The sequence below is a fragment of the Aliiroseovarius lamellibrachiae genome, from assembly GCF_018599245.1.
In the GTDB taxonomy this organism is placed as follows: domain Bacteria; phylum Pseudomonadota; class Alphaproteobacteria; order Rhodobacterales; family Rhodobacteraceae; genus Aliiroseovarius; species Aliiroseovarius lamellibrachiae.
Genome location: NZ_JAHEVJ010000003.1, coordinates 235,813 through 350,728, shown reverse-complemented (window position 1 = coordinate 350,728; position 114,916 = coordinate 235,813). Strand labels below are relative to the sequence as shown.

At 57.0% G+C, this 114,916-nt stretch carries 109 protein-coding genes and 2 tRNA genes (1 of these 111 cut by a window edge); 36 read left to right on the top strand and 75 right to left on the bottom strand.

Annotation, left to right across the window (positions count from 1 at the left end; genetic code table 11):
- Positions 1-333: the end of a capsular polysaccharide biosynthesis protein gene (locus KKW20_RS07525; RefSeq protein ID WP_214567335.1), read on the top strand. The gene continues 1,728 nt to the left of window position 1, outside the view; 333 of the gene's 2,061 nt are visible here — the last part of the coding sequence; the start codon falls outside the window, past its left edge; the stop codon is at positions 331-333.
- Between the two features lie 16 nt (positions 334-349).
- On the opposite strand, the gene ribD is transcribed toward KKW20_RS07525, so the two are convergent.
- The 8 genes from ribD to KKW20_RS07485 form a co-directional block, all read right to left on the bottom strand.
- Complete coding sequence (gene ribD, locus KKW20_RS07520; RefSeq protein WP_214567250.1) at positions 350-1,420, bottom strand: bifunctional diaminohydroxyphosphoribosylaminopyrimidine deaminase/5-amino-6-(5-phosphoribosylamino)uracil reductase RibD; 1,071 nt, start codon at positions 1,418-1,420, stop codon at positions 350-352.
- A gap of 14 nt (positions 1,421-1,434) precedes the next feature.
- The gene (gene nrdR, locus KKW20_RS07515) at positions 1,435-1,908 is read right to left on the bottom strand and encodes a transcriptional regulator NrdR (protein WP_214567249.1); all 474 of its coding nucleotides are present in this window, start codon (positions 1,906-1,908) and stop codon (positions 1,435-1,437) included.
- A gap of 174 nt (positions 1,909-2,082) precedes the next feature.
- The gene (locus KKW20_RS07510; protein ID WP_214567248.1) at positions 2,083-2,508 is read right to left on the bottom strand and encodes a secondary thiamine-phosphate synthase enzyme YjbQ; all 426 of its coding nucleotides are present in this window, start codon (positions 2,506-2,508) and stop codon (positions 2,083-2,085) included.
- A 5-nt stretch (positions 2,509-2,513) separates the two neighbouring features.
- Positions 2,514-2,792, bottom strand: coding sequence for an HlyU family transcriptional regulator (locus KKW20_RS07505; protein WP_214567247.1), 279 nt, complete (start codon positions 2,790-2,792; stop codon positions 2,514-2,516).
- Between the two features lie 84 nt (positions 2,793-2,876).
- Positions 2,877-3,185 (bottom strand): hypothetical protein, encoded by a 309-nt coding sequence (locus KKW20_RS07500; protein WP_214567246.1) that lies wholly within the window; start codon positions 3,183-3,185, stop codon positions 2,877-2,879.
- 51 nt (positions 3,186-3,236) lie between these two features.
- Positions 3,237-5,219 (bottom strand): RNA polymerase sigma factor RpoD, encoded by a 1,983-nt coding sequence (rpoD, locus tag KKW20_RS07495; protein ID WP_214567245.1) that lies wholly within the window; start codon positions 5,217-5,219, stop codon positions 3,237-3,239.
- A gap of 156 nt (positions 5,220-5,375) precedes the next feature.
- Positions 5,376-7,343, bottom strand: a complete 1,968-nt coding sequence (gene dnaG, locus KKW20_RS07490; protein WP_214567244.1) for a DNA primase — start codon at positions 7,341-7,343, stop codon at positions 5,376-5,378.
- Positions 7,344-7,393: 50 nt separating this feature from the next.
- Positions 7,394-7,981 carry a TetR/AcrR family transcriptional regulator gene (locus KKW20_RS07485; RefSeq protein ID WP_214567243.1) on the bottom strand — a complete coding sequence of 196 codons (588 nt, stop codon included), beginning with the start codon at positions 7,979-7,981 and terminating at the stop codon, positions 7,394-7,396.
- A gap of 239 nt (positions 7,982-8,220) precedes the next feature.
- Here KKW20_RS07485 and KKW20_RS07480 point away from each other — a divergent pair, with 239 nt between their 5' ends.
- The 7 genes from KKW20_RS07480 to KKW20_RS07450 all read left to right on the top strand — a co-directional run bounded on the left by KKW20_RS07480 (position 8,221) and on the right by KKW20_RS07450 (position 14,038).
- Positions 8,221-8,520: a hypothetical protein gene (locus tag KKW20_RS07480; protein ID WP_214567242.1), complete on the top strand. Its 300-nt coding sequence runs from the start codon at positions 8,221-8,223 to the stop codon at positions 8,518-8,520.
- Between the two features lie 183 nt (positions 8,521-8,703).
- The gene (locus KKW20_RS07475; protein WP_214567241.1) at positions 8,704-10,008 is read left to right on the top strand and encodes a homoserine dehydrogenase; all 1,305 of its coding nucleotides are present in this window, start codon (positions 8,704-8,706) and stop codon (positions 10,006-10,008) included.
- Positions 10,009-10,340: 332 nt separating this feature from the next.
- Positions 10,341-11,312: a class II fructose-bisphosphatase gene (gene glpX, locus KKW20_RS07470; RefSeq protein ID WP_214567240.1), complete on the top strand. Its 972-nt coding sequence runs from the start codon at positions 10,341-10,343 to the stop codon at positions 11,310-11,312.
- Positions 11,313-11,327: 15 nt separating this feature from the next.
- Positions 11,328-11,879, top strand: a complete 552-nt coding sequence (locus tag KKW20_RS07465) for a cysteine hydrolase family protein (RefSeq protein ID WP_214567239.1) — start codon at positions 11,328-11,330, stop codon at positions 11,877-11,879.
- Complete coding sequence (gene recJ, locus KKW20_RS07460) at positions 11,876-13,621, top strand: single-stranded-DNA-specific exonuclease RecJ (protein ID WP_214567238.1); 1,746 nt, start codon at positions 11,876-11,878, stop codon at positions 13,619-13,621. Before KKW20_RS07465 ends, recJ begins: the two co-directional genes overlap by 4 nt.
- Before the next feature lie 92 nt (positions 13,622-13,713).
- Positions 13,714-13,788 (top strand) — tRNA-Glu (locus tag KKW20_RS07455).
- Between the two features lie 175 nt (positions 13,789-13,963).
- A tRNA-Glu gene (locus KKW20_RS07450) sits at positions 13,964-14,038 on the top strand.
- 84 nt (positions 14,039-14,122) lie between these two features.
- Here the strand turns inward: KKW20_RS07450 and KKW20_RS07445 are convergent.
- The 5 genes from KKW20_RS07445 to KKW20_RS07425 form a co-directional block, all read right to left on the bottom strand.
- Positions 14,123-14,470, bottom strand: coding sequence for a hypothetical protein (locus KKW20_RS07445; RefSeq protein WP_214567237.1), 348 nt, complete (start codon positions 14,468-14,470; stop codon positions 14,123-14,125).
- Between the two features lie 116 nt (positions 14,471-14,586).
- On the bottom strand, positions 14,587-15,582 hold the full coding sequence (locus KKW20_RS07440) for a diguanylate cyclase domain-containing protein (protein ID WP_214567236.1): 996 nt from the start codon (positions 15,580-15,582) through the stop codon (positions 14,587-14,589).
- Between the two features lie 3 nt (positions 15,583-15,585).
- Complete coding sequence (locus KKW20_RS07435; protein WP_214567235.1) at positions 15,586-16,173, bottom strand: heme NO-binding domain-containing protein; 588 nt, start codon at positions 16,171-16,173, stop codon at positions 15,586-15,588.
- Between the two features lie 145 nt (positions 16,174-16,318).
- The gene (locus KKW20_RS07430; protein WP_214567234.1) at positions 16,319-17,017 is read right to left on the bottom strand and encodes an HAD family hydrolase; all 699 of its coding nucleotides are present in this window, start codon (positions 17,015-17,017) and stop codon (positions 16,319-16,321) included.
- Positions 17,018-17,076: 59 nt separating this feature from the next.
- Positions 17,077-17,355, bottom strand: coding sequence for a DUF3572 domain-containing protein (locus tag KKW20_RS07425; RefSeq protein ID WP_214567233.1), 279 nt, complete (start codon positions 17,353-17,355; stop codon positions 17,077-17,079).
- Positions 17,356-17,447: 92 nt separating this feature from the next.
- On the opposite strand from KKW20_RS07425, the gene KKW20_RS07420 reads away from it, so the two are divergent.
- Positions 17,448-18,836, top strand: coding sequence for a diguanylate cyclase (locus KKW20_RS07420; protein WP_214567232.1), 1,389 nt, complete (start codon positions 17,448-17,450; stop codon positions 18,834-18,836).
- Between the two features lie 65 nt (positions 18,837-18,901).
- Here the strand turns inward: KKW20_RS07420 and KKW20_RS07415 are convergent, their stop codons facing one another.
- The 4 genes from KKW20_RS07415 to KKW20_RS07400 form a co-directional block, all read right to left on the bottom strand.
- Positions 18,902-19,414, bottom strand: coding sequence for a periplasmic heavy metal sensor (locus KKW20_RS07415; protein WP_214567231.1), 513 nt, complete (start codon positions 19,412-19,414; stop codon positions 18,902-18,904).
- A 2-nt stretch (positions 19,415-19,416) separates the two neighbouring features.
- Complete coding sequence (locus KKW20_RS07410) at positions 19,417-19,821, bottom strand: hypothetical protein (RefSeq protein ID WP_214567230.1); 405 nt, start codon at positions 19,819-19,821, stop codon at positions 19,417-19,419.
- Positions 19,808-20,395, bottom strand: coding sequence for an RNA polymerase sigma factor (locus tag KKW20_RS07405; protein ID WP_214567229.1), 588 nt, complete (start codon positions 20,393-20,395; stop codon positions 19,808-19,810). Before KKW20_RS07405 ends, KKW20_RS07410 begins: the two co-directional genes overlap by 14 nt.
- Before the next feature lie 81 nt (positions 20,396-20,476).
- The gene (locus tag KKW20_RS07400; protein WP_214567228.1) at positions 20,477-21,076 is read right to left on the bottom strand and encodes an EF-hand domain-containing protein; all 600 of its coding nucleotides are present in this window, start codon (positions 21,074-21,076) and stop codon (positions 20,477-20,479) included.
- Positions 21,077-21,282: 206 nt separating this feature from the next.
- Between KKW20_RS07400 and KKW20_RS07395 the strand changes: the two genes are divergently transcribed.
- Entirely contained in the window at positions 21,283-21,978 is a 696-nt protein-coding gene (locus KKW20_RS07395) for an NUDIX hydrolase (protein WP_246534497.1), read from the top strand.
- Between the two features lie 18 nt (positions 21,979-21,996).
- On the opposite strand, the gene KKW20_RS07390 is transcribed toward KKW20_RS07395, so the two are convergent.
- The 5 genes from KKW20_RS07390 to bcoG form a co-directional block, all read right to left on the bottom strand.
- Positions 21,997-22,896 (bottom strand): EamA family transporter, encoded by a 900-nt coding sequence (locus KKW20_RS07390; protein WP_214567226.1) that lies wholly within the window; start codon positions 22,894-22,896, stop codon positions 21,997-21,999.
- Positions 22,897-22,928: 32 nt separating this feature from the next.
- Positions 22,929-24,374 carry a carnitine 3-dehydrogenase gene (locus KKW20_RS07385; RefSeq protein ID WP_214567225.1) on the bottom strand — a complete coding sequence of 482 codons (1,446 nt, stop codon included), beginning with the start codon at positions 24,372-24,374 and terminating at the stop codon, positions 22,929-22,931.
- A gap of 29 nt (positions 24,375-24,403) precedes the next feature.
- Positions 24,404-24,937 (bottom strand): lipocalin family protein, encoded by a 534-nt coding sequence (locus KKW20_RS07380; protein ID WP_246534496.1) that lies wholly within the window; start codon positions 24,935-24,937, stop codon positions 24,404-24,406.
- Between the two features lie 105 nt (positions 24,938-25,042).
- Positions 25,043-25,819: an SDR family oxidoreductase gene (locus tag KKW20_RS07375; protein WP_214567223.1), complete on the bottom strand. Its 777-nt coding sequence runs from the start codon at positions 25,817-25,819 to the stop codon at positions 25,043-25,045.
- Positions 25,816-26,733: a 3-dehydrocarnitine:acetyl-CoA trimethylamine transferase BcoG gene (gene bcoG / locus KKW20_RS07370; protein WP_214567222.1), complete on the bottom strand. Its 918-nt coding sequence runs from the start codon at positions 26,731-26,733 to the stop codon at positions 25,816-25,818. The genes KKW20_RS07375 and bcoG overlap by 4 nt, the downstream gene beginning before the upstream one ends.
- A 74-nt stretch (positions 26,734-26,807) precedes the next feature.
- On the opposite strand from bcoG, the gene KKW20_RS07365 reads away from it, so the two are divergent.
- The gene (locus KKW20_RS07365; RefSeq protein WP_214567221.1) at positions 26,808-27,791 is read left to right on the top strand and encodes a GlxA family transcriptional regulator; all 984 of its coding nucleotides are present in this window, start codon (positions 26,808-26,810) and stop codon (positions 27,789-27,791) included.
- Positions 27,792-27,794: 3 nt separating this feature from the next.
- Here KKW20_RS07365 and KKW20_RS07360 read toward each other — a convergent pair whose 3' ends face one another.
- On the bottom strand, positions 27,795-28,838 hold the full coding sequence (locus KKW20_RS07360; RefSeq protein ID WP_214567220.1) for an aldo/keto reductase: 1,044 nt from the start codon (positions 28,836-28,838) through the stop codon (positions 27,795-27,797).
- A gap of 94 nt (positions 28,839-28,932) precedes the next feature.
- Positions 28,933-29,712, bottom strand: coding sequence for an SDR family oxidoreductase (locus tag KKW20_RS07355; protein ID WP_214567219.1), 780 nt, complete (start codon positions 29,710-29,712; stop codon positions 28,933-28,935).
- A 251-nt stretch (positions 29,713-29,963) separates the two neighbouring features.
- Between KKW20_RS07355 and KKW20_RS07350 the strand changes: the two genes are divergently transcribed.
- The 5 genes from KKW20_RS07350 (at position 29,964) to KKW20_RS07330 (ending at position 35,576) form a co-directional block, all read left to right on the top strand.
- Positions 29,964-30,929 carry a Hint domain-containing protein gene (locus KKW20_RS07350; RefSeq protein ID WP_246534495.1) on the top strand — a complete coding sequence of 322 codons (966 nt, stop codon included), beginning with the start codon at positions 29,964-29,966 and terminating at the stop codon, positions 30,927-30,929.
- Between the two features lie 69 nt (positions 30,930-30,998).
- Positions 30,999-32,606, top strand: coding sequence for a peptide chain release factor 3 (locus KKW20_RS07345; protein ID WP_214567217.1), 1,608 nt, complete (start codon positions 30,999-31,001; stop codon positions 32,604-32,606).
- A gap of 134 nt (positions 32,607-32,740) precedes the next feature.
- Positions 32,741-33,202, top strand: a complete 462-nt coding sequence (locus KKW20_RS07340; RefSeq protein WP_214567216.1) for a hypothetical protein — start codon at positions 32,741-32,743, stop codon at positions 33,200-33,202.
- Positions 33,203-33,234: 32 nt separating this feature from the next.
- Positions 33,235-33,864: a hypothetical protein gene (locus tag KKW20_RS07335; protein ID WP_214567215.1), complete on the top strand. Its 630-nt coding sequence runs from the start codon at positions 33,235-33,237 to the stop codon at positions 33,862-33,864.
- A 191-nt stretch (positions 33,865-34,055) separates the two neighbouring features.
- Complete coding sequence (locus tag KKW20_RS07330) at positions 34,056-35,576, top strand: DEAD/DEAH box helicase (RefSeq protein ID WP_214567214.1); 1,521 nt, start codon at positions 34,056-34,058, stop codon at positions 35,574-35,576.
- Between the two features lie 157 nt (positions 35,577-35,733).
- Here the strand turns inward: KKW20_RS07330 and KKW20_RS07325 are convergent, their stop codons facing one another.
- From KKW20_RS07325 to KKW20_RS07175, 31 genes are all read right to left on the bottom strand, one after another.
- Positions 35,734-37,407, bottom strand: a complete 1,674-nt coding sequence (locus tag KKW20_RS07325) for a ribonuclease J (RefSeq protein ID WP_214567213.1) — start codon at positions 37,405-37,407, stop codon at positions 35,734-35,736.
- Positions 37,404-38,183, bottom strand: coding sequence for a type III pantothenate kinase (locus KKW20_RS07320; protein WP_214567212.1), 780 nt, complete (start codon positions 38,181-38,183; stop codon positions 37,404-37,406). The genes KKW20_RS07325 and KKW20_RS07320 overlap by 4 nt, the downstream gene beginning before the upstream one ends.
- Positions 38,184-38,192: 9 nt before the next feature.
- On the bottom strand, positions 38,193-38,957 hold the full coding sequence (locus tag KKW20_RS07315) for a biotin--[acetyl-CoA-carboxylase] ligase (protein WP_214567211.1): 765 nt from the start codon (positions 38,955-38,957) through the stop codon (positions 38,193-38,195).
- Complete coding sequence (gene nuoN / locus KKW20_RS07310; RefSeq protein WP_214567210.1) at positions 38,947-40,383, bottom strand: NADH-quinone oxidoreductase subunit NuoN; 1,437 nt, start codon at positions 40,381-40,383, stop codon at positions 38,947-38,949. The genes KKW20_RS07315 and nuoN overlap by 11 nt, the downstream gene beginning before the upstream one ends.
- An 11-nt stretch (positions 40,384-40,394) precedes the next feature.
- The gene (locus KKW20_RS07305) at positions 40,395-41,936 is read right to left on the bottom strand and encodes an NADH-quinone oxidoreductase subunit M (RefSeq protein WP_214567209.1); all 1,542 of its coding nucleotides are present in this window, start codon (positions 41,934-41,936) and stop codon (positions 40,395-40,397) included.
- The gene (gene nuoL, locus KKW20_RS07300) at positions 41,936-44,050 is read right to left on the bottom strand and encodes an NADH-quinone oxidoreductase subunit L (protein ID WP_214567208.1); all 2,115 of its coding nucleotides are present in this window, start codon (positions 44,048-44,050) and stop codon (positions 41,936-41,938) included. Before nuoL ends, KKW20_RS07305 begins: the two co-directional genes overlap by 1 nt.
- A gap of 4 nt (positions 44,051-44,054) precedes the next feature.
- Positions 44,055-44,360, bottom strand: a complete 306-nt coding sequence (nuoK, locus tag KKW20_RS07295) for an NADH-quinone oxidoreductase subunit NuoK (RefSeq protein WP_055191590.1) — start codon at positions 44,358-44,360, stop codon at positions 44,055-44,057.
- A gap of 73 nt (positions 44,361-44,433) precedes the next feature.
- On the bottom strand, positions 44,434-45,048 hold the full coding sequence (locus tag KKW20_RS07290) for an NADH-quinone oxidoreductase subunit J (protein WP_214567207.1): 615 nt from the start codon (positions 45,046-45,048) through the stop codon (positions 44,434-44,436).
- Positions 45,045-45,452 (bottom strand): carboxymuconolactone decarboxylase family protein, encoded by a 408-nt coding sequence (locus KKW20_RS07285; RefSeq protein WP_214567206.1) that lies wholly within the window; start codon positions 45,450-45,452, stop codon positions 45,045-45,047. Before KKW20_RS07285 ends, KKW20_RS07290 begins: the two co-directional genes overlap by 4 nt.
- Positions 45,449-45,940 (bottom strand): NADH-quinone oxidoreductase subunit NuoI, encoded by a 492-nt coding sequence (gene nuoI / locus KKW20_RS07280; RefSeq protein WP_214567205.1) that lies wholly within the window; start codon positions 45,938-45,940, stop codon positions 45,449-45,451. The genes KKW20_RS07285 and nuoI overlap by 4 nt, the downstream gene beginning before the upstream one ends.
- Positions 45,941-45,943: 3 nt before the next feature.
- Entirely contained in the window at positions 45,944-46,981 is a 1,038-nt protein-coding gene (gene nuoH / locus KKW20_RS07275) for an NADH-quinone oxidoreductase subunit NuoH (protein WP_214567204.1), read from the bottom strand.
- A gap of 14 nt (positions 46,982-46,995) precedes the next feature.
- Entirely contained in the window at positions 46,996-47,412 is a 417-nt protein-coding gene (locus KKW20_RS07270; protein WP_214567203.1) for a hypothetical protein, read from the bottom strand.
- Between the two features lie 22 nt (positions 47,413-47,434).
- Complete coding sequence (nuoG, locus tag KKW20_RS07265; protein ID WP_214567202.1) at positions 47,435-49,453, bottom strand: NADH-quinone oxidoreductase subunit NuoG; 2,019 nt, start codon at positions 49,451-49,453, stop codon at positions 47,435-47,437.
- Positions 49,454-49,510: 57 nt separating this feature from the next.
- Positions 49,511-49,921: a DUF5333 domain-containing protein gene (locus tag KKW20_RS07260; RefSeq protein ID WP_214567201.1), complete on the bottom strand. Its 411-nt coding sequence runs from the start codon at positions 49,919-49,921 to the stop codon at positions 49,511-49,513.
- 157 nt (positions 49,922-50,078) lie between these two features.
- Positions 50,079-51,371 carry an NADH-quinone oxidoreductase subunit NuoF gene (gene nuoF / locus KKW20_RS07255; protein WP_214567200.1) on the bottom strand — a complete coding sequence of 431 codons (1,293 nt, stop codon included), beginning with the start codon at positions 51,369-51,371 and terminating at the stop codon, positions 50,079-50,081.
- Positions 51,372-51,377: 6 nt separating this feature from the next.
- Positions 51,378-51,605: a DUF5337 domain-containing protein gene (locus KKW20_RS07250; RefSeq protein ID WP_214567199.1), complete on the bottom strand. Its 228-nt coding sequence runs from the start codon at positions 51,603-51,605 to the stop codon at positions 51,378-51,380.
- Positions 51,606-51,614: 9 nt separating this feature from the next.
- A complete protein-coding gene (locus KKW20_RS16545; protein WP_246534494.1) occupies positions 51,615-52,442 on the bottom strand; it encodes an NADH-quinone oxidoreductase subunit E in 828 nt (275 codons plus the stop codon).
- Between the two features lie 111 nt (positions 52,443-52,553).
- The gene (locus KKW20_RS07240) at positions 52,554-53,729 is read right to left on the bottom strand and encodes an NADH-quinone oxidoreductase subunit E (RefSeq protein ID WP_214567198.1); all 1,176 of its coding nucleotides are present in this window, start codon (positions 53,727-53,729) and stop codon (positions 52,554-52,556) included.
- The gene (locus KKW20_RS07235) at positions 53,729-54,949 is read right to left on the bottom strand and encodes an NADH-quinone oxidoreductase subunit D (protein WP_214567334.1); all 1,221 of its coding nucleotides are present in this window, start codon (positions 54,947-54,949) and stop codon (positions 53,729-53,731) included. Before KKW20_RS07235 ends, KKW20_RS07240 begins: the two co-directional genes overlap by 1 nt.
- A 138-nt stretch (positions 54,950-55,087) precedes the next feature.
- Positions 55,088-55,711, bottom strand: a complete 624-nt coding sequence (locus tag KKW20_RS07230) for an NADH-quinone oxidoreductase subunit C (RefSeq protein WP_214567197.1) — start codon at positions 55,709-55,711, stop codon at positions 55,088-55,090.
- 3 nt (positions 55,712-55,714) lie between these two features.
- Complete coding sequence (locus KKW20_RS07225; protein WP_214567196.1) at positions 55,715-56,263, bottom strand: NuoB/complex I 20 kDa subunit family protein; 549 nt, start codon at positions 56,261-56,263, stop codon at positions 55,715-55,717.
- The gene (locus KKW20_RS07220) at positions 56,254-56,619 is read right to left on the bottom strand and encodes an NADH-quinone oxidoreductase subunit A (RefSeq protein WP_214567195.1); all 366 of its coding nucleotides are present in this window, start codon (positions 56,617-56,619) and stop codon (positions 56,254-56,256) included. The genes KKW20_RS07225 and KKW20_RS07220 overlap by 10 nt, the downstream gene beginning before the upstream one ends.
- A 349-nt stretch (positions 56,620-56,968) precedes the next feature.
- Entirely contained in the window at positions 56,969-57,754 is a 786-nt protein-coding gene (locus KKW20_RS07215; RefSeq protein WP_214567194.1) for a crotonase/enoyl-CoA hydratase family protein, read from the bottom strand.
- A gap of 3 nt (positions 57,755-57,757) precedes the next feature.
- The gene (locus KKW20_RS07210) at positions 57,758-58,612 is read right to left on the bottom strand and encodes a hydroxymethylglutaryl-CoA lyase (protein WP_214567193.1); all 855 of its coding nucleotides are present in this window, start codon (positions 58,610-58,612) and stop codon (positions 57,758-57,760) included.
- 6 nt (positions 58,613-58,618) lie between these two features.
- Positions 58,619-59,305 carry a glutathione S-transferase family protein gene (locus tag KKW20_RS07205; RefSeq protein WP_214567192.1) on the bottom strand — a complete coding sequence of 229 codons (687 nt, stop codon included), beginning with the start codon at positions 59,303-59,305 and terminating at the stop codon, positions 58,619-58,621.
- Positions 59,298-61,232 carry an acetyl/propionyl/methylcrotonyl-CoA carboxylase subunit alpha gene (locus tag KKW20_RS07200; protein WP_214567191.1) on the bottom strand — a complete coding sequence of 645 codons (1,935 nt, stop codon included), beginning with the start codon at positions 61,230-61,232 and terminating at the stop codon, positions 59,298-59,300. Before KKW20_RS07200 ends, KKW20_RS07205 begins: the two co-directional genes overlap by 8 nt.
- A 21-nt stretch (positions 61,233-61,253) precedes the next feature.
- Positions 61,254-62,858, bottom strand: a complete 1,605-nt coding sequence (locus KKW20_RS07195) for a carboxyl transferase domain-containing protein (protein WP_214567190.1) — start codon at positions 62,856-62,858, stop codon at positions 61,254-61,256.
- Positions 62,855-63,394, bottom strand: a complete 540-nt coding sequence (locus KKW20_RS07190; RefSeq protein WP_214567189.1) for a lysozyme inhibitor LprI family protein — start codon at positions 63,392-63,394, stop codon at positions 62,855-62,857. The genes KKW20_RS07195 and KKW20_RS07190 overlap by 4 nt, the downstream gene beginning before the upstream one ends.
- The gene (locus tag KKW20_RS07185; protein WP_214567188.1) at positions 63,394-64,554 is read right to left on the bottom strand and encodes an isovaleryl-CoA dehydrogenase; all 1,161 of its coding nucleotides are present in this window, start codon (positions 64,552-64,554) and stop codon (positions 63,394-63,396) included. The genes KKW20_RS07190 and KKW20_RS07185 overlap by 1 nt, the downstream gene beginning before the upstream one ends.
- A 178-nt stretch (positions 64,555-64,732) precedes the next feature.
- On the bottom strand, positions 64,733-65,938 hold the full coding sequence (locus tag KKW20_RS07180; RefSeq protein WP_214567187.1) for a DegT/DnrJ/EryC1/StrS family aminotransferase: 1,206 nt from the start codon (positions 65,936-65,938) through the stop codon (positions 64,733-64,735).
- Positions 65,939-65,993: 55 nt separating this feature from the next.
- On the bottom strand, positions 65,994-66,683 hold the full coding sequence (locus KKW20_RS07175; RefSeq protein ID WP_214567186.1) for an HAD-IA family hydrolase: 690 nt from the start codon (positions 66,681-66,683) through the stop codon (positions 65,994-65,996).
- A 156-nt stretch (positions 66,684-66,839) separates the two neighbouring features.
- Between KKW20_RS07175 and glmU the strand changes: the two genes are divergently transcribed.
- From glmU to KKW20_RS07155, 4 genes are read left to right on the top strand one after another with little or no spacing between them, the layout of a single operon-like run.
- Complete coding sequence (gene glmU, locus KKW20_RS07170; RefSeq protein ID WP_214567185.1) at positions 66,840-68,195, top strand: bifunctional UDP-N-acetylglucosamine diphosphorylase/glucosamine-1-phosphate N-acetyltransferase GlmU; 1,356 nt, start codon at positions 66,840-66,842, stop codon at positions 68,193-68,195.
- Position 68,196: 1 nt separating this feature from the next.
- Complete coding sequence (glmS, locus tag KKW20_RS07165) at positions 68,197-70,017, top strand: glutamine--fructose-6-phosphate transaminase (isomerizing) (protein WP_214567184.1); 1,821 nt, start codon at positions 68,197-68,199, stop codon at positions 70,015-70,017.
- A gap of 3 nt (positions 70,018-70,020) precedes the next feature.
- A complete protein-coding gene (locus KKW20_RS07160) occupies positions 70,021-70,569 on the top strand; it encodes a pyridoxamine 5'-phosphate oxidase family protein (RefSeq protein WP_214567183.1) in 549 nt (182 codons plus the stop codon).
- The gene (locus KKW20_RS07155; protein WP_214567182.1) at positions 70,566-71,375 is read left to right on the top strand and encodes a DNA alkylation repair protein; all 810 of its coding nucleotides are present in this window, start codon (positions 70,566-70,568) and stop codon (positions 71,373-71,375) included. Before KKW20_RS07160 ends, KKW20_RS07155 begins: the two co-directional genes overlap by 4 nt.
- A 34-nt stretch (positions 71,376-71,409) precedes the next feature.
- Here KKW20_RS07155 and KKW20_RS07150 read toward each other — a convergent pair whose 3' ends face one another.
- Positions 71,410-72,972, bottom strand: coding sequence for an AMP-binding protein (locus tag KKW20_RS07150; RefSeq protein WP_214567333.1), 1,563 nt, complete (start codon positions 72,970-72,972; stop codon positions 71,410-71,412).
- A gap of 68 nt (positions 72,973-73,040) precedes the next feature.
- Positions 73,041-73,514 (bottom strand): hypothetical protein, encoded by a 474-nt coding sequence (locus KKW20_RS07145; protein ID WP_214567181.1) that lies wholly within the window; start codon positions 73,512-73,514, stop codon positions 73,041-73,043.
- Positions 73,515-73,607: 93 nt separating this feature from the next.
- On the opposite strand from KKW20_RS07145, the gene moaA reads away from it, so the two are divergent.
- A complete protein-coding gene (gene moaA / locus KKW20_RS07140; RefSeq protein WP_246534493.1) occupies positions 73,608-74,639 on the top strand; it encodes a GTP 3',8-cyclase MoaA in 1,032 nt (343 codons plus the stop codon).
- A 93-nt stretch (positions 74,640-74,732) separates the two neighbouring features.
- On the opposite strand, the gene KKW20_RS07135 is transcribed toward moaA, so the two are convergent.
- From KKW20_RS07135 to argE, 3 genes are read right to left on the bottom strand one after another with little or no spacing between them, the layout of a single operon-like run.
- Positions 74,733-75,896 carry a M20 aminoacylase family protein gene (locus KKW20_RS07135; RefSeq protein ID WP_214567180.1) on the bottom strand — a complete coding sequence of 388 codons (1,164 nt, stop codon included), beginning with the start codon at positions 75,894-75,896 and terminating at the stop codon, positions 74,733-74,735.
- Between the two features lie 47 nt (positions 75,897-75,943).
- Positions 75,944-77,293, bottom strand: a complete 1,350-nt coding sequence (locus KKW20_RS07130; protein WP_214567179.1) for an NAD(P)/FAD-dependent oxidoreductase — start codon at positions 77,291-77,293, stop codon at positions 75,944-75,946.
- Complete coding sequence (argE, locus tag KKW20_RS07125; protein WP_214567178.1) at positions 77,290-78,453, bottom strand: acetylornithine deacetylase; 1,164 nt, start codon at positions 78,451-78,453, stop codon at positions 77,290-77,292. Before argE ends, KKW20_RS07130 begins: the two co-directional genes overlap by 4 nt.
- Before the next feature lie 295 nt (positions 78,454-78,748).
- On the opposite strand from argE, the gene KKW20_RS07120 reads away from it, so the two are divergent.
- From KKW20_RS07120 to KKW20_RS07105, 4 genes are all read left to right on the top strand, one after another.
- The gene (locus KKW20_RS07120) at positions 78,749-80,452 is read left to right on the top strand and encodes a peptide ABC transporter substrate-binding protein (protein ID WP_214567177.1); all 1,704 of its coding nucleotides are present in this window, start codon (positions 78,749-78,751) and stop codon (positions 80,450-80,452) included.
- Between the two features lie 66 nt (positions 80,453-80,518).
- Complete coding sequence (locus KKW20_RS07115) at positions 80,519-81,529, top strand: ABC transporter permease (protein WP_214567176.1); 1,011 nt, start codon at positions 80,519-80,521, stop codon at positions 81,527-81,529.
- Positions 81,522-82,421, top strand: a complete 900-nt coding sequence (locus tag KKW20_RS07110; protein ID WP_214567175.1) for an ABC transporter permease — start codon at positions 81,522-81,524, stop codon at positions 82,419-82,421. The genes KKW20_RS07115 and KKW20_RS07110 overlap by 8 nt, the downstream gene beginning before the upstream one ends.
- Positions 82,422-82,623: 202 nt before the next feature.
- On the top strand, positions 82,624-83,691 hold the full coding sequence (locus KKW20_RS07105) for a YeeE/YedE family protein (RefSeq protein ID WP_214567174.1): 1,068 nt from the start codon (positions 82,624-82,626) through the stop codon (positions 83,689-83,691).
- On the opposite strand, the gene KKW20_RS07100 is transcribed toward KKW20_RS07105, so the two are convergent.
- The 10 genes from KKW20_RS07100 to KKW20_RS07055 form a co-directional block, all read right to left on the bottom strand.
- Complete coding sequence (locus KKW20_RS07100) at positions 83,624-84,910, bottom strand: DUF3422 family protein (RefSeq protein WP_214567173.1); 1,287 nt, start codon at positions 84,908-84,910, stop codon at positions 83,624-83,626. The two genes, KKW20_RS07105 and KKW20_RS07100, sit on opposite strands and share 68 nt — an antisense overlap.
- 103 nt (positions 84,911-85,013) lie before the next feature.
- On the bottom strand, positions 85,014-86,414 hold the full coding sequence (murD, locus tag KKW20_RS07095; protein ID WP_214567172.1) for a UDP-N-acetylmuramoyl-L-alanine--D-glutamate ligase: 1,401 nt from the start codon (positions 86,412-86,414) through the stop codon (positions 85,014-85,016).
- 118 nt (positions 86,415-86,532) lie between these two features.
- Positions 86,533-87,615, bottom strand: a complete 1,083-nt coding sequence (gene mraY / locus KKW20_RS07090; protein WP_214567171.1) for a phospho-N-acetylmuramoyl-pentapeptide-transferase — start codon at positions 87,613-87,615, stop codon at positions 86,533-86,535.
- A gap of 32 nt (positions 87,616-87,647) precedes the next feature.
- A complete protein-coding gene (locus KKW20_RS07085) occupies positions 87,648-89,066 on the bottom strand; it encodes a UDP-N-acetylmuramoyl-tripeptide--D-alanyl-D-alanine ligase (protein ID WP_214567170.1) in 1,419 nt (472 codons plus the stop codon).
- Positions 89,063-90,577 carry a UDP-N-acetylmuramoyl-L-alanyl-D-glutamate--2,6-diaminopimelate ligase gene (locus tag KKW20_RS07080; RefSeq protein WP_246534492.1) on the bottom strand — a complete coding sequence of 505 codons (1,515 nt, stop codon included), beginning with the start codon at positions 90,575-90,577 and terminating at the stop codon, positions 89,063-89,065. The genes KKW20_RS07085 and KKW20_RS07080 overlap by 4 nt, the downstream gene beginning before the upstream one ends.
- Before the next feature lie 71 nt (positions 90,578-90,648).
- Positions 90,649-92,433, bottom strand: a complete 1,785-nt coding sequence (locus tag KKW20_RS07075) for a peptidoglycan D,D-transpeptidase FtsI family protein (RefSeq protein ID WP_214567169.1) — start codon at positions 92,431-92,433, stop codon at positions 90,649-90,651.
- The gene (ftsL, locus tag KKW20_RS07070; protein ID WP_214567168.1) at positions 92,430-92,771 is read right to left on the bottom strand and encodes a cell division protein FtsL; all 342 of its coding nucleotides are present in this window, start codon (positions 92,769-92,771) and stop codon (positions 92,430-92,432) included. The genes KKW20_RS07075 and ftsL overlap by 4 nt, the downstream gene beginning before the upstream one ends.
- A gap of 2 nt (positions 92,772-92,773) precedes the next feature.
- Positions 92,774-93,787 carry a 16S rRNA (cytosine(1402)-N(4))-methyltransferase RsmH gene (rsmH, locus tag KKW20_RS07065; RefSeq protein WP_214567167.1) on the bottom strand — a complete coding sequence of 338 codons (1,014 nt, stop codon included), beginning with the start codon at positions 93,785-93,787 and terminating at the stop codon, positions 92,774-92,776.
- Position 93,788: 1 nt separating this feature from the next.
- Positions 93,789-94,298 (bottom strand): division/cell wall cluster transcriptional repressor MraZ, encoded by a 510-nt coding sequence (gene mraZ / locus KKW20_RS07060; RefSeq protein ID WP_214567330.1) that lies wholly within the window; start codon positions 94,296-94,298, stop codon positions 93,789-93,791.
- 720 nt (positions 94,299-95,018) lie between these two features.
- Positions 95,019-96,095: an Mrp/NBP35 family ATP-binding protein gene (locus tag KKW20_RS07055; protein WP_343207562.1), complete on the bottom strand. Its 1,077-nt coding sequence runs from the start codon at positions 96,093-96,095 to the stop codon at positions 95,019-95,021.
- 308 nt (positions 96,096-96,403) lie between these two features.
- On the opposite strand from KKW20_RS07055, the gene KKW20_RS07050 reads away from it, so the two are divergent.
- From KKW20_RS07050 to KKW20_RS07035, 4 genes are all read left to right on the top strand, one after another.
- Positions 96,404-96,619: a DUF1127 domain-containing protein gene (locus KKW20_RS07050; protein ID WP_214567166.1), complete on the top strand. Its 216-nt coding sequence runs from the start codon at positions 96,404-96,406 to the stop codon at positions 96,617-96,619.
- Positions 96,620-97,065: 446 nt separating this feature from the next.
- Positions 97,066-98,076, top strand: coding sequence for a TRAP transporter substrate-binding protein DctP (gene dctP / locus KKW20_RS07045; protein WP_214567165.1), 1,011 nt, complete (start codon positions 97,066-97,068; stop codon positions 98,074-98,076).
- Positions 98,077-98,134: 58 nt separating this feature from the next.
- Positions 98,135-98,773, top strand: coding sequence for a TRAP transporter small permease subunit (locus KKW20_RS07040; RefSeq protein WP_214567164.1), 639 nt, complete (start codon positions 98,135-98,137; stop codon positions 98,771-98,773).
- Positions 98,773-100,173 carry a TRAP transporter large permease gene (locus KKW20_RS07035; protein WP_214567163.1) on the top strand — a complete coding sequence of 467 codons (1,401 nt, stop codon included), beginning with the start codon at positions 98,773-98,775 and terminating at the stop codon, positions 100,171-100,173. The genes KKW20_RS07040 and KKW20_RS07035 overlap by 1 nt, the downstream gene beginning before the upstream one ends.
- Positions 100,174-100,245: 72 nt before the next feature.
- Here the strand turns inward: KKW20_RS07035 and KKW20_RS07030 are convergent, their stop codons facing one another.
- On the bottom strand, positions 100,246-102,867 hold the full coding sequence (locus KKW20_RS07030) for an ATP-dependent helicase (RefSeq protein ID WP_214567162.1): 2,622 nt from the start codon (positions 102,865-102,867) through the stop codon (positions 100,246-100,248).
- Positions 102,868-103,086: 219 nt separating this feature from the next.
- Here KKW20_RS07030 and topA point away from each other — a divergent pair, with 219 nt between their 5' ends.
- A complete protein-coding gene (topA, locus tag KKW20_RS07025) occupies positions 103,087-105,693 on the top strand; it encodes a type I DNA topoisomerase (protein ID WP_214567161.1) in 2,607 nt (868 codons plus the stop codon).
- A gap of 50 nt (positions 105,694-105,743) precedes the next feature.
- On the opposite strand, the gene KKW20_RS07020 is transcribed toward topA, so the two are convergent.
- Both KKW20_RS07020 and KKW20_RS07015 read right to left on the bottom strand, forming a co-directional pair.
- The gene (locus tag KKW20_RS07020) at positions 105,744-106,229 is read right to left on the bottom strand and encodes a helix-turn-helix transcriptional regulator (protein ID WP_214567160.1); all 486 of its coding nucleotides are present in this window, start codon (positions 106,227-106,229) and stop codon (positions 105,744-105,746) included.
- A gap of 71 nt (positions 106,230-106,300) precedes the next feature.
- Positions 106,301-107,035: a hypothetical protein gene (locus KKW20_RS07015; protein ID WP_214567159.1), complete on the bottom strand. Its 735-nt coding sequence runs from the start codon at positions 107,033-107,035 to the stop codon at positions 106,301-106,303.
- 228 nt (positions 107,036-107,263) lie between these two features.
- Here KKW20_RS07015 and KKW20_RS07010 point away from each other — a divergent pair, with 228 nt between their 5' ends.
- From KKW20_RS07010 to KKW20_RS06990, 5 genes are all read left to right on the top strand, one after another.
- On the top strand, positions 107,264-107,959 hold the full coding sequence (locus tag KKW20_RS07010) for a CoA transferase subunit A (RefSeq protein ID WP_214567158.1): 696 nt from the start codon (positions 107,264-107,266) through the stop codon (positions 107,957-107,959).
- 3 nt (positions 107,960-107,962) lie between these two features.
- Complete coding sequence (locus KKW20_RS07005) at positions 107,963-108,589, top strand: 3-oxoacid CoA-transferase subunit B (RefSeq protein WP_214567157.1); 627 nt, start codon at positions 107,963-107,965, stop codon at positions 108,587-108,589.
- Positions 108,590-108,770: 181 nt separating this feature from the next.
- The gene (locus tag KKW20_RS07000) at positions 108,771-109,805 is read left to right on the top strand and encodes a lysylphosphatidylglycerol synthase transmembrane domain-containing protein (protein WP_214567156.1); all 1,035 of its coding nucleotides are present in this window, start codon (positions 108,771-108,773) and stop codon (positions 109,803-109,805) included.
- Positions 109,806-109,826: 21 nt separating this feature from the next.
- Positions 109,827-111,137, top strand: coding sequence for an FAD-binding oxidoreductase (locus KKW20_RS06995; protein WP_214567155.1), 1,311 nt, complete (start codon positions 109,827-109,829; stop codon positions 111,135-111,137).
- 5 nt (positions 111,138-111,142) lie between these two features.
- A complete protein-coding gene (locus KKW20_RS06990; RefSeq protein WP_214567328.1) occupies positions 111,143-111,877 on the top strand; it encodes an SDR family NAD(P)-dependent oxidoreductase in 735 nt (244 codons plus the stop codon).
- 112 nt (positions 111,878-111,989) lie between these two features.
- Here KKW20_RS06990 and KKW20_RS06985 read toward each other — a convergent pair whose 3' ends face one another.
- Positions 111,990-113,423: a UbiA family prenyltransferase gene (locus KKW20_RS06985; RefSeq protein ID WP_214567154.1), complete on the bottom strand. Its 1,434-nt coding sequence runs from the start codon at positions 113,421-113,423 to the stop codon at positions 111,990-111,992.
- Position 113,424: 1 nt separating this feature from the next.
- A complete protein-coding gene (locus KKW20_RS06980) occupies positions 113,425-114,261 on the bottom strand; it encodes a lytic transglycosylase domain-containing protein (RefSeq protein ID WP_214567153.1) in 837 nt (278 codons plus the stop codon).
- 403 nt (positions 114,262-114,664) lie between these two features.
- Between KKW20_RS06980 and KKW20_RS06975 the strand changes: the two genes are divergently transcribed.
- Positions 114,665-114,862 carry a Flp family type IVb pilin gene (locus tag KKW20_RS06975; protein ID WP_214567152.1) on the top strand — a complete coding sequence of 66 codons (198 nt, stop codon included), beginning with the start codon at positions 114,665-114,667 and terminating at the stop codon, positions 114,860-114,862.
- Positions 114,863-114,916 lie beyond the last annotated feature (54 nt).

The window sequence follows — 114,916 nt, the reverse complement described above, 5'->3', positions numbered from 1 at the left end:
ACCATGACGTCGACCCTCGGGTTCGAAGCATTGATCCGTAAGGTTCCTGTCACCTGTCTGGGCGCACCGTTTTATGCGGGCTGGGGGCTGACACGCGATCTGGGTCAGGTGCCGGCCCGCCGCCATGCGCGCCCCAGCCTGACGGCGCTGGTTCATGCCACATTGCTTGATTATCCACGTTATTTTGACCCGAAGATCAACGCGGCGTGTCCCGTCGAAGTGGTCGTGGATCGTCTGGTAGCCGGAGATGTCCCCGCCCCCGGTCGCGCCAATCGCATTTTGGCAAAACTGCAAGGAATTTTCGCAAGTTACGCCCATTTGTGGCGACGGTAATCTGCGCGAAAATCGGTTATCGCCGCGCCCAGCGGTGCAACACATCCCCGCCCAAGGCGCGTGTTTCGATCAAGGCAAAGCGTGGCGCAACCGCAAGCCGATTGACCCCCATCGCAGCCACTGATGCGCGCCCTTCTGCCCCCAATACAAGCCCAGCGGTAAAGCCGACCAGTTCATCCACCAGACCAGCCTTAAGCAATGATGCCGCGAGCCCTCCGCCGCCCTCGCAAAAGACGCGGGTCAGGCCCAGCTTGCCAAGCTCATTCAGAACGGAGGCCGGGGACAATGCCCCCTGGACCTCGGACACCGAAACCATCTGCGCACCTAAATCGCGCCAGACGTCCAGCAACTCTTTCGGGGCATGCGGGCCATGACAAATAATGACCGGCACATCGCGCGCGCCTGCGGCCAATTTTCCGGACAACGGCAGATCCAACTGACGTGACAGAACGATGCGGGTGGGTTGATGCGTCACCCCCAAATCGCGCACGGTTAAGGTTGGGTCATCATCACGGGCCGTGCCCGCCCCCACCATCACCGCATCGTGTCGCGCCCGCAAAGCGTGAACATAACGGCGTGCCTCTGGCCCGGTGATCCACTGGCTTTCGCCCGTCGCCGTTGCAATCCGCCCATCAAAGCTATTGGCCAGTTTCAGGGTCACAAAGGGGCGGGTTTCGGTGGTTTTGAGCAAGAACCCTGCGTGATCTCGCGCGGCCTCTTCGGCGCATACGCCAATCGAGACCTCAATCCCAGCGGCGCGCAGCATTGCATGCCCGCCGCCGTCTACCCGAGGGTCCGGATCGCCCAGAGCCACAACCACACGGGCAATGCCCGCGTCAATCAGCGCCTGTGCGCAAGGGGGGGTTTGGCCGTGATGGGCGCAGGGTTCCAAGGTGACATAGGCCGTGGCGCCGCGTGCTTTGATGCCAGCTTGGGCAAGCGCCATAACTTCGCCGTGGGGTCGTCCACCGGGTTGGGTCCATCCGCGACCGATAATGCGCGCGTCTTTCACCACAACACATCCCACCGCGGGATTAGGTGCACAACGCCCTTGCCCACGCCGCCCCAAGGACAGCGCGAGCCTCATGTATCTTACGTCATTCACGCGTCGTCTTCAGGAGAGATATTCGGGCGCAACTCGCTGACAAACTTGTCAAAATCATCCGCCGCCTGGAAGTTTTTATAGACCGAGGCGAAGCGCACATAAGCCACCGTGTCGATCCGCGCGAGGCTTTCCATGACAATTTCACCGATGGTTTTTGACGGAATATCCGTCTCGCCCATGCTTTCCAAACGGCGCACGATGCCAGAAATCATCTGATCAATGCGTTCCGGTTCCACCGGGCGTTTTTGCATGGAAATCCGGATCGAGCGTTCCAGCTTTTCGCGATCAAAGTCTTCGCGTCGACCATTGGATTTGATCACCACGAGGTCGCGCAATTGCACGCGTTCATAGGTGGTGAAGCGACCGCCACAGGCCGGGCAAAACCGTCGCCTGCGAATGGCAACATGGTCTTCAGCCGGGCGGCTGTCTTTTACTTGGGTGTCGATATTACCGCAAAACGGACAGCGCATTTGGGCGTCCCTCTCTTTGTTCTTATTGCCTCATCATCTGGGTCTAAACATGGGTCTTTGCCCACTTATCCACAGGCACTATAGGACAGCCGCTAGGTTTTGTGTAGTGGGTAATATGCACCCCAAGATAGAGAAATACGGATGTCGAGTGGGAAACTGGCGCAATCGCTCCCCTTAGGGGGAGGCAATGACACATGCAGCAACCTGACGGCTGTGTGGCGCGGTGCGATGTTCGAAAAGGTAAAGCCCTTGCCAAGTTCCAAGGGCGAGCTGTCCATCAAATATCGGAATACTTAAACTCACTGGCATCATCGCCGCCTTGATATGGGCAGGCATATCGTCGGGGCCCTCATAGGTATGGGTCAAATAAGACATCTTGGGGTCGGTGGTCGGCGGCACCAATCGGTGGAAAAAGTTGCGCAGGTCCGTCTGCACCTCTGGGTCAGCATTTTCTTGGATGAGCAGTGAACAAGAGGTGTGGCGCACAAAAAGGGTCAGCACACCGTCACGCACGCCCTGCCCGTCGATCCACCGTGTCACATCGCGGGTGAATTCATAAAGGCCTTGGCCACGGGTCTGAACTGTGAAGCTGGTTGCCATGGCACTTACCGGAAAATCCGTTCGCCCATCTGGTCGATGAAGATCTTGGCCTTGCGCAGGCTTTCGGCCTTTGCGTCCTCTTCTGACCCCAACACATCTGCGCGTAGCATTTGGTGGGATTTCAACTCGCCGTCGATTTCCTTCTCGATCCGCGCACCAATGCGATAGCCGCCGGTGTCTTTTGCAGGTTCCGGGTAGATCGCAAAGCCGTAGTGCATTTCGGGCTCAGGCGGGGTTTCGGGTGTTTTGGAGCCGCCGCCGAAGAGTTTGGCGAAGAGGGACATTGGGGGATCCTTTTTTGCGGAAAGATTGACGAGGTTAGAAGCGAGACGCAAGATCCGGATTTCACACCTCTGCCTTGCCCTCTGTTAGCCTTTTCTTACTTTCACTTTCGACGACCATCTCCTGTACACCACTGAGACGAGCTTCGCGACGATCCACACGAATAGCAAATAGACAAGAATGGCGGCAAGAGTAATCGATGCTCCCCCAAAGGCCGTGATCAAAGCCAACCCCATGACAAAGGCAGCAGCCTCATAAAGGGGGAAGACATTAATCAAGCATTCCCCTTCTCGAAATAGAGTACCGCCCGCGCCCAAAACACAATTCATCACCGCAACAATTGGCGCCATGATTAAAATGCCGATCGAGGCATGGAATACGCTGGAGTTTTTCATAATCGGAGCCTGAAACTGAAAAAAATGCCCCCAAACGGGGGCACTTCATCATTACTGATCCAAGAAGCTGCGCAGTTTGCGGCTTCGGCTGGGGTGCTTGAGTTTCCTCAGCGCCTTGGCCTCGATCTGACGGATCCGTTCGCGGGTCACGCTGAACTGTTGGCCCACTTCTTCCAACGTATGGTCGGTGTTCATCCCGATGCCAAAGCGCATCCGCAGGACACGTTCTTCACGCGGGGTTAATGAGGCCAGCACGCGGGTTGTGGTTTCCTTGAGGTTTTCCTGAATGGCGCTGTCGAGTGGCAGCACGGCATTTTTATCCTCAATGAAGTCGCCCAATTGGCTGTCTTCTTCGTCGCCAATTGGCGTTTCCAGCGAGATCGGTTCTTTGGCGATTTTCATCACCTTGCGCACTTTCTCAAGCGGCATTTGCAGCTTTTCAGCGAGCTCTTCTGGCGTTGGTTCACGGCCAATTTCATGCAGCATCTGACGACCGGTCCGCACCAGCTTGTTGATCGTTTCGATCATATGCACTGGAATACGAATTGTGCGCGCCTGATCCGCGATCGAGCGCGTGATGGCCTGACGGATCCACCAGGTTGCATAGGTCGAGAATTTATAGCCGCGACGGTATTCAAACTTGTCCACGGCCTTCATCAGACCAATGTTACCTTCTTGAATAAGATCAAGGAATTGCAATCCGCGGTTGGTGTATTTCTTGGCAATCGAAATCACCAAGCGAAGGTTGGCTTCGACCATTTCTTTCTTGGCCTGGCGCGCTTCTTTTTCACCCTTTTGAACCTGCTGCACAATGCGGCGGAATTCGGGGATGTCGACGCCGACATATTGGCCAACTTGCGCCATATCACCGCGCAGATTTTCCACTTTGTCGGTGGATTTCTCGATAAAGCCCTGCCACGCCCGGCCGGTCTTTTCGCGCATGTCATCCAGCCAAGTGGGGTCAAGTTCACGACCACGATAGGCGTCGATGAATTCCCGGCGGTTGATCCGCGCTTGGTCGGCCAGTTTCACCATTGAACTGTCGATCTGCATGATGCGACGGTTGATGCCGTAAAGCTGGTCAATCAGCGCTTCAATCCGGTTATTGTGCAGGTGCAATTCATTCACCATCAGCACGATTTCCGACCTGAGTTTTTGATATGCCTTTTCTTCTTTGTCCGTGAAGCTATCATCTTCGTTGAGCGTCGCGCTCATCCGCAGATCCTGCATTTCCGACAGCATCGTATAGTCGCGCGCAATCAACTCCAGCGTTTCCAAAACGCGGGGTTTAAGGGCGGCTTCCATCGCGGCCAGCGACATGTTGGCCTGCTCGTCTTCGTCGTCATCATCATCGGTGGTCAACGGATTGCCGTCAGCATCCAATTCTTGGGCTGCTTCCTTTTTCTCCGTTTCCGGGGCACCGGGAGCGTTCCCCCCTGCCACGATCGGCTCTTCCTCATCTTCTTCAAGTGAATTGCCAAAGGTTGCATCCAGATCGATCACGTCACGCAGCAAAATATCTTCGCTCAGAAGTTCGTCGCGCCAAATGGTGATCGCTTGAAATGTCAGCGGGCTTTCACAAAGCCCAGAAATCATCGTGTTGCGCCCGGCCTCGATCCGCTTGGCAATGGCGATTTCGCCCTCGCGCGACAAGAGTTCGACAGAGCCCATTTCGCGCAGATACATGCGCACAGGATCATCGGTGCGATCAAGCTTTTCCGTGTCCGCCCCAGCAAGGGTGATTTCCCCGCCGGCGTTTTTCACGACCACATCGGTGGTCCCTTTGTCATCGTCATCGGCGTCTTCATCTTCGATGATGTTGATGCCCATTTCAGACAGCATCGACATAACATCTTCGATTTGTTCCGAGCTTACCTGATCGGGGGGCAGCACCTGATTAAGCTGATCATACGTGATGTACCCTTTTTCACGGGCTTCGGCGATCATCTTTTTGACGGCGGCCTGGCTCATATCGCCCATCTGGTCGGCGTCTTGGTCGTCCTTGCGGTCCGTGGCGGTGTCTTTGGCGGCCATGGGCTCTCCTTACACGGCTTCCCGATCAAAAGCGATTCGGGGGCATATTGATTCGCAACTTTGATTCGCGTTATCGAATCAAAACATTCAGAACAGTGATTCGCCACCCCATCTATCGCGATTTCTTTGGGGGGTCTGCCATAAAAGGCACATTTTTTAGGAATCACCCTTCTGTTTACTGATATTCAGGGTCGAGATCAGTCGATCCAGCGCGTCGCGTTCATCCCGATCCATCAAAAGGCCATTCTCCGCGCGCTCATATGTGGTCTTATCCTCAGACTGGCTGCGGATCGCACGATTGCGCGCCTCAGCCGCCTGCCCCAACCGCCATGTCACCCCCTCGTCGGGCAGCGCATCCAGATCATGGGCGGCATCCACAATCTCTCGCATTACCCCGCGAATTGCATCCAGCTTTGCCAATTCTTCGGTCAAACAGGCCGAAACGATATCATCATCCTGCGCGTGGCGAACCGCCGGGGCAATCTGCACATGGTTGAGGCGGAATAGTTTTTCAAGGGGGGCGGCACCAATCTGTGCCACAATGGCATCGCGCAACGTCTCGGGACCATCCAACGCGTGCCGCAGGATCATGCGCTGGATCACGGCATGGTCTGGCCCCGCCATATCAAGGCGCTCGATCTGCGTTTCGCACAACTCCAGCATATCAGGGCGCAGGATCAGCACCGCCAAAATCACCGCTTCGCGCAGGGCTTCTTCAGCCTCGATCCCCGCCCCTGCCAGCAACGAACTTTTGGTGGTCGCCAGCGCCGGTTCCGGCCCTTTTTTCCAACCGGGTTTCCAAGGGGTACGCTTGCCCCCTTTGTCACCAGATTTGGGACGCGCGCGAAACAACTCCCACCGTTTGTCTTTAATGGCTTGACCGTAATGCGCGCGGATCGAGGGATCTGTGATCCGCTTGATCACCTCGCGCAGATCTTTATCCAGGGCCGCTTTGCGTTCTGGGCTGTCAAACACTCTGCCTTCGGTTTCGCGCCGCCACAGCAAATCCACCATCGGGATCGCCTGATCAATCAGCCCCTGCATTGCGGTCACACCAGAGGTTTTCAACACATCGTCGGGATCTTGCCCCTCGGGCATAATTGAAAACCGCAAAGACTTGCCTGCCTCAAGCAGTGGCAAGGCCAGATCAATCACCCGCATCGCGGCGCGCAGACCGGCGGTGTCGCCATCCAGCGCAATGATCGGTTCGGGATTTATGCGCCACATCAGATGCAACTGATCCTCGGTGATGGCGGTGCCAAGCGGGGCCACGGTGGCGTGAAATCCTGCCTCGGACAGGGCGATCACATCCATATAGCCTTCGGCCACAATCAGCGGTTTGCCCTTGCCCGAGGCCTCGCGGGCGGGGCCTTGATTGTAAAGGCTGCGGCCCTTGTCAAACAGCTCAGTTTCAGGCGAATTCAGGTATTTTGCGTTGTCATTAGGGTCCATAGCCCGGCCGCCAAAGGCGATCGTCCGGCCCCGCGCGTCGCGGATCGGAAACATGATCCGGCCACGGAATGTGTCATAGGGTTTGCCGCCTTTTGTGCTGGGTTTGGCAAGGCCCGCCCCAAGGATCAAATCATCCTCGACCCCTTTGGATTTCAGGTGATCCCAAAGCCCCTGCCACGCATCTGGCGCAAATCCGATTGACCAGCGCGCCTGTGCCGCGTCATCTAAACCACGACGGGACAGGTATTCGCGTGCCTCGGTGCCAGCCCCAGTTTTCAGCATCAGCTGGTAATGGCTCACGGCCATGTCCATCACCTCTGCCAGCAATGTGCGGCGGTCTGCTTTTTCCTGTGCGCGCGGGTCACGCGCGGGCATTGGCAATCCGGCCTCACCGGCGAGGATTTCCACCGCTTCCATAAAGCCGACATTCTCGGTGTCTTTCACAAAGGAAATCGCATCCCCTTTGGCGTGGCACCCGAAGCAGTAATAAAACCCCTTGCGGTCATCCACATGAAAAGACGCGGTTTTTTCGTGATGAAAGGGGCAGGGCGCCCACATATCGCCCTTGCCGGGTTGGGATTTTCGCTTGTCCCACATGACCTTTCGCCCAACCACATCGGTCAAGCTTAGGCGCGTGCGCAATTCATCTAGAAATCCGGGTGGCAAAGACATGGCTCTTTATCCGCTTTATCGGAAAGCCTGTCCAGCGGGTATAGCGACGCTTATGCGCCGACGGCCCCACGCACCATATCCCAATAAATATCCGCAACGGCCTCTTGGCTGAGCCGCCCGCCTTCGCGATACCATGTGTTCACCCCGGTCAGCATCGCAATCACCGCCATTGTGGCGAGCCGCGTGTCAGGCACGGACATCACACCCGCGGCACGGCCGGCCTCAAGTATCTGCTCTAATTGCTGTTCATACTGACGGCGCAGGGCTTCGATGGCGGCAAAATTATCCTCTGACAGATTACGAAGTTCCATATAGGCGATGAAGACCGCATCGGGGCGATCGAGGTGAAACTGGATGTGAAACCGGGCAAAATCTTCAAGCTGCTCTAGGGGCGTGGCACGTTGAGGGCGCGCTGACCACGCGGCCAAAAGCTCATCCATATGGGCGCGCATCAGATCAAACAAAAGGCTTTGCTTGTCTTTGGTGTAAAGATACAAGGCCCCGGCCTGCACCCCCACTTCGCTTGCAATCTGGCGCATCGACACGGCCGCAAAGCCGTGATGCGCAAAAAGGTTAAGGGCGGCCGCGCGCACCTTTGGGCCTGTGATTTCGCTGTGGGATCCGGTTTTACGTGCCATCTGTACCTTCCATGGCGCAAGATTAACTGAACAATCGTTCAAATCAAAGCCCGTTCTTAATGCCCAGAGATTGAACACCACGTTTGCCCGTCATGGAGTGCCCCAACAGGCTGCCAACAGGCGGTGTGCGCCATGTCTGCCGACCACCTATGCGCTTTGGGTTGCTCCGGGTTCGATCCGTGGATATGGTCGCGCCAATTCCACCCGCCTGGACAACTGGGCCACCTTTCGAGAGCCAAATGCGCCATATCTTTGAAGCTTTCTGTGTGTGCCTGACCCTTTTGGGGGCTGCCGCCTGTTCAGAAGATCCACTTGTGCGCGCACAAATATCTGACGCGGCGCGCCGTGCGGATTATCCCAAAATTTTACCGCTTAACGCCCTGCTGGCCACACGCCCGGAGCCGGTGGATGTGGTCGCCCTGACGGGGAATCTGTCCAGCCGGGCCGCAACGCTTCGCGCGCGCGCTGCTCGCCTGCGCGGCCCCATTGTGGACACGGCCACGCGGGCGCGGATGCAAGCGGCACTTGAGCGCCACTGATCAGCCAGCGCGCGCCCTGTCACCGCTCTGCGTTCATGTCACATGGTTTTGGGAAACCCCGCGATTTTAATCAGCGCGCATTGCGTCTTGCCCGCCCATTCGCTAGGTCTCGCTGGACAATGATACTGCGCTGCGCGTTTAACCCCCTTTAAAGACCCACAGTAAGACCGCATGGAGACCAACATGAGCGACAATTCCCCAAACCGCCTCCCCCTTCGTCTGGGCATTGCGGGACTTGGCACCGTTGGTATTGGCGTGGTGAAAATCATCCGCCGTCAGGCCCAGCTTTTGCAAGATCGTGCCGGACATCCTGTGGTGATCACCGCTGTTTCTGCCCGTTCGAAAGGGAAAGATCGGGGGGTCGATCTGTCTGCCTATGCGTGGGAAGACGATGCGGTTGAGCTTGCCAAACGTGACGATGTCGACGTGTTTGTAGAGCTGATGGGTGGCCATGAAGGGACCGCAAAAGATGCGGTAGAGGCGGCGATTGCCACGGGCAAAGATGTCGTCACTGCCAACAAAGCGCTGCTCGCGCACCACGGTCACGCGCTGGCGCTGGCAGCCGAGGCCCAGGGCGTGCGCCTTCGTTTTGAGGCGGCAGTGGCCGGCGGCATCCCGGTGATCAAGGCATTGACCGAGGGGCTTGCGGGCAATGAAATCACCCGGATCATGGGGGTGATGAACGGCACCTGCAATTACATCCTGACCCAGATGCAGGCCACTGGGCGGGGATATAATGCGTTGTTTGAGGAATGTGCCGAGCTAGGATATCTGGAGGCGGACCCAAATCTAGATGTGGGCGGCATTGACGCGGGGCACAAGCTTTCCCTGCTCAGCTCAATCGCATTTGGCACACAGGTCAATTTTGAAGCGGTTGAGCTGGAGGGCATTCAGCGAATTCAGCTCGAAGACATCGAACACGCCGCCGAAATGGGCTATCGCATCAAACTTCTTGGTGTGGCGCAAATGACCGGTCGCGGCCTGGAACAGCGCATGTCGCCGTGCCTCGTGCCGGACACATCCCCTTTGGGCCAGCTGGAAGGCGGCACCAATATGATCGTGATCGAAGGCGACGCCGTGGAACAGATCGTGTTGCGCGGTCCGGGGGCCGGCGAAGGCCCCACCGCCAGCGCCGTGTTAGGGGACGTCATGGATATCGCACGCGGCTTTCGGCTGGCGACCTTTGGGCAAGCGGCAACCACATTGCGCCCTGTGACCGGCGTCAAAGCCACCAAACCGGCGCCGTATTATCTGCGGATGGCGTTGTTTGACAAACCGGGTGCGCTGGCAAAAGTGGCCTCTGTGCTGGGTGATGCGGCGGTTTCAATCGACCGGATGCGCCAGATCAGCCATGCGCGCGACAATGCGCCGGTGCTGATCGTGACCCATAAATGCACCCGCGATGCGCTGGACACGGCGATTGCCGGGCTGGCCGACACCGGGGTTGTGGATGGGGTGCCGGTGGCAATCCGGATCGAGGAACAGTAGGGTCGGTTCTTGCCGATCGGCTGGTATTGTGACCGCATCGCGACTGGATATTGGAGTGCGCCGTAAAACGCGCTATCCGAGGTGATCCTGCGTACAATCGCCTTGCATCTCTGTGCCACATTGCCCTTTGGCCGCCCGCCTTCTTTGGCACAGCGTAAGCGACCAGATGACCGCCATTTTGTTTGGGGCCTGCGGCGCAGCCCGGCTGTACAGTCCTATTGAAGTATTTTGGCCAATTGACGTATTTTGCCCGCGCAAGCCCCCTTATGCCTTGCCCTGTAAGGCCGTGGCCTCTAAACCGACCGCAACCGTGATATTCAAGGATCTTTCCCATGGCTGATAAAGTCGTCTTTTCCGATCGAATGCTGTCGCTGGGCCTCGCCCGCGTTTCCGAAGCCGCCGCAATGGCCTCTGCCACGTTGATCGGGCGTGGGGATGAAAAGGCCGCCGACCAGGCCGCAGTGAACGCCATGCGCGACCAGCTGAACCTTTTGGAGATCGAAGGCACCGTTGTCATTGGCGAAGGCGAGCGCGACGAAGCCCCAATGCTTTACATCGGCGAAAAAGTCGGTGCGGGCGAAGGCCCCGCTGTGGACATCGCGCTGGACCCGCTTGAAGGCACCACCCTGACCGCCAAAGACATGCCAAACGCACTGACCGTGATCGCCATGGCGCCGCGCGGCACACTGTTGCACGCCCCAGACGTTTACATGGAAAAACTGGCGATTGGGCCGGGCTATGACAAAGATGTTGTGAGCTTGAAAATGTCCCCTTCCGAACGTGTGCAAGCATTGGCTGCGGCCAAAGGCTGTGCCACCTCGGATATTACCGTTTGTGTCCTGGAACGCCCCCGCCACGAGGCGATGATCGAAGACATCCGGTCAACCGGCGCTGCGATCCGTCTGATCACTGACGGTGACGTGGCCGGTGTGATCCACTGCGCCGAGGCCGAAATCACCGGCATCGACATGTATATGGGTCTGGGTGGCGCGCCCGAAGGCGTTTTGGCCGCTGCCGCTTTGAAATGCATGGGTGGTCAGATGTGGGGGCAGCTGACCTTCCGCAATGATGACGAACGCGGCCGGGCTGCCAAGGCCGGCATCACCGACTTTGACCGCATCTATAACCGCGATGAAATGGTCACCGCTGATGTGATCTTTGCAGCAACGGGCGTGACCGATGGTTCGATCGTATCAGGGATCAAACGCGAGCCGGGGTTCCTGACCACTGAAACCATCCTGATGCGTTCCAAAACGGGCTCCGTTCGGCGGATGAGCTATCGCAATCCGGTTTCAAACGGCTGATAAGGTTGTAAGAAAATGACGCGCGCCCTCATTCTGATTGATATTCAACAAGGGTTTGATCACCCGATGTGGGGCGCGCGCAACAATCCTGACGCCGAAGAGAATGCTACGCGATTATTGGCGCATTGGCGCGATCAGGCCCAGCCGATCTTTCATGTCCAGCATCTGTCGACCACCCCCGGCAGCCCCCTGAACCCAGAGGGCGGGAGGGTTGACTTCAAACCAGAAGTCGCCCCGCTGGCGGGGGAACAGGTGATCCAAAAGCACGTCAACTCTGCCTTTATTGACACCGACCTCGAGGCACAATTGCGTGCAGGAGGGATCACCGATCTGGTAATTTGTGGGCTGACCACGCCCCATTGCGTGTCCACCACCACACGGATGGCCGCAAACCTTGGGTTCAACGTCACCCTTGCCCATGACGCTTGTGCGGCTGTGGCCCAGGGCGCAGATACAAGTTGGCGCGATGGCGGCAGCGTGTCACCCAAGTTCATTCACCAAGCCGCCCTTGACCATTTGAACGGTGAATTTGCCGCGGTGCTTGCCACGGAAGACATCCTGTCATGAGCTTTTTGGGTGTTGATGCCTCGGCCACCGGGCGGCGCTGGGTTGGGCCCAGCATCGACATGGAACGCCAGGCCGAATACCTTCAGCAAATCACCCAATTGCCAATGCCGTTGTGTAAAATCCTGGCCCGACGGGGTGTGGCGCCAGAGCAAGCCGCCGACTTTCTAGACCCAACATTGAAGGCCCTTCTCCCCGACCCACGCGGGATGAAAGACATGGAGGTTGCCGCCGCGAGAACCCTGCAAGCGTTTGATCATAATGAAAGAATTGCGATTTTTGCGGATTACGACGTGGATGGGGCAACCTCTGCCACCCTTCTGATTGATTGGTTCCGCCAAATGGGGCGCGAAGTTACTCTCTATATCCCTGACCGGATCGACGAAGGCTATGGCCCCAACATTCCAGCGATGGAACAGCTGGCTGACGCGCATGACCTGATCATCTGTGTGGATTGCGGAACCCTGTCGCATGAGCCGATTGCGGCGGCGGTTGCCAAAGGCGCAGACGTTGTCGTGCTGGACCACCACCTGGGGGGAGAGACCCTGCCCCCCGCTGTGGCCGTTGTAAACCCAAACCGGCAAGACGAGCTGGACGCCCCCGGTTATCTATGCGCCGCAGGGGTGGTGTTTTTGATGCTGGTCGAACTGGGCCGCGTCTTGCGAGAGACCGGGCGCAATGGGCCGGATCTGATTTCAATGCTGGATCTAGTAGCCCTTGGCACGGTCGCCGATGTCGCCCCCCTGATCGAGGCCAATCGCGCGTTCGTGCGGCAGGGATTGAAGATCATGGCGCGACGCGCACGCACCGGTATGGTGGCACTGGCGGATGTGTCCGGCATGAACGAAGCGCCGCGCGCCTATCACCTTGGTTATCTGATGGGGCCACGGGTGAATGCCGGCGGTCGTATCGGCAAAGCGGACCTTGGCGCACGACTTTTGTCGACAACAAACCCCCATGAAGCCCAATCCATCGCAAGCCGGCTAAACGAGTTGAACGGTGAGCGGCGTGAGATTGAAGCCCGTGTGCAAGAAGAGGCCATGACACAAGCCGAGGCGCGTGGGTTTGATGCCCCGCTGGTTTGGGCGGCTGGCGACGGCTGGCACCCCGGCGTGGTGGGTATTGTGGCCTCGCGTTTGAAAGAAACAACCAATCGCCCCGCGGTGGTCATTGGCTTTGACGGTGATGATGGCAAGGGATCCGGGCGGTCCATTTCCGGTGTCGATCTTGGCGCCTGCATCCAACGTCTTGCCGCTGATGGTGACATCCAAAAAGGTGGTGGCCACAAAATGGCGGCGGGGCTCAGCCTGTCGCGCGAGCAATTGGCCCCGGCCATGGCGCACCTGTCAGACCTGCTTGCAAAACAAGGCGCGGGCGTCCAGGGGGCTGCGGATCTGAAGCTTGACGGGATATTGATGCCTTCCGCGGTCACCGTGGAACTGATTGAGGAATTGGAGCAGGCTGGCCCCTTTGGCGCCTCCGCCCCGGCCCCGCGCTTTGCTTTCCCTGATGTGCAAATACTGTTTGCGAAACGCGTTGGGCAAAATCACCTGAAAGTTAGTTTTGGGGACGGGCTAAGCACGCGGATCGACGCAATTTGCTTTGGGGCATTTGATGGCCCAATTGGCCCACTTCTTGAACAGTCTGGCGGGCAGAGATTCCATTTGGCGGGACGGTTGGAAGTCAATCATTGGCAGGGACGTTCATCCCCCCAGCTGCGTCTCGAAGATGCGGTAAGAGCATGATTTCACTTAGGTTTTAATATTTTTCCAAAAAGCTGATTTTCCCTCTTGCGTGACGGTGCAGATTTCCCTAAAACCCGCCTCACCGACAGAGTGGCCCGTTCGTCTATCGGTTAGGACGCCAGGTTTTCAACCTGGAAAGACGAGTTCGATTCTCGTACGGGCTGCCATTTCCCCCTCAATCAACGATTAAAAGTTTCAGATTGCACAGTTCATTTGTGTATCTTTCACGCGTGGCAGCGCCAAATCATTCCTTTGATAAAGAAATATAAATTCACGATCTTCATGCAATTTCGGGGTTGCGTCTTATTCGAGGACTGACTAAACCCGCTTCACCGACAGCGTGGCCCGTTCGTCTATCGGTTAGGACGCCAGGTTTTCAACCTGGAAAGACGAGTTCGATTCTCGTACGGGCTGCCACTTTTACCCACATAGCTTTATTACTTCACTTGATGAAGGTTGCGGTTTCGTTAAGCCGGGGTGGGCGTAGTATGAACTACGCAGCTATCTCAGCTCGAAGCGGGTCACAACATCTGATGCCAGGAAATCAACGGCGGTGAGAGCCCCCGTGAGATCCCGCACCGGCGCCAACTCAAGGCAAGTGCGTTCTCCGACCAGTCCACGGGTCAATTCACGACAAAATTTTCCGCCGTCCAACGACCAATTCCCAGCATACGAAATTCCGTTAAAAACGCCGTCCAAAGTGCCATCCGCATAGATATGGGCATTTTTGACATTGCCGTTTTCCATCGTGCGTCCCAAAATTTCTTGCACCGTTTCACTGGTTTCCGCCAACGCAGGTCCACAGCAAAGGCTGGTTACAATCCCTATGATCGTCAATAGATTACCCATAATCACCCTGCCCCAAACTCATATTAAATCAACAATATCCTTGATCTATATGAGCGGTACGCAAGCCAGGATCGCGAGTCAACCCGACGCAATACTGCTTGGCGCAGACTGGCGCATCATTCGCGAAGATCGGGTGTGTAAATCGTATAACAGGCGCGCCCCCGTTTTTTGGATGCGTACAGGGCCACATCTGCGTCATCCATCATCTGATCAGCATTTGGCTCGGCATAATCCGAGCTTGAGACCATCCCGATACTTGCAGAGATTTGGCACAGATCGTCGCGAAATGTTATGGGCACTTCGAGTTTGTCAATCATCCGTTGTGCAATGGCTGAAAGCCGCACCTGATCTGTAAGACCCTTCATAACCAAGACAAATTCATCACCACCAACCCGCGCCACGGTGTCCCCCTCTCGGGTTTCTTCCGTCAAAATCCTCGCCACCTCCTGCAAGACCTTATCACCAGCCGCGTGCCCCAACGTGTCATTTACAGCCTTAAAAAAATCCAGATCGAGATGCATCAGGGCAAAGCGATTTTTACCCGCCAGAAATCGTGACAAAACCTGATCAAGAGCGCGCCGATTCTTTAGCCCAGTCAGTTCGTCTGACAGGGCCTCGGCCTCGGCTTCGGTCTTTGCCCCCAGAAAACGGTGCGCCATTTGGTTGGTGGCTTCCATCGCAGCGGACTTTGCTTCGACCAGATAGAGCATTTCAACGGTCAAATCTGTTGGCGCAAAATCAGATCCAGCCAATCCATAACGCCCCACGGCTTCAACCACTGAGATCCCAAAAGACAGATTTAGCAACACCCCCTCACTGCCCGGAAGGCAGGTCATTGTGCCAATCAAAGGGGTAGAATGGGTATCACGAATACGCAGGTAGAGTTTTGCACCGTTAAACTCCCGCACCTGATCGATGCTGGTCAGTTTTTTCGGACGACGCATTTCGACAAGGCGAAAGACGCTGGTGCCTTCCAGCACTTTCCCCGGCAGGACTTTGCGAAGGGTCGGCCCGACGTGCGTCACAACGCCATTGGAATTCAGGACCAGGCTCATCGGCATCATATAATCGAGTGCCTCAAAGCTGAGTGAGATTGGCAAATGTGCGGTCATGATTTATCCTGTCCCAGCTGCAAGATCAAAGCTGCGCCCTTCAGTGTGTGACATATCCAAAAGGTCCACAGACAGGGTTTCGGTCTGACCAGAGCGCCCGTTATAGTCCAACAACGCTAACGCCCCGTAATCATCCGCCAAAGCGCGTAGTGCGCCCAGGATGACATGACCAAAACCAGGTTCAGGATGACAAATGGAGAGCACATACGCCCCTTCTGACAATTCATCCACTTCGATTTCTGGCATATCCATATCCGGTACGGCCAATCGCGCACGCCCTGGAAGATCCTCCAGAGAATGAAGAAATTCGGTGAAATCCACGCCACCGAAGCGCAGCAAACGCCGCACCCGCTCCGATCGGGTGTCCACGATAAGATAGGTGCCGAAATCCTCGAGCAGATTGTCGCGCGTCTTCCCCAGCAACTCCGCCGCCTGATTGACCACGGTCTGGGTCAAGATGGCATCATACCGAAACATCGGTTCGAAACTGTCAAAGCCGGGATCAATTTCCCGAATAAGATTCATCCAAAACTCATCACCATAAGTTCCGCGCAAAAAACTTTCTAAAGATCGGTCAATTAAGCCGTGCATATCTCACTCGCCCTGATAAATGACCAGTTGAGCCTAGGGGGCCTTTGTTAAAAAACAGAAAACGCCTGCACGCGGGAAAGAAAACCGCCCGACGCAAGTTCAATAATATGTCGATATTTTTAGCGATCTAAAGGACCACGCGACCTTACAGGGCCGCCTGTTGATCCAGCCAATTGGGTAAATAACCGATATCGGGCAAGACAATGTCGGCATGTGGCGCCAATTCAGCCTCGGTCGCAAGCCCAGTTAAGACCCCAACCGTTCTCATGCCCGCCGCACGTCCGGCGTGCAGATCATGTAACGAATCCCCCACCATAACCACCTCCTCAGGCGCGACCCCCATCTGTTTGGCGAAAGCGAGACATTGTCCGGGGGCAGGTTTTCCACCAAACCCGCTGTCATAACCCGCGATGAAGTCAAAAAGATCAATCACACCGGCGCCTGAGAGATGCGCACGCGCAGGCATTTCTGCGTCATTGGTGGCCACCCCCAACGCGATACCGCGCGCCTTTAGCCCCCCGAGACATTCCTTAAGATCGACCGCTTGGGCTTGAGGGGCATTTGCGGCCTCTTCGTTAAGAATTCTTTCTAAGGCATCAGGCGACATGTCAATGAAGGTGATCAACACATTAACCACCTCTTCGGGGGTTCCTGCAATCACGATACTGTCCTGAGAAAACACCTTTGCATCCGTGTCAAACCCGATGGCCGCGCCAATTTCCCGCGCGCGCGCGCTGTCGCCTTCGGTCAGTCGGGCCAAGACGGCGCTGGCCCAACTCTCCCATGTGGCACCGAAATGAAACAGAGTTCCGTCCTTGTCAAACAACACAGCCTTAACAGACATTCAGCGCTCCTCCCGAAAGCAATTCCTTCGCAAATCAACACACTGGCAATGCATCGACGTCAAGTCCAATTCATCTGCCCACCACCCGGCAACATCTGGCGCGCTTGCAATGGCACCTCAAATCCAAGGGTATTGGCCTCGCAAAAGGCAATAACCCAGGCATCATCCATTGTCAGGAAATCCAGCACAGCGCCTAAAAACTCCGGCGCATTGGCGCCCTGTTTCAAATCCTCAACACTTGCCCCAGTGGCCCCCATAAAGATCGGGAGCAAGTCTTCATTTGTGACCAGCCAGCCAAGCGCCGTTAACCCAATCACCTCCGCTTTTTCACGGTTCATTTACATTTCCTCCCTTTTGGAAAGGTTTTCTTAACCAATTGAACCCAATCTGTCAGTGAGCAAATCTAATAAGACGTGGGCTAGGATCAAATATGTCAGGACGCATTCTCATAGCGGACGACGTGGCGACAAATCGCATCGTGTTAAAGGTGAAACTCACCACTGCATGTTACGACGTGACGCAAGCGGTGTCTGTTTCTGATGTTGTCGACATCGCGCATTCCCAACAGCCAGACCTTATTTTACTGGGGCAAACGCTGCAAGGTGGCGGCGGGGTCGAGGCGTGTCGTCGCCTTAAAGCCATCCCCGCACTTGCCGCCATCCCTGTGGTGATCATTTCGCCAGTGGCAGATCGCGCCGATCGCTTAGCCGCCTTGCGCGTCGGGGCCGATGATTTCTTAACAAAGCCACTGGATGAAAGCACATTGCTCGCCATGGTGAGGAACCTAATGCGCGTTCACGCGACGCGTGACGAAGTCACCCGCCGCCATGTTTTGGCCGAGGAAATGGGATTTGGCGAAGCGCCTGCAAGCTTTCAAAAACAAGCCAATATCGCCCTCGTCGCCCCGGCGGTGGAAACCGGCCTGATGTGGCGCAAGGCACTTACACAGGAAATGTCCCAAAAAGTGACCGTTATGACCAAGGCGCAAGCCCTTGAAGACGTGTCACAAACCGGCGCAGTCCCCGATGTGTTTATTATCTCAGCCAATCTATCAGAACAGGGCGACGGACTGCGTTTGGTCTCTGAATTGCGTTCTCGACTGTCCACGAGATACGCGGTGATCATATTCATTGATGAGACGAAAAACAGCCCTTCGGCCTCAATGGCCCTGGATCTTGGCGCCAACGCGGTGATGTCCGGCTATTTTGATGCCGAAGAAATTTCAGTTCGATTGGACCGATTGATCCCAGGTAAATTTCTGTCAGATCAGGTGCGCAGCACAGTGGACCAGCGGCTAAATTTGGCCATGACCGACCCTTTAACGGGCCTGTACAACCGCCGCTATGCGGGGTCATACCTCAATCGACTCGAAGCCCAATCCACCCAAAGCGGGCGCGGATTTGCGCTTATGCTGCTGGATTTGGACAAATTCAAAGGGATCAATGATCGCTATGGGCATTTCGCCGGGGACGAGGTGTTGGTCGATGTCTCAAAACGCCTGCGCGCCAGCATCCGGGATGTGGACCTTCTGGCCCGGTTTGGCGGCGAAGAATTTCTGATTGCGATGCCAGACACCGACCATGACGCGGCCTTGATCATGGCCGAACGGTTGCGCCGTGTGGTTGGGGAAACACCGGTTTACTCTGGGGCGGTTTCGGCACAAATCCCGGTGACCATGTCCATTGGAGTTGCCGTTGCCCCCACCGGGGGCTGTGAGCCCGGTCAGACCCAGGCATTGCTACAAAGTGCTGACCGCGCGCTTTACGCCTCAAAGGCCGAGGGGCGTAACCTTGTGACCTTTGTTCAAAGCGCCGCATAAAACGGTTCCAATAAAAAAGGCAGAGAGGGTTCCCCACTCCACCTTTATTGAATTATCACAAACAGTTATCGTCGAGCGCCACGCATGTTCCGCGCAATGTTATCCGCAAACTCGCGCCGATCCTCCAAGCTCATCAATGCGATCCGCTCAAGGATCAAACGACGCGCGGTATCACCAAAACCAATCATCCGATCGCGCTGACCATCAAGTGCAGCATTCAAAGCCGCAGGATCAAAAGGGTCAGAACGCAAGGCCAACAACATGGCCTGAAAATCACGCCGCATCGCTGCTCGGTTGTCTTTGAATGATCCTTTTTCATCACGCAAAGCTTTGCCAATTGCGCGACGGTCTTTCATTGGCAAGGCCGACGCGATGGGGCCAAACCCCATATCCCGAATGGTGCCACGGTCAGGGCCGCGCGGGTCAAAACCGTGGTCGCGACGCTCCCCCAGATGGGCCCCCGCCACGAGCCCAATCACCACAAGGTTCATGGTCAATGACAAAGCAAACGCCACGCGCACCCATTTACGGCGAGGTTTCACCGCTGGCGGCACTGAAGGGTGTGGAGTGTCAGACATATTTAGCCCTCCTCTTCGATCAAAAGGTCTGTGCCAAAGTAGTTTGGCGCAAAATCCTGAACGTCATAAATCGTGTCCACGCTGGCGTAATCCCCCACCAATAAGACCCCACCCGAGAGTGTCTCAAGCTGGTCAGGTGCCGCAAAGCCAATCCATACACCGGCGACCGTTGCCGTTGCCATGCCCGCAAGTGCGGGCCAGCCACCAATTTGTGCAATGATGTCCTGCCAAAGTGAACGTTTGACACGCGGAGGCGCAAGTGCTGCGAGTTGCGGTTGCGCCAAATCCGCATCCTGCAAAAGTGCTGCCATAAAGCTGTCGGACAGCTCTGGCACATCCTCGCGCCCCGCCTCAAAAAACGCCTCAAGCTGGGCGTCATCTAACAGATCTGTTTCAGTCTTCGCCATATCCCAACTCCTTACGTCGCCCGGCAAGTGCCGTGGCCAGTGCCCTTTTGCCTCGGGCCGTTAGACTTTCAACGGCCTCAACGCTGATCTCTAATATATCCGCAATTTCCGGGTTTGAGGCCCCTTCTAGGTGGCGCAGGGCCACAGCCATACGTTGCCGTTCTGGCAGGGTGTTTAGCGCATCCTGAAGGGCGGTGGCCCGGTCGGCCTGGATCATGCCGTCCACCGCACTTGGTGTGTCATCCGCTGGTTCTTCGATCGCGTCAATGTCCACCGAACGTCGTTTGCGTAACCGATCTGTGCACAGGTTTGTCGCCACCGTATACAGCCAGGTCGAGATCTTGGCCTCGCCCGTGCGCCACTTTGGAGCCTGTTTCCACAACCGCAACATCGCCTCTTGGGTCACATCCTCAGCCTCGGCCCGGTCGCCCCCCAATAAACGCGACGCATAGCCCAAAACCCGCGGTGCGAGCCGCCTGGTCAGGATCTGCGCCGCTGACGGATCGCCATTGCCATAAAGGACCAAAAGCGCCTCATCAGTGGCCTCTGTATATGCGTCCAGCGCCATCGTCATTCCTTGTGACTAGCCCAGCCCCCGCATCGGGGCAACGCCTTCGTGGTGGTGCGCCCCAACGTGGGGCACACCTAAGGTACGTCAGCCGCCGTGTTTGCCGCCTTTGCCATGACGTTTTCCGGCATGACGCATCCACATTTCCTTTTGGGCCGCGTCAAACTCTGCGGCGGAGATGGCGTTGTCATCATCCGTGTCAAAGCGGTCGATCATCCGATCAAGCTTGCTTTGATCTGGCGTCATTTCTGCCAGGGACACTGTTCCGCTATTGTCCGCATCCCGTTTTTCAATCATCTGCTCGGCCATCCAGCCCATACGCTTTTCAGCCGACGGCCCATCGCCCATACGCTTGCCGCCTTGGCCATCAGGGGCCGAGGCCATACGCTCTTTCATATGTGCCTCAGCTTGGGCTTTGACCTCGGTCAAATCCAATGCACCATCCCCATTGGCATCTGCTTCGGCAAATTTGGCGGCGGCATGTGCCTTTAGGTCATCTGCGGTGATCAGCCCGCTGTTGTCCATATCGACATCAGCAAATTCCATCTGCATAATGCCGCCCATCCGGCCACCTTTACCGCCCATTGGGCCACCCTTGCCGCCAAAAGCCGAGGCCGTCAGCCCGCTTGCGGTGACTGCCACACCAGCCATCAAAGCAATTGTTGCGATTTTTGTTGCACGTTTCATAGGTCTCTCCATTTGAGGTTTCGCCTGTCCCTACCGGAGCGTTCCTGCCCGGCGTCATATCCATTCAACGCGGGGCCCGTGCATTTCCGTCGCCTTTTTTTCATTTCCTGCATTTTGCCAAGAAAACAGCGCCGGTACGCAGGGTTACGCTTGACCCTTTTCGAAAACTGACCATGGGTAAGGGTGACATTATGAAAGAGGGCAGAATGGACAAGTCCAAGATCATCCGCCACGCGGCCACCGTGATCCTGATGCGTGACGCACAGACAAACCCGCAGGTTTTGATGGGGCAACGCGGCGCCAAGGCGGCGTTCATGCCCAATAAGTTTGTGTTCCCCGGCGGTGCGGTTGATCCCACGGATGGACAAGTTCCCCTGGCCCAAGGGGGGGCCGAGCCTTGCCTGACCCGGCTTGCGGAAGACGCTGACCCTGATCTGGCCCAAGCCTTGCTTGTTGCCGCCATTCGCGAGCTTTGGGAAGAAACAGGTCAAATTTTGGGCGAAGCGACCCCCTGGGATGGCGATATTCCAGAAGATTGGCAAAGCTTTGCGGATGCAGGCTATGTGCCCTCCGCGGATGGTCTCGCCTTTGCCTTTCGCGCCATCACCCCAAAGGGACGCCCGCGCCGCTTTGATGCGCGTTTTTTTGTGGCTGATGCGGCCAAGCTTAAGACCGACCCTGATGATTTTTCACGCGCCTCGGACGAGCTGAGCCATTTGCAATGGATCCCCATTGATCAGGTGCGCCGCTTTGATTTGCCATTTATCACCGAAGTGGTTTTGGCAGAAATCGTCGGCAATCTGCCCAATCTTGACGCGCCGGCCTCGGTGCCGTTTTTCAACAATGGTGAAGAGGAAAGTCTGTTTGAACGCTTGGGTGGCGTCGGTCCCCTGAGCAGCTGAACGCCAACGGTGTTGGGGTTACAAAAACAGCACCAGCACCAAAACGGACAGTAAGATCAAGGCCGTACCACCCAATTCTCGCTTGGTGATCGCCTCGCGGAACACAAATATTGTGGCGAGATAGCTAAACAGCAACTCCACCTGCCCCAACGCTTTCACCAGCGCTGCGTTTTGCAATGTGAAGGCCGTAAACCAGCAAAAGCTGCCGATCATTGAGCTGACCCCCACAAGGGCACCAACACGCCACGCCGCGAGAACCCGCGTGATTTCACCCGGTTCCCGCATCCGCATCCAAAGGGCCATAACCACCGATTGAAACGCGGTCACACAAGCCAAGGTGAACCCGGCCCGCGCCACGATCCCCTCAATGCCCAATGACAGTGATGCCCCACGATACCCGATGGCCGAACAGGCAAAGAGGATGCCCGACAACAGACCAAGCCCCGCGGCTTTGTTGAAAAAACGCCGCCAGCCCTGCCCGCCTTCGGGGGGATCAGACAGCAGGATCAATCCGGCAAAGCCAACCGCAATGGCAAGGCTGCCCCAAAGGCTGATGCCTTCGCCCAGCACCACCAAGCCCACCAACGCGGTCAACACCACTTCGGTCTTTTTAAACGTGATGCCCACCGCAAAATTACGCGCGGCAAACAGGGCCACCACGCACATCGTGGCGGTGATCTGCGCAATGCCGCCGGTAAAGGCAAAGAGAAAAAAGCGCGCGTTGGGCGTTGGCACGGCTTGCTGCGTCACAGACAGGTAAACCGCCAAAATCACCGCAACCAATGGTGCAGAATAGACAAACCGCGCGAAGGTCGCCCCCGCCGTCGACAGTTTCGTGTCTTTCAGCCGCTTTTGCAGCATGAACCGCAAGTTTTGGCTGAAGGCGGCGGCGATGGTGATGGGGATCCAGGCTTGCATGATCCCCATCTGCCATGTTTTTCAGACGATTGCTAGCTTACCTTGATCGCGCGCCCAACGCCCTCTGGCCCGGGCAATTTGGCGTGTGCTTCGGCAATCTCAACCAACCGTGCCTCGATGTGGTCCGCGGGCGCAGACGGGCGGCGGGTCTCAAGGCTCACATGCAGGAACACTTGCTCGCCGGTGGCCAACAAACGATCCCCTTCATACATGCTGTGGAACAGATGCATTTTCTTGCCTTTGCCCAGAAGGCATTGGGTTTCCACACAAATGCGCTGGCCCAAATGTGCCTCGTCGATGTGGCGGATATGGGTCTCAGCGGTGAAATAGCTGCCGCCCGTCGCGATGTAATCCGCGTCACAGCCAATGATTTCCATGAACCGATCGGTAGAGCGCGCAAAGGCGTCCAGATACCGGCTTTCGGTCATATGCCCGTTGTAATCAAGCCAATCAACAGGGATCGCGGTGGCAAGCGTGGTGATTGGCTTGGTGATATCGACCACAGGTTGCCCCAACCGCTTGTCCTGTTGATTAAGCAACGCCCCTGCCCCCCAGTCGCGCCCCTTCAGCGCGCGCATCATCGCCACAAGGTTATCATCGCGGGTACGTTCCAATTCACGGATCGACATATGGCCCGATTGCGCATCCGACTGATCCGCGATCAGATCCACCAGCTCATCGGTGAAGTCCGGCACATCCATCAGCTTGGTCCAGGGCCATTTCAGACAAGGGCCAAATTGCGCCATGAAATGCTTCATGCCCGCTTCACCGCCCGCCACGCGGTAGGTTTCAAAAAGCCCCATCTGTGCCCAGCGAAGACCAAAACCAAAGCGCATGATGTCGTCGATTTCTTCCGTGGTCGCGATGCCATCAGACACCAACCAAAGCGCTTCGCGCCAGACGGCTTCCAGCAAGCGATCGGCGACATGGGCATCCATTTCTTTTTTGATTTCAATCGGCTTCATGCCGACCTCAGTCAAGATTTCCTTGGCGCGCGCGACGATTTCTGGACTGTTCTTCGCCGTCGGAACAAGTTCTATGACAGGCAAAAGGTAAACCGGGTTAAAGGGGTGCGCGACCATGACCAGACCGGGGCGTGACAGCCCCTCTTGCAACTCAGACGGCTTAAACCCGGATGTGGACGAGCCGATGATTGCATCATCCGCCACAGCCTCCATCAGCTGCGCATAGACTTTTTGCTTAAGATCCAACCGCTCTGGCACACTTTCCTGCACCCAAGAGGCCCCGGACACAGCGTCCGAAATCTCGTCATGATACGACAACTGCCCCTCGTTCGGCATCGACACATCCGAAAGACCGGGCAACGAGCGGCGCGCGTTGTCCAACACTTCGCCGATCTTGCGCTCGGCCTCGGGGTCCGGGTCAAACACCCGCACATCCCATCCCATCAACAAGAACCGCGCGGCCCATCCGCCGCCGATTACGCCACCACCAATAATTGCTGCTGTTTTGGTCATGTTCTCTCCCAGATCTTTCCTGATGCGCGTCAATACATGTGAAGGCGCGACATATTATATCCATTAAATTCAAGCACATCTTCAGCGGCTTTGATGCGATCCCCACCGCCTTTTCGATCCCGATCGAGGATCCAGCCAAAGCTTCCGGACGGGGTGCCAATCGCCGCGGTGCGATAATCATCGTCCACCCAAAGCACCCAGTATTCTGTCTGGTAAGGCTTCTGGCCCAATGTGAAACGTCCGGCCATCGGCTGCTTCACATCATAGATATCCGTCACGCCAAACCCGCTTCGCTTCGGCCCATGCACCGCAATCTGAGCGATCTTTCCTGCCACAGCACGAAAGTCAACCGCGCCGCGCAGCGCCTCTTCTCCGGAGTGTAAAAACTCCGCCCGGATGTGCCAAAAACCAGCGAAACGGTCCACGTCAAACCGGGTGGTCGAACTGATGGGCGTTTTTGTGTTGCGGTGGAACTCGACCCCCACCCCAGCTGTATTGCCGAGACACCCCGTCAACCCCGTGGTTGCCATTCCCATCATCACCCAACGTCTGCTGACAGCCATACTCGCCTCATCACCTGTTACACGCCCCAAATGGCGCAGACCCTTCATGCGCCAATCACCGCGCATTTCGCAAGGAAAGCCTGCCCCGACGAAAGGAAGCAAGGCTCATGGCATCAGGCTTTCCGTGTGGCCGTCGATGGCCATGATCTGCCCGGAAATCTTCGCGGCCCCCTTTGACGCAAGGAATTCCACGGTGTCGGCCACCTCATCCATTGTGACCCATGATCGCAGGCTCACACCTTTGACATACATTTGCCGGGTCTCTTCGATGCTGCGCCCCGTCGCGGCACTTTCACGCTCCAGCACCCGCTCCATCCGAGGGCCTTCAACGGCGCCCGGACAGATCGCATTCACCCGAACCCCATGTGGCCCCAGCTCAGACGCGAGGGTTTTGGTCAGGCCAATGATGGCCCATTTCGCAGAGGCATAGGGCGAGCGCATGGGATAGCCAAATTGACCGGCCGTAGATGAGGTGAGAACGATAAGCCCTTGTTTTTGCGCTTTCATCAAGCGTGCCGCCCAACGACAGGTAAGAAACGCGCCATGCAGATTGGCCGCAACGCAAGCCTGCCATTCACCGTAATCCAATGTTTCAATTGGCCCCGCTGGGCCACCGGTTCCGGCGTTGGCGCAGACCACATCAACGCCCCCCCATTGGGTTTCGACATCAGATAGAAACGCGTCCATCTGTGCTTCATCCGTGACGTCCGCGACATGGACGATGGCATCAGGAAACTCCGCCTGAAATTGCGCGACGGCGTGAGGGTCCGCATCACAGATCGCAATGGCAGCCCCCGCAGAGTGAAACCGCGCAGCCAAGGCGCGGCCAATTCCGGCCGCCCCCGCTGTGATCAACACACGTTGCGTTTCCGCGCGCGTCATGCGCCGACCGGCGCACGTTTGGTCAGGCCGAGGTTTTTGCGCACCTCTTCTGGCCCGATGATCCGCGCGCCCATGTTCTCAACCACGCTCACAGCGCGTTCCACCAACTGCGCGTTGGTGGCTTTCACACCTTTTTCCAGCCAAAGATTGTCCTCAAGCCCCACACGCACATTGCCCCCCGCCAGCACCGAAGCCGCCGCATATGGCATCTGATTGCGCCCAAGCCCAAAGGCCGAGAACGTCCAGTCGGACGGGACATTGTTGACCATCGCCATAAAGGTATTGAGGTCATCTGGCGCGCCCCAAGGCACCCCCATGCACAGTTGCACCAAGGCTGGGCTGTCCAGAACACCCTGTTCCACAAGCGTTTTTGCGTGCCAAAGGTGGCCGGTATCAAAGGCCTCAATCTCAGGTTTCACGCCCATTTCGGTCATCATCCGCCCCATGGCCTCCAACATGCCGGGGGTGTTGGTCATCACGTAATCCGCCTCGGCAAAATTCATCGTGCCGCAGTCGAGCGTGCAAATTTCGGGCAGACATTGGCGAATGTGTTCCACCCGTTCAGAGGCGCCCACCATATCGGTGCCATTTGGGTTCGCTGGGAATGGCTTTTCCACGTCCCCGAAGATAATGTCGCCGCCCATACCTGCGGTGAGGTTCAAAACCACGTCGACGTCTGCTGCGCGGATGCGGTCGGTGACCTCGCGGTACAGATCCAACCGGCGGCTGGGCACGCCCGTTTCCGGGTCGCGTACGTGGCAATGCACCACGGCGGCCCCCGCTTTGGCCGCATCGATGGCGGAATTTGCGATCTGTTCCGGGCTGCGCGGGACATGGGGGCTGCGATCTTGCGTGCTGCCTGATCCGGTCACAGCGCAGGTGATAAACACATCTCGGTTCATTTGAAGTGGCATGACAATCTCCCTTTTCTCATTTCACTGTGGCGGGGCTTGTCGAAACAAGCTTTGCGTTTTACGATGAATTCTTGATGAAACACGCAAATATCTTCACCGCAGATTCTAGCCCCCTGACCATCGGAGTATTGGTGCTGCATGCCGCCAATACACTGTCGCTGGCCGCTGTGCTCGATCCGTTGCGCACCACCAATCGCCGTGCCGGGAAAGAGTTGTTTCGCTGGGCTCTGCTGACGCCGCTTGGGGCGCCGGTCACCCTGACCTCTGGGCTGCAAGTACCGGGCATTGCATTGGACCAGGCCCCGGCATTGGATGCGCTGTTTGTTGTGGCGGGGTTTGAGCTTGAGGAGCAATGCGCACCCGTTCTGCTGTCCCAGATACGTCGCGTCGCGGGGCGCGTGGCCAACATTTGCGGCGTGGATGGAGGGCCGTGGATTTTGGCGAGAGCGGGTCTTTTAAATCAACATATGGCAACAACCCATTGGGAAGACTTGGAGAAATTCACCCAAAGTTTTCCTGAAATTGACGTCACCCGTGATCGTTTTGTGATTGATGGTCGCGTTATGACCACCGGGGGCGCCGGACCTGCGCTGGATCTCATGCTGCATCTGATCCAGACGCGGCACGGGGTTGCATTGGCGATGCGTGCGGCTGGGGCGTTGATTTATGACCCGGATCCCAGTGGCGCGCGCCCACAAAGCGTCACCTCAACCTCGCGGTTAATGGCACGCGCCCCCAAGGTCGCACAGGCCATTCAATTGATGGAAACCCACATTGAAGAGCCTTTGGCCATTTCAGTGATTGCCCAGCGGTTGGGCCTGACGCAACGCAACCTTGAACACCGGTTCAAAGCGGCGATTGACACATCCCCTGGCGCCTATTTTCTGGATTTGCGCCTATCCGAGGCCCGGCGCCTGGCATTGGACACCGCCCTGCCCGCAAGTGAGATCGCACTTGTCACCGGGTTCACCTCTCCGGCGAGCTTTGCCCGTGCGTTCAAAAAGGCACATGGCCTGTCAGTGAGCGATACGCGACGACACGAAGCCGCCGCGTTTTAGACTTTAGTAAGGGTACGGGTGGTCACGATGCGCCACGTCAATATCGGCCATCACCTCATCCGACAGCACCAGATCTTTGCCCGCCAAGATGGTGGCAAGCTGCGCCTGTGTTGACGCCCCAAAAATGGTCGAGCCCATAAATGGACGCGACATCACAAAAGACAGTGCCATTTGCACCGGATCCAGCCCATGTTTCTGCGCCACGGCCAAATAGGCCGCCACGGCATCAAACGCCCGTTTGGTTTTGCGCCCGCCCAGCTCTGGGTAAATCGCCATCCGCGACCCATCTGGAATGGCACCGCCTTGGTATTTACCTGATAGCAACCCTGTGGCCAGCGGCGAATACGACAGGATGCGTACGCCTTCGTTATGGCAAACCTCGGCGAAATCCGTGTCGGCCTGACGATACATCAAACTGTATTCATTCTGGACCGAGATCACCTCGGGCGCACCCATTTCACGGGCCAATCGCAGCCATTCCATCGTGCCCCACGCGCTTTCGTTGGACAGGGCAAAATGGCGAACCTTGCCCGCGGCAACCAGTTCGGTCATCGCCGTCAACACATCGCGCATATGGGCTTCGGTCGCGGCGCGGTCTTGCCCCGTCGCATCAAAGGTCCAATTTTGCCGGAACGCATAGCCGCCACGCATCGGCCAATGCAATTGATAGATATCGATGTAATCGGTTTGCAGGTTCTTAAGCGAGTTCTCGACCGCAGCCGCAATAATCGCACCATCATATCCACGCCCTTCGCGAACAAAACCCGGGTTGTCACCGGTCACTTTTGTTGCGACGACCACGTCATTACGTCGCCCGGAGGCCGCAAGCCATGTGCCCAAAACACGCTCGGACGCGCCGCAATTCTCGGCTTTGATCGGATTGACCGGGTACATCTCGGCCGTATCGATGAAATTGCCCCCGTGATCGAGGAACATGTCGATCTGGCCATGGCCCTCGGCTTCGGTATTGGTTGTTCCCCAAGTCATCGCCCCAAGACACAGCGCGCTGACCTCAAGCGCGCCGCCTGCCAAACTGTTCATTCGCATCATGTTTCTCCGTTTTCCTGTCAGGCGCATTAGGTAGGGATCGGGCGCAGAGTTGCAACCAGTTGGTGCCCGTCTGCCCCACGATCTTTGCCAATCAGATGGTTGCGTTCACCCCGCCGCCATCCAACAGCACATTTTGTCCAACGATAAATCCGGCGAACTGTGAACAGAGAAAGGCGCAAGTGGCGCCGAACTCTTCCACGGTGCCATATCGCCCGGCGGGGATCGTCGCCATTCGCGCGGCGCGCGCCGCGTCCATGGTGATGCCTTGGGCTTTGACCACCCCTTCGTCCAGCGATTTTGCGCGGTCGGTGTCGTGCAACCCCGGCAGCAAGTTGTTGATGGTCACGCCCGCGTCCGCCACTTGACGCGCGGTGCCGGCCACAAACCCGGTCAACCCGGTGCGCGCGGTGTTGGACAGGCCCAAGACCGGAATGGGGGCTTTCACCGATTGGCTGGTGATGTTGACCACACGGCCCCAGCCGCGGTCCATCATCCCCGGCACGGTGGCTTGGATCAGTGAAATCGGCGTAAGCATATTGGCATCAAAGGCCGCGATAAAATCATCCCGATCCCAATCTTGCCACATACCGGGAGGGGGCCCACCAGCGTTGGTCACCAGAATATCGACCTGAGGGGCAGCCGCCAGCAACTTGTCGCGCCCCGCCTCAGTGGTCACATCCGCGGCCACGGCGGTCACACTTACCCCCGTTTCAGCGCGAAGAGCTTCGGCTGCGCGTTCCAGCACATCTGAACTGCGCCCGTTCATCACGAGGTTCACACCTTCGCGTGCCAAAGCCTGTGCACAGCCAAACCCCAACCCTTTGGACGAGGCTGTTACCAACGCCGTTTTTCCCGAAATCCCTAAGTCCATGACATACACTCCCGTCGCGTTGGTTTATTTGTTCAACGCCCATCTCCACCGGATTATTCTGGAAAGGGCAAGCAATTAGGCCCCTTATTGCCATACAATTGACCCAGTTTTCCATTATCACTAGAGTTTCTCGCCGGGGGCCGTGCCCTCGCATACCGTTTCACCGCCGCTAATATCCGCTCACCCGCAGATCAGCGCGTATAAAAGTACCGTTAATGCCCGACACAGATACCCATAACCAGAGTGCCCCAATGCAAACGCTTCCGGTCTTTCGTGCCCGGCAGTTTTGTGTGGTGCAAGGGGTGAATGAGGGCGACATCCTGACGGATGCGTCTGAGTTGATTCTTGAAGATTCATATACGCTGGACAACGCCCCAGCTGGGCATCTTGCCGTCACCCCACCATCTGACAGTGGAATGCTCACCATCGTCGCGGGGTCCGAGCTGGGCAAACAAGGCGCACCAGTGTTCCTGGATTGCCTGCTGACCTTTATGCCACCCCATGGCGACACACATGAAGCATTGGTGTTGGTGGAAACCACGCCAGAACGCGACCGGATCGCCGAGATCTATCTTTACCCTCTGACCCCGTTCACCCCAGGCGTATCTTACGCGTTGGTCACGATAGATACCGAAGGTGCGCGTGCAAAACTTGCCGAATCTGCCTGTGTTTCGTTCACCCGTGGCACCAACATCACTTTGGCCAGCGGGCAACAAATGCCCATAGAACAGCTTTCTCTTGGTGACAAAATTCTGACCCGCGACAGCGGCCCGCAACCGATCCGCTGGATTGGCCAGCAAACCGTGCGCGCAACCGGGGCGTTTGCGCCCATCACCATCGCTGCTGGGGTGTTGAACAACGACGCACAGCTTACCGTCAGCCCCAGTCATCGCCTGTTCATCTATCAACGCCACGACCGCCTTGGCGTCGGCCAAAACGAAGTGCTTGTTCGCGCCGGCCATCTGATCAACGGTGATACAGTAAAACAATCTGAGGGCGGCTTTGTCGACTATTTCCAGCTGTTGTTTGACAAGCACGAAATCATTTACGCCGAGGGTATCCCGGCAGAAAGCCTGTTGGTCGATGACACCAACCGCCCAGCCCTGCCCGATGGGATGATCCCCCATGTGGTCAAGCCTTACGCAAGCGAACTGAATGTCGATGAGATCTCGCGCAAGGGCGCCGTAGAAATGATCAAGGGCGCAACCAAACGCTAACCCCCGCCAGCTGCGCTTTGCCGCAACAGCAATATTGCGCGTCCCTCGCTTGCCGGATATAGCGAAGCCATGTTGGACACAGATACAAACCGCCCCGAATTGCCGCCCGAAATTGCGCGCCGTCGCACATTCGCGATTATCTCGCACCCGGATGCGGGCAAGACCACACTGACCGAGAAATTCCTTTTGTTTGGCGGCGCCATTCAGATGGCGGGTCAAGTGCGCGCCAAAGGCGAAGCGCGGCGCACGCGGTCAGATTTCATGCAGATGGAAAAAGACCGTGGGATTTCGGTTTCGGCATCGGCGATGTCGTTTGATTTCCGCGATCTGCGGTTCAACCTTGTCGACACCCCCGGCCACTCGGATTTTTCCGAAGACACCTATCGCACGCTGACCGCCGTGGACGCGGCCGTCATGGTGATTGATGGGGCAAAGGGCGTGGAAAGCCAGACGCAAAAGCTTTTCGAAGTGTGCCGCCTGCGCGACCTTCCAATTCTGACCTTCTGTAACAAGATGGACCGTGAAAGCCGGGACGTCTTTGAGATTATTGATGAAATTCAAGAGATGCTCGCCATTGACGTGACACCCGCCAGCTGGCCAATCGGTGTTGGGCGCGACTTCATGGGCTGTTATGACCTGTTAAATGACCGGCTTGAATTGATGGACCGGGCGGATCGTAACGTGATTGCCGAAACGGTCGAAATCTCGGGTTTGGATGATCCGAAACTGGCAGAATATGTTCCTGAACATCTGCTGGAAAAATTTCTTGAGGATCTGGAAATGGCCCGCGAGCTTTTGCCCGCGATAAACCCGCAATCGGTGCTCGAAGGGCATATGACGCCGATTTGGTTTGGCTCCGCCATCAATTCTTTCGGGGTACAAGAGCTGATGAATGGGATCGCGGATTTCGGTCCAGAACCGCAACCCCAGGCGGCCACGCCGCGCGCCATCGCACCGGATGAAAAAAAGGTCGCGGGCTTTGTCTTCAAAGTTCAGGCCAATATGGATCCGAAACACCGCGACCGCGTGGCCTTTGTACGGTTGGCCTCGGGGCATTTCAAACGTGGTATGAAACTGACCCATGTGCGCACCAAAAAACCAATGGCAATCTCGAACCCGGTATTGTTCCTCGCGTCGGACCGTGAATTGGCCGAAGAGGCGTGGGCGGGCGATATCATCGGCATTCCAAACCACGGCCAGCTTCGTATTGGCGACACGCTGACCGAAGGCGAATTGATCCGCGCAACGGGGATCCCCAGCTTTGCACCAGAGCTTTTGCAAGGCGTGCGCGCGGGCGACCCGATGAAAGCCAAGCACCTTGAAAAAGCACTGATGCAATTTGCTGAGGAAGGCGCTGCGAAAGTGTTCAAACCAAACATTGGTTCGGGCTTTATTGTCGGCGTTGTGGGGGCCTTGCAGTTTGAAGTTTTGGCCAGCCGGATTGAGATGGAATACGGGCTTCCCGTGCGGTTTGAGCCGTCACAATTCAACTCGGCCCGCTGGGTGTCTGGTGACAAAGCAAGTGTTGAAAAACTGATCAACACCAACAAGCAGCATATTGCCCATGATCACGACGGAGATCCCGTTTTTCTGACGCGCCTTCAATGGGATATCGACCGTGTTGAACGTGATTTCGAAGGTGTAAAACTGACCGCCACCAAAGAAATGATGGTGTAGAGCAAGCCCAATTTTGACGGGCAAATGTCACCTGTGATGAATGGGCGGTGGAAAATCGCCCATTCGTTTTATTCCCCTTTCTTCGGCACAGAAATCTGGGCCATGCTCTGGCAACAACTCAGTGGAGAGCCTAGATGAAAACCAGCACCCTTGCGATTGCCGCCGTACTTGGAAGCACAGCAACTTCGGGACTGTCTCAGCCAGGTGGCCCCCGCTCGTCTGATGTATGGGCGTTGCTTGACCAAATCCAAATCGAAGAGATCGTCACCGAGACGAGTTACGAAGTGCGCAAGTCTTGGCCCGACGCATTTGCGCAGGACCTGAGCAACATGCGCGTGACCGGATTTGCGGTCGCGATGATCCCCGGCGCGCCCGGCGAAACCGTACAGGAACTTTTGCTCACCTCGGATAGCGGCATTTGTCCGTTGTGCGGCAGCGGCGATCACAATGCCTCGTTGCAGATCGTTCTGGACACGCCACTCGAAGGCTTTGTCGATGGACAGCGCATTTCGATTGAAGGCACGTTGCAACGCGTCGACGATAAAACCACATGGCAAAGCGCCCAGATGATCAACGCCCGCGTTCTCGATCTTTAAGCAACGATGACGCGGATTGTCGTGTAAGCGCAATGACCTCAGCTCACCTTCCGTTGCAAAATCGCGTTTTACCGACGGGCGAGATTGTGTCGGATCCCGCCCGCGGAACATTCACGGGCAATCGTGGCATCCTGCCTTTTGACGCACGCAAGCTCGGCACATCGCGTTGGAAACACCCGCATTGGATCATCTGCACCCTGACCCACCCCAAGGGGCGCTATCACGGCCCGCAACCAACACGCGGCTGGACGCCTTTGTTCTTCCTTGACGAAGCGGTTGGTCTGGCTGCCGGGCATCGTCCCTGTGCCTATTGCCGCCCCAAGGCGTATAAGTCTTTTGTTCAGGCGTGGCGGCAAGCCACAGGTGAACGGGTTTTGCATAAAGAAATGGACCGGGTTTTGCATGCTAACCGCGTGACGCCATCCCGTGAGCAAGTCCGCCATATCCACCCCCTACACGAGCTGCCCACAGGCGCCATGATCGTCTGGAGGGACCAGCCCCATCTGGTTTTGCCCAAGACACTCGCGCCCTATGCGCCCCATGGCTATGGCCCGCATTTACCGCGCCCGCAGGAGGAGGTGACGGTTTTAACCCCTGCCCCGACAATTGCCGTATTGCGCGCCGGGTACCGCCCAAAATGGCACGAAACAGCCGAAAATTGACCAAAAACACGCAACAATCGCAGTGAATTAGCCCAATTGTGCCTATTTCCGGCTAACGCGTTGACCAAAGTCCTATTTTTCTTTACCTCTTGCGTCATCTCGAAAGAGCGCGGCTTTTGTTCCGCGTTTCGGCCATACGGGCCTTCTTTCTCAGTCGCACGGGCCATGTGTGTCCGTGACACAGGACACATATGACGAAATTTTCTGACTTAAAACTCAGCCCCAAGGTTCTAAGAGCCGTTGAAGAGGCTGGATACGAGACCCCAACCCCCATTCAGGCCGGTGCCATTCCGCCCGCTTTGGAAGGGCGCGACGTCTTGGGTATCGCCCAAACCGGCACCGGTAAAACCGCATCATTCACATTGCCGATGATCTCTGCCCTTGCACGAGGGCGCGCACGGGCGCGGATGCCTCGATCCTTGGTGCTGTGCCCCACGCGGGAGTTGGCGGCGCAAGTTGCTGAAAACTTTGACGCTTACGCAAAACACGTCAAGCTGACCAAAGCGCTTCTGATTGGCGGCGTCAGCTTTAAGGAACAGGATCAGTTGATCGACCGAGGCGTTGACGTGCTGATTGCCACCCCAGGTCGTCTGCTGGATCATTTTGAGCGTGGAAAGCTGCTTCTTACTGGCGTACAGATCATGGTGGTGGACGAAGCGGACCGGATGCTTGATATGGGGTTCATCCCCGATATCGAACGCATCTTTAATATGGTGCCCTTCACCCGCCAAACACTGTTTTTCTCGGCCACAATGGCACCGGAAATCGAGCGGATCACCAATACGTTCCTGTCGAACCCAGTGCGGATCGAAGTGGCGCGTCAGGCAACCACCTCGGCCACGATTACGCAAGAACTGTGCATGTTTAAGCCCGGCCGCAAAGATCGCGCTGCGACGCAGAAACGTCAATTGCTGCGCAAATTGATCGAACGCGAAGGCGAGAACTGCACCAACGCTATTATCTTTTGCAATCGCAAAACCGATGTGGACACCTGTGCCAAGTCTTTGAAAAAATACGGCTTTGATGCGGCACCAATTCACGGCGATCTGGAACAATCCAAACGTATGGAAGTGTTAGACGGGTTTCGCGCAGGTACGCTGCGCTTTCTTTGTGCTTCTGACGTGGCCGCGCGTGGGCTTGATATCCCCAACGTAAGCCATGTGTTCAACTATGATGTTCCGGGCCATGCCGAAGACTATGTGCACCGGATCGGCCGCACAGGACGCGCGGGCCGCACTGGTAAAGCCATCATGATCTGCGAACCGCGTGATGAGAAAAACCTGGATGCGATTGAGCGTTTGATTGAGCGCGAAATTCCACGGATTGAACTGCCTGAGACCTCGGACGAGCGTGTCACACGGTCACGTAAATCTGCGACTTCAGACGCCGACAAAAAGCCCGCCACCAATCACGAAGAAAAGCCCAAGCGCGCGCCGCGCAGCCGGTCGCGAAAATCTGACACTGAAAAGTCCGAAGCCGTATATGCAGAGACCGTTCAAGAGCGTGCGGCACCTGTTGAGGCACCGCAAACGGACGCAGCGGCCGCAAAAGCCGACGCCCCCGCCGCAAAGCAGCACGGTGGCAAACAAGATCGGTCAAATCGGTCACGCGGTGGCAATCAAGGACGTCGCAATGACAACCGCACGGTTGGAATGGGCGATCACATGCCCGATTTCATTGCCAAAAGCTTTGATGAGCGCCGCACGGGGTAACCCCACAGGGCCACCCACGGATCACATCACTCTCTTACAACGCCCCTTCCTTTGGTTGGGGCGTTTGCTTTTGGCTGGTCGAAAAATCGTGATTACAAATGGAAACGCCCCAACCAAAGGAAGGGGCGTTTCAGATATCTAAGCTATTGGGATTTAACTACTCTAACCGGCTGACAACAACAGTCACTTCTGGCTTGTGTCCAATCTCGTCATTGGTCGACTTGCGGGCGATGCGCTTTAGCTCATCCCCCAATTTGTCGTCGTCACGCAGGGTTTTCTTACCGGCCCGCATCAGGAACTGACCAAGGTCTTCTTCGAGAATATCCACCAAGGGCGCTTTTGAGCTGCCCAATTCGGACAGGCCCATAATTTCCACCCAAGGCTCGCCCAGCGGCTCGTCACCTTCGACAATCACGTTCACAATCACATGACCATTCAGCGCCATACGGATCCGGTCGCGCACAACCCCGTCAAGAGCGCCGATCAGGATGTTTCCATCCAGATACACACGGTCTGCTTCCACATGTTCCACAATATGCGGCGCGTCCCCGGTCAGATCACACATGGCACCATTCACGACAACCATCGCTTTGCGCCCTGCGTCTTCGGCAAGCCGTGTGTGTTCGCGCAGATGGCGGTGTTCGCCATGCATAGGGATCACCATTTCGGGGTTGATCATCTCATGCACCCGCTCAAGATCCGGGCGGTTGGCATGGCCAGACACATGATAACGGTCATTTTCAGCGACCACATCCACACCCATTTCCGAATAGGCATTCATGATCCGGATCACGCCGCGTTCATTGCCTGGAATGGTTTTGGAGCTGAAAAGGAACATGTCGCCCTCTTTCATGCTCAGCCCCAGATATTTACCGCGTGCCAATTGGGCCGAAGCCGCCCGGCGTTCACCCTGGCTTCCGGTCACGATCAGCATCAGGTTATCGCGCGGCACGTCGCGGGCGTCTTCGACCGAGATTGTGTGGGGGAATTTGCCCAACACGCCGGTTTCTTCGCCCGCCATGATCATCCGTTGCATGGAGCGCCCCAGCAAACACACAGAACGGCCAGCGGCGACGCCTGCCTCGGCCAGCTGTTTGACCCGCGCGACGTTTGACGCAAAGGTGGTTGCCACCACCATTTTGTCGGCGCCTTTGATCAGTTTGACCAGCTCGGGCCCAACCTCGGATTCAGATCGGCCGGGGTTATTTGAAAACACATTGGTGCTGTCACAAACCAGCGCTTTCACGCGGCGGCCATCTTTTGGCTTTGCAATCTCGCGCCACAGGGTTTCGTCGAACGCATCCCCAAGCACGGGGTTCTCATCCAGCTTAAAGTCGCCCGTATGCACCACACGGCCCGCGGGGCTGTCGATGATCAGCCCGGCACTTTCCGGGATCGAGTGGCTAAGCGGCAGATAAGACACGCTGAACGGCCCGGCTTTGATCACCTGCGGATAGATATCGGCGGCGATCACAGCCTCGGCCACTTGGCCTGCCTCTTCCATCTTGCGTTGCGCGTGAAAGCGGGTGAAGGGGCGGGCGTGGATGGGCGCTTTTAGTTTTTGGTACAAACGCCCAACTGCCCCAACGTGGTCTTCATGGGCATGGGTGATAAACACCGCCTCAAGCCGGTCGGCGTTTTCCTCAAGCCATGTCACATCTGGCATAATCAGGTTTACACCCGGCGTTGTGTCCATATCCGGGAAGGTCACGCCCAGATCCACAAGGATCAGACGTTCTTTGCCCGGCTGGCCATAGCCATAGACATAAGCGTTCATGCCGATCTCGCCGGCACCCCCGAGAGGTAGATAAATCAGGCGGTCAGCGGTCATATGTTGCCCTGCTCTTTGTTATAGTCATAAATCCTGATCAGCCCGTGCATGGTCAGGTCGTCTTCGATCACGTCATAAAGGTGTTCGCCCTGTTCAAACAAGGGGGCGAGGCCACCGGTGCCAATCACTTTCATTGGCACGCCATATTCCTCTTTCACCCGGACAATCAAACCCTGAACAAGCCCCACATAGCCCCAAAAAATCCCGGACTGAATACAGCCCACGGTATTGGTCCCAATCACCTTGTCCGGTTGGGTCACATCCACATGCGGAAGTGCGGCCGCACCCTGATGCAAAGCGCCAAGCGACAAGTTCACACCCGGCGCAATCACACCGCCAATATAGGCGCCATCTTTGGCGACCACATCAATATTTGTCGCCGTGCCAAAATCAACAACCATTGAATCGCCGCCGTGGCGTTCAAAGGCCGCGACCGCATTTGCCAACCGATCAGGTCCCGGCACGGTCCCCTCGTCTACGCGTGGCTGAATGGGCAACAGGCAATCGGGTTTCCCCACCACAAGCGGGCGGCACCCAAAGAAGCGATCTGCAAAGACGCGCAAGTTCCAAACCACACGCGGGACTGTGGACGAGATAACCACCCCAGTGATATCCGGCCTGATCCCATAGTGGCTGATCAGCGTGGAAAACCATGTGAAATAGGCGTCCGCCGTGCGCGAATGGTGGGTCGATGTGCGCAGCGTGCACAGGAATTTCTCGCCGTCCCAGATCGAGAAAACGGTGTTTGTGTTACCAGTGTCAATCGCCAGAAGCATGTCTGCCCCCTAAAAGAAAATCTCGGCGGCGGGGATCACCTCGCGGCCTTTGGGTGTAGATAGAACAAGGTTGCCCGCCTCGTCCACCGTGTCAAAGCGCCCCACGGTTTCCGTGTGCATGGTACGTGCGGTGATTGTCTCGCCCAAGCGGGCGGCACGGGCCAGCCATGCTTCGCGAATGGGGGCAAAGCCATAGGTGGTGAACTGTGTTTCATAGTGGTGATACGCGGGCGCCAAGAGGTCCAGAAACTCCTCCGGGGTCACAATGGCACCGGTTTCCCCAGCCAAGCTGACCGGGGCCACGGCGCCGTCCTCAACTTGCTCAGATTTTGGAGCGTCCAGAAGGTTCACCCCGACGCCGATGGCAATATGGCTTACGCCTTCGCCCATGCCCGCGCTTTCAAGCAAAATGCCCGCAACTTTGCCGCCGTTGAGCAGCACATCATTTGGCCATTTAAGCGCAAATGGTGCGGGGCGTCCGCACGCCGCCACAAATGCATCAAACAAGGCCAACGAGGCCACAAAACTGCGCAATGCCACCTGCTGCGGAGGCTCCGCCGGGCGCATGACCAATGTGGCTGAGAAATGTCCTTTGGGCGCGGTCCAGGCACGGCCACGACGGCCCCTGCCCTTGGTTTGTTCCTGCGCCAAGATCCATGTTGGACCAAGAAGACCCGGCGCGATACGCCGGGCCTCTTCATTTGTGCTGTCAACGCTGGTCAGGATGTTTCGACCAACGCCTGCAGGCCAATCATCGGGCCCGTTATTTGACAAGAGCCGCCGCTGCAGCCTGTGCCGCACCCTCGATGCCAAAGAAGTTCACAAAGCCAACCATCACAATCACAGCTGACGCCATCAGAGCGGCCCAAGCGGCGGGGGACATATTGATTTCCACACCCTCAGCCTCGTCACCGAAATACATGAAGTAAACGATGCGCAGGTAGTAAAAGGCGCCGATGACCGATGCGATCACGGCCGCAACGGCAAGCCAAGTCATGCCCGCGTTCACAGCGGCAATCAGCACACCGTATTTGGCAAAAAAGCCAAGCATCGGTGGCACACCGGCCAGCGAGAACATCAGGGTCAACATCGCCAAAGCCTTTACTTTCTCAGTTGAGGCAAGTTGCTTCAGGGCAGAGATATCTGTGACCGGACGGCCATCGCGTTCCATCGACATGATGAAGGCAAAGGTGCCGACGTTCATGGCCACATAAACCGCCATATATTGCAGCATCATCTGCACACCAAATTCGGTGCCAGCAGCCAAGCCCATCAACGCAAAACCCATGTGGGCAATGGAGGAATAAGCCATCAGGCGTTTGATGTTGGTTTGGCCGATCGCGGCGAAGGCGCCAAGGAACATGGAAAGCACGGCCATCAACGCGATGATCTGGCTCCAATCCGAGATGGCATTGCCAAAGGCATCAAACATCACGCGGGCAAACAGGCCCATCGCGGCCATTTTGGGGGCTGTTGCAAAAAAGGCGGTGACCGGGGTGGGCGCGCCTTCGTAAACGTCTGGCGCCCACATGTGGAACGGCACAGCCGACACTTTGAAGGCAAGACCCGTGACCACAAAGACCAGACCGATCAGCATACCAAGGCCAACGTGGCCATCGTTTGCCGCCGCAAGGATCCCGGCGAAATCCGTGGTGCCCGCATAGCCGTAGACCAAAGATGAACCGTAAAGCAGCAGACCAGAGGACAGTGCCCCAAGGACAAAATACTTCATGCCTGCCTCGGTCGATTTCAAGCTGTCGCGGTTCAAGGACGCAACAACATAAAGCGACAAGGATTGAAGCTCGAGCCCCATGTAAAGGGACATCAAGTTGCCCGCAGACACCATCATCATCATCCCAACAGTGCCCAAGGCCACAAGGATGGGGTACTCAAATTTCAGGATGCCACGACGTGCCATTGTCGCCTCGCCCACCACCAACACAGCGGCGGCGGCAAGCAAGATCGCGACTTTGGCAAATCGTGCGTAAGCATCGTCAAGGAACATGCCGTTAAAGGCCGATGTGGCCCCCGACCCGCCTGCGATCATGATGGCAATCGCCACCATAACGCCCGCGGTGATCCAAGTGATTGGTTTGGCCAATGCATCTTTGCCGGTATAGACCGCGCCCAACAGGGCGATCATGGCATAGACCGACAAGAGGATCTCAGGCAGAACCGTTTGAATGTCGACAGAGCTCATATCCGTCCCCTTTAGTGCGACGTGGACACGGCGGCCTCGACCAGTTCGGTCGGGATCGCGGCGTGATAGTTGGAAAGAAGTGCCTCAACCGAGGGGCCGATGATATCGGTCACAAGGCTTGGATAGACACCAAGAAGAAGGGTCATGGCGACCAGCGGCGCAAAGATCATCCGCTCGCGTTTGTCCATGTCAGTGATCGCTTTCAGGCTTTCCTTGATCAGGTCGCCAAAGACGACGCGGCGATACAGGTAAAGCGCATAGGAAGCGGACAAGATCACGCCCGAAGTGGCCACAAAAGCAACCCAAGTGTTGGCTTTGAACATGCCCACAAGCGTCAGGAACTCGCCCACAAATCCAGAGGTGCCCGGAAGCCCCACATTGGCCATGGTAAAGAACATGAAGATCAGCGCATAGGCCGGCATCCGGTTTACAAGGCCGCCATAGGCACTGATCTCACGCGTGTGCATTCGGTCGTAAATGACCCCCACACATAAGAACAATGCGCCGGCAACAAACCCGTGGCTGACCATCTGAAAGATCGCCCCGTCCAGACCTTGTTGGTTCAGCGAAAAGATCCCCGCCGTGACATAGCCCATGTGCGCGATCGATGAATAGGCGATCAGTTTTTTCATGTCTTCCTGAACCAACGCCACCAAAGAAGTATAGACGATGGCGATCACAGAAATCCACAACACGAACGTGGCCAAGGTTTCTGTCCCAACCGGGAACATCGGCAAACTAAAACGAAGGAACCCATAGCCCCCCATTTTCAGCATGATCGACGCCAGAACCACAGACCCCGCCGTGGGCGCCTGAACGTGCGCGTCCGGCAACCAGGTATGCACCGGCCACATTGGGATTTTCACCGCGAACGAGGCAAAGAAGGCCAAGAACAGCAGCGTTTGGACCCCGCCGACAATTTGAATGCCCAAGATCGAAATGGTCTCGCTGTCAAACTGGTGATGGGCCAGAACTTCGAAATCCGTGCCCACCTCCAGCGCCATATAGACCATGGCGACCAGCATCAGAACCGAGCCGACGAAGGTATAGAGGAAGAATTTGAATGACGCATAGATGCGGTTGGCCCCGCCCCAGATGCCGATGATCAGGAACATAGGGATCAGGCCTGCTTCAAAGAACAGGTAAAACAGCACCAGATCCAGCGCCATAAAGACGCCCAACATAAGGGTTTCGAGAAGAAGGAACGCAATCATGTATTCCTTCACGCGGGTTTTCACGCCCCAGCTCGCCCAAATTGTCAGCGGCATCACAAAGGTCGTGAGCATCACAAACAGAACCGAAATCCCGTCGACACCCATTTTGTATTTCAGACCCATGATCCAGTCCGCCTCTTCCACGAACTGATAGCCCGTGTCGGCGCTGTCAAATCCAATAAGGACCAGCAGCGAGAAGAGGAAGGTTGCGACCGTGGCCGCAAGGGCCAGCCACTTGGCGTTACGCGCCGCGGCCTCGTCGTCACCGCGCAGAAACAGCGCAAGGATAACAGCCGCCACCAACGGCAAGAAGGTAATGATGGAAAGCAGGTTGTTCATTAGTGCGACCCACCGTTCAGAAGCATGAGTGAGACCAGGGCGACGATACCGATGATCATCGCGAAGGCATAGGTGAAGACGTAACCGGACTGTGCCCGACCCGCCATTTTGGTGAACCAAGGCACAATGCCCATCGCCACGCCGTTCAGGAAACCGTCAATGGTCTGCGTGTCCCCGCGTTTCCAAAGGAAGCGTCCAATGGCAAAGGCTGGTTTCACAAAGAGCACGTCATAGATCTCGTCAAAGTACCATTTGTTCAGCAGGAACTGATAGACAAATGGGAAGGTGGCCGCCAGCCGCTTGGGCAGGCTTGTGTTCACAACATAGAACCAGAACGCCACGATGAAGCCGATGACCATCGCAATGAACGGTGACACTTTCACCCATTTGGGCGAATGGTGCGCATCGTCAATCACATGATTGTCCGGTGCCATGTAGATCGCGCCCATTGGGGCAGCATGGGTCATTGCTTCGCCGTGATCCGTTCCGTGATCCGCTGTTGCAGCGGGGGCATGATCGTCCGCAGGGGCCGCGTCATGTCCATCCGCCGCAGGGGCCGCCGCCACTTCGTGGCTTTCGATGCCAAAGAAGTGGTTGAGCTTGTGGTGATCGCCAAAGAACGAACCGTACCAGATCATACCAGCAAAGATCGACCCAAGCGCCAGAACACCCAATGGGATGGTCATGACCAGCGGGCTTTCATGCGCCTGATCATGCGTATGCTTGTCGCCGCGTTGCTTGCCATAAAAGGTCATGAACATCAGACGCCAGCTGTAGAAGCTGGTGAACAGCGCCGCAATCACCAGCATCCAGAAGGCGTAACCGCCACTGGTGCCCGCATAGGCGCTCTCAATAATTGCGTCTTTCGACAGGAAGCCTGCGAAACCAATGGGAAGCCCACCAAAGGTGATCAGCGGAATGCCAACACCGGTGATGGCCAACGTGCCGATCATCATCGCCCAGAAGGTCACAGGCAGTTTCTTACGCAGGTTGCCATAGTTCCGCATGTCCTGTTCGTGATGCATTCCGTGAATGACCGAACCGGCCCCAAGGAACAACATCGCCTTGAAGAACGCGTGTGTGAACAGGTGGAACATCGCAACCGAGTACACACCCACGCCCGCCGCCACAAACATGTAACCAAGCTGCGACATGGTTGAATAGGCAATCACGCGTTTGATGTCGTTTTGCACCAGACCGATGGTTGCGGCGACAAACGCTGTGGTTGCTCCCAAGAAGGTGATGAACGCGGTGGCCTCAGGTGCATGCTCCATCAACGGCGACATGCGACAGACAAGGAAGACACCGGCGGTCACCATGGTTGCTGCGTGGATCAGCGCCGACACAGGGGTCGGGCCTTCCATCGCGTCCGGCAACCAAGTGTGCAGGAACAGCTGGGCTGATTTGCCCATCGCGCCGACAAACAAGAGGAACGCCAGAAGGTTCGCTGCGTTCCATTCTGTCCAGAGGAAGGTGATGTTCTTCTCAGCCAACATCGGGACGGCCGCAAACACATCGTCGAAACGAATGCTGTCGGTCATATAGAAAAGGCCGAAGATGCCAAGCGCAAAGCCAAAGTCCCCCACACGGTTGACCACAAAGGCTTTGATCGCCGCCGCATTTGCCGATGGTTTCTTATAGTAGAAGCCGATCAACAGATATGAGGCCACACCCACGCCTTCCCAACCAAAGAACATCTGCAACAGATTGTCCGAGGTCACCAGCGTCAGCATGGTGAAGGTAAAGAAGCTAAGGTAGGCAAAGAACCGGGGGCGATAACTTTCGCCCTCAAACTGCGGGTCATGCGCCATGTAACCCATGGAATAAAGGTGAACCAAAGATGACACCGTGGTCACAACGATCAACATGATGGCGGTCAGACGATCCAATCGGATCGACCAATCCACCGTCAAGCTGCCCGATTGCACCCAGTTCATCAGGTGTACGGTTTGCGGCTCTTCAAGCCCAAAGAAAATCGACCACGACAAGGCCGCCGCGAGGAAGAGAAGCGCGGTGGTAACCACCTGCGCGCCTTTGTCCCCGATCACGCGATGGCCGAAGCCCGCGATCAGCGCACCAATGAGCGGCGCAAAGAGAACGATCTGTGCTGCCATTGCCTCAGCCTTTCATCACGTTGACGTCTTCCACGGCAATAGAGCCGCGGTTACGGAAGAAGCTGACGAGGATCGCAAGGCCAATTGCGGCCTCAGCCGCGGCCACTGTCAGCACAAAGAGGGTAAATACCTGACCGGTGAGATCCCCCAGATAGCTTGAAAAGGCCACCAGGTTGATGTTCACCGCCAAAAGCATCAGCTCGATCGACATCAACAAAATGATGACGTTCTTGCGGTTCAGGAACAGCCCGAAAATGCCGATGACGAACAAAGCCGCCGCGACGCCCAAATAATGTTCTAGTCCAACCATTATGTCCTGTTCCCTTCTCGGGTGGCGCAGATCGCCGACCCCTTCCATTCGTATGTTTGTTCCAAAGTCATGGTCACAGACCCTGCCCCGGTTTCACGTCGATGACTTCCATCGCTTGCGCCGGATCGCGGTGCATCTGTGCAATCACGTTCTGGCGTTTCACATTGGTACGGTGACGCAGTGTCAGCACAATCGCCCCAATCATCGCGACCAAAAGGATCAGGCCGGAGAGTTGGAACAAGAGGATGTAGTCGGTGTAAAGCACCAGACCCAGCGCCTCGGTGTTGTGGATTTCTGAAATCGCTGGCGTGATCGATTGACGCGCGGCCTCGGCCCCATCTGCAAACACCCAGGTGCCAAAGATCGTGCCCAATTCCATCAGCAAGACGACACCGATCAGCATCGCGATCGGCAAGGACTGTGCAATCTCGGCCTTCAGCTCAGCAAAATCCACATCCAGCATCATCACGACAAACAAGAACAGAACCGCCACCGCGCCGACGTAAACAATCATCAACAGCATCGCGACAAATTCCGCACCAAGCAGCACGAAAAGACCGGTTGCGCCCACAAAGGCCGTGATCAACCACAAAACCGAATGCACGGGGTTGCGTGCCATAACGGTGAAAAATCCACCCGTGACCGTGGTCAGGGCAAAGAGGTAAAAAGCGTAATCGGCAACGCTCATGCGTTCCCCTCCTCATTTTCGTCAAACACAGCTTGCGCCAGTTCTAAGGCCCGGGTCATGGCCGGAAGGCCGCCGAGCATCGACATTTGATAGATCACTTCCGCGATCTCTTTTTCAGTGGCCCCAGCTTCAAGCGCGTGACGCACGGTCACTTTGACTTGTGCGTCGGCTTGTGACCCAAGCACGGTCAAGCCAGCCAAAGTGACCAACATGCGTGTCTTTGCGTCCAGACCATCTTTGTTAAAGGCATTGCCAAACATCATATCCATCATGTCTTTCGGCATGGTGGGCATAAGCTTGTCAAAGCCCTGGGGCTTAAACGTCTCCAACGCAGGATTGAAGTTGCGGAGCATCTCCTGCCCCTGCTCCATCATCTGCGCATATAGTTTGGAGAAATCGTTCATCGGTACGGTGCATCCAATTCAAGGTTGCGGGCAATTTCAGCTTCCCAGCGTTCCCCGTTTTCAAGCAGTTTTTCTTTGTCGTAAAACAGCTCTTCGCGGGTCTCGGTGGCAAATTCAAAGTTCGGCCCTTCGACAATCGCATCCACAGGGCAAGCTTCTTGGCAGAACCCGCAATAGATGCATTTGGTCATGTCGATGTCATAGCGCGTGGTGCGGCGCGATCCATCATCACGGGGTTCCGCGTCAATGGTGATCGCTTGGGCCGGACAAATCGCTTCGCACAGTTTACAGGCGATGCAACGCTCTTCCCCATTGGGATAGCGGCGCAGCGCGTGTTCACCACGAAAACGCGGGCTTAATGGCCCTTTTTCATGCGGATAGTTCAGCGTGGCCTTGGGACCAAAGAAGTATTTCAACCCCAGCCCAAAGCCTTTCACAAAATCCATCAGCAGGAAGTATTTTGTTGCGCGTGCGTAATCAAAAGCCATCGATCAGCCCCCCACTGTCCAGCGGGCGTAAGTGCCCCAGAACGCCCCGTATTGGGCAAAGAATGCGACCAGAACAACCCAGGCCAGTGACAGCGGCAGGAAGACTTTCCAACCAATGCGCATCAGCTGATCGTAACGGTAACGCGGCGTGATCGCCTTGATCATCGAGAAGACGAAGAAGAAGAAGAAAATCTTGATCGCCAGCCAGAAGAACCCATCCGGAAGCGCCTCAACCGGTGACAACCAGCCGCCGAAGAACAGGATCGAAATCAGCGTACACATCAGCACAATGGCCACATATTCGCCGATCATAAACAGAAGGAATGGGGTCGAGGAATATTCAACCTGATACCCAGCCACCAATTCCGATTCCGCTTCTGGAAGGTCAAACGGCGGACGGTTTGTTTCCGCCAAAGCCGAGATCAAGAACAGGAACACCATCGGGAAATGCGGCAACCAATACCAGCTGAACAGACCCGCGCCATCTTGTGCCATCACGATGTCACCAAAGTTCATCGATCCTGTGGTGATGATCACACCAATGATGATCAACCCGATTGAGACTTCGTAAGAAATCATCTGTGCCGCCGAACGCAATGATCCGAGGAACGGGTATTTGGAGTTTGACGCCCACCCCCCCATGATCACGCCGTAGACTTCCAAAGAAGACACCGCGAACACAAAGAGAATTGCGACGTTTACATCCGCCAGCACCCAGCCGTCATTGAACGGGATCACCGCCCAGGCCAGCATCGCCAGAACGAAGCTCATCAAAGGAGCTAAGAAAAAGACAAACTTGTCAGCCCCTGCGGGCACCACAATCTCTTTCAACACATATTTGATGAAGTCCGCAAAACTTTGCAGCACCCCAAAAGCACCAACAACGTTGGGGCCTTTTCGCAATTGCACAGCTGCCCAGACCTTGCGGTCAAAATAGAGCAGAAAGGCCAGCGCCACCAAAAGTGGGACCACGATCAGCAAACACTGACCAATGATCAAAAGCGCGATGCCTAGGTTGGTTGTCGTGAAGAATTCATACATATCTCTTCATGCCCTCAGACCGTCGGTATTCCGTTTTCAAGACAATTCTGAACAGTCACTTCCGCGTCGATCGTTTTCAGACCTTTGGGAAGCGCGGCTGAAATCACATAAGCCGCATCGCCTGTCCAGCGCTTGCCATTTTCATCTACATTTGTGCGCACATGGCGGGCAAAACCGTACCCGCGAATAAGCGCATATTGCGCGGCAGCACATTTCCCATATGCCGCCACATCTTCGCGTTCTCGCGCGCCCATCATGGCCACGCGAAAATTCACCAGATCCCCATCCAGAAGCTGTGTCTCTACGCCCAAATACTTAGGCGTGAAAGGTTTTTTCGCATCGGGACTTTGCGCGGCTGGCTGAACACAGGCCGACAAAAGACCCGCTGTCGCGGCCCCAGTCAGTATCGCCTGTAATCCTGCCTTGCGCATCATTTGGATCCTTGTCTTGTCTTTACTCAGCCGCCATTTTGTCAGCAACACGCCCGCGGGCTTGTGCTGACAAATCGGCCATCACTTCTGACGCCCGAGCGATCGGGTTGGTCAGGTAATAATCACCCACCACATAGCGGAAGCTTGCTTTGCCAAGCGTGCCAACCGTCAGCGGTGTTACCTCGTTTTCAATAACCTGATCCACTTGGGCTAGATGTGGCACAGCGGCCACCATGGCCTGACGCAGTTGCGCCATGCTGTCCCATGGAAGGGTTGCGCCAAGCTCTGCCGACAACGCCCGCAGAATAGCCCAGTTTTCTTTGGCATCCCCAACCGGGAAGGCGGCACGTTGTGCCAATTGTGGACGCCCTTCGGTGTTCACAAAGAGGCCCGCCTCTTCCGTATAGGCCGCACCGGGCAGGATGATATCCGCGCGGTGCGCACCACGATCCCCGTGGCTGCCCATGTAAATCACGGTTGGGCCTGCATCGATGTCGATCTCGTCGGCACCCATGTTGAAAATCACATCCGCGCCGGTCGTCGCCGCTTCAATGCCACCTTCAGTCACAGCCCCCACATCCAGCGCGCCAACGCGGCCAGCTGCGGTGTGCAGAACCATCAGTTTTGAATTGGTTTCTTCAGCAAGCTTCATCGACGCCGCCAGAACCGCAAGGCCATCGGCTTCGCGCAGCGCGCCCATGCCAACGATCACAAGGCTTGGCTGATCCATCACCGCACCATGTTCGGTGCCAAGATGTTTCTCAAGCGCTGCACGGTCATTGCCAAGATGTGCGTAGTCATAAGTCAGATCAACGGCGTCGCCGATCAGACCAATGGTGGCCCCTTTGGTCCAGGCCTTGCGAATGCGCGCGTTCAGAACTGGCGCTTCCATGCGAGGGTTGGAACCGACCAGCATGATGAATTTCGCATCATCAATATCTTCGATCGACGCATCCCCCACATAGCCATAGCGGCTGTCCGTTGGCAGACGCGCGTTGTCCACGCGACATTCCACCTTGCCGTCCAGACCTTCGATAAGGGTCTTAAGCGAGAATGCCATCTCGGTTGACGCCAGATCACCGATCAGACCAGAAACCTTCTTGCCCTTCATCGCTGTGGCCGCAGCTAACAGCGCTTCGCCCCAAGAGGCTTTGCGCAGTTTGCCGTTTTCACGGATGTAAGGTGTATCCAGACGTTGACGGCGCAGACCGTCCCAAACGAAACGGGTTTTGTCCGAAATCCACTCTTCGTTCACGCCGTCATGGTTGCGCGGCAGAATGCGTTTCACTTCGCGCCCCTTGGTGTCCACGCGGATGTTAGACCCAAGCGCGTCCATCACGTCGATGGTTTCGGTTTTGGTCAGCTCCCACGGGCGGGCGGTAAAGGCATAGGGTTTTGAGGTCAGCGCGCCCACCGGGCAGAGATCAATGATGTTGCCCTGAAGGTTGCTGTTCAGCGTCTGGTTCAGATAGCTGGTAATCTCGGCGTCTTCACCGCGACCGGTTTGGCCCATCTGGGTGATGCCAGCGACTTCGGATGTAAAACGTACGCAACGGGTACAGCTGATGCAGCGGGTCATGGTGGTCGCGACAAGCGGTCCCAGATCCAAATCATCGACAGCGCGTTTTTGTTCGGTAAAGCGCGACCCCGACAGACCATAAGCCATTGCCTGATCCTGAAGGTCACATTCGCCACCCTGGTCACAGATTGGGCAATCCAGCGGGTGGTTGATCAGCATGAATTCCATCACACCTTCGCGCGCCTTTTTCACCATGGGTGAATTGGTCTTAACGACAGGGGCTTGCCCTTCGGGACCAGGGCGCAAATCGCGCACCTGCATCGCGCAGCTGGCGGCGGGCTTGGGCGGACCGCCCACAACCTCAACCAGACACATACGGCAGTTGCCAGCGATCGACAGGCGTTCATGATAGCAAAAACGCGGCACTTCGACCCCGGCCACTTCACAGGCCTGGATCAGCGTCATTGCGCCATCTACTTCAACTTCCATGTCGTCAATGACGATCTTTTTCAGGTCGCTCATCACGGTCCCTTTTCATCCCGCAAGGGGCACCTGCCCCCTGCCCTTGTCTTGCCCTTGTCAGTCCGCGAGAAGCTTTCCGGCGAAGGACCCTTTTGCGATTTCTGCACGGCCAACCGCACAGTAACTTTCGGCATTGCCCTTACGGGCGCCTTGTTTGGCCAACATCGGTTCGGCGATGGCCCGGAACCGGTCCTGCTCTACCTTGCTGTCCACGTATTTTGTAATCTCACCCAAGCTATAGCCCAGCGTATTTGCGTGTTTTTGCAACTGATACGCTTTGTTGAGCAGGCGGAACTTGCGCAAGCTCAAATCAGGGCAATTTTCATCGATCAAATAGGCAATCGACGCGCCCAAAAGCTCGTTATGCACCCGCGCATCATTGCGCATCGCGGTGTAATCCACCGCAAAAGCCGCGCTGGCAAGGGACACAAAAACGCCCGAGGTCAGAAGGGTTTTAAATTTGGTCATGAAAGATCTCCTTTTCTAAAAAAGGAGATGGGGGTGCCCCCCTTTGTCATGCAATAACAAGCCCCACCCACAAGAGATTTAACGCCTGTGTTCAAGATGTTACTATGATGCATCACAATGTTCATAACCTGTAATTCTGCCCTATCCCTATGAGGTCTTACTCAGCGGCGACGCTGACCTGACCCTGTTTATTCACCCGAATGCGGTCTTCGATTTCACCGCGGAAGTTCTTGATCAAGCCTTGGATTGGCCACGCGGCCGCATCGCCAAGCGCACAAATGGTGTGGCCCTCAACCTGCTTGGTCACGGACAGCAACATGTCAATCTCGTCGATATGCGCCTCGCCTTTGACCAAACGATCCATCACGCGCATCATCCAACCGGTGCCTTCGCGGCACGGCGTACACTGGCCGCAGCTTTCGTGTTTATAGAATTTCGACAGACGCCAGATCGCTTTGATGATGTCGGTGGAATTGTCCATGACAATGACAGCGGCGGTGCCCAGCGACGACCCCTTTTCGCGCAACCCGTCAAAATCCATAACCGCATCGCGGATGTTTTCGCCGGTTACACAAGGCACCGAGGACCCACCGGGGATCACGGCCTTCAGATTGTCCCAGCCACCGCGGATCCCGCCACAGTGACGGTCGATCAGCTCTTCGAATGTGATCGACATCGCCTCTTCAACCACACAAGGGTTGTTGACGTGACCTGAAATGCCGAAAATCTTGGTGCCCGCGTTGTTCGCGCGACCAAAGCCCGCAAACCATTCCGGTCCACGACGCAGGATCGTCGGCACAACCGCAATCGATTCCACGTTGTTCACCGTGGTTGGACAGCCATAAAGACCCGCCCCCGCAGGGAACGGCGGCTTCATGCGTGGCATGCCTTTTTTACCTTCGAGGCTTTCCAAAAGCGCCGTTTCTTCGCCGCAGATATAGGCGCCCGCGCCGTGATGCAGGAAGAGGTCAAAATCCCAACCGGATCCAGCGGCGTTCTTGCCGATCATACCTTTGTCATAGGCCTCATCAATCGCGGCCTGAAGCGCTTCACGCTCGCGGATATATTCACCACGGATATAGATATAACAGGTGTTGGCGTTCATCGCGAAAGAGGCAATCAGCGCCCCTTCGATCAATGTGTGCGGATCATGGCGCATGATCTCGCGGTCTTTACAGGTGCCGGGCTCTGACTCATCCGCATTGATCACCAAATAGGACGGACGACCATCGCTTTCCTTCGGCATGAAAGACCATTTCAAACCGGTCGGGAAACCCGCACCACCACGACCCCGCAGGCCCGAGGCTTTCATCTGATCAATGATCCAGTCACGACCTTTTTTGATGATCCCGGCGGTTCCATCCCAATGGCCACGCGCCTGTGCACCCGCCAAAGTACGGTCATGCATACCGTAAAGGTTGGTAAAGATCCGGTCTTTATCCTGCAGCATTCGCTCTTATCCTTCGTCATGCTGGCGCGACTTGCGCCAGATCCGATACGTTACAACCAGGCCAAATACGAACCCGGCAAGGGCCATCAGATCCACCAGGGCCATGGTCCGCATAGACCACCCATAGCTTTTCCCAACCCAAGAGGCCCCAACCCACAACGCGCCGGTCATGGCGATGACAAGTCCTGCCATGCGCCCCTCGCGGCCCGTCTTATGATGTGGGTCAGTTGCCATATTCATTCCTTAGTAAACCTTGCCTTTTTTGACCTTGTTGGAAAATGCGGTTTCGCCGCCCTCTGCCAAGATTTTTGCTTGATCTACCCAGCCATCTCGTTCGATCCGGCCTTTAAACTTCAAATTATCATCGACCCAGGAAATTTCGTCCGCGCCCCATTTGGCGACTTGATCGAAATGCCAAAAACCCAGCTCATTCAAGGTCTGTTCCAGCTTAGGCCCAACACCTTTCAGCTGTTTCAGATCATCCGCGCCGGCTTTACGCGGCGCTTTCATGGTCCGTGGTTTTTTGGGTTTTCCTGTGGGACCCGCAGCCTCGGTTTTCACCGTGTCCGCCTTGGCCTTTTTCGCAGCAGGCTTTTTCGCCGCTGTGGTTTTTGGCTCATCTTTTGCCGCAGGCGCCGCCTTGGCCGGCGTTGCCTTTGCTGCCGCCTTCTTTGGCGCCGCTTTCGGTGCTGCCGGTTCCGCCGCTTCTTCTGTTGCCTTTGCATCAACAGGTGCCGCGTTCAAGGCCGCACTGTCGACGGCTGATGCCGGCGCAGAGGGCGCTGCGGACGCAGGCGTTGCACTCGCGGGTGCGGACGTGCCAGTTGCAGAGGTCGTTGAAGACGCCGCCGATGACCTTGCCATAGGTGCGCGCGATGATGGGCTGGCCTCGGCCACCTCACCACAAAAGAGTTTCTGCAGCAAAAATGCCGCCCCAACCCCAACAATCGCGGCAACAATCAGCGCCACAATGCCACAGCCAAGCACCAGATACACCGCCACGCCCAAAAGCGCGCCAATGATCCAGCATGTGTTTCGGCATGAAAACAGCCCGGTTTCTTGATTACTCATAGTCCAATTCCCCGTTGATAAATGTGGACGTGCGAAATGACACGCTGGGATGCGCTGGCTTTTGCCTTAGTTGCTTTTTATGTCCCAGACGTATCGTCAAAGAAGTAATCCTTAGTAAACCTTGCCTTTTTTCACTTTGTTCGAAAATGCGGTTTCCCCGCCCTCGGCCAAAGTCTTGGCTTGGTCGATCCAGCCATCACGCTCAATGCGACCTTTGAAACTCAAATTATCATCCACCCACGCGATTTCGTCGGCACTCCATTTTGCGATCTGGTCAAAGTGCCAGAACCCAAGCTCGTTCAGAGTGGTCTCCAGCTTGGGGCCAACACCCTTCAGCTGTTTCAGATCATCTGCACCCGCTTTGCGCGGCGCTTTCATCGTGCGGGGTTTTTTCGGGGTACCCGTCACAGCCGAGGTGGCTGCTTCGGCTTTATCGGCTTTGGCCTTCTTCGCTGCGGGTTTGGCTGCCGCTTTCGCAGGCGCCTTTTCAGCCGCGGGTTTGGCCGCCTTTTCCTGTTGATTGGCTGGCTTGCCCATGGCGGCCGCTTTCGGCGGGGTCGCCTTGCCGGACGTCGCGTTTTTGCCAAGCCAAGGGGTCAACAAAGGCACTTCGGTGCCGTCGATCCGCTTGATGCTGTCGCCAATATCGGTGGCCAGCTGGGCCGAGGCATTATATTTGGTTTTACCGCTTTCATATTCGGTCAGCGTGGTCAGACCCGACAAAGGCTCTGATGCGTAACGACCGTTCAGCGGGCCAGGAACAGGCACGCCACCGGCGGCCATCTCGTCGATCATCTTGCCAAAGCCTTCGGCGGTCAGATCTTCAAAGTAATCCTTGCCGATCTGGGCCATTGGCGCGTTGGTACAGGCGCCCAAACATTCAACTTCTTCCCAGCTAAACTTGCCATCCGCCGACACGGTGTGCGGGGTGGGGGCAATCTTGTCTTTACAGACCCCAATCAAATCCTCGGCCCCGCAAATCATGCAGGACGTGGTGCCGCAGATTTGGATATGGGCCACGGAGCCAACCGGTTGCAATTGGAACATAAAGTAAAACGACGCCACTTCGAGCACGCGAATATACGCCATGTCGAGCATATCTGCGACCGCTTCAAGGGCAGGCTTGGTCAGCCACCCTTCTTGTTCCTGCGCACGCCACAAAAGCGGGATCACAGCAGAGGCCTGACGCCCCTCGGGGTATTTGGTGATTTGCCCTTCGGCCCAAGCCTGGTTGGCGGGTGTGAAAGCAAAGCTTTCGGGCTGTTCATGATGCAGACGGCGAAGCATTAGCGGTCGATCTCCCCAAACACGACGTCCATGGTGCCGATGATGGCGGCAACGTCGGCGAGCTGGTGGCCCTTGGCCACATGGTCCATTGATTGCAGGTGCAAATATCCGGGCGCGCGGATTTTCGAACGATACGGTTTGTTCGTTCCATCGGCGACCAGATAGACACCAAACTCTCCTTTTGGCGCTTCCACTGCGGCGTAAACTTCGCCGGCCGGAACGTGGAACCCTTCGGTATAGAGTTTAAAGTGGTGAATAAGGCTTTCCATCGAGCGTTTCATCTCGCCACGTTTGGGCGGGGTCAGCTTGCCGCGGGCCATAACGTCGCCTTGGCCCTCGGGCGCGCGCAGTTTGGCGATGGCTTGGTGAATGATCGACAGCGACTGGCGCATCTCTTCCATCCGCACAAGATAGCGATCATAGCAATCGCCGTTCTTGCCAACGGGGATCTGGAAGTCAAATTCATCATAACATTCATAGGGTTGCGCACGACGCAGATCCCACGCAAGGCCGGAACCACGCACCATGACACCGGAATACCCCCAGTCAAGGATCTCTTCTTCGGTCACAACACCAATATCGGCGTTGCGCTGTTTAAAGATGCGGTTTTCGGTCAGCAACCCGTCGATATCGTCCATCTTGGCGGGGTATTCATTGGCCCAAGTCTCGATGTCGTTGATCAGATCCTCTGGCAGATCCTGATGCACACCGCCGGGACGGAAGTAGTTTGCGTGCAGGCGCGCACCACAGGCCCGTTCATAGAAAATCATCAGCTTTTCACGCTCTTCAAAGCCCCAAAGCGGCGGCGTCAACGCGCCCACATCCATGGCTTGCGTGGTGATGTTCAGAAGGTGGTTCAGGATGCGGCCGATTTCGGAAAACAGAACCCGGATCAGCGACCCGCGACGCGGAACCTCTACCCCTGTCAGTTTTTCGATCGCCAGACACCAAGCGTGTTCCTGGTTCATTGGCGCCACATAATCCAACCGATCAAAATACGGCAGGTTTTGCAGATACGTCCGGCTTTCCATCAGCTTTTCGGTGCCGCGATGCAAGAGACCGATGTGCGGGTCCGCACGCTCAACAATCTCGCCATCCAGCTCCAGCACCATGCGAAGCACACCGTGTGCGGCGGGGTGTTGCGGGCCAAAGTTGATATTGAAATTGCGGATTTTCTGTTCGCCGCTTTGGGCGTCTTCGAAACCTTTGGAGCCGTCCATCATAGACCCTCTCCCCGTTTATTGGTGCAAATCACGCGTAAAGGTGACGGGCAGCTATTTTTAGAAATGGGCGATGCCGCGAACAGCAAAAGTGACGCGGTCAGCAATTCGGTGAACTCGATCAGCAAAGCCATTAATTTACTTAGCCTCGTCGGATTTTTCATCACCCGGCAGGATGTAATTTGCACCCTCCCATGGGGACATAAAGTCAAACTGGCGATATTCCTGCGTCAGCGACACGGGCTCATAGACAACGCGCTTTTCGACTTCGTCATAACGCACTTCGGTATAGCCCGTGGTTGGGAAATCCTTGCGAAGCGGGAAGCCACGAAAGCCATAGTCGGTCAGAATACGGCGCAGATCAGGGTGGCCGGTGAACAAGATCCCGAACATGTCGAAGACTTCGCGTTCGAACCAATTGGCCGATGGGTGAACCTCGGTGATTGACGGCACCATTTCATCTTCGCGCACGGCAACTTTCACACGGATGCGTTGGTTGGTGTACATCGACAGGAAATGATACACCACGTCAAAACGCTCTTCGCGCGTTGGGTAATCCACCGCGGTGATATCCACCAAGCTTGAGAATTTGCAGGCCTTGTCGGTCTTTAAAAACTCGATAAACGCTGGAATACCTGCAAGCGGCACAGTCACGGTCAACTCGCCAAAGGCAACCTCCCATGACGCAACACAATCAGGGCGCTTTGCATCGAGCAGAGCACCCAGTTCGTTCAGGCTTGCGGTTTTTTGGGCTTCACTCATCTCTTACCTCGCAATCGTGCCGGTGCGGCGGATTTTGCGTTGCAGTTGCAGGATACCGTACACCAACGCCTCAGCGGTGGGGGGGCAACCCGGCACATAGATGTCGACCGGCACAATGCGGTCACAGCCACGCACAACCGAATAAGAATAGTGGTAATAGCCACCACCATTTGCGCAAGATCCCATCGAGATCACGTAACGCGGATCCGGCATCTGGTCATAAACCTTGCGCAGCGCCGGGGCCATTTTGTTGGTCAACGTCCCGGCCACAATCATCACGTCCGACTGACGCGGGGAGGCGCGCGGGGCAACGCCATAGCGTTCCAGATCATAGCGCGGCATCGACGCATGCATCATTTCAACCGCACAGCACGCCAGACCAAAGGTCATCCAGTGCAAAGACCCGGTGCGGGCCCAGTTGATAATGTCATCGGTGGTGGTCAGCAAAAAGCCTTTATCGGCCAGCTGATCGTTCAACAAACGGGTCGCATGTTCGCGGTCGCCCTGCGCCGTGTTCGCGCCTGTTTGAATGCCCTCTGAAATCACTCCCATTCGAGCGCTCCCTTTTTCCACTCATATGCAAACCCAATGGTCAGCACGCCAAGGAACACCATCATCGACCAGAAACCGACCAGTCCGACACCCTTAAAGGCCACAGCCCAAGGGAAAAGAAACGCGATTTCGAGATCAAAAATGATGAACAGGATCGACACCAGATAAAACCGGACGTCAAACTTCATCCGCGCGTCATCAAATGCGTTGAACCCGCATTCGTAAGCGCTCAGTTTTTCAGGGTCGGGGTTGCGAACTGCCAAGACCATCGCGGCGATGATCAGAACAAGTCCGATCACAATGGCAAGTCCGAGGAAAATAATGATTGGGAGGTATTCCCGAAGAAGGTCTTCCACGTGTGGCTCCTTTTATGCGGCCCATATCTGGGCAAACACGCATTCGCTAGCTATGTGCGGTTTACCGCCGCACAGGGTCAGGGTCAACCAATCGGGGTACATATTCAAACAGATGAATGATAGCGCAAGACCGCGCGTCACATGTGAAGCATACCTTTGTTTACAAGGGTTTTTCGACAAGTTTCAGGACCTTGCGCAGTCCCGCCTTCATCACATGTTAACCAAAATTTTCAAGGGCACCCGCAAAAAGATGCCCTCTTTTGTTTCATAGCCCTTGAAAAGAGACTCACCCGCCCCAAAGACCCAGAAAATCAATCAGGATTAACCGGTCCCGGTCGTGGTCCGCGCGCTATGACTGCCAACTTGGCTTTTCTTTGGCAAAGAACGCGGCGATGCCTTCTTGCGCCTCAGCACTTTCCCAGCGCGCGACCAGACCTGCAATCGTCTCATCAATGATCTCTTCCGTGATCGGTGGCCCAAGTCGACGCGCAAGCGCTTTGGCCTCGGCCACGGCACCGGGCGCCACACTCAGATAGGGTTTCACCTCAGCCTCAATGGCCGCGTCCAGATCCTCTGGCGCCACAGCCTTTGCCAAAAGGCCCAAAGTGACGGCCTCTTCGGCGTCAAATATCCGTGCCGACATGAACACCCGCCGCGCCATTGCCTCGCCCAACCGGGCCAAAACATAGGGGCCGATGGTGGCAGGGATCAGGCCCAACCGCGTTTCGGTCAGGCCAAATTTTGCGCCTGTCACACCGATGGACACATCCGACACGGACGCCATGCCCACACCGCCACCAAACGCCTGTCCTTGCACCTTGGCAATCAGCGGTTTTGGCATGACATTCAAGGCGTTCAGCATCATCGCGAGCTTTTTGGCCTCGATGCCGCGCGTGACCGGATCCGCCGCCATTTGGTCCTGCATCCAGCGCAGATCACCACCGGCACAAAAGCTTTTACCATCGCCGGTTAAGATCACCACGCGCACGCTGTCATCTGTGCCCAGCGCATGGGCCGCATGGGTCAGCTCTTCGATCATCTGCGCGCTCATGGCGTTGTGCTTTTCGGCCCGGTCCAGCAGCAGCGTCGCAACACCACGATCATCCGTGGTGATTGAAATGGTTTCATAATTCATGGCTTAACCCTCAATCCGCATCGCACGCGCCATTTCGGCCCCGCGCTCTAGTATTTCGCGATCCAACCCGGTGGTCATGCCCAAGGATACCACGCGATCATGCACCGCCTCAGTCGCCACATTGCCCTGCGCGCCGGGCGCATAGGGACAGCCACCAAGGCCGCCCACAGCCGCATCAAAGACACGCAGGCCTTTGGCGATGGACGCTTCAATATTGTCGCAAGCGCGCCCTGACGTGTCATGATAATGACCCGCAAACATCTTAGGCCCCGCCACGCCCAAAACAGCCTCCAACATCTTGTTGATTTTCTCAGGCGTGGCCTGTCCAATCGTGTCGCCAAGGCTGATTTCATAACAGCCCATGTCGATCAGCTTTTTCGCCACCCACGCCACCTGTTCCGGCGCGGTTTCCCCATCATATGGGCAGTCTGTCACGCAAGAGATATAGCCGCGCATTTTCACTTTTGCGACTTTTGCGGCCTCTGCAATGGGCTTGAACCGCTCAAGGCTTTCCTCAATCGAACAATTGATGTTGGCCTGCGAAAACCCCTCGCTGGCGGAGCCAAAAATAGCAATCTCATCCGCTTTGGCCGCCATCGCCCCGTCAAACCCACGCATATTGGGGGTCAATGCAGCATACGAAACGCCAGGCGCGCGGGTGATGCCCGCCAGAACATCCGCGCTATCGGCCATTTGCGGCACCCATTTGGGGCTGACAAAACTGGCGATTTCAATGCGTTTGAACCCTGCCCCGGACAAAAGATCCACAAGGGCAATCTTTTCCGCGGTTGGGATCTGGCGTTTTTCGTTTTGCAACCCGTCGCGCGGGCCAACCTCAAAAATCTCGATCTGATCCATGGGTATTTACTCCTCAGGCACAGGATAGAAGTCCTGCGCATAAAACGTCTGCTCACCTTCGCGCGCCACACAACGCTGATACGATGCCATCGCCTCGATCCGCGCCTTATAGGCGATAAGGTTCGGAAATTGTTCAAGATTTACATAATAGGGGGCGGCAAACAGGTTGAACCCCATCATAATGTCCGCAGCCGAAAAGCCCTGATCCAACAACCAATCACGCCCCTCAAGCCGCGCCTCCATCCCCGCGAGCGTATGACGCAACCGCGCGACATTCAGCTTGATCACAATCGGGCTGGCTTTGGCAGGCGGGCGCAAAAACACCATCTGCAGGTTCAGCTGTTCAATCAGGCTCGCCATGGTTTCAGAATAGTGGATCCATTGCAGATAGTCCGTACGGCCCGCCTGACCAATAGCCACGCCTAAGCGCGGCGCGTAAGTTTCCACCAGATATTCGGTGATGGCGCCACTTTCGCTCATCACCAAATCGCCAATTTCCAACGCCGGAATGCGCGTCGCCGGAGAGACTTTTGCCAAGCCCCCCGTCGCCATTTCCTTGGACCCAATCTGATAGCGGATCACCTCAAGCGGCACGCCCAAAGTGGCCTCAAGCCCGATCTCTTCGATCAACCACAACACCCGGAACGAACGCCCATATTGCACATGGTGAAGGCGAAAAGGCGTATCACTCATCCTCTTCCTCCAAACGCACAAGCGGGGCACCCGCTTCGACCTGATCGCCATCCGCACAAAGCACCTCAGCCACAACACCGTCACGCGCGGCCTCAAGCGAGTGTTCCATTTTCATGGCTTCCAAGATCGCCAACCGGTCGCCCTGTTTCACCTCTTGGCCCGCTTTGGCAAAGACCGCTTTCACAAGCCCCGGCATAGGTGCCTCAATCACGCCAGCCCCGGCACCGACCCCTGTGTCACGATCCAGCGGATCGGCCATGTGGAATTCCAAGCCAGACTGTGCAAACACGGTGATCACATTGCCGGCTTTCGCCACGCGCGGCCCACGGTCGTCGCCCATGCTCCATTGACCATTGAGACAGGTGGCTTCGATCTTATCATCATTCACAGTGATCACATGGCGATCGGCCCCAAATGAGGTGACAACGATGTCATAGCTTTCGTCCCCATGCGTCAGCGTCACGAAATGGTTCAAGCCGCCCCAAAGGGTAAAGCCCGATCCCTTTCGCTTCAACAGATCCAATGCGCAAAGGGCCGCAGCCCCAATATCGCCCAGCGTCGGACCCGGTTCATAGGTCAGCGCATCCAAATCGCGTTCAATCAGGCCGGTGTCCACGTCCCCATTGGCAAAGCCTTCATGCCGGGTCAACGCGCCCAAAAAGGCCAAATTGGTGACAGAGCCAGCCACCTCGGTCTTGGCCAGTGCTGTGGACATCATCCGCAACGCCGCCGAACGGGTGGCCGCATGCACGGTGATCTTGGCAATCATCGGGTCATAAAACGGGCTGATCGTATCGCCAGAGCGCACACCAGTGTCGGATCGCGCCCCCACCGGGAATTTCAGATGTGTGAGCGTACCTGTGGCGGGCAAGAACCCCTTTGGCACATCTTCCGCATAAAGGCGCGCCTCAAAGGCGTGACCGTTGATTTTCAGCTCATCTTGCTGTTTTGGCAGACCTTCACCCGAGGCGACACGCAATTGCCATTCCACCAGATCAACGCCGGTGATTTCCTCGGTCACGGGGTGTTCGACCTGAAGGCGGGTGTTCATTTCCATGAACCAGAACCCGTCGGGGCGCAGCCCGTTGGCCCCGTCAACGATAAACTCAACCGTCCCGGCGCCTTTGTACCCAATTGCTTCGGCCGCCAACACACCGGCCTGCCCCATCGCTTCGCGGACCTCTTCGGTCATATCAGGCGCGGGGGCCTCTTCGATCACCTTTTGGTGGCGACGTTGCAAGGAACAGTCGCGTTCGAACAAATGCACCGCTTGGGTGCCATCGCCAAACACCTGAACTTCGATGTGGCGGGGGCTTAGAATGTATTTCTCAATCAGGACATCAGCGTTGCCAAAGGCGGTTTGCGCCTCACCCTGGGCCGAGGCCAAAGCATCCGCAAAATCAGCAGGATCATCAACGCGGCGCATGCCCTTACCGCCGCCGCCAGCCACCGCTTTGATCAGCACTGGATAGCCCATCTTCACGGCCTCTTCGGCCAAAAACGCAGGCTCCTGGTTTTCACCGTGATAGCCCGGCACAACAGGCACACCCGCCTCGACCATCAGTTTTTTGGCGGCATCTTTCAGACCCATCTTGCGGATCGCATCCGCACTTGGTCCGATGAACACCAGCCCAGCCGCTTCCACCGCATCCACAAAATCCGGGTTTTCCGACAGGAAACCATAGCCCGGATGGATCGCTTCGGCACCTGTGTCCAAAGCGGCCTGAATGATCACATCCCCCTTCAGATAGCTTTGCGCAGGCTGTGGCGGGCCAATATGCACCGCCTCATCCGCCATCATCACATGGCGCGCACCGGCGTCAGCGTCCGAGTAGACGGCCACAGAGGCCACACCCAATTTGCGGGCCGTTTCCATCACGCGGCAAGCAATTTCACCCCGGTTGGCAATCAGAATTTTCTTAAACATATCTGTATCCCTTCTGGGCGATTACATGCGGAAGACGCCGAATTTCGTGTCTTCGATCGGGGCGTTGAGGGCGGCAAGCAGCGAGAGGTAAAGCACTTCGCGCGATTTGCGCGGGTCAATCACACCGTCATCCCAAAGCCGGGCCGAGGCGTAAAGCGGGTGGCTCTGCTCCTCAAACATATCAATGGTGGGCTGCTTGAATGCGGCTTCTTCTTCTGCGGACCACTCGCCGCCTTTGCGTTCAATCCCGTCGCGTTTCACGGTGGCCAAAACCCCCGCCGCCTGTTCACCGCCCATCACGGAGATCCGCGAATTGGGCCAGGACCACATGAAGCGCGGCTGATACGCCCGCCCTGCCATGCCGTAGTTTCCAGCCCCGTAAGAGCCGCCCACAACCATCGTCACCTTTGGCACATTGGTGGTGGCCACGGCGGTCACCATTTTTGCCCCGTGACGCGCGATGCCTTCGTTTTCATACTTACGACCGACCATAAAGCCGGTGATGTTTTGCAAAAAAATCAATGGGATATTACGTTGAGAGCACAGTTCTACAAAATGCGCACCCTTTTGGGCGGCCTCCGAAAAGATCACACCGTTGTTGGCGATGATCCCCACGGGGCAGCCCATGATATGCGCAAATCCCGTGACAAGTGTTTCGCCAAAACGCGGTTTGAACTCGTCAAACTTTGACCCATCCACCACGCGCATGATCACCTCGCGAATGTCATAGGGGGTTTTAAGATCAGCAGGCACAACCCCCAACAGCTCCTCTGCGTCATAAAGCGGCTCTTCCGGTTCCTGCCACCTCACAGTGAACGGCTTTTCGCGGTTCAGGCTTTCAACGGCACGGCGGGCCAGCGCCAGCGCATGGGCATCATCTTCGGCCAAATAATCCGCCACACCAGACAGGCGTGTGTGCACATCCCCCCCACCAAGGTCTTCAGCTGTCACAACCTCACCTGTTGCTGCTTTCACCAACGGGGGACCTGCGAGGAAGATCGTGCCCTGTTCTTTCACAATGATGGTCACATCGGACATCGCCGGCACATAAGCGCCGCCCGCCGTACAGGACCCCATCACAACCGCGATTTGCGGAATACCTTTGGCCGACATACGCGCTTGGTTATAGAAGATCCGCCCAAAGTGATCGCGATCCGGGAAGACTTCGTCTTGGTTCGGCAAGTTGGCCCCACCGCTGTCCACCAAATAGATGCACGGCAGGTTGCATTCCTCGGCAATTTCCTGTGCGCGCAGGTGCTTTTTCACGGTCAGCGGATAATAGGTCCCGCCCTTCACCGTGGCATCATTACAGACGATCATGCATTCTTGACCATGCACCTGACCAATACCCGCAATCACACCTGCGGCAGGGGCTGCGCCATCATACATGTCATGCGCCGCAGTGGCGCCGATTTCCAGAAAGGGGCTGCCCGGATCCAACAGGTTCGAGACCCGATCGCGTGGCAACATCTTGCCCCGCGACAGGTGGCGTTCGCGCGAACGCTCCCCGCCCCCTTGCATCGCCGCCTCAGCCGCATCCGCCGCCACTTTCAAATGTTCCAAATGTCCAGCACGATTGGCTTTATAGGCCTCAGAGCCCGGCATTGCAGTGGATTGAAGTTTCATTCTGTGCATCCCTTGTGGTTGCAGGTTCCGGCAGAAGTGGCCGCAACATTTTGTTCAAGTGACCAGGCCTGTGTGGCCGTCAGATTGAGATAACAAGACAGGCTGGCGGGACCGCCCCCGGTGCCACCGCCCCAAGTCGAGCGTTCGTATTCACAAGACGCATCGCGAAACGGGATCCAGGCCCGTTGCATCGCACGCAAGGCGTCAGCCTGACTGGGCGCACTTGATCCAAGCTCTGCCATTTCGGCGTCCATCGCCTTGCTGCCCGCCATCAACAGCCCGTAGGCGGCGTTCAAACGCTGATCCCAATCATGCGCTTCGGCATCAAGACATTGCACCATGCCCACAGTGGTCCAGCCGCTTTCACCGGCCTCCATACAGGCCGTCGCAGACGCCCCAAAACACTGATGCGCCTCGCCATCTTTGCCCTTTTCCGCCAGACAGTTTTCGGTGGCATCAAAGGAATAGGTGATGTCCTGTGCCGCGGCCGGAGCCCCCGCACAGGTCAGCGCAACAAGTGTCGCCCAGCGCAACATTACTGGTTCGCCATCAATTCGCGGCCAATCAACATGCGGCGAATTTCCGAGGTGCCCGCACCGATTTCCATCAGCTTCGCGTCGCGGAACAGGCGGCTCACGGTGCTTTCATTCATAAAGCCGGTGCCGCCCATCGCTTGCACCGCTTGGTGCGCTTGCTTCATTGCTTCTTCGGACGCGTAAAGCACACAGGCGGCGGCATCCTGACGGGTCACCTGACCACGATCACAGGCTTTGGCGACCTCATAGATATAGGCACGGGCCGAGTTCATCGCCGTGTACATATCCGCGATTTTGGCTTGCATCAGTTGGAAGTCACCAATGGGTTTGCCGAACTGTTTACGCTCTTTCAGATAGGGCATGATCTCATCCATACAGGCGGCCATAATGCCGGTGCCGATGCCCGACAGAACCACGCGTTCGTAATCCAGCCCGGACATCAGAACATTCACGCCTTTGCCCTCTTCGCCCAGCACGTTTTCAAACGGCACTTCGACGTCTTCAAAGATCAGCTCAGCCGTGTTTGACCCGCGCATGCCCATTTTGTCGAAATGCGCCGAAGTGCTAAAGCCCTTCATGTCTTTGTCGATCAAGAAGGTGGTGATGCCTTTGGGGCCCGCATCCGGGTCGGTTTTTGCGTAAACCACCAGTGTCTGCGCGTCCGGCCCGTTGGTAATCCAGAACTTGGTGCCGTTCAAAACATAGTACCCATTGCGCTTTTCGGCGCGCAATTTCATGCTCACAACGTCAGAGCCAGCGCCCGCTTCGGACATCGCCAATGCCCCCACATGCTCCCCGGAACAGAGCTTTGGCAGATACTTCTGCTTTTGCTCTTCGTTGGCGTTGCGGCGGATTTGGTTCACACAAAGGTTCGAATGCGCGCCGTAGGAAAGCGAGATTGAGGCCGAGGCCCGCGCGATCTCTTCGACAATCACAACATGCGCGAGGTAAGACATGTCCGATCCGCCGTATTCCTCGGATGTGGTCACACCCAACAGGCCCAGCTCGCCAAATTCTTTCCAAAGCTCATTTGGGAATTCGTTGGTTTTGTCGGCTTGTTCGGCCAAGGGCTTGATGCGCTCTTGGGCAAAAGCATGCACCATCTCGCGCACGGCATTGACGTCTTCACCAAGGTCGAAATTCATGGAATTTGTGAACATGCGGATTTCCTTTTCATGGGCCATTGACGAAAGGGTTGGGTTTCGAGGCCATTATTGAACGCTTGTTCAGTTCTTAGGCAAGCCGTGAATATGAGTCAAGAAAAGGCTGCGACGACATAGCGTCACAGCCTCTCGAAACTTGAATTTAAACGATAATTTTTACGGGCGTTTGCGGCGGTTATTCGGCGGCTTGGTAGACCATGGACACTTCGTCGCGAATAATCCGCGCAATCTGGGCACAATCTTCAACACTAAAGGTCAGCGGAAGGCGCAGATCCAGCACGCCGCGCAAAATCCGGTTGGTTTTCGGCATGTCAGGCGTGTCGGCATAGCGCCAACTGTCATAGCGACTGGTGAAACCGGTCGGTTCTGCCCCGCCAAACCACTTCAACTCAACCCCGCGCGCGCCGCAGCGTGCAAGAACCTTGTTCACATCCGCATCCGACCAATCCAGCAGCAAAAACTGGAACGACGACATCACATAGGCTTCGGCATCAGGGCGCGTAATCACCGTCAGGCCCGGCGTGTTTTCCAGCCCCCGCTCAACCTCGGCATAGCGCGCATTCCACGCCGCACATTGACCGTCGAGCTGGGCCAATTGCGGGCGCAGGATCGCCGCGCGCAGATTGTCCATCCGGCCAGAGATGTTCGGGGTGACATATTTCACCTTTTCAAAGGCGTCCGCAGGTGGTCCCGCAAGGTGACGTTCATAAAGCATATAAGACCCCGACAACATGATCGCCCGCGCCATCAGGTCCGGATCATCAGAGATCAGCACTCCCCCTTCACCCGAATTCAAATGCTTGTAGGTTTGCGTGGAATAGGCGGCCATCGCACCATGGCGCCCAGACAATGTGCCATCCCAACGCGCGCCCATCGTATGGGCGCAATCCTCAACTACAATCACCCCTGCCGCATCACAGATTTGCATCAGCCGGTCCATGTCACAGATATGCCCACGCATATGGCTGAGCAGAAGCACTTTGATATCAGCATCCTGCGAGATCTTCGCTGCAAGATCCTCAAGATCAATGGTCAGCGCTTCGGTCACCTCAACAAACACAGGCTCAGCCCCTAAGGATGCGATCGCTCCGGGCACGGGGGCGAGCGTGAAAGCGTTGGTCAGCACGCGATCCCCGGGTTGCACCCCAACCGCTCGCAGCGCCGTGGCGATTGCATAGCCGCCAGATGATACCGCCAAAGCGAATTTCGCGCCCATGGCGGCAGCGAACTCCTGCTCCAACAAAGCGGCTTGTGACAGCTCGCCTTCAGCCACGTTATAGCGATGCAAGCGGCCACTTTTAAGCACGCTCATCGCCGCCTCAATGGCGTCCTCCGGAATGGGCTCTTGCTGGGTGAAATTTCCCTTAAAAATCTCGCTCATGGCTGGCTCCACCTTGGCCTCTGCGGGTCGTTTTCTGATCTTGGATGTGAAGAACTCATGCTTCCACCGGCACGCCGATCAACCGTTGCACCACGTCTTGCAGCTGATCAAAATGATCCAGCATCGCATCAGGGTCAAGGCGCGCAACGCCCTGCCCTTCGGGGCCAAACCCCACCAACACGCAAGGCACCCCAACGGCGCGCGCAGTGTTCAGATCGGTGATTGTATCGCCAATGATCAACGAGCGCGCAGGATCCCCCCCCGCTTGCCGCACCGCCGCCAAATACGGCGCAGGATCAGGCTTTCGCGTTGGAAGTGTGTCCGCCCCAATCATCGACGCAAATAAATCACGGATGCCTAATTGCCCAAGCAATTGTTCCGCCAAGGCCTCTGGTTTATTGGTGCAGATCCCCACCGCATAACCGCTGGCGTTCAACCGCTTCACGGCCTCAATTGCACCGGGATACATCCGCGTGTGTTGGTCGATGTTGGCGCCATAGTGGATCAGCAAATTGGGGAATTCGCGGTCGACATCGGCCTCATCCCAATTGCCACCCCCCTGTCCAATCCGATCAAATCCAAGGCGCAACATCGCCCGCCCACCATGAAAGGCTGTCAGAGCGTCATCTAGGGGATGCAGCGGATTCTCATGCCCCAAGGCACGAAAACAGGCATTGGCCGCGGCGATCAGATCCCCCGAGGTGTCCGCCAATGTTCCATCCAGATCAAAAATCACTGTTTGCATGCTCAAATTCGGCAAATCTGCGCCGCCTTTCTTGTTTTCTGTGCTCTATAGACTATCAGCCTGTAACCGACAGTAAGGTTAATTGAACCTAGCCCTCTTGCGAGCAACTTCCCAAGGGGTAAAACAGGGCAAAAGATATTGAAAGAGCAGAACCACATGACAACAGCATTGATCGTCCTGGCCGCGGGTAAAGGCACGCGCATGAAATCGGACCTGCCAAAGGTTCTGCACCAAGTGGGCAATGCGCCGCTGTTTGCCCATACGCTTGCCGCCGCCCGCGATCTTGACCCCGCACGCACTGTGCTTGTTGTCGGGCATGGTTCGGATCTGGTGGAAGCGGCCGCAAAAGAGATCAATCCTGACATTCAGATTGTGATGCAGGAAGAGCAGCTGGGCACCGGACATGCGGTCCTGCAAGCACGCGCCGCTTTGAAGGGCTTTGATGGCGACGCAATTGTGCTTTATGGGGATACGCCTTTTATCCGTCCAGAAACGCTCGATGCGATGCGTGCGGCCCGCGCGAATGGGGCCGATGTGGTGGTGTTGGGGTTTGATGCGGCGGATCCCGGTCGTTACGGGCGCCTCGTTGTCAAAGACGGCGCCTTGGCCCGGATTGTGGAATTCAAAGACGCAACTGAAGACGAGCGTGCCATTACCCTGTGCAACAGCGGTGTGATCGCCGCCAAGGCCAGCACCTTGTTTGATCTTCTGGACGGCATCGGCAACGACAATGCTTCGGGCGAGTATTACCTGACCGATATCGTCGAAGTGGCGCGCGCCCAAGACCTGTCAGCGGTCGCCATCACCTGTGATGAGGCGGAAACACTGGGCATCAACTCGCGCACCGAACTGGCGAGCGCAGAGACCCTGTTTCAAAACCGTCGCCGCACCGAGGCGCTTGAGGACGGCGTAACCCTTCAGGCTGCTGAAACCGTGTATTTCTCGCTGGATACCGTGATTGGCCGCGATGCTTATGTGGAACCCAACGTCTATTTTGGCCCCGATGTGACCGTCGAAAGTGGTGCGCGCATTCGGGCGTTCAGCCACCTTGAGGGCTGCCATGTTTCAACCAAATCCATTGTCGGCCCCTTTGCCCGCCTGCGCCCCGGTGCGGAATTGGCCAATGGGGCGAAAATTGGCAATTTTGTCGAGATCAAAAACGCCCAAATCGGTGAAGGTGCCAAGGTGAACCACCTGTCTTACATCGGCGATGCCACCGTGGGGGACGAGGCCAACATTGGCGCGGGCACCGTAACCTGCAACTATGATGGCGTGAACAAGCACCATACCGAAATTGGTGCACGCGCCTTTATCGGATCGGACACGATGCTGGTGGCCCCTGTGCGGGTCGGGACAGAGGCGATGACCGCCTCAGGCTCTACCATCACCAAAGACGTCCCGAATGGTGCCTTGGCCATTGCGCGTGCGGATCAACAGGTCAAACCGATGCTGGCGGTGAAACTATTTGCAAAACTTCGGGCGCTGAAAGCCAAGAAGAAAAAGGACATTTAATATGTGTGGTATTGTTGGAGTATTGGGCAATCACGAAGCGGCCCCCATTTTGGTCGAAGCCCTTAAACGGTTGGAATATCGCGGTTATGACAGTGCTGGCATTGCCACAATTGACGAAACCAACACGCTTGACCGCCGACGCGCCGTTGGCAAACTGGTGAACCTATCAGACCATCTGGTGCACAATCCCTTGGCTGGAAAGTCCGGCATTGGTCACACCCGTTGGGCCACGCACGGCGCCCCAACCACCGATAACGCCCACCCGCATCGCGCGGGGCCTGTGGCGGTTGTGCATAATGGGATCATTGAAAACTTTCGCGAGCTGCGTACCGAGCTTGCCGCCGAAGGCTTCGACTTCAACACCGAAACCGACACGGAAACGGTCGCCCTTTTGGCGCAAAGCCACTTGGACAAAGGGGCCAGCCCCAAGGATGCGGTTGAGGCCACCCTAAGCCGCCTTGATGGCGCGTTTGCGCTGTGTTTCCTGTTTGATGGTGAGAATGACCTGATGATCGCCGCCCGCAAAGGCAGCCCATTGGCCATCGGCCACGGTGACGGCGAAATGTTCGTCGGCTCTGATGCAATTGCGCTGGCCCCCATGACCGACAAAGTCACCTATCTGGAAGAAGGCGACTGGGCCGTAGTCACCCGTGCTGGCGCTGAGATTTATGATGCCGAAGGGCGTCGCGCCAACCGGCCGATGAAGCAGGTGCGCATGGATGCCAATATGGCGGAAAAAGGCGGCTATAAACACTTTATGGCCAAAGAGATTGCCCAGCAGCCCACCGTTGTGGGCGAAGTCCTCTCGGCTTATGTGAAAAACGAAACGATCACCATGGACATGGGACAGGTGGATTTCGCCAAGATTGACCGGCTGTCCATTGTGGCCTGTGGCACCGCCTATTACGCGGGCCTCACCGCCAAATATTGGTTCGAACATTACGCCCGCCTGCCCGTTGACATTGATGTGGCCTCTGAATTTCGCTACCGCGAGGCCCCCTTTAGCCCCCGCACCGCCGCGCTTTTCGTCAGCCAATCAGGCGAGACCGCGGACACGCTCGCCGCCCTTCGGTATGCCCAAGGCAAAGCGGATCACATCGTCGGCCTGATCAACGCCCCTGAAAGCTCGATCGCGCGTGAAAGTGATGTGGCGATTGAAATCCACGCAGGCGTCGAGGTGTCCGTCGCCTCGACAAAAGCCTTCACCGCACAGCTCACCAGCTTTGCCGTGATGGCCCTGAAAGCGGCCCATCAGCGCGGGCATTTGGATGACACGGGCCTGGCCCAAAAGCTGGGCGAGCTGCGCCAACTGCCTGGATTGATGAGCGCAGCTTTGTCGATTGATGACGCCACGCGCGCCGTCTCGGCCAAACTGGCCGAAGCGCGTGACGTGCTGTTCTTAGGTCGCGGCCAGATGTTCCCCCTCGCACTGGAGGGTGCATTAAAGCTAAAAGAAATCAGCTACATACACGCCGAAGGTTATGCTTCAGGTGAATTGAAGCACGGCCCTATTGCCTTGGTCGACCAGCACACCCCAATTGTGGTAATGGCCCCGCATGACGGGCTGTTCGACAAAACGGTTTCCAACATGCAAGAGGTGATGGCGCGTGGTGGACGGGTGGTTCTGGTGTCTGATGCGCGCGCGATGAAAGATGCGGGCGACGGGGTTTGGACCTCGATCACCATGCCCGAAGCGCCGGACCTGCTTCAGCCGATCCTCTACGCCATCCCCGCGCAATTGATCGCCTATCACACCGCCATTGCCAAAGGCACAGACGTGGACCAGCCTCGCAATTTGGCCAAATCCGTGACCGTGGAATAACCAATGGCAAAACAGTTTGCGCGCATCGAAGACGCCCATCAAAGCTTTATCAATGAGCAACCGATCTTCTTTTCGGGCACCGCAGCGTCAGAGGGGCGCGTGAATATCTCGCCCAAGGGGATGGACAGTCTGCGCGTCGTCGGCCCCAATCGGATCCTTTGGCTGAATTACACAGGCTCAGGCAATGAAACGGCGGGGCATTTGCGCCTGTCAAACCGGATGACGCTGATGTGGTGCAGCTTTGGCAAGCGGCCGCTGATCCTGCGCGCCTATGGCACCGCGAAAACGCTGCATCCGCGCGATGAGGGTTGGGGAGATGCTCTGGCCCTGTTTGACGAGCCATATACAGCCCGTCAAATCTATGACATGCACGTCGAAACGGTGCAGACCTCCTGCGGGTATGCGGTTCCAGAAATGGAATTCACCGCCGAACGCGACATCCTTTTGCCCGCTATGGCCGCCAAATCCGGTACGGTCGAAGATTATTGGGCCGAGAAAAACACAACGACAATTGATGGCCTGCCAACGGGCATCTTCGGAGACGACACATGACCCTGGACCAAGCCCTTGACGCGATGCGCGCCCACATCGACCCGAAACGGGCGGTGGAAAGTGCAGCCTATCACAAGCAAACGCGTGAGGTGCTGGGGGTGTCCAACCCCGTGCTCAACGATCTGACCAAAGCCTGGCGCAAGGATCTGAGCGTGGACGAACGTGTGGCGCTGGCCGATGCGCTGTGGAACACGGATATCTTTGAGGCCCGCATTGCGGCCGCCAAACTGCTGACCCAAGCCCGGATGCGGCCGGATGAGGGCGCATGGGAGCTGATCAAAAGCTGGGTGCCACAGTTTGACAGCTGGGCCATTGCCGATCACGCCTGTATGGCCGGGCAAAAACGCCTGATCGCCGACTCCGCGCGCCTTGATGAGGTTGAGGCGTGGGTTACCGCAGATCCTTGGCCCGATACGCTTTGGACCCGCCGCGCGGCCCTTGTGATCACCCTGCCCTGGACCAAGCAAAACAACCCAAAACCTGAGGAGCAAGAGGCGCGCGAGCGCATTCTTGGTTGGGTTGCGGGCATGACTTCGTTGAAACATGGCGCAATGCAAAAGGCTGTGGCGTGGTGGTTGCGGGATCTGTCAAAACATGACGCGGATCGCGTGCGTATGTTCCTGATGGAGCATGGCAATACGATGAAAGCTTTTGCGGTGAAAGAAGCCGGGCGGCACATCGGGTTCACCCCAGAAGACCTGCCTGCTCCGGTCGTGAATGACCCAGACGAAGAGGCTGTGACCGACATGTCGATGGCCCAAACAGACACCAACGGGCCCGCTGACCACACATCCGAAGAAGAATAAAGAGCTGCGGGGGATCGCCCCCCGCACCCTTTTGTTATGAGGTCGCGCGCAACTCCCTGCGCATGATCTTCCCAGTCGCTGTCAGCGGCAAACTGTCGGCAAACTCGACAATACGCGGCGCCACATGGGGGCTGATCCGGGCTTTGACCAGATCCACCAATTCGCGATCCTTGCCGTCCGTCGCACACCCCTCGCGCAACACCACAACCGCTTTCACCGCCTCGGTGCGCAAGGGATCCGGCACGCCAATCACGGCGGCCATCAGCACGTCCGGGTGGGACATCAAACAATTCTCGATCTCGCTGGGGCCAATGCGGTACCCCGCTGAGGTGATCACGTCATCATCGCGGCTGGCAAAGGTGAAATATCCCTCCGTATCCCGTGACGCCAGATCACCGGTGCGCATCCAGTCCCCGTGAAACTTCTCAGCCGTTTTCTCAGGCAAGTTCCAATAGCGCAAAAACATCACCGGATCGGGGCGGCGCACGGCAATTTCACCCATTTCACCGGGCGCAGCTTCCTGCCCACCTGCGTTGATCACCGCCACATCGTGCCCCGGAATAGGTTGCCCCATCGCGCCGGGTTTCACCGCCATCGCACCGGCCACGGACGACAGCACAAGATTGCATTCGGTCTGGCCGTAAAACTCGTTCACCTCAACCCCAAGCACCTCGCGCGACCATGTCAGCAGCTCCGCCCCAAGGCTTTCGCCGCCCGACCCGATCGAGCGAATTTGGACGTCTTTTGGGGGCGCCTCCGACTGGCGCATCAGTTTCAACGCTGTCGGCGGCATAAAGAGATTGCGGATCTTATGATCGGCGATCAGGCGATACGCGGCCTCCGCTTCAAACTTGCGCATCCGGTGGCTGACAATCGGCACACCGAAATACAGAAATGGCATCGCCAGATCCATCAGCCCCCCAATCCACGCCCAATCCGCCGGGGTCCAGCCTTTGTCACCGGCCTGCGGAAAATCCTCGTTATAGGTTTCCACGCAAGGCAAATGGCCAAGCAAGAACCGATGCGCGTGCAGCACCCCTTTTGGCGGGCCGGTGGTGCCAGAGGTATAAATCATCAGGGCCGGATCTTCGGCCAAGGTGTTCATCGGTTCGGCCAGCGGCGTGGCGGCGTTCAGCTCTGCCCAAAACGCATCCTCGTCTGACAAAAGAACATCGCCAAGGTCCGGAAGCCCATCGCGAATTTCACTGAGCTTTGAATGATTTGCACGATCCGTAACCACAACCTTAGAACCGCTGTCAGACAGGCGATAGGCCAAGGCATCGGCGCCAAAAAGCGTGAATAGCGGTAGGACAATTGCGCCAATTTTATAGGCCGCAAAATGGGTGATCAGAACCTCTGGCCCCTGCCCCAACAGCACCGCAACCCGGTCGCCAGCAACCACACCGCGGGCCCGCAAAACGGTGGCAAACCTGTCAGAGGCGTCGCGCAATTCCCCATAGGTCCAATCCCGCGCGCCGCCATCCTGATCCACATGGGTCAGCGCCACGCGGGACGGGTCACGCGCGGCCCAACTGTCACAACAGCGTTCGGCAATGTTGAAATGCTCCGGGATAGTCCAATTGAAATCCGCCCGCATCTTCGCCCACGGTGCCCAAGTGCTGATCAACTTGCGCGATCGGCTTTCGTCCTGCCAAGTTATGTCCGTCACAATCCATAAACCTCAAGCTCATGCAGCCCCGCCAAGGGCAGATCAAGCAGCCGCAAAGCCGACAGCGAAATACGGCTTCCCGCACCATTTGGGCCTGAAATCGGTCGCAGGGTCACCTTGACCGTCCGGCCGGTATTGGCCGCCGTCACGCGCCCTTCTGTTTCCGAGGACACCAAGGGCGTTTCCAGCCAAAACCCAGGCGCCGCCGGATCCCCCAACGTGGCAATGGTTTGCCCCAATGCCCCTTGTGAAAGCGGTGTAGAAACCACCGCATCTTCGCGATCTTCGGCACTTGTGGTGTCAAATTGCTCAACCGTAACAGCCCCCACAGGCGGTGGCGGCGCAACCGGAGCAGATGTCGTCGTCCCCGCATCCGGGGCGGAGGGCATTGGCAATATCTGAGGTATATCAAATCCGGCACAACCGGCCAGAAGAACACTAAGAGCGGGGATCAAAATCAACTGTTTCATATCGCGAAGCGTGACGCAAAATTGATCGCGGTTCAACGGTCAATTCCTTCGTCGGCTCTTGCATGCCCAAACGCGCAGGCATAGGGTCTCGCCATGGAAAAGCCCCGCGAAATGCCTCAAGAAACGCCCCGTCTGGTTGACCCGTTTCAACGCCCCGTCACATATCTGCGGCTGTCGGTCACAGACCGTTGCGATTTTCGTTGCACCTATTGCATGGCAGAAAACATGACCTTTTTGCCGAAAAAGGATTTGTTGACGCTTGAGGAGTTGGACCGGATTTGTTCGGCGTTTATCACCCAAGGTGTTGAAAAACTGCGTATCACTGGTGGTGAGCCTTTGGTGCGACGCGGGATTATGGATTTCTTTGGCGCCATGTCGCGTCATTTGGAAAGTGGCGCGCTGCGCGAACTGACGCTGACCACCAATGGCTCGCAATTGCACCGCTTTTCCGATGATCTGGTGGCGGCGGGGGTCAAACGTGTCAACGTCTCGCTTGATACATTAAACGAAGAGAAATTTGCCAAAATCACCCGCTGGGGACGCCTTCCCCAAGTGCTTAAGGGCATTGATGCGGCGCAAAAAGCGGGGCTTCGGGTAAAAATCAACGCCGTTGCGGTGAAGGATTTCAACCAGGACGAACTCTTTGATCTGGTCAGCTGGTGTGCCGAACGCGATATGGATCTGACCTTTATTGAGGTCATGCCAATGGGCGATATGGATGAGGTCGCGCGTCTCGGCCAATACTGGCCCCTGACGGATCTGCGCGCGGAACTGGCCCAGCACTTCACGCTCACCGATCTATCAGATAACACCGGCGGCCCCGCGCGCTATATCCGTGTGGAAGAGACCGGGCAAAAAATCGGGCTGATCCAACCCCTAAGCCATAATTTCTGCGAAAGCTGTAACCGGGTCCGGATGAGCTGTACCGGCCAATTTTACACCTGTTTGGGCCATGACGGCATGTCAGACCTGCGCGGTCCCCTGCGGGCCAGCAAGGATGATGACGCGCTGATCAAAGCCATTCACGCCGCCATCAGCCGCAAACCCAAAGGCCATGATTTCGACTACTCGCGCCAGAAAGTCAGCGGGCAAACCGTGCGCCACATGAGCCATACCGGCGGGTAATCTTCCCCTTAAATGCGCTCTTTTTCTTGCCCGAAATACCTCGGGGTGAGCGCAAAGCGCGAGGGGCAGCGCCCCTCACACTGCGTCTCGGATCTAGGCAAGCGGCATGCGCTGTTCCGCAATCTCGGCCCACCAGCTACAGCCCGCGGGAATGGCGTCATCGTTGAAGTTGTACTTTGGGTGATGCACCGCCGCCGTGTCGCCATTGCCGACCAAAATATAGGCCCCCGGACGTTCTTCCAGCATAAAGGCGAAATCCTCGCCGCCCATTACAAGCGGCGCATCATCACAGCCCCCAGACACATCCTCAGCCACTTTGGCGGCGAACTCGGTCTGGGTCTCATGGTTCACCATCGCCGGATAATTGCGGGTGTATTCAACCTTGGCAGTGCCACCAAAGGTGGCGGCGATCCCCTCGCAGATTTGGGTGATCCGCTCTTGGGCCAAATCCCGCATCTCGCCTGACAACGTGCGCGTTGTTCCTTTGATCACAACCCCTTGCGGGATGACGTTAAACGCGGTCGACGATGTTTCAAACGAGGTGCAACTGACCACCAACTGTTCAATCGGATCAGCATTTCGCGCCACAATGGTCTGAAGCGCCACAACCGCCTGCGCCGCCATCACGGTGGTGTCGACCGTGTCATTTGGCTTGGCGGCATGCCCGCCTTTGCCTTCAAATGCGACCTCCCAAACGTCAGTCGCTGCGAAAAACGGTCCGGGGCGAATGGCGAATTGCCCCACAGGCTGGCCGGGCCAATTGTGCATGCCGTACACCTCTTGGATGCCAAACCGCTCCATCATGCCGTCGTCACACATCTCCTTGCCGCCACCGCCGCCTTCTTCGGCCGGTTGGAAAATCAGCACCACAGTCCCATCAAAGTTCCGCGTCTCGGCCAGATATTTCGCCGCCCCCAACAGCATCGCCGTGTGCCCGTCATGACCACAGGCATGCATCGCCCCATCGGTTTGCGACGCATAGTCCACGCCGGTTTCTTCATGGATCGGAAGCGCGTCCATATCCGCGCGCAGCCCAACCACTTTGCCCGCACTGTCTTTGCGCCCCTTGATGACGCCAACAACACCCGTGCGACCAATCCCGGTGACAATCTCATCACAGCCAAATTCGGCCAATTTCTCCGCAACGATGCCTGACGTGCGATGCGTTTCAAACAGGATCTCAGGATGCGCGTGAAAATCCTGACGCCAATCGGCGATCTCGGCCTGCATTTCGGCAAAACGGTTTTTGATCGGCATAAGCCCATCCTTTCAATTTGCACCCATCAATCGTGGGCGTCTCTTGGTTAAAGTGCGGGGCCAAGTTTTAGCTTTGACCCATCAAAAAAGCGCCCAAAGCGAAAGCGCGTCATGTCGTGACGGGGCCTGTGCCCCTGAACCATATCCGCCAGAATGCGACCAAATCCCGGCCCAATGCCAAAGCCATGGCCTGACATGCCGGTGGCCACGATCAGGCCCGGCAGCGGCGACACCTCATCCACAATCGGCACCACATCTGGGGTGGCGTCAATCATCCCGGCCCAGGCGCGCTCTAACGTGACCTTGCCCAGCTGCGGGAACAGCTGTTCAAATTCGTGAACCAAGGGCGTGATTTTGGCCATAGTCGGTTTGGGGTTCAGCACACGCATCCGTTCAAACGGGCTGATCGCATCATCCCCCCAACGGCGCGGCGTGGACCATGCGTCGGGAAAGCCTTTTGGCGCGGCGGAGTGATAGCGCGGCCCAAAAGGATCTTGCATCAATTGGGGCAGAAAGGCGCGAAACGCGCGAAACGCATCCGGGCCGATCATAAAGTCATGAAAGCCACTTGGGGCAAGGGTGTATCCGCCATCCGCACGCCTGCGAAAGGCCACCTCTCCTCCGCCGGTTGCGGCACCCGAAAACACGTCTGCAACGGGCGCAGTATGCGCCACGGAGGCCAGCACAGACAATTGCGGGATCGACACGCCGTGGCGGCGCAGAAAAAGCGACGACCACGCCCCACCGGCCAGCACAACACGTCCGGTTTTGATCGCGCCTTGTTCGGTGATCACACCGGTCACCCTTCCAGCAGACAGGTCCAACCCGCGCACCGCACAGTTCTCGGTGATGCGCGCGCCGTGTTTGACCGCAAGACGCGCCAATGCAGGCACCGCCAAATAGGGTTCAGCCCGCATATCCGTATCCGTCCACAGGGCGGCTTTCCAAGAGGCGCAGACATTGGGAAACAGGGCGGCAGTGTCCTTTTGATCAAGCAAGCGGGTGCTTAAGCCCGCGGATTTTGCCAATTTCATAAAGGCCTCAAACTCGGCGATGTCTTTGTCAGATTTGGCCACATAGGCGACACCGGTTTGGGTCAGGCCAATATCCGTCTCCAGCTGCGGGGCCAGCTCTTGCCACAGGGTTTGAGCCTCTTGTGCAATCGGTATTTCGGCCTGATCGCGCCCCTGCACCCGGATCCACCCCCAATTACGAGAGCTTTGCTCGCCTGCGATCCGCCCCTTTTCCAACAGCACAACATCAAGGCCATCCCGTGCCAGAAAAAGCGCAGTGGTGACCCCGATCACACCACCGCCGATGACCACAACATCAGCGGCTTTTGGCAAGGGGGTGCGATGTTCCACCGGATTGATTTCTGAGATTGGGAAGGGCTTCATTTCGACAAATCCTTCAACAGATCGCGCATAAAATCCCATCCCGCTTCGAACTGGGCCACCGAGAGGTATTCGTTGGGTTGATGGGCCTGTGCAATATCGCCCGGACCACAAATAACGGCAGAGAAACCAGCGCTCTGAAACTGGCCAGCTTCGGTGCCGTAACTGACCACATGCTGGCCATTGTCACCGGTCAAACGGCGCGCAAGCCCCTCTGCCGCCCCGTTACGTTCTGGCTGCAATCCGGGCACGAAAAAGGGGGTCGAGACGGTGATCCCCGCGTCGGGATGAATGGCCTTCATGTCGGCCTCCAGCTCAGCAATTTTGGCAAGGTAGCGACCTTTCCAGGCGGTAAGATCCTGGCCCGGCAAAGCACGCAACCCCACGACAAAACGGCACTCTTTCGCAGTGATGTTTTCCGCGGTTCCGCCACGGATCGTGCCCACATGAAGCGTTGAATAGGGCGGGTCAAACATCGCATCCACCCCGCGGGGCGTGGCACGCGCGCTTTCATCGTTTGTCTCATTGGCCCAGTTGACCAATTTTGCCGCCTGCATCACCGCAGAGACCCCGGTGTGCATCAACGAACTATGGACCTCATGCCCATGCACAGACGTCGCCCAACCGATCGCGGCTTTATGGCCTGTGACCACCTTCATCATCGAAGGTTCGCCAATGATGGCCATGGCCGCTTTGGGCAGATGTTGCGCCATCTCGGCAATCATCTGTGGTGCGCCAAGGCACCCAACCTCTTCGTCGTATGACAGTGCAATCTGTATCGGACGCTTTAGGTTTCCAGTCGTGGCGATGGGCACAGCGGCAAGCATCAGGGCCACAAACCCCTTCATATCGCAGGTGCCGCGCCCATAAATCCGTCCTTCAATTTCAACGGCTTGCCATGGGTCCGTCGCCCAGCTTTGCCCTTCAACTGGCACAACATCCGTGTGGCCAGACAGAATGACACCCCCCTCCACTTCGGGGCCAATGTGGGCATAAAGGCTCGCCTTGGTGCCGGCATCATTCTGAACGCGGGTTGACGGAACCCCGTGATGGGTCAGATACCCCTCGACCCAATCCACCAAATCCAGATTGCTGTCCCGACTGACCGTTGGGATCGACACAAGTTTTTCAAGGATTTCGCGCGGCGTCAGGTCAAATGTCATCGTGATGTCCACAGTTTGTGTGGACGCTAACGGTCGCGCGATCCTAGTGTCAAACGGCTTTTCCGGGCCACGCCCCCGATCATCATGAAATCATAGGTTGAAAGTATTGGGAAATTCCCGCATCGGGCTTGCAATTTCACAAAACACCGCCTCTGATTGCACCTATCGCCGCAAGATTTAATCTCAAATTGCGTCCGAACTGACGCTTTTTGACAACCGCTTCCTTTGAACGCGGACACAAATGGTCTATGACAGCGACTTTGGTCAGCGGTGAGCAACATTGAAGGGGAATGAAATGACACTCAAATCTACACTTTTGGCGGCCGTGGCTGTGGCGACAATAAGTGTGATGGCGGCCCGTGCTGAGCGGGGCGCAGATGGTCATTTGAACCTTCTTTATTGGCAGGCCCCCTCGATCCTGAACCCATTTCTGTCTGGCGGCATCAAAGATACGGAAGCCAGTTCGATGATTCTGGAGCCTTTGGCGCGTCATGACGAGAACGGCCAACTTGTGCCTTGGCTCGTGCGCGAAATCCCCACGGTCGAAAATGGCGGTGTGTCGGCGGATATGACCACGATCACCTGGCGGATCACGCCCGGACTGAAATGGTCGGACGGAACTAAGTTCACCGCCGATGACGTTGTTTTCACAGCTAAATACTGCATGAGCCCCGAAGGGGGATGCCAGCAGGAAAGCAAGTTCTTCGATGTGAAAACCGTGGACGCGCTGGATGATTTGACGGTTAAGGTGACGTTTGAAAAACCCAAACCTTATCCTTACGGGCCGTTTGTGGGCCATGACAGCCCGATTCTGCAAAAGGAACAGTTCAAGAACTGCGTCGGTGCGGCGGCCCCCAATTGTACGGCCGAGAATTTTGCCCCCCGCGGCACGGGCCCCTTTCGTGTGACGGATTTCAAAGCAAATGATGTTCTCACACTTGAGGCCAATCCTTTTTACCGCGATCCAGGAAAACCCGGTTTTGCCACTGTGACCCTAAAGGGCGGTGGGGATGCCGCAGGGGCGGCGCGGGCGGTCTTGCAAACGGGCGAGTTTGACTATGCCTGGAACCTGCAAATTGATCCCAGCCTTCTGGCCGAGATGGCCAAGGGCGGAAAAGGCGAGGTGATCACCGCTTTTGGAGCAGCTGTGGAACGGATGCAGGTCAATTTGACCAACCCAGATCCGGCCCTCGGACCAGATCGGTCCACTTTGAAAGGCGGCGCTCATCCGTTCCTGACCGACCCCATTGTCACCAAATCCCTTTCCATGGCGATTGACCGCACAGTGCTGGCAGAGGTCGGATACGGGGCGGCGGGTAAACCCACCTGCAATGTCTTGCCCGCACCGGCCCTTTACAGGTCTGCGGCCAATGATGATTGCCTGATACAGGATATTCCCAAGGCAAATCAAATGCTTGACGATGCCGGCTGGCTGCGTGGTTCTGATGGGATCCGCAGCAAAGACGGCGTGCGCCTGTCAATTCTGTTTCAAACCTCGACCAATGCGGTGCGTCAAGACACGCAAGCGCTTGTAAAATCCTGGTGGACGAAACTGGGGATTGAGGTTGAGCTGAAAAACGTTGCGCCGGCCGTGTATTTTGGCGGATCGCAATCCAGCCCGGACACCTATCAAAAGCATTATGCCGACATTGGCATGTTCACCAATACCTTCACCGGCTCTGACCCGGAAACATATATGAAAAACTGGACCTGCGCACAGATTCCGGCGCCAGAAAACAACTGGCTGGGCTTTAACATCCCGCGCTTTTGCAATGCCGATTATGACGCGTTGGCAGATAAGATGAGCCAAACAGCGGTGCTTGAAGACCGCGCGGCGCTGGCAATTGCAATGAATGACATGCTGGTGCAAAACGGCGCGCTCATCCCGCTGGTGCATCGCGGCGATGTGTCTGCCCGTGCCAAAAACCTGACCGGCGTTCGGATGAATTCCTGGGACAGCGAACTTTGGAATATCGCCGATTGGGGCCGCGCACAGTAATCAATACACGCATCAATGCGGCGGGCCAGACAGCGCGCCGCCCCTTTGAGGATCCAAGGCAAACACATGTTCAACTACACTCTCCGGCGGTTGATTTTTGCGGTGCCTGTGCTGGTCTTGATCAGCTTTGTAATCTTTGTCCTGATTGACTTTGCCCCCAATGACCCCACCGGCAATCTGCCCCTGACCATCCCGGCTGAGGTGCGCGAGAAAATCCGCCTTGGCCTTGGCTTGGACGAACCGACGCACATTCGCTATCTTTTGTGGTGCAAACAGTTTTTCATCAATGAACCGCTGAATGTCTTCGAACAACTCACGGGATGGTCTGTGGGTGACCCGGATCGTTTGCGCCTGCGCAGTTGGTCCACCCACAGCCCGGTGGTTGATCTCATTGCCGAACGGCTGCCACAGACATTATGGGTGGTGGGCCTGTCCTATATATTGGGCATTTGTATCGCGATCCCCATCGGCGTGATGTCGGCCTATCGCCAATTTGGCTGGTTCGACCAGATCGGCACATTTATCGCCATGGTGGGGTTTTCGGTGCCCACATTTTTCACCGGTGTTTTGATGGTGGTCGTCTTCTCGGTGCAACTCGACTGGCTTCCCTCAATCTATGACACCACCCACGAGATCACGGGCTGGTCGAGTTTTGCCTTTCAAATCAAGCAAATGATCATGCCAGTCTGTGTTCTTGCACTTTATAACGCCGCCCAGATCAGCCGCTATATGCGCGCCTCGATGGTGGACAACCTCAGCCAGGATTATGTGCGCACCGCGCGGGCAAAGGGCGTGGGCGAGCGACGTGTGGTGATGGTACATGTCTTGCGCAACGCGTTGATCCCGGTGGTCACGGTGATTGCCATGGGCGTGCCTCAAGTGTTTGGCGGCGCGATCATCACCGAACAGGTGTTTCGCGTAAACGGTCTGGGGCAATTGCTGATTTCCGGCATTCAAAGCGCCGATATCCCGCTGGTGCAAACCCTGACATTCCTGTTTGCCGTGCTGATTGTGCTGTTTAATCTGATTGCTGACCTCCTCTATGGCCTGCTCGACCCGAGGATCCGGTATGCGTAAGGCATCCCCCCTCGCCCATCGCTCGCGACCACACCATGTCTGGGCACGGTTTCGCCGCCATAAAATGGCCTATCTGGGCCTGTGGTTCTTGTTGCTGGTCACAATTCTTACGCTCCTCGGCCCAATGATCTGGACGCTGGACCCCACCACACTTGACATAGCGGCCAAGCACCAGGGGCCAAGCCTGAGGCACCCAATGGGCACCGACCAATTGGGCCGCGATCTCTTTGCGGCGATGATGATCGGTGGGCGGACAAGCCTTATGGTTGGGTTTATGGCGATGTTCCTGTCGCTCGTTTTGGGCACATGTGTCGGGATGATCGCAGCGGTGTTCAAACCGCTTGATGGGCCGTTGATGCGCCTAACGGATCTTTTCCTCGCGCTGCCCATGCTGCCACTTTTGCTGGTGGTCATTATGCTCTGGCGCGACAGTTTGCGCACGGCTTTTGGCCCAGAAAGCGGCGTATTCATTCTGGTCGTTTGCGTCATCAGCATCACCAGCTGGATGCAAACCGCACGCATTGTGCGTGGCGAGGTACTGGCCCTGAAAGAACGCGAGTTCATTTTGGCGGCGATCTCACTTGGCGCAGGGCCGCGGCACCTGATCTGGCAACATATTCTGCCAAATGTACTCAGCCCCATCTTTGTCTCTGCCACGTTGGGGTTTGCCTCTGCCATTCTCACCGAAAGCGCGCTGTCATTTCTGGGGCTTGGTTTTCCATCGGATTTCCCCACCTGGGGGCGGCTGCTGTTTGATGGTACAAACTATATGACCCTCACGCCCGCACGGGTGATTTGGCCGGGGTTGGCACTTTCACTGACCGTCTTATCCGTCAATTACATTGGCGATGGGTTGCGCGATGCCATGGATCCACGCGCAGACACCCAGTAACAAAAAAGGCCGTGCGGGTTGTGCATTGCACAAATGTCAGATCATTCCCCTGCTGAGGCGCAGGCGGGCAGAATAAAGTTTTCGAAAGGGCGCTGGCGCAGAACATTATCCCCCATCAATGCCGCCAAGACATCAAAATCCCCTTGATTCACCCAACACTGATCTGCATTTGGAACATATTCCCAAAAGCGGAGATATGAAGATGTTCGAGACATTGGGCTTTGAAACCCTCACCCCACGCAGCGCCTCTGTCCTGTTAGGTACGTCCCTTGGCCTGGCATTCGGCGTATTGGCATTCCTCTCCCGTTTTTGCCTGCGCCGTGGATTGGTTGGCACAGCGTCCGAACGTCACTCCGCTTTGACCACCTGGCTCTTGGCGCTGGCCGTGGCCGTCATCGGCACACAAGCCGCCGTCTGGGCCGGGTGGATCAATTTTGCTGAACACCGCTTTTTGGCCCCTGACCTGCCGCTGGTTGAAATCCTTTTGGGCGGTGTCATGTTTGGCGTGGGCATGGTGCTGACCCGTGGCTGCCTGTCGCGCCTAACGGTGCTGGCCGCCACCGGGAACCTGCGTGCGCTGGTTGTGCTTGGCGTCGCAGCCCTGACGGCCCTTGCAACGCTGAAAGGCGCCATCGCCCCCCTGCGGCTGGGCTTAGAAGACATGACTGTCGCCGCCCCACCCCTACCAACTTGGCTTGCAATCGCGCCCGTTGTCGCCGTCGCCGGAATGCTCGCACGCCATCGCCCGACACTGGGTCAGCTGACCCTTGGCGCCCTGATCGGGGCCTTGGTCCCTTTGGCTTGGGTTGGCACAGGTTTGGTGTTGCAAGACGAGTTTGACCCGATCACCTTTGAAAGCCTCGCCTTCACCGCCCCTTGGGCCGACAGCCTGTTTTGGACGGTTGCCGCCTCTGCTGTGTCCGGGAACTTTGGCACAGGTCTGATTGGCGGCGTTCTGGCCGGGGCGCTTTTAACCGCGCTTCTGACCCGCCAGTTTGCTTGGCAGAGCTTTGAAAGCGCGGGCCAAATGGGGCAATACCTTACCGGAGGCGCCTTGATGGGGATGGGCGGTGTCTTTGCTGGCGGCTGTACTGTGGGGGCTGGAATGTCCGGCCTCTCCACCCTGTCGTTTGCCGCATTCGTGGCCCTGGGGTCGATTGTTCTTGGGGCGCTCGCCGCAGATCGCCTGCTGACCCGCCGCCTTAATCGTCAATCGAATGTCGGATCCGTCGCACCATCAGCCACACCAGCAACACCACCGGCAGCGTAAGCCCGGCGGTCAGCATCCCCTTGGAAATACCCAACATTCCCGTCAGCGGATAGGTGAAATAGCTGGCCAGAGAAACCGCATAATAGCTGATCGCCACCACCGACAGCCCCTCAACCGTTTCTTGCAACCGCAGCTGAAGATGGGCCCGCTTATCCATGCTTTCAAGCAAAGCCTGGTTCTGGGCGGAACGTTCCACGTCCACACGCGTTCGCAGCAGATCCCCTGCCCGCATCGCACGGCTCGCCATCGACGCAAGCTGCGTTTCTGCGCTCACGACAGTGCGCATCGCCGGATCATAGCGGCGCATCATAAACTCTGCCAGCGTTTGACGCCCTTCAAACCGCTCTTCGCGTAGCGCATTGATGCGCTGATGCACGATGGCTTCATAGGCTTTGGTGGCCCCCAAACGAAACGACGTCGAGGCCATCATTTCCTCCAGCTCTGCTGAAATTGCCAAAAGTTCGTCCAACGTGCTTGTTGGGGCTTCGTTGGATTTGGTCATGGCGCTGACCAGATCAGCCAGTTCACTGTCGACCTGCCCCAAACGGCGGTGCAAATCGCGCGCAACCGGCAGACCCAGCATTGAAACGGTCTTATACGTCTCGATCTCGCAAATCCGCTGCACAATTCGCCCGACCCGGCGCTTGCCGGTGTTCGCTGTGATAAAGGCGACAAAGCGCATATGCCCGGCGGTATCAATCCGAAAGTCGCCCGCAACCATGGCTGCCCGGTCCAGAACCCAAGTGGCCGTCACGCTTTCAGGGACAAACCATTTGGAAATGGCCGATGACATCTGGGCCTCATCTGCCGGCATGTCTTCGATGCGGATATGGGCCGAGGTGATCCGCTTTCCGGGCGCCGCCTCCAGCCATTCCTCGGGGAAGACATCAAAGGCAGACGGGTCAAATGCACGCGCCGTCAAAGTTTCGCCAAACACTGTGTAGGTCACAAATTCCGTGTGCTGTTCCCATTTCAGCTGATACCGGCCAATCTCTCCGAAATAGTGGTTGGCGCCAGGGCTGGGATGGGGCGCGCCGAAGCGATCCAACAGCTGGATCAAATGGTCCCGGTCAAGATCCCGGTCGCGACTTGCCGCATTTTTCGGGCGCTTCACCGCGAGGTAAACCGCCACTCCCGGCGTTTGCAACGCTGGGGACGGGCGGGCATGCAGCTCGTTGGCCAAGGCATACCGATCGGGGTGATCTTCCAGTGAAAACATTCTGCGCTTCTCCTCCGCCCAACACGTAGCAGAGCGCGCGCACATTGCAAGCCTTTATAAACACGTCACTTTTTTCGGTTTTTGTATGCGGCGGGATACAAAGTTAACCTATGCAGGTCTGTACGATCCGCGTAAAGTCCTCGCCGCGTTTTTCAAAATCTGGATATTGATCGAAGGATGCTGCCGCAGGGGCAAGCAGGACCGTATCCCCCGCCTTTGCCTCTTGGGCGGCCAGATGCACCGCGCGCTCCATTGTTTCGCAAATCTCATAGGGCAAATCCCCGAGTTGCAAGGAAAATTCCCGCGCGGAGTGGCCGATCAAATAGGCTTTGCTGACCCCTTTCAGGGCGTCCTTCAGGCTCTCAACGCCGCCCTCTTTGCCCAGTCCCCCAGCGATCCAGCGGATGTTCTTAAAGGCCCCCAAAGCGGCGCGCGCGCTGTCGACATTGGTGGCTTTGCTGTCATTCACAAATGACACACCGTCTTTTTCCCCGACAAATTGCGAGCGGTGCGGAAGACCTTTGAAACTTTTGAACGCCGCTTCTATCTGGCGCGGGGCCAAATTCAGCGTGCGACATGCCGCATAGGCGCAACAGGCGTTTTGGTGGTTGTGACTGCCGGGCAGACCGCGAATGTTGCGCAGGTCGATGGACGCCACCTGACGCCCTTTGCGGTACTCAGACAAGAACCCTTTGCGCGCAAAAACCTGCCAGCCTGGGCCGGTGAGCTTGCGATCGACCGACACACGGATCACACGATCATCGGCGGGCCCTTCGGACAGTTGGCCAGCCAGATAGGCACCTTCGTTCTCGTCCACACCAATCACCGCACGATCAGGTCCGCCTTCCGCAAACAGCCTGCGTTTGGCGGCAAAATACCCGCCCATGCCACCATGGCGATCCAGATGATCGGGCGACAGATTGGTAAAAATCCCCACATCCGGGGTCAACGCGCGGGCCAGTTCGGTTTGATAGCTCGACAGTTCCAACACCACCACTTCGCCGTCATGCGCGGGGTCGATATCCAGCACGCCACGGCCGATATTGCCCGCAAGCTGCGCGGGGCGGCCGGCCTCTTCCAAGATGTGATGGATCAGCGCGGATGTTGTTGATTTCCCATTGGATCCGGTGATGGCCACCACTTTGGGCATGGTCGCAAAACCGTCCCAATCCTCGGTCGCGAAGCTACGAAAGAACAGGCCGATGTCATTGTCGACTGGCACGCCGGCTTGCAATGCACGGGCGATAATCGGGTTTGGCTCTGGGTAAAGATGCGGAATGCCGGGGCTGACGATCAGGGCCGAGATATCCTCCCACACGTTGGCTTTGGACAGGTCACACAGCTCAAGCGCTTGTCCTTCGGCACGGTCGCGCGCCTCTTGCCCATCGTCCCAGCAAAGCGCAATGGCGCCGCCCTCTTCCAGCGCATGTGCAGCGGCAAGGCCGGATCGCCCAAGGCCGAGTACCGCCACTTTTTGCCCTTGATAACCTCTGACCGGGATCATGTGTGCCCTTTCCAAACCGCAGATGCTTTTCCAAATCGCTACCTGAAAAGCTGTGAAAACAAAAGCCCCGCCGCTTCACTTCGAAGGACGGGGCGATTTTTTGGTAAACTCGGATGGGTCAGCGAACTTTCAGCGTCGCCAGACCAACCAAAGCAAGGATCAGCGAAATGATCCAAAAGCGGATGACGATTTGCGGTTCTTTCCAGCCGAGGTGTTCAAAATGGTGATGAATCGGTGCCATCAGGAACACACGCTTTCCAGTGCGTTTGTAGTAAAGCACCTGAATGATCACCGAAAGCGCCTCGACCACAAAAAGCCCGCCAACAATCGCCAAGACGATCTCGTGCTTGGTGGCCACTGCGATCGCGCCCAAGGCACCGCCCAAAGCAAGCGATCCTGTGTCGCCCATAAAGACCGCCGCAGGTGGCGCATTGTACCACAAAAAGCCCAAACCGCCGCCAATGAGGGCAGAGGTGAAGATAAAGAGCTCGCCGGTGCCGGGCACATAATGCACATCCAGATACTCGGTGAAATCAACCCGGCCCACCGCATAGGCAATCACGCCCAGAGTGCCCGCCGCAATCATCACCGGCATGATCGCCAGACCATCCAGACCATCGGTCAGGTTCACCGCATTGGCGGCCCCGACAATGACGATCATCACAAAGGGGATGAACAGATAGCTCATATACAAAAGGCTGTCTTTAAGCACCGGAAAGGCCAGTTGATATTGCAGATCCACCGGGTGATAGGCCGTGGCCCAGACGCCCGCAATGGCCGAAATAACCAGCCCAAGCGCCATGCGAATGCGCCCGGACACACCGGCTGTGTTGTTCTTGGACACTTTGGCGTAATCATCGGCAAAGCCAATCAAACCAAAGCCATAGGTGACAAACAGCGTAATCCAGACATAAGGATTATCGAGCCGCGCCCACATCAAGGTCGCCACCAAAAGCGCCGACAAGATCAACAGCCCGCCCATGGTTGGCGTGCCTTGCTTTTCCTTGTGGCTTTCGGGGCCATCATCGCGGATCGGCTGGCCTTTGCCTTGCCGCTTTCGCAGAATGTTGATCAGCGGTTTGCCAAAGATAAACCCAAAGATCAGCGCGGTAAAAAACGCACCACCCGCCCGAAATGTGATGTAGCGAAACAGGTTGAACACGTCGCCACCATCGGAAAACTCGGTAAGCCAATACAACATCTGGAACGTCCTTTACTGGGGCTTTACTAGGGTTAGCGGTGCGGATGACCCAATTTGCGGATCGCGTCAACCGCTAGGCTGACCTTCGACCCTTTGGATCCCTTTACCAGAATAATATCACCTGCATCCACTAGGGACGCAACGCATGAGGCAAGTTCCGGGGCGGTTTCGACCCATTTGCCCTGTTGATCACCTGACAAAGCCTGCCACAGCGCCTTCATCCGCGGCCCAACGCAATGCACCCGGTCAAGAGCAGCAAGATGGGGAAGATCCGCGATCGCGATGTGAAGCGCCGCCTCGTCCGGGCCAAGCTCTAACATATCGCCCAAAATTGCGATCCGGCGTCCTTTGTGAAGGCGGCCTATACCATCCTTTGGCATCATCACCGACAGCACCTCTAATGCCGCCGCCATCGAGGTAGGGTTGGCGTTAAACGCATCGTCAATCAGCGTAAGCCCAAGACCTTCTGCCGCATCCAAAATCACCTCTTCACGCGTGCCGCGCCCCGCAGGGGGGTGCCATAGCGGCATGTCACGCGCCGCCAGGGTCACGTCGGCCCCAAGCGCGTGGACCGCGACCAAAACACCAAGCGCGTTGCTGGCAAAATGCCTCCCGGCAGTCGATATTTTAAAAAGATATTCGACCCCACAGACCATGCCCTTACAGATCGTCGCCTCTTCGGTCAGACCCACATGGGTCAGATGGTTGGGCAGGTCAGCGCTGGCACCAAATTGTTCAACCTGCGCAGTGCCCGCAGCCTTCAGCAAAATCGGCGTGGTGTCGAGATCCCCGTTCACAACGGCAATCCCTCCGGGCTCCAGCCCTTCAAAAATCGCGCCTTTTTCACGCGCAATGCCACTGATATCGTCAAACGCTTCTAAATGGGCGGCGGCAACTGTGGTGACCATTGCCACATGCGGGCGGGCCATTTTCGCCAAGGGGGCGATTTCTCCGGGGTGGTTCATGCCAATTTCAATGACTGCAAAATCAGCATCCGCAGGCATACGCGCCAAGGTTAGGGGCACGCCCCAATGATTGTTGTAACTGGCTTCTGCTGCGTGGGTCTTACCCTGAGGGGTCAACACCGCGCGCAGCATTTCCTTGGTCGATGTCTTGCCAACCGATCCTGTAACCGCAATCACACGCGCCTTGGTGCGCGCGCGCGCCGCCTTACCCAGGGCTTCCAGAGCGGGCAAAACATCATCAACCAGCAACAGAGGCGCATCTTCAGACACGCCCTCGGGGATATGACTGACAAGGGCGGCCCCGGCCCCGTTTTTAAGCGCCTGCGCCACAAACTCGTGGCCGTCACGCGCAGCTTTCAACGCCACAAACAGATCGCCGGGCTGCAAGGTCCGGGTGTCAATCGACACGCCATCCACAGACCAATCCCCCCCAAGAACCTTGCCCCCGGTCGCACCCCCTGCGTCTTTTGCGGTCCACAACGTCATGCGATTTTCCCGTCTAATGCCGCCACCGCGACCGAGGCTTGCTCCACATCGTCAAATGGTAAAATGTCATCGCCCACGGTCTGCCCCGTCTCGTGACCCTTCCCCGCGATCAACAGCGTGTCCCCGGCCCCAAGCGCATCCACGCCGCGCAAAATCGCCTCGGCCCGGTCACCCACATTGGTCGCATCAGGACAGCCTTCCATCACCATGGAGCGGATCAGTGCAGGCTCTTCGCTGCGCGGATTGTCGTCAGTGACAAACACCACATCGGCGTTTTCCGCCGCGGCCTGTCCCATCAAAATACGTTTTGAGGTGTCGCGGTCCCCGCCCGCGCCAAAAACCACAACCAAACGCCCCAAAACATGCGGGCGCATGGCACGAAGCGCGGTGCGCAACGCATCTGGCGTATGGGCGTAATCCACAAAAACAGAGGCGCCATTGTCACGGGTCGCGGCATGTTCCATCCGGCCCCGCACGGTCACAAGATCCTTAAAGGTCTCAAACACATGCGCAGGCTCCGCCCCACAGGCAATGACCAATCCAGCGGCCAAAAGGACGTTTTCTGCCTGAAACCCACCGATCAAGTTCAGCCGTGCGGTGTGCATGTGGCCAAGCCACGTAAAACGCAGATCCTGCCCGGTGCCATCAAAGCGGCGGGCCTGAAGGCGCAAATCGCAATCCTCAGATGTACCAACGCGCAGCACTTGTTGCCCACGCCCCTCTGCCACGGCCAACATGTCACGCCCTTTTGGATCATCCATATTAATCACCGCCGTGCCATCATCAGGCAAAACCCGCGCAAACAGCCCGGCCTTGGCCGCGAAATACTCCTCAAAGGTTTCGTGGTAATCGAGATGGTCTTGGGTGAAATTGGTAAACCCGGCCGCTTTCAGGCGCACACCATCCAGGCGGCGCTGCGCAAGCCCGTGGCTGGATGCTTCCATCGCGCCGTGGGTGATGCCTGCGCCTGCCATGTCCGCCAAAACGCGGTGCAAGGTGATCGGTTCCGGCGTGGTGTGCCCCAAGGGCGCGGCGTAAGCCCCCTCAACGCCTGTCGTGCCCAAATTGGCAGCTTCAATACCCAAGAGCATCCAGATTTGCCGGGTAAAACTGGCCACAGAGGTCTTTCCGTTGGTGCCGGTCACGGCCACCATATTTTCTGGTTGCGCCCCGAACCAAAGCGCCGCGGCATAGGCCAAGGCCATGCGCGGGTCTTCCACCACAACCAAAGCCGCATCAGAGGCGGCCAACTCGTGGGCGGCAATCCGCGCGCCTTCTGGATCGGTCAGGATGGCGCCGGCTTGCATGCGCAAGGCATATTGGATGAATTCGCCGCCATGCACCCGCGCGCCGGGAAGGGCCGCAAACAAATGACCGGGCTTAACCAACCGACTGTCCACCGACAGTCCTGTAATCTGGCCAGACGTTTGCGCCTCAGTCCCAGCTTGATGCCCATCTTGGGCGGTCAGCCCCAAATCCGCGAGCGTTTTCATGTTTGTAGCTTCGGCCATAGGGCCCCCTCAAATCATAACACCTGTGCAAGCGGGCCATTCAGACCATTTTGACCGTCACACCCACTTGCTTAGTTTGAGGTGAGTGTTAGCCCAGTTGGGTCCAAAGGTTCAACGGTTGGCTTTAGCCCAAGCAAGGGCGCCGCCCTGCGGATGATTTCTGCCGCCACCGGAACCGCCGTCCAACCGGCCGTGCGGCGCGGTTTTGGACCAGAGGTTTCCACCGGCTCGTCCAAGGTCACGATCAGCACATATTTCGGGTCATTCGCCGGAAACAGGCTCGCAAAGGTGTTGATCACCTTGTTGTCGTAATAGCCACCGCGCGGCTTGGGTTTATCCGCCGTGCCGGTTTTGCCCGCCACTTGATAGCCCTCCACTTCGCCAAAAGACGCGGTGCCTTTGGTGACCACTTTGCGCAGCATCTCACGCGCAGCAGACGCCGCCGCAGGGGTCATCACCTGTGTCCCGCGCGCCACGCTGGTTTGCTTTAATACCGTCGGCTTCACCGTATAGCCCCCATTGGCAATCGCCGCATAACCCGCCGCCAAATGCATCGGGGTCGAGGACAGACCGTGGCCATATGAAATGGTCACCGAGCTGAGCTTGCCCCAGCGCTTGGGCAGCAAAGGCTGGGATCCTTGCGCTTCGACAATCTCAAACGGGGTGCGTTCAAAAAAACCTAAGGATTTAAGGAACTCCTGCTGACGGTCCGGCCCAATTTCCAACGCAAGCCGCCCGGTGCCCCGGTTTGAGGATTTCACGATGATGTCTGACACACTGAGTTTGCCGTAATTCTTGCCCTTGAACTCACCAATGCGGAATTTGCCGATTTTCAGCGGAATGCCCGTGTCGATCACCGTGTTTGGGTTCACAAGCCCCAGATCCATCGCCTGAATGGCTGCAAAAATCTTGAAGGTCGAGCCAAGCTCATACACGCCCTGCACCGCACGGTTGAAAAGCGGGCTGTCGGATTGATCCCCCTCAGTTAACACGCGCGGGCGGTTGTTTGGGTCGAAATCCGGCAAGGACACAACCGAGATCACTTCGCCGGTATAGACATCCATCAACACAGACGCCGCCCCTTTGGCGTTCATCAGTTTCATGCCACCATAAAGCACCTGTTCGATGGCGGATTGCACCGTCAGGTCCAAAGACAGTTCAAGCGGCGCACCGCCGTTGGCCGGATCACGCAGATAGTCATCAAACTGTTTTTCCACGCCAGCAACGCCGATGACCTCTGCCGCGGCCACGCCTTCGCGCCCAAAACTGGCCCCACCAAGCACATGGGCGGCCAGATGACCATTCGGGAACAGGCGCATTTCACGCGGGCCAAACAATAAGCCCGGCTCGCCGATATCAAACACAGCCTGCTTTTGCTCAGGGCTAATTTTCTTTTTGATCCACAGGAACTTACGCTTGCCAGTGAAATCCTTGATCAACCGATCCACCTTGAGATCAGGAAAGATTTTCACCAGTTCACCCGCCGCGCGCTCCGGGTCCACCATCTGCGGTGGTTGGGCATAAAGGGCGTGGGTGACAAGGTTTGTCGCCAAGATCCGCCCATTGCGATCCACAATATCGGCACGCGCCGTGGCAATGCTCGCGCCCGCAACCTCAGCACGCGGTTCCTGTGCTTCCGTCGCGGACAGCATCGCCATCCGCGATCCAACGACGATGAAGGCCGACAGAAACATACCGGCCAAAACCAGCAAGCGCCCTTCGGTTTGAAAACGCACTTTGTCGCGGATCACTTCGTGACGTTGGTTCAGGTTTTCGCGCTCAATCGCGTCCGGGTTTTCCCCCTTTGCGCGGGCGTCCAGAATACGGGCAAGGGGGCGAAGGGGGGTGCGGCTCATTGCGAAATCTCCGCGCTGACATCCACCGTATTTGCGACAGCAAGCGGATCATTTGAAGGGTATGCGATTTGATCCACACGGCCAAATTGCTCCGGCGCAAGGGGCAACAACCCCAAACGATCAAAGTTCATTTCGGCCAAATCCCGCAAGCGATCCGGGCGGTTCAAATAGGCCCATTCAGCACGCAATACCGACAGCTCTTCTTGCATCCGGCCGATTTCCCCTTGCAGGGTTTCGACATTATCCAGGGCGGCCTGAGTTTTGTAGTTTTCGGAATAAGCCCAATAAATCAAACCCATAACCGCGAGGGCAGAACACACATATAACAGCGAGCGCATCATTACATACCTTTGATGGCAAGTTTCGGAAGACCCAGTTTCACCCGGTCCGGCAGCCCCGCCGGGGCATCCGTTCGCGTGGCGACCCGCAACCGGGACGAGCGCGAACGCGGGTTTTCCGCAAGCTCTTGATCATCCGGCCCGATGGCCTTTTTGGGGGTCAGTAAAAAGCGCGGCGTTTCTTCGGCCACTTCAGGTGCATACCGCGACCCTCCGCCACCTGCGGACGCACGCGCCTGCAAAAACCGCTTAACAACCCGGTCTTCCAAAGAATGAAACGTCACAACGGCCAGCTTGCCGCCGGGTTTCAGCGCGCGTTCAGCGGCCTCTAACCCTTCGATCAGCTGACCAAATTCATCGTTCACCGCAATACGGATCGCCTGAAAACTGCGCGTGGCCGGATGGCTTTGGCCGGGCTTTGCGCGCGGCAGGCATTTTTCAATCACATCCGCGAGTTGCAGCGTTGTTTCAAATGGGGTCTCGGCGCGGGCGCGCAAAATGGCTTTGGCGATCCGGCGCGACAGCCGCTCTTCGCCATAATGGTAAAGGATATCGGCGATCTCATCTTCGCCCGCCTCATTGACCAGATCCGCGGCTGACGGGCCAGATTGGCTCATCCGCATATCAAGCGGGCCGTCTTTCATGAAGGAAAACCCACGTTCGGCCATATCAAGCTGCATGGAGCTGACGCCCAGATCCAGAACAACCCCGTCAAGGGGGCGCCCTGCAAGCTGATCAAGGTCCGAAAACGTGCCTTCGCACAGCGCAAGCCGGTCGCCGTAGTCACCGGCCCAGGCCTGCGCCATTTCAAACACCATCGGATCGCGGTCAATTCCAGCCACCCAATCGGCCCCGGCGTCCAAAAGCCCACGCGTGTATCCACCCGCACCAAAGGTGCCATCGGCCCAATCGCCAGACACAGTTCCAGTTGCAGAAGAGACCGCCTCAAGGAGCGGCCTCAGCAACACCGGCACATGCGGTTTTTTTTCAGGGTGATCAGAAGGCGCCGCAGTCATCTCATTCCCCTGCCCCGCTTACGCCCGACAAGAGGGTCAGCGGATCAAAATCATCAGGCTGGTCATCCAACCACGCCTCGGTGCGGGCCATTTCAACCTCTTCAAAGGTCTCTGGGTTCCAGATTTGAAAAGTATCACCGGTGGCCATGAAAAACGCTTCTTTCTCCAACCCGATCTTCTGACGCAGCTTGGCCGGCAGCACGAGGCGCCCGGTTTCATCCACGGAGGTCGGGAAGGATTGGCCGTTAAACAGACGTTCCAACATGCGCCGCTCAACCGAGCCACGGGGCAGTTTCGCAATCTGTTCATCAACTTCGTCGATGGCCTCAATCGTGTAACATTCCAAATAGTTACGACGGTGATCGCCATATACGATGACAAGATTGGGGTTCAGACCTTCGGTGTAATCAGGATCGCCGGCTTCCAACACACGGCGAAACAGGGCTGGGATCGAGACCCTGCCCTTTGTGTCCACCTTATGTTGGCTTTCGCCTCTGAACCTGCGTGCCACGCGTCCGGTCCCTTTCCTGTCCTCACCCGCCTCGTCTGAACTCTTGTGGATCATCACGAGGCCTTAAATTAAAAACGGTGGATTGATCTGCTGCCACTGATCAATCCACCGCCAAGCCCGTTGCCGGGTGTCCAGTCACGCGCGCCACCTGGGGGGATGTCTGCTCGCGTACGCGCCGGATCTCTTATCTTGATGAAAGCGGGTGCCTGTATGAAACCTGACTTGGGAGTGTCACGAGGTCTTGCTGCCTCTTAATTCCCGTCCTCATCATGCATACAGTGATAGCCTGGGAAATCATGGGAAGCAATACCCCTAGATGGGATTTTTTGGAAAATTACGCAAACCACACCCCCAATTGCAGCCTTATAACATTGAAGAATTCGGCAAAAACCACGAAATATAGGCGAGCATGCAGCGAAAGCACACTACATATAGAGGTGCAGAAAAAGTTCCATTTTCGCCCATAATTTCCCAAATATTTTTAAACTCAGCACTAAATGAGCGAAAAACATCCTGGAATCCAGCAAAATTCCATACTTTTCCCATGGAAATTCCAATGACGAGTCACAAAAGAAAGACCTGACCCACGATTTCCCACCCCATAATGGCGATCTGTCCCATGAATTCCCGGCGCGCGCCCAACACGCCCTGCTACAACGCAAAACGCCCACCTTCCGGCGGGCGCTTCTTGTCTTTGATACACTGTGAACTGGAAACGCTCTAGGCTAGTCCGCGACCAATCAGGTCCTGCGCGATGCACGCGTAAGCGTCCGCAGCGGCCCCACCCTCAAGTACAGCGGGCGCCCCGGCATCCCCCGCCAGACGCACATCCAACGACAGGGGGATTTCGCCAAGGAACGGCGCACCAAGCTCTTCGGCCTCGGACTTCACGCCGCCATGGCCAAACAAATGGGCCTCATGACCACAGCTTGGGCAAACATAGCTCGACATGTTTTCGATCAGACCCAGAATGGGGATATTCACCTTGCCAAACATGTCGATCGCCTTGCGCGCATCCAAAAGCGCCACGTCTTGCGGGGTTGAAACAATCACCGCGCCCGAGATTTGCGACTTTTGCGCCAGCGTCAGCTGCACGTCGCCCGTGCCCGGCGGCAAATCAATGATCAACACATCCAAGGGGGCCCATTCGACCTGAAACAACATCTGTTGCAGCGCGCCCATCAACATGGGGCCGCGCCAGATCACCGATTCCCGATCCGACTTTAGCATCAAGCCGATTGACATCAGTTTGACGCCATGCGCCTCAACCGGCACCAGCATTTCACCGTTGGGGCTTGAGGGACGTTCATTGGTGCCCATCATCCGCGGCTGGCTTGGCCCCAGAATATCGGCGTCCAGCAGGCCAACTTTGCGCCCCGCCTTTGCCAAGGACACCGCAAGGTTTGAACTGACCGTGGATTTCCCCACACCCCCTTTGCCAGACGCGATCGCAATCACGTTCTTCACGCCCGGCACCGCCAACGGCCCCGCTTGTGGTTTTGGATGACCGCCAATTTTCAGGTTTGGCGCGGGCTTTGACGGCTGCGCGGGGCCATGCGCGGTCAGCACCACGGACACCTTTTCAACCCCATCAAGTGCCGCAACCGCCGCTTCTGCCGCACGGCGCTGTGGTTCAATTTTGGCGGCCATATCGGCGTTTTCAGCTTCGATCACAAAACTGACCTTGCCCCCGTCAATCAAAAGCGCACGCACCATATCACGAGAGGCAAGATCCCCCCCGTCGGGCAAAGCGATAGAAGACAGAACAGACATAATTTCGTCGCGCGTTTGGGTCACAGCCACCTCCAGAAGCAATTCAGAGCACACATTTGCCGCGTTTTTCACCAGACACAAGGGGGCGCGACACTCCACCCCACACAATCAACCCTGATTTTTGGCCGCGGCAGATTAATGTAACGGTTTTGTGAGGATAGGTCAGTACTACGTATGCATTTTCTGCATAGCGGCATTGAGTGATCCAGGGATTGTGCAGTTGCAGCGTTAGCGCCATTTATCCCCCAACGACGCCAAGAACGGCGCCACCTGATTTTAGCGGCAAAGCCGCAAACCGAAACGCGCAAGCACACGAAGAGTGAGTACATAGCATGGCACATGCAACCGAGATCTTTAACGCCCACGCCGGCATCGTTGACCGCCTGTTCGCAACCGTTGCGACCTGGAAAGAAGCCCAAGCAAAACGCGGCCTCTATCGCGAAACCGTTCGTGAATTGAACAATTTGTCGACCCGCGAGCTGGGCGACCTGGGCATCGCCCGCAGCGAAATCTCTTCGATCGCTCGCAAAGCCGCTTACGGCGCATAACGTTTCCCGCGCACCGCTCTCCTCCCTGCGGTGCCGCGAATGACGGCGGGGGCTACCTCCTCCCGGCCCCCGCCAGTCACCTTTTTCGGGCCAGTTTCCTCCTCCCTAGCTGGCTCATGGGACGCGGCAGCATCTTACCTCCTCCCAAGAGGCTGCCGCTCCCCCAAAGTTACGAACCACCCCTTCCTCCTCCCGGGGTGTTCGCATCGCCAAAAAGATCTCCTCCCTGATCTTGATGGCAGCTGAAATGGCCCGCTCCTCCCTGAGGGCCACATCAGAAAAGACGGCGACGCCCCTCCTCCCGGGCGTCGCCGTTTGTTTTTTGCGGCTCCAATCCTTCTGCGCACACAAACACCAGACCTTTTTTCCATTTGGTCAGAATTGGGCATTGGCAGCTCGCCACAAAGATGTAAGCTTTGGGCATCTGCGTGATCTGGGAGGAAAACATGCACAAATTTATCACCCGCGGGGCTGTTGCCGCGCTGTCTCTTGCTTTTGCAACCGAAGCCATGGCAACCGAATGGAGCGTTTCCGTCTGGGGCAAACGCCGCGCGTTTACGGAACATGTGGAAAAGCTGGCCGAATTGGTCGCCGCCAAAACCAATGGCGAATTCACTCTGAATATTTCCTACGGCGGTCTGTCAAAGAATAAGGAAAACCTGGACGGTATTTCCATTGGCGCGTTTGAAATGGCACAGTTTTGTGCCGGGTATCACCGCGATAAAAACCCCTCGATCACCGTTCTGGAACTGCCCTTTCTCGGCGTGACCTCGCTTGAACAGGAACGAGATTTGTCGATGGCGCTGTATCAGCACCCGGCGGCAGTGGCGGATCTGGCGCGGTGGAACGCCACCCTTTTGATGCCATCACCTTTGCCACAATATAATCTGGTTGGGGTCGGTGATGCGCCTGCCACACTCGCAGATTTCAAGGGGCTTTCCGTACGCGCCACCGGCGGCATTGGCCAAGCCATGGCAACCATCGGCGCGGTCCCGACCTCTATGTCGGCGACCGAAGTGCGTCAGGCGATGGATTCGGGCGTCGTCAAGGCCGTCAGCTTTGCCCCCCACGCGCATATGTCATTTGGCACAATTGAAAATGCCACATGGTGGACCACCAACCTGAACCCCGGCACGGTGAATTGCCCCGTTGTGGTGAACTCTGACGCATTGGCCGACCTGCCTGACGCCCAGCGCGACGCGCTTTTGGGTTCGGTCGACGAGGCCCTTGACCACTATATTGACAATTACAACAACAAAACCATGGCCGCTTGGGGACCTGCGCTGGACGAGCGTGGCATTCAACGGGTGACTTTCACCGACGCTGAGCTTGCTGCCTTTAAGGATGCCGCCGCAGCACCCGCGGCCAAAGCCTGGATCGAAGAGAACACCGCCCGCGGCCTGCCCGCACAGGAGCTCTATGACATGGTTACCGGGATGATTGCCAAAGGCATGTAACCCACCAGCCCGCGCGGAAAGACCCCGCGCGGGCCTTTTTCTATACAGGGAGCCTGCAATGGCTGGAACCTCTCTTGTTATGTCGGATGGCAGTCTTGTCAGCCGATTGGATCGTCGTCTCTATGCTGTGGAGAGCCTGTTTGCGCTGCTGTCCGGCTTGGCGGTATTTTCCCTTATGGTCCTGGCCGTTGTCTCGGTGTCCGGACGCAACTTTGCCAATCACCCCCTGCCCGGCTATGTTGACTGGATCGAACAAGCGATGCCGCTTATTGCGTTCATGGGCATTTCCTATGTGCAACGTGACGGCGGACATATCCGCATGGATATGCTGGTGGGGGCCTTGCGGGGCCGCGCGCTTTATGCCGCGGAATTTATAAACACGTTGGCCATTTTTCTTTTGATGGTGATGATGGTTTGGGGCAGTTGGGCCCATTTTGACCGCAGCTTTGACATCACCGCCCCATTGTGGAGCCGCGACAGCTCGATGGATATTGCCTTGCCCCTGTGGCCCGCAAAGCTTCTGGCCCCTGTGGCGTTTACCATCTTATGTCTGCGTCTCATCCTACAACTTTGGGCTTACGGGCACGCCTTTATCACCCGTGCTGAACGCCCCATCGCCGTGCCCATGGTTGCCGATGCCGTCACCCAGGCCGCAATGGAAGCCGACACAGTGACCAGCCCAAAGGAGGACCACTGATGGAGTCCATTGATATCGGCCTCATCGTCACCGCAGGCATGTTGGCTCTGGTGCTGTTGGGCATGCGCGTGGCCTTTGCGGCGGGCCTGGCCGGACTGATTGGCCTGACTTGGATTTTCTGGGCCAAATTCGGCTATGACCCTGATAAGTTTACGAAAGCCCTGACCATTTCGGTAAAAACCGCAGGACAGGTGCCGCATTCAAAGATCGCGTCCCAAGCGCTGTCACTGATCCCAACCTTCATCCTGATCGGCTATCTCGCCTATTACGCAGGCCTGACCAAAGCCTTGTTTGAGGCGGCCAAACGCTGGCTTGCCTGGGTGCCGGGGGGGTTGGCGGTTTCAACCATCTTTGCCACAGCGGGGTTTGCCGCGGTGTCTGGCGCATCGGTCGCCACCTCCGCCGTCTTTGCCCGCATTGCCATCCCCGAGATGCTGGCCATCGGGTATGACAAACGCTTTGCGGCAGGGGTTGTGGCGGCGGGCGGCACCTTGGCCTCACTCATCCCACCCTCGGCGATTCTGGTGATCTACGCTATTATCGTGGAGCAAGACGTGGGCAAGCTCCTGCTCGCGGGGTTTATTCCCGGTGCATTTTCCGCCGTCATTTACGGGCTATTGATCATCGGTCTTGCGCTGACGTTCAAAGGGTTTGGACCACGCGTCACGGGGTTCACATGGCGGCAACGCTTTGCGTCATTGCCACCTGCCTTGCCCATTCTGGTGGTGGTCGCCACCATTATCCTCTTTGTTTACAATCCTTTCGGCGGTGACGCTTGGGGGACCCCAACAGAAGGCGGCGCAATTGGCGCCTTTGTGGTCTTTCTTATGGCGCTTTATCGTGGGATGCGCTGGTCCGAGCTGAAATCCGCCCTTCTGGAAACCGCCAAACTGTCCGCGATGATTTTCACCATCATCTGGGGCGTGCTGATTTACGTGCGGTTCTTGGGCTTTGCTGATCTGCCCGGCGCCTTTTCCGACTGGATCACCTCGCTCACCCTGTCACCAATGCTGATTCTCGTCTGCATCCTGCTGGCTTATGCGGTATTGGGCATGTTCATGGATGCAATTGGCATGCTGCTTCTAACCCTGCCCGTGGTCTACCCGGCGGTGATGGCATTGAATGGCGGCGAGTTCGTCGCGGCCACCGACAGCGCCTTCGGTATGTCCGGCCCAATGTGTGCGATTTGGTTTGGGATTTTGGTGGTGAAAATGGCCGAATTCTGCCTGATCACCCCCCCCATTGGCCTCAATTGCTTTGTGGTGGCTGGCGTGCGCGATGATTTGACAGTGCAAGATGTGTTCAAAGGGGTGACGCCGTTTTTCATCGCAGATGCGGTGACCATCGCATTGCTCGTGGCGTTTCCATGGATTGTGCTGTGGCTGCCGAGCCAAGTGTGAACGCTCTGATTTCAAATAGAAAAGGGCGGCCTCTGGTGCCGCCCTTTTTACATTACGACCACACACGCAGCCCTAAAACGGCACATCGCCCGCCTCGGATGCCAGAACAATAAACTTGGAAATCACCTTTTTCGCACCGGCTTTGTCAAATTCGATGTCCAGCTTGTCGCCTTCGATCCCCATCACGGTGCCATAGCCGAATTTCTGATGAAACACCCTGTTGCCTTGGGTAAAGGACGACACCGCCGCCATATCAATCACCAACCCACGCGTCTCGCTTGGGCTGGATTTTGCACGCAACCGCCCGCCGGTGTTTTCCTGCATCCGCTTCCAACCCGGCGAGTTATAGGCATCCGCGCGCAGGGCTTGTTCTTCGATCTTAGACCCAACACCAGACACACCCCCCGCCGCGCCATAATTGCCGCCATACAGTCCCGGCGGGGTCAGCACATCCACATGTTCTTCGGGCAATTCATCCACAAACCGCGACGGCAATTGTGACTGCCATTGGCCATAGACCAACCGGTTTGCCGCAAAGGAAATGGTACAGATTTTCTCCGCCCGCGTGATGCCCACATAGGCCAGACGCCGCTCTTCTTCGAGGCCCTTAAGCCCGCTTTCATCCATCGAACGCTGCGACGGAAACAGACCATCTTCCCAACCCGGCAAAAACACCGCCGGGTATTCCAGCCCTTTGGCGGCATGCAGCGTCATGATGGTGACTTTTTCTTCCGAGCTTTCGCTTTCATTGTCCATGATCAGCGAGACATGCTCCAAGAACCCTTGAAGATTTTCGAACCCTTCCAGTGCTTTGACCAATTCCTTAAGGTTCTCAAGCCGCCCCGGCGCCTCGGGCGTTTTATCGTTCATCCAATGCGTGGTGTAGCCCGACTCATCTAGGAGACACTCTGCTAGTAGGACATGGTCGCCATTCAAAACCTTAATATCGCGTTGAAGTAGCTCAATTCTGGATTGGCACTGCTTTACAGCATCTTCACACATTTCAATTTGTGCTTTGCGATCCTCCTCTGACAGCTCCCCGTCATAAGAATCCGATTGAAGCAACTCAGCTTGAACAAAAAGCTCGTTCGTTTTCTGGTCAAGTTCAGAGATTGTAACTTCACAATCATGAATCGCGACTTGGCTCCCCACATTCACAACAAAGAAGTGCCAACGATCCAATCCGCCCACGAGCTCACAGAGACCTTTGCCGCCCTTACCTTTGATCTCGCCCTGCTCGACCGCGATACGCGCGCCTTCGACCAACGAGACGCCATTTTGGTTTGATAGGTCACGTATTTTTCTCAGAGCAACATCGCCCAACCCGCGGCGCGGCGTGTTCACGATCCGCTCAAACGCCAGATCATCGTCCTGACTGACCGCAAGGCGGAAATAGGCCATTGCATCGCGGATTTCCAAGCGCTCATAAAAGCGCGGCCCGCCGATCACCCGGTAGGGCAATCCAATGGTCAAAAACCGATCTTCAAAGGCGCGCATCTGGTGCGACGCGCGCACCAAAATCGCCATATCATCCAGCGACAGAGGGTCATTGCCACGGGTGCCACGCTGCATCGCCTCCAGCTCTTCGCCGACCCAGCGCGCCTCTTCGTTGCCATCCCAATGGCCAATCAGACGCAGCTTGTCGCCGCCTTCCGCATCAGTCCAAAGCTCTTTGCCCAGCCGCCCTTCGTTGCCACGAATGACACCTGCCGCAGCCCCCAGAATATGCGCGGTGGAGCGGTAATTTTGCTCAAGCTTCACAACTTTTGCGCCGGGGAAATCGGCCTCAAACCGCAAAATATTGCCCACTTCGGCCCCGCGCCAACCGTAAATCGACTGGTCATCGTCACCGACGCAACAGATATTTTTATGCCCCGCCGCCAGCAGCCTTAGCCACAGATATTGCGCCACATTGGTATCTTGGTATTCGTCCACAAGGATATAGCGAAACCAGGTCTGATATTGCTTTAGAATGTCATCGTGGCGCTGGAAAATTGTGACCATATGCAACAGCAAATCACCAAAATCACAGGCGTTCAACGTCTTGAGGCGTTCTTGATATTGGTGATACAGATCAACACCTTGACCGTTAAACGCGCTGGCATCCCCGGTGGGCACCTGCGCCGGGGTCCAGGCCCGGTTTTTCCAATTGTCAATCACGCCAGACAGCAGACGCGCAGGCCAGCGTTTTTCGTCAATATTCGCGGCCACAATCAACTGTTTCAACAGCCGATTCTGATCATCAGTGTCCAGAATGGTAAAGTTCGATTTCAGCCCCACAAGTTCCGCGTGACGACGCAGAAGTTTCACACAGATCGAATGGAACGTGCCCATCCACGGCATCCCTTCCACCGTTTGGCCCAAAAGGTTCGCCACCCGGCTCTTCATCTCGCGCGCGGCTTTGTTGGTGAAGGTCACTGACAGGATTTCATTGGGCCGCGCTTGGCCTGTATTCAAAAGATGCGCGATACGCGTCGTCAGGGCTTTGGTCTTGCCCGTGCCCGCACCCGCCAGCATCAAAACCGGGCCATCCAATGCCTCAACCGCTTCGCGTTGCGCGGGGTTCAACCCGTCCAAATAGGGGGCCGGCCGCGGCGCCGCCAGCCCCATCGCCCGCTGGGACAAAGGCACTTTGGGCGCAGATTGCACAGGCTCGATCGGCTCAAACAGGTCATCATCATCAAAATCGCTCATGCCCTCTCTTACCAACCGATAAGACACAGGGAAAGGGGGCGTTCCGCAAATGTTCCACCTTTGGCTTAAATCCGGTGAAATTTCCCGCCCCCTAAAGGGGGCGCGACAACACACCCCCTATTATAAAGTGAAGCGCCATTGACAAGCCCCCCGGTCAGGCCACATTTACGACCCCCAAGAGAAGACCGCCAAGCGGCCACACCCAATCGAGAGAATTTCATGCCCGTCGTTGTTGTTGAAAGCCCGGCAAAAGCCAAAACGATTAATAAGTACCTCGGCAAAGACTATACTGTGCTGGCCTCTTACGGCCACGTACGGGACCTGCCGGCGAAAAACGGATCCGTCGACCCCGACCATGAATTTGACATGGTGTGGGAGATCGGAGCGGATTCGCGCAAACACGTCAAAGCGATCGCCGACGCGCTGAAAGAAGACAACGCCCTGATCCTCGCAACCGACCCCGACCGCGAGGGAGAGGCGATTTCGTGGCACCTTGAAGAAGCGTTGCGCAAGCGCCGCTCGATCAAGAAAGACACGCCCGTCAGCCGCGTGACCTTTAATGCGATCACCAAAGATGCCGTTTTGGAAGCCATGGCCAACCCGCGCCAAGTGGACACCGATTTGGTCGAAGCATATCTGGCCCGCCGTGCGCTCGATTACCTCGTGGGGTTCAACCTGTCGCCCGTGTTGTGGCGCAAGCTGCCCGGTGCGCGGTCGGCTGGCCGGGTGCAATCCGTGTGTCTGCGCCTGATTGTGGAACGCGAAGAAGAGATCGAGGCGTTTAACAACAAAGAATACTGGTCCGTGAAAGCCATGCTGACCACCCCGCGTGGGCAGGAGTTTGAAGCCAAACTGACCGTGCTTGGCGGCGATAAGCTTGATAAACACGGGCTGGGCAATGAAACCGCGGCGGAACTTGCGGTTCAGGCGATCACCTCACGCGATTTGACGGTGCAATCGGTGGAAGCCAAACCCGCCAATCGCAACCCCTCGCCGCCCTTTATGACCTCGACGCTACAGCAAGAAGCCAGCCGCAAGTTCGGCTTTGGCGCACGGCAAACCATGTCGACCGCCCAGCGCCTGTATGAGGCCGGGTACATCACCTATATGCGGACCGACGGCATTGATATGGCACCCGAGGCCGTGGCCGAGGCACGCGCCGAAATCTCGTCGCGTTACGGCAAGGATTTCATCCCCGCCAAACCTCGTGTTTACAAGAACAAAGCCAAAAACGCACAAGAAGCCCACGAATGTATTCGACCCACGGATATGTCCGTGGACGCGGCCGCTTTGGCGCGACTGGAGCCTGATCAGCGCAAGCTTTACGACCTGATCTGGAAGCGTACCTTGGCGTCCCAAATGGACAGTGCTCGGTTTGAACGCACCACCGTTGAGGTGGGATCCGCCGACGGTCAAGTGGGCCTGCGCGCCACCGGTCAAGTGGTTGTGTTTGAAGGCTTCTTGAAGGTTTACGAAGAAGGTCGCGATGACGCGGTGGTTGACGATGACGACAAGCGTTTGCCGCAAATCATGCAGGGTGAGCCCGCGCAAAAAGGCATCATCACGCCCGAACAACACTTCACCCAACCGCCGCCCCGCTACACCGAGGCGACATTGGTGAAACGGATGGAAGAGCTGGGCATTGGCCGCCCCTCGACCTATGCATCTGTGATCACCACAATCCAAGATCGCGAATACGTCCGCAAAGACAAAAACCGCCTGTTCCCCGAGGACAAAGGCCGGATTGTGACCATCTTCTTGATGAATTTCTTCCGCAAATATGTGGGTTATGAATTCACCGCAAATCTGGAAGACGAGCTGGACACCGTCTCCGCAGGCGAATTGAATTACAAAGACGTGCTGAACCGGTTCTGGCGCGACTTTTCCGCCGCCATTGGCGAAACGTCTGAGTTGCGCATCTCGGAAGTGCTCGACAAGCTTGACGCCGCATTGGCCCCTCAGCTTTATCCGCCCCGCGAAGATGGCACCGACCCGCGCGCCTGCCCCAAATGTGGCACCGGCAGCCTGCACCTCAAAACCTCGCGCACCGGCGGGTTTGTCGGCTGTGGCAACTACCCCGAGTGTAACTACACCCGCCCAATCTCAGGCGAAGGGGCCGAAGGATACGAACGTGTTCTGGGCGAAGACAACGGGGATGAAATCCACCTGAAATCCGGCCGTTTCGGACCTTATGTGCAGCGTGGCGAACCCACACCCGAGAACAAGAAACCGCCGCGGTCCTCGCTGCCCAAACAGGGCAAGGAATACCTACCTGGTTGGGGGCCAAACGAGCTGACGTTTGAACAGGCTCTGACGCTTTTAACCCTGCCGCGCGAAATCGGACAGCACCCAGACGGCGGCGTGATCCTAGCAAACCTCGGCCGTTTCGGGCCTTATATTGCCCACCAAAAACCTGATGAAGAGAAACCCGTTTATGTGAACCTCAAAGAAACACTGGATGTCTTTGAGATTGGCATGAACCGCGCTGTGGAAATGTTGGCCGAAAAGCGTGCCAATCCCGGACGCGGGCGTCGGGCTGCGGCTAAAGCCTTGAAAGAACTGGGGGAACACCCGGAGGATGGCGGCGCGGTAAACGTGATGGAAGGCCGCTATGGTCCTTACGTGAAATGGGAGAAGGTCAATGCGACCATCCCCAATGATGTAAAGCCCGAAGACGTGACCATGGAAATGGCCGTTGGCTGGATTGCCGAGAAAACCGCCAAGAAAAAACCGGCGCGCAAGAAGGCGGCCCCCAAGAAAAAAGCCGCCGCCAAGACGCCGGCGGCGAAAAAGGCCGCACCGAAAAAGGCGGCCGCCAAAAAGTGATTGAATGACAGAACCGGGCGCTCACTGATGCGCGCGCCCGGTTCGTGTTCTCAGCCATCGTCAAACAGCAATTCGTCGATCAATGCCCCCAACAGCTGGGTGCGGTTTTTCACCCCGGCCTTGCGGTAGATGGCGTTGTTTTGCGACTTCACAGTGCCCTGACTGGTGCTGCGGGCGTCGGCAATTTCGGCCAAAGTCAGCCCTTTCACCGTTAACAGCGCGACGTCGCGTTCGGCTGTGGAAAGCTGCCATTTTTCAAACTGCTGTTGGACCATTGCGTTAAATTCACCGCGCGCCGCACGCAAACGAAACTCGACATCTTCGTTGCGTTGGCTCAGCATAAGTTGGGCGCGATAGATAAACACCCCCCCGATGATAAAGCCCACGAGCGTGGCCAATTCTGTCACTTCGTGAATGAACCAATCGGCGCGGATCAGCCAGATCCCGGTCACCTCTCCGAACAATTCGAGTATAAAAACCCCGGCGGACAGAGCAAACAAAACCGCACCAATACGGGCCGGGAGTTTTGCGTTCATGATTTTGTCTCCAATGTGAATACTGTACGGGAAGGGAGCCGGTGGCATCGTTTCATGCCACCGGAGAGAGATCAATCGTCGCCGTGGTCGTCATCACCATGGTCGTCGTTACCATGGTCGTCATCACCGTGGTCATCGTTGCCGTGGTCGTCGTTGCTGTCATTGTTGTGATCACTGCCACCGTCATCCTGACCGTTATGGTCGTTGCCGTTATCATCGCTGCCGTTGTCATCCTGGCCGTTGCGATCGCTGCCGTTATCGTCCTGACCGTTATGATCGCTGCCGTTATCATCCCGGCCGTTATGGTCGCTGCCGTTGTCATCCTGACCGTTGTGGTCGCTGCCGTTATCATCGCTGCCGTTGTCATCCTGACCGTTATGGTCGCTGCCGTTATCGTCCTGGCCATTGTCATCCTGACCGTTGTGGTCGCTGCCGTTATCATCCTGACCGTTGTGGTCGCTGCCGTTATCATCCTGACCGTTGTGGTCGCTGCCACTGTCATCATAGCTATGGCTGCCGGCGGTGGTTACACTTGCCGACGCGGTTTCCGACCCGCGCTTATTGCCATGGCTCGGGTCAAACCGATCGCGCAAAACGGTGCCATCCTTGCCCAAGACGATTTCACGCTCGCCCACCGGGCCCTCGGCTTTGATCCGGGTGTTGCCAAACAGTGTTTTCGAAACGCGCACTTCCGTAAATCCTTTGCCGCTCAGCGACTGAATCACGCCTTGCTTCGTGCTTTGCGCGGCCACAGGCAGGGCCAGAACGGACAAGATGGCGGCGATGGAGAGTTTTTTCATGAACATTTGGATTTTCCTTTTGTTGATCCGATGCCCTGAACCTGCGCCTGCTTTCCACCCATGAATATTGGACTTTGGATGAGAATCCCTTCAATAACCCAAAGTTATATCCCCCCTTTTCGGCGCTTTCCCCTAGGTAGAAATACCCGAAACCCCAATTTTCTTTGTGTTTCGTTGACACCGCCCCCCTTCACGCGCCAGAACCTTGATCAGAACAGACGAGAGGACAGTTTCATGAAAAAGGTATACGGCTCGGCGGCCGAAGCTCTGGACGGGCTTTTGACCGACGACATGCTGATTGCCGCAGGCGGTTTTGGCCTGTGTGGCATCCCCGAATTGCTTCTGGAAGCGATCAAAGACAGCGGCGTCAAAAACCTGACCTTCGCGTCAAACAACGCGGGCGTGGATGATTTTGGCATTGGCATTTTGTTGCAGACCAAACAGGTCTCCAAGATGATCTCGTCTTACGTGGGTGAAAACGCGGAATTCATGCGCCAGTATCTCTCGGGCGAGCTTGAGCTGGAATTTAACCCCCAAGGCACGCTGGCCGAACGCATGCGCGCCGCCGGTCACGGCATCCCCGGATTTTACACCAAAACCGGCGTGGGCACCGTGATTGCAGAAGGCAAAGAGCACAAGGATTTCAATGGCGAGACCTATATCCTTGAAGAAGGCATCTTTGCGGATCTCTCGATCGTAAAAGCGTGGAAAGCGGATGCCACAGGCAACCTCGTTTTCCGCAAAACTGCCCGCAACTTCAACCCGCCCGCCGCCATGTGTGGCAAAACCTGTGTGGTTGAGGTCGAGGAAATCGTGCCAACCGGGTCACTTGATCCCGACAGCATCCACCTGCCGGGCATCTACGTGCATCGCATCATCCAAGGCGACCACGAAAAACGCATCGAACAACGCACCGTACGGGAGGGGTAATCCATGTGGGATCGTAATCAAATGGCCGCCCGCGCGGCACAAGAACTGCAAGACGGTTGGTATGTGAACCTTGGCATCGGCATTCCGACGCTGGTGTCCAACTACATCCCCGAGGGGGTCGAAGTGACGCTGCAATCGGAAAACGGCATGCTCGGCATGGGGCCTTTTCCCACCGAAGATGAGATCGACGCGGATCTGATTAACGCCGGCAAGCAAACCATCACCGAACTGCCACAAACCGCCTATTTCGACAGCTCGATGAGCTTTGGCATGATCCGTGGTGGCAAGATTGCCATGGCGATCCTGGGCGCAATGGAAGTGGACGAAAACGGCGACCTCGCCAACTGGATGATCCCCGGCAAGCTCGTGAAAGGCATGGGGGGCGCTATGGATCTGGTGGCGGGCGTGGGCCGCGTGGTGGTTGTGATGGATCACACCAACAAACACGGCGACAGCAAAGTGCTGAAATCCTGTACCCTGCCCCTGACAGGTCAAAAAGTCGTCGACCGCATCATCACCAACCTTGGTGTGCTGGATGTGGTTGAGGGTGGCCTCAAGATCGTCGAGACCGCTGATGGCGTGACCGAAGACGAACTGCGCGCCGCGACCGAGGCAACCATCGTCAACTAAACGTCCAACGGATCATTCCATTGAACAACCAAGGGCTCCCATCCGGGGGCCCTTTTGCGTCCTATCCCCAAGCCAATGTCACATCCCGTTAGACAATCCCCACATTTCGTAAAATCCCTCGCCATTTCCCGTATTGTTTCATATTCTCGCCTCAATCCTGCGACAAAACGCGGACATGAGCATGAGCAGTACACACTCCATCCCCCAATCCGCGTCCCCCGACACCGGGGCCGACACTGGGACCAACGCGGGGACCGCCCCCAATCGCCGTTTGCGCGATACTTTGGTGCTGGGCGGGTTGTTTGCCCTCATGCTGGCCGGGTTAATCGGTCTGGCCGCCGCCACCGGATGGGAAGAAACCCGCGCCCAAATCGCCAAGCTGTCGCTTTGGCAAATTGCGGCGCTCCTCCTTCTGTCGCTCGTCAATTACCTCTTTCGCGGGCTGCGCTGGCATCTGTTTGCCCGCCGCTTGGGCCTGCCCACACATCTTGTCCAAAACCTGCGTCATTTCCTTGGCGGCTTTGCCATGTCCGTCACACCCGGCCGTGTGGGGGAACTGGTGCGCATGCGTTGGCTAAGACGCGAAACCGGTTGGGCCTTTGAACGCACCGCGCCCTTGGTGCTGGTCGATCGCGCCTCGGATCTCACTGCCATGGCCGTGATCCTCGCCGTTTCCCTCTCCATGTCGATGAAAGGCATCGCAGGCGGCGTGCCTGTGGCCATGCTTGCGCTGATCGCGGGTTTCATCGCCACCCGCCCCAAACTCCTAGCCGCTGTCGCCACTTTCGGCCACCGCATCACCGGACGGTTTGCCCGACTTTGGGTGCGCATCCGTCGCGCCGCAGGCTCGCTTTCGGCCTTTTCCTCGCCCAGCCTAATGGGGTTTGCCGCCCTTTTGGGGGTGGTGGGCTGGATCGCCGAGGGCTATGCCTTTCACCTGTTGCTTGTTTGGCTGGGATCTAACATCGGCTTTGCCACGGCAGTTGCGATCTTTGTGTTTTCCACCCTCGCAGGCGGGCTGACCGGCGCGCCCGGCGGTGTTGGCGGGGCAGAAGCAGCGATGATCGCGCTCCTCTCACTCGAAGGCGTCCCGCTTGAGGTCTCCATTCCCGCGACCGCCATCATCCGCGTCACAACCCTTTGGTTTGCCATTGGCCTTGGCCTCGCCATTTTCCCAATCGCAGAGAAATACTCCCTAAAAAGCACCCGCGTTTAAGCCGGGGCAAGAAAGAACGACATGAGCTGGAAGACAACAGAATATACAGGCTGGGGGCGGGTATTATCCGCCAACGGACAGCTGGCCCGCCCAGAGCGCGCCCGCGCCTTAAGCGAGATTGCAAAGACGCCCTGCCCCGCCATCGGCAACCGCCGGTCCTACGGCGATGCGGCGTTAAATTCTGACGGCAAAGCGATCGACATGACCCGGATGAACCGCATCCTTGGCTTTGACGCAGGCACAGGTGTGGTCACGGTTGAGGCCGGGATCACCATCGGCGAGCTTGCACATGTCTTTGCCCCCAAAGGCTGGATCCCGGCGGTCATGCCCGGCACCGGGTTTGCCACGGTGGGCGGCTGTATCGCGCAGGATGTGCACGGTAAAAACCACCACAACGCAGGCAGTTTTGGCCAGCATGTGCTGTCGGTCACCTTGCTGCAAGGCGACAAACGCACCACCGCCACGCCAACGAAGAACAAAGATCTTTTCCGCGCAACCATGGGCGGCATTGGCCAGACCGGTGTGATTGCCGAGGCGAAATTGCAACTGAAACCCTGCGCGGGCGACGTGATGATGGTCACCGAACAGCGCGCGGATAATTGGGATCAGCACATCAACCTTCTGGACGCCAGCACCGCCGAATATTGCGTCGGCTGGATTGACGCCACCGCCACCGGCGGCGCGCTGGGGCGAGGTGTTATTGAAGAGGCAGAGCTGGCCAAAGGGCTTCTGCCCACCGCCAAACCGTCCAAATCCGTGCCGATGAATGCGCCAAACTGGGCGCTTTCCGGCCCCATCGTCCGCGCGTTTAACGCGGCCTACTTCCGCCGGGTTCCGGGATCAGGCAAAAGCTCGGTCAAGCGGATCGACGACTTTTTCTTTCCATTGGATAAGATCCACGACTGGAACCGCCTGTATGGCAAACGCGGCTTTCATCAGTTTCAAAACGTGGTTCCGCTTGATCAGATGGACGCATTGCGCGAAATGCTGGGCCTGATTGCGCGCTCCGGTTTGGCGTCGCCCTTGGCCGTGCTCAAACGCATGGGACCGGGTCGCGCGGGGCATATGTCGTTCCCGATGGAGGGCTATACCCTCGCCGTGGATTTCCCCGCACGCGACAACGCCAAAGACCTGATTGCCCGGCTTGAGGATATGACCAAAGACGCAGGTGGGCGGCTGTATCTGGCCAAAGACGCGCTGGCCACCGGCCCCGCGATCAAAGCAATGTACCCCGAGCATGGCGACTGGACCAAACTGGCCGACAAAGCCGACCCGGACCACGCCTTTGCCACCGACATGACCCGCCGCCTGGACCTGAGGAACGCGATATGAGTGAGATGACACAAACCTGGATCATCCTTGGCGCAACCAGTTCCATGGCGCGCGCCTTTGCCCGTAAGGTCGCGGATCAGGGCGCGGTGGTGCTTCTGGCTGGACGCGATATGGATGATTTGAAACGCAGTGCAGAAGACATGCGCCTGCGCGGCACAGACGCGCGCGCGGTAAAATTTGACGCCCGCGACGCCGAAACATTTGCGCCCATCCTTGCCGAGGCCGACGCCGTAGGGGGCGTGATCAACGCCGCCGTCTTTGTCGGCTCCATGCCGCCCCAGGACGCCATCGACGAAGACCCATCGCTCATCGACGGCACGGTGATGGACAGCTTCACCGGCCCTGCCCGCTTCTTACAATCCTTGGCCCCTTTGATGGAGGCCCGCGGTGCAGGCACTGTGGTGGGCGTGGGATCCGTCGCAGGTGATCGCGGTCGGATCGGCAACTATGTCTACGGCGCGGCGAAAGCAGGTTTTGCCACATACCTCTCTGGCCTACGCAACCGCCTCACCCGGTCCGGTGGCCATGTGGTCACGGTGAAACCCGGCTTTGTCGACACCGCAATGACATGGGACGTCGAAGGCATGTTCCTTGTGGCGTCCCCTGACAAAGTCGCAAGTGACCTGATGCGCGCGGTTGAGAAGAAAAAGAACGTGATCTACACGCCGTTTTTCTGGCGCTACATCATGTTGATCATTCGGCACATCCCAGAATTCATTTTCAAGAAGATGTCGATCTGACGACCCAATCAGGACCAAACACAAAGGGGGCCGCGACGCCCCCTTTTTTCTTGTCAAAAATATCCTCGCCGAAGGCGAAATATCTACATCACGACCCGCACGACCCAGCGGATCAGCCAATCCCAAACCATTGATGCCACAGGCCCGCGGCGTAAAACATGATCGCCATGGTCATCAGCATCAGCCCAATACCGCGCTTGTCTTTCATCGCAAATACAATCGGGTCGTAATCCTGTTTGCCGTACCATCCCAGCCGCACCATGCGGATCAGCCACCATGCCAGCGGCAGTTCAGCCACCCAAATCAGCCATTGTGTTTTATAAAGCCCAATCGCCTGATCGGTGAAGGAATAGAGGAAAAACGCCACCAAAGCCGCCACAACGCCCAGCCCCGCAACATTCAGCAGGTCTGGCCGATCCGGGCGACCGTAGCCGCGCCCGGGAAGGCGCGCGTCCGAGGTGGCCAATGTCAGTTCAGTCAACCGTTTCACACAGCCAAGCGCCATAAACACCGGGAAGATGAACACCAACAAATACCCGGTTACAAAAATACCGGTGGCCGCAGCCCCCGCGACCACCCGCAGCGTATAAAGGCTGGCCAGCACCGCGATATCGACCCAACGCATGCGTTTCAGTTTCAATGAATAGGCCAGCGACAGCGTCATATAAAACGCAACCACGCCCAAGAACGCGGGCGACAGGGCCGCCGCCAACCCCAGCGCTAAAGCGGCCAATCCAAAAAATGCCGCCATGCCGACCTGCAAAGGTACGGTGCCTGCCGCAAAGGGACGTGTGCATTTCTTGACATGCAAACGGTCCGCTTCCAAATCCAACAGGTCATTGACCAGATAAATCGCAGAGGCCCCCGCCGAAAAACTGATGATGCCCAGCAGCGCCAGCAAAAGCGTGCTGAGGGAAAAATCATGCGCCGCCACCAAAGGCACCAACAGAAGCACGTTTTTCACCCATTGATGCGGGCGAAAGCTTTTCAACAGGGCCCGCCCCGTCCAGCCGCCCTCAAGCTCGGTCACCTCTTTGCCCAAAGCGCGCATTTCGGTTGCGGATTTTGCATCCCCCACCACATAGGCGTGATCGGCGTGTTTCCAAATCGCTTTATCCACCGGCGCATTGCCAGCGTAGTCAAAGCCACCTTCGCCGAACACCTCTACCAATGCCTCGGCCTTGGCGGATCCTTTCAGGTTCTGGCGTCCTTGCGTGGCAAAGACACGGGTCGACAGCTCATAATGTTCAGCCAGCGGTTTGACCTGCGAAATATGCGAGGCAGAGGCAAGCACAACCTCGCGCCCCTCCCCTTTCGCTTGATCCACCAGCGCCTGCACCGGTTCTGAAACAGGCAACAAATCCACCCGCAGCGGCGCAATCTCTGCCAGTTCCGCTTTCAGCTTGGCCGGATCACTGACATGCTTGAACGAAGTTTTCAGCGTCGCAATCGGATCACGCCCCAGCCCCGCCCAAAAACATTCAAACAACATATCCGTGCGTAAGAATGTGCCGTCCACATCCAGAACCAGCGGTTTTTGCGACATCTTAAGATCCTTTCACTGCAAACACGCAGCCATCGCTTAGGAGTTCTGGCGGCGTCAGGCAAAGCCCGCGCGCCACCCGCCAAGCGGCAAGTACTTTGGGAATATAGGCGCGCGTTTCCGGATAGGGCGGCACGCCTTGATTGTCTTTCACGGCGTTTTCACCCGCATTATATCCGGCCATCGCCAGAATGGGGTCGCCATTGAAGTGTTTTAAGAGCCACGCCATATAGGCCACGCCCCCTTTGATGTTCTGCGCAGGGTCAGAGGCATCTTCGACCCCAAAACGCGCGGCGGTGTCTGGGATCAGTTGCATGACCCCCTGCGCGCCCGCCGAACTGATCGCATCCGCCCGCCCGGCACTTTCCACCGAAATCAACGCCAAAACCCAGGCCGGAGAGACATCCGTGCCGACCGTCGCCTTAAGGATGTTCAACCCGTGGACCTTCGCGATGTCCTGAAGATCTTGCAGACGCGGCGCCGCAAGCCCCTCTTTTTCCTCAAGGGCCACAAAGGCGCGTTGCAGGTTCGCCGGGCCAGATCCATCCTGTTTGGCCGACACCGTGGTCCAGAACCATTCATAACCGCTGGGTTTCAATGCAGCAGCGCCGTCGCCCTTGGGGGCGGTTGCATCCTCAGCCGTGGGAACCGCCAAAGCGGCGGCTTGCTCGGCCGGGTCAATTTGCACCTGGATGCGTTTCCCCGCGCCCGAGGGCACGCCCACCTTTTTAAAGGTAAACTCGGCAAACGGCGGCGGCGCGCTGTCCGCCCGCACCGCACCAGATGAAATTGCCAGCACCAGATGGGCCAACAAAAGGGATTTCGTCACGACGCGCCGCATGATGTGCAACACTGCTCTCTTTGCCTAGGTCAGCTAAACTGTGGATGCTGACGATTTTTAATTGGGTTTTCCCATTTTTCTTGCCCCGATTTTTCGCAAATCCTAGGCAAAAACACCAGAAATTCCTTTCATATTCGGTGCAAAACTGGCCCCAAACACAGTTAAAACACCCTAGAGGTTAATTTTCTTTACTAACATTATTCTTTACTATCAGTCTCTTACGAGAAAATTGTGAAAAAAAATTAAGAAACGCAAAAACGAACGAAACCTGCCCCACTCTTGCCCCATTCCAAGGTCAATTTCTTCCACATGCCGAGCGGCACTGATGAACACCTCAAACGAGGGTCACAGCAAGCCAGCCCGGGAATGAATGCAAATTGGATACCTTTCGGAGGGACGACACATGAAACTTTTTAACCTGATCAACCAATTCACCGCAGATGAAGATGGCGCAGTAACCGTAGACTGGGTTGTTCTGACAGCCGCTATCGTGGGCCTCGGCATCGCCGTTTTGACATCGGTTTCCGGCGGTACAACCGGCCTTGCTTCAAAGATCTCTTCGAAGCTGAACACAATGACCATCATGAACCACGGCGGCTAAGCCAAGCGTTCAAACGATCTGACGAACAACTCTATCAAGGACTGAAACTATGAA

Coding starts and splice junctions, on each gene's coding strand:
- ribD (WP_214567250.1), bottom strand. CDS start 1,420: ATGAGGCTCGCGCTGTCCTTGGGGCGGCGTGGGCAAGGGCGTTGTGCA.
- nrdR (WP_214567249.1), bottom strand. CDS start 1,908: ATGCGCTGTCCGTTTTGCGGTAATATCGACACCCAAGTAAAAGACAGC.
- KKW20_RS07510 (WP_214567248.1), bottom strand. CDS start 2,508: ATGGCAACCAGCTTCACAGTTCAGACCCGTGGCCAAGGCCTTTATGAA.
- KKW20_RS07505 (WP_214567247.1), bottom strand. CDS start 2,792: ATGTCCCTCTTCGCCAAACTCTTCGGCGGCGGCTCCAAAACACCCGAA.
- KKW20_RS07500 (WP_214567246.1), bottom strand. CDS start 3,185: ATGAAAAACTCCAGCGTATTCCATGCCTCGATCGGCATTTTAATCATG.
- rpoD (WP_214567245.1), bottom strand. CDS start 5,219: ATGGCCGCCAAAGACACCGCCACGGACCGCAAGGACGACCAAGACGCC.
- dnaG (WP_214567244.1), bottom strand. CDS start 7,343: ATGTCTTTGCCACCCGGATTTCTAGATGAATTGCGCACGCGCCTAAGC.
- KKW20_RS07485 (WP_214567243.1), bottom strand. CDS start 7,981: ATGGCACGTAAAACCGGATCCCACAGCGAAATCACAGGCCCAAAGGTG.
- KKW20_RS07480 (WP_214567242.1), top strand. CDS start 8,221: ATGCGCCATATCTTTGAAGCTTTCTGTGTGTGCCTGACCCTTTTGGGG.
- KKW20_RS07475 (WP_214567241.1), top strand. CDS start 8,704: ATGAGCGACAATTCCCCAAACCGCCTCCCCCTTCGTCTGGGCATTGCG.
- glpX (WP_214567240.1), top strand. CDS start 10,341: ATGGCTGATAAAGTCGTCTTTTCCGATCGAATGCTGTCGCTGGGCCTC.
- KKW20_RS07465 (WP_214567239.1), top strand. CDS start 11,328: ATGACGCGCGCCCTCATTCTGATTGATATTCAACAAGGGTTTGATCAC.
- recJ (WP_214567238.1), top strand. CDS start 11,876: ATGAGCTTTTTGGGTGTTGATGCCTCGGCCACCGGGCGGCGCTGGGTT.
- KKW20_RS07445 (WP_214567237.1), bottom strand. CDS start 14,470: ATGGGTAATCTATTGACGATCATAGGGATTGTAACCAGCCTTTGCTGT.
- KKW20_RS07440 (WP_214567236.1), bottom strand. CDS start 15,582: ATGACCGCACATTTGCCAATCTCACTCAGCTTTGAGGCACTCGATTAT.
- KKW20_RS07435 (WP_214567235.1), bottom strand. CDS start 16,173: ATGCACGGCTTAATTGACCGATCTTTAGAAAGTTTTTTGCGCGGAACT.
- KKW20_RS07430 (WP_214567234.1), bottom strand. CDS start 17,017: ATGTCTGTTAAGGCTGTGTTGTTTGACAAGGACGGAACTCTGTTTCAT.
- KKW20_RS07425 (WP_214567233.1), bottom strand. CDS start 17,355: ATGAACCGTGAAAAAGCGGAGGTGATTGGGTTAACGGCGCTTGGCTGG.
- KKW20_RS07420 (WP_214567232.1), top strand. CDS start 17,448: ATGTCAGGACGCATTCTCATAGCGGACGACGTGGCGACAAATCGCATC.
- KKW20_RS07415 (WP_214567231.1), bottom strand. CDS start 19,414: ATGTCTGACACTCCACACCCTTCAGTGCCGCCAGCGGTGAAACCTCGC.
- KKW20_RS07410 (WP_214567230.1), bottom strand. CDS start 19,821: ATGGCGAAGACTGAAACAGATCTGTTAGATGACGCCCAGCTTGAGGCG.
- KKW20_RS07405 (WP_214567229.1), bottom strand. CDS start 20,395: ATGACGATGGCGCTGGACGCATATACAGAGGCCACTGATGAGGCGCTT.
- KKW20_RS07400 (WP_214567228.1), bottom strand. CDS start 21,076: ATGAAACGTGCAACAAAAATCGCAACAATTGCTTTGATGGCTGGTGTG.
- KKW20_RS07395 (WP_246534497.1), top strand. CDS start 21,283: ATGGACAAGTCCAAGATCATCCGCCACGCGGCCACCGTGATCCTGATG.
- KKW20_RS07390 (WP_214567226.1), bottom strand. CDS start 22,896: ATGCAAGCCTGGATCCCCATCACCATCGCCGCCGCCTTCAGCCAAAAC.
- KKW20_RS07385 (WP_214567225.1), bottom strand. CDS start 24,374: ATGACCAAAACAGCAGCAATTATTGGTGGTGGCGTAATCGGCGGCGGA.
- KKW20_RS07380 (WP_246534496.1), bottom strand. CDS start 24,937: ATGGCTGTCAGCAGACGTTGGGTGATGATGGGAATGGCAACCACGGGG.
- KKW20_RS07375 (WP_214567223.1), bottom strand. CDS start 25,819: ATGACGCGCGCGGAAACGCAACGTGTGTTGATCACAGCGGGGGCGGCC.
- bcoG (WP_214567222.1), bottom strand. CDS start 26,733: ATGCCACTTCAAATGAACCGAGATGTGTTTATCACCTGCGCTGTGACC.
- KKW20_RS07365 (WP_214567221.1), top strand. CDS start 26,808: ATGAAACACGCAAATATCTTCACCGCAGATTCTAGCCCCCTGACCATC.
- KKW20_RS07360 (WP_214567220.1), bottom strand. CDS start 28,838: ATGCGAATGAACAGTTTGGCAGGCGGCGCGCTTGAGGTCAGCGCGCTG.
- KKW20_RS07355 (WP_214567219.1), bottom strand. CDS start 29,712: ATGGACTTAGGGATTTCGGGAAAAACGGCGTTGGTAACAGCCTCGTCC.
- KKW20_RS07350 (WP_246534495.1), top strand. CDS start 29,964: ATGCAAACGCTTCCGGTCTTTCGTGCCCGGCAGTTTTGTGTGGTGCAA.
- KKW20_RS07345 (WP_214567217.1), top strand. CDS start 30,999: ATGTTGGACACAGATACAAACCGCCCCGAATTGCCGCCCGAAATTGCG.
- KKW20_RS07340 (WP_214567216.1), top strand. CDS start 32,741: ATGAAAACCAGCACCCTTGCGATTGCCGCCGTACTTGGAAGCACAGCA.
- KKW20_RS07335 (WP_214567215.1), top strand. CDS start 33,235: ATGACCTCAGCTCACCTTCCGTTGCAAAATCGCGTTTTACCGACGGGC.
- KKW20_RS07330 (WP_214567214.1), top strand. CDS start 34,056: ATGACGAAATTTTCTGACTTAAAACTCAGCCCCAAGGTTCTAAGAGCC.
- KKW20_RS07325 (WP_214567213.1), bottom strand. CDS start 37,407: ATGACCGCTGACCGCCTGATTTATCTACCTCTCGGGGGTGCCGGCGAG.
- KKW20_RS07320 (WP_214567212.1), bottom strand. CDS start 38,183: ATGCTTCTGGCGATTGACACTGGTAACACAAACACCGTTTTCTCGATC.
- nuoN (WP_214567210.1), bottom strand. CDS start 40,383: ATGAGCTCTGTCGACATTCAAACGGTTCTGCCTGAGATCCTCTTGTCG.
- KKW20_RS07305 (WP_214567209.1), bottom strand. CDS start 41,936: ATGAACAACCTGCTTTCCATCATTACCTTCTTGCCGTTGGTGGCGGCT.
- nuoL (WP_214567208.1), bottom strand. CDS start 44,050: ATGGCAGCACAGATCGTTCTCTTTGCGCCGCTCATTGGTGCGCTGATC.
- nuoK (WP_055191590.1), bottom strand. CDS start 44,360: ATGGTTGGACTAGAACATTATTTGGGCGTCGCGGCGGCTTTGTTCGTC.
- KKW20_RS07290 (WP_214567207.1), bottom strand. CDS start 45,048: ATGAGCGTTGCCGATTACGCTTTTTACCTCTTTGCCCTGACCACGGTC.
- KKW20_RS07285 (WP_214567206.1), bottom strand. CDS start 45,452: ATGAACGATTTCTCCAAACTATATGCGCAGATGATGGAGCAGGGGCAG.
- nuoI (WP_214567205.1), bottom strand. CDS start 45,940: ATGGCTTTTGATTACGCACGCGCAACAAAATACTTCCTGCTGATGGAT.
- nuoH (WP_214567204.1), bottom strand. CDS start 46,981: ATGTATGAATTCTTCACGACAACCAACCTAGGCATCGCGCTTTTGATC.
- KKW20_RS07270 (WP_214567203.1), bottom strand. CDS start 47,412: ATGCGCAAGGCAGGATTACAGGCGATACTGACTGGGGCCGCGACAGCG.
- nuoG (WP_214567202.1), bottom strand. CDS start 49,453: ATGAGCGACCTGAAAAAGATCGTCATTGACGACATGGAAGTTGAAGTA.
- KKW20_RS07260 (WP_214567201.1), bottom strand. CDS start 49,921: ATGACCAAATTTAAAACCCTTCTGACCTCGGGCGTTTTTGTGTCCCTT.
- nuoF (WP_214567200.1), bottom strand. CDS start 51,371: ATGCTGCAGGATAAAGACCGGATCTTTACCAACCTTTACGGTATGCAT.
- KKW20_RS07250 (WP_214567199.1), bottom strand. CDS start 51,605: ATGGCAACTGACCCACATCATAAGACGGGCCGCGAGGGGCGCATGGCA.
- KKW20_RS16545 (WP_246534494.1), bottom strand. CDS start 52,442: ATGAGTAATCAAGAAACCGGGCTGTTTTCATGCCGAAACACATGCTGG.
- KKW20_RS07240 (WP_214567198.1), bottom strand. CDS start 53,729: ATGCTTCGCCGTCTGCATCATGAACAGCCCGAAAGCTTTGCTTTCACA.
- KKW20_RS07235 (WP_214567334.1), bottom strand. CDS start 54,949: ATGGACGGCTCCAAAGGTTTCGAAGACGCCCAAAGCGGCGAACAGAAA.
- KKW20_RS07230 (WP_214567197.1), bottom strand. CDS start 55,711: ATGAGTGAAGCCCAAAAAACCGCAAGCCTGAACGAACTGGGTGCTCTG.
- KKW20_RS07225 (WP_214567196.1), bottom strand. CDS start 56,263: ATGGGAGTGATTTCAGAGGGCATTCAAACAGGCGCGAACACGGCGCAG.
- KKW20_RS07215 (WP_214567194.1), bottom strand. CDS start 57,754: ATGAATTATGAAACCATTTCAATCACCACGGATGATCGTGGTGTTGCG.
- KKW20_RS07210 (WP_214567193.1), bottom strand. CDS start 58,612: ATGGATCAGATCGAGATTTTTGAGGTTGGCCCGCGCGACGGGTTGCAA.
- KKW20_RS07205 (WP_214567192.1), bottom strand. CDS start 59,305: ATGAGTGATACGCCTTTTCGCCTTCACCATGTGCAATATGGGCGTTCG.
- KKW20_RS07200 (WP_214567191.1), bottom strand. CDS start 61,232: ATGTTTAAGAAAATTCTGATTGCCAACCGGGGTGAAATTGCTTGCCGC.
- KKW20_RS07195 (WP_214567190.1), bottom strand. CDS start 62,858: ATGAAACTTCAATCCACTGCAATGCCGGGCTCTGAGGCCTATAAAGCC.
- KKW20_RS07190 (WP_214567189.1), bottom strand. CDS start 63,394: ATGTTGCGCTGGGCGACACTTGTTGCGCTGACCTGTGCGGGGGCTCCG.
- KKW20_RS07185 (WP_214567188.1), bottom strand. CDS start 64,554: ATGTTCACAAATTCCATGAATTTCGACCTTGGTGAAGACGTCAATGCC.
- KKW20_RS07180 (WP_214567187.1), bottom strand. CDS start 65,938: ATGAGCGAGATTTTTAAGGGAAATTTCACCCAGCAAGAGCCCATTCCG.
- KKW20_RS07175 (WP_214567186.1), bottom strand. CDS start 66,683: ATGCAAACAGTGATTTTTGATCTGGATGGAACATTGGCGGACACCTCG.
- glmU (WP_214567185.1), top strand. CDS start 66,840: ATGACAACAGCATTGATCGTCCTGGCCGCGGGTAAAGGCACGCGCATG.
- glmS (WP_214567184.1), top strand. CDS start 68,197: ATGTGTGGTATTGTTGGAGTATTGGGCAATCACGAAGCGGCCCCCATT.
- KKW20_RS07160 (WP_214567183.1), top strand. CDS start 70,021: ATGGCAAAACAGTTTGCGCGCATCGAAGACGCCCATCAAAGCTTTATC.
- KKW20_RS07155 (WP_214567182.1), top strand. CDS start 70,566: ATGACCCTGGACCAAGCCCTTGACGCGATGCGCGCCCACATCGACCCG.
- KKW20_RS07150 (WP_214567333.1), bottom strand. CDS start 72,972: ATGCGGGCGGATTTCAATTGGACTATCCCGGAGCATTTCAACATTGCC.
- KKW20_RS07145 (WP_214567181.1), bottom strand. CDS start 73,514: ATGAAACAGTTGATTTTGATCCCCGCTCTTAGTGTTCTTCTGGCCGGT.
- moaA (WP_246534493.1), top strand. CDS start 73,608: ATGGAAAAGCCCCGCGAAATGCCTCAAGAAACGCCCCGTCTGGTTGAC.
- KKW20_RS07135 (WP_214567180.1), bottom strand. CDS start 75,896: ATGCCGATCAAAAACCGTTTTGCCGAAATGCAGGCCGAGATCGCCGAT.
- KKW20_RS07130 (WP_214567179.1), bottom strand. CDS start 77,293: ATGAAGCCCTTCCCAATCTCAGAAATCAATCCGGTGGAACATCGCACC.
- argE (WP_214567178.1), bottom strand. CDS start 78,453: ATGACATTTGACCTGACGCCGCGCGAAATCCTTGAAAAACTTGTGTCG.
- KKW20_RS07120 (WP_214567177.1), top strand. CDS start 78,749: ATGACACTCAAATCTACACTTTTGGCGGCCGTGGCTGTGGCGACAATA.
- KKW20_RS07115 (WP_214567176.1), top strand. CDS start 80,519: ATGTTCAACTACACTCTCCGGCGGTTGATTTTTGCGGTGCCTGTGCTG.
- KKW20_RS07110 (WP_214567175.1), top strand. CDS start 81,522: ATGCGTAAGGCATCCCCCCTCGCCCATCGCTCGCGACCACACCATGTC.
- KKW20_RS07105 (WP_214567174.1), top strand. CDS start 82,624: ATGTTCGAGACATTGGGCTTTGAAACCCTCACCCCACGCAGCGCCTCT.
- KKW20_RS07100 (WP_214567173.1), bottom strand. CDS start 84,910: ATGTTTTCACTGGAAGATCACCCCGATCGGTATGCCTTGGCCAACGAG.
- murD (WP_214567172.1), bottom strand. CDS start 86,414: ATGATCCCGGTCAGAGGTTATCAAGGGCAAAAAGTGGCGGTACTCGGC.
- mraY (WP_214567171.1), bottom strand. CDS start 87,615: ATGTTGTATTGGCTTACCGAGTTTTCCGATGGTGGCGACGTGTTCAAC.
- KKW20_RS07085 (WP_214567170.1), bottom strand. CDS start 89,066: ATGACGTTGTGGACCGCAAAAGACGCAGGGGGTGCGACCGGGGGCAAG.
- KKW20_RS07080 (WP_246534492.1), bottom strand. CDS start 90,577: ATGGCCGAAGCTACAAACATGAAAACGCTCGCGGATTTGGGGCTGACC.
- KKW20_RS07075 (WP_214567169.1), bottom strand. CDS start 92,433: ATGAGCCGCACCCCCCTTCGCCCCCTTGCCCGTATTCTGGACGCCCGC.
- ftsL (WP_214567168.1), bottom strand. CDS start 92,771: ATGCGCTCGCTGTTATATGTGTGTTCTGCCCTCGCGGTTATGGGTTTG.
- rsmH (WP_214567167.1), bottom strand. CDS start 93,787: ATGACTGCGGCGCCTTCTGATCACCCTGAAAAAAAACCGCATGTGCCG.
- KKW20_RS07050 (WP_214567166.1), top strand. CDS start 96,404: ATGGCACATGCAACCGAGATCTTTAACGCCCACGCCGGCATCGTTGAC.
- dctP (WP_214567165.1), top strand. CDS start 97,066: ATGCACAAATTTATCACCCGCGGGGCTGTTGCCGCGCTGTCTCTTGCT.
- KKW20_RS07040 (WP_214567164.1), top strand. CDS start 98,135: ATGGCTGGAACCTCTCTTGTTATGTCGGATGGCAGTCTTGTCAGCCGA.
- KKW20_RS07035 (WP_214567163.1), top strand. CDS start 98,773: ATGGAGTCCATTGATATCGGCCTCATCGTCACCGCAGGCATGTTGGCT.
- KKW20_RS07030 (WP_214567162.1), bottom strand. CDS start 102,867: ATGAGCGATTTTGATGATGATGACCTGTTTGAGCCGATCGAGCCTGTG.
- topA (WP_214567161.1), top strand. CDS start 103,087: ATGCCCGTCGTTGTTGTTGAAAGCCCGGCAAAAGCCAAAACGATTAAT.
- KKW20_RS07020 (WP_214567160.1), bottom strand. CDS start 106,229: ATGAACGCAAAACTCCCGGCCCGTATTGGTGCGGTTTTGTTTGCTCTG.
- KKW20_RS07015 (WP_214567159.1), bottom strand. CDS start 107,035: ATGTTCATGAAAAAACTCTCCATCGCCGCCATCTTGTCCGTTCTGGCC.
- KKW20_RS07010 (WP_214567158.1), top strand. CDS start 107,264: ATGAAAAAGGTATACGGCTCGGCGGCCGAAGCTCTGGACGGGCTTTTG.
- KKW20_RS07005 (WP_214567157.1), top strand. CDS start 107,963: ATGTGGGATCGTAATCAAATGGCCGCCCGCGCGGCACAAGAACTGCAA.
- KKW20_RS07000 (WP_214567156.1), top strand. CDS start 108,771: ATGAGCAGTACACACTCCATCCCCCAATCCGCGTCCCCCGACACCGGG.
- KKW20_RS06995 (WP_214567155.1), top strand. CDS start 109,827: ATGAGCTGGAAGACAACAGAATATACAGGCTGGGGGCGGGTATTATCC.
- KKW20_RS06990 (WP_214567328.1), top strand. CDS start 111,143: ATGACACAAACCTGGATCATCCTTGGCGCAACCAGTTCCATGGCGCGC.
- KKW20_RS06985 (WP_214567154.1), bottom strand. CDS start 113,423: ATGTCGCAAAAACCGCTGGTTCTGGATGTGGACGGCACATTCTTACGC.
- KKW20_RS06980 (WP_214567153.1), bottom strand. CDS start 114,261: ATGCGGCGCGTCGTGACGAAATCCCTTTTGTTGGCCCATCTGGTGCTG.
- KKW20_RS06975 (WP_214567152.1), top strand. CDS start 114,665: ATGAAACTTTTTAACCTGATCAACCAATTCACCGCAGATGAAGATGGC.